Annotated in this window: 104 protein-coding genes, 3 tRNA genes and 1 pseudogene (1 of these 108 only partly in view); 57 read left to right on the plus strand and 51 right to left on the minus strand. The window is 67.7% G+C overall.

The features are described 5' to 3' along the window. Positions 1–14: 14 nt before the first annotated feature. From DWG18_RS07825 to DWG18_RS07850, 6 genes and pseudogenes are all read right to left on the minus strand, one after another. Complete coding sequence (locus DWG18_RS07825; protein WP_115646685.1) at positions 15–1,097, minus strand: hypothetical protein; 1,083 nt, start codon at positions 1,095–1,097, stop codon at positions 15–17. A 1-nt stretch (position 1,098) separates the two neighbouring features. Next, positions 1,099–2,373: a hypothetical protein gene (locus tag DWG18_RS07830; protein ID WP_115646686.1), complete on the minus strand. Its 1,275-nt coding sequence runs from the start codon at positions 2,371–2,373 to the stop codon at positions 1,099–1,101. A 38-nt stretch (positions 2,374–2,411) separates the two neighbouring features. Further along, positions 2,412–2,975, minus strand: a pseudogene (locus DWG18_RS07835) (methylmalonyl-CoA mutase family protein); the annotation flags it as partial. A 269-nt stretch (positions 2,976–3,244) separates the two neighbouring features. Next, entirely contained in the window at positions 3,245–4,579 is a 1,335-nt protein-coding gene (locus tag DWG18_RS07840; protein ID WP_115646687.1) for a hypothetical protein, read from the minus strand. Further along, a complete protein-coding gene (locus DWG18_RS07845; protein ID WP_162823761.1) occupies positions 4,576–5,799 on the minus strand; it encodes a hypothetical protein in 1,224 nt (407 codons plus the stop codon). Before DWG18_RS07845 ends, DWG18_RS07840 begins: the two co-directional genes overlap by 4 nt. Positions 5,800–5,907: 108 nt before the next feature. Beyond that, positions 5,908–9,438, minus strand: a complete 3,531-nt coding sequence (locus tag DWG18_RS07850; RefSeq protein ID WP_115646689.1) for a methylmalonyl-CoA mutase family protein — start codon at positions 9,436–9,438, stop codon at positions 5,908–5,910. 94 nt (positions 9,439–9,532) lie between these two features. Between DWG18_RS07850 and DWG18_RS07855 the strand changes: the two genes are divergently transcribed. The 9 genes from DWG18_RS07855 to DWG18_RS07895 all read left to right on the plus strand — a co-directional run bounded on the left by DWG18_RS07855 (position 9,533) and on the right by DWG18_RS07895 (position 18,845). Further along, positions 9,533–10,801 carry a 2OG-Fe(II) oxygenase gene (locus DWG18_RS07855; RefSeq protein ID WP_115646690.1) on the plus strand — a complete coding sequence of 423 codons (1,269 nt, stop codon included), beginning with the start codon at positions 9,533–9,535 and terminating at the stop codon, positions 10,799–10,801. A 237-nt stretch (positions 10,802–11,038) separates the two neighbouring features. Further along, entirely contained in the window at positions 11,039–12,142 is a 1,104-nt protein-coding gene (locus DWG18_RS07860; protein ID WP_115646691.1) for a Glu/Leu/Phe/Val dehydrogenase dimerization domain-containing protein, read from the plus strand. A gap of 210 nt (positions 12,143–12,352) precedes the next feature. Continuing rightward, the gene (locus DWG18_RS07865) at positions 12,353–13,510 is read left to right on the plus strand and encodes an isovaleryl-CoA dehydrogenase (RefSeq protein WP_115646692.1); all 1,158 of its coding nucleotides are present in this window, start codon (positions 12,353–12,355) and stop codon (positions 13,508–13,510) included. 246 nt (positions 13,511–13,756) lie between these two features. Continuing rightward, a complete protein-coding gene (locus DWG18_RS07870) occupies positions 13,757–14,932 on the plus strand; it encodes an acetyl-CoA C-acyltransferase (RefSeq protein WP_115646693.1) in 1,176 nt (391 codons plus the stop codon). A 119-nt stretch (positions 14,933–15,051) separates the two neighbouring features. Next, positions 15,052–15,435, plus strand: coding sequence for a hypothetical protein (locus DWG18_RS07875; protein ID WP_115646694.1), 384 nt, complete (start codon positions 15,052–15,054; stop codon positions 15,433–15,435). A 164-nt stretch (positions 15,436–15,599) separates the two neighbouring features. Further along, entirely contained in the window at positions 15,600–15,998 is a 399-nt protein-coding gene (locus DWG18_RS07880; RefSeq protein WP_115646695.1) for a hypothetical protein, read from the plus strand. Positions 15,999–16,154: 156 nt separating this feature from the next. Next, positions 16,155–17,765, plus strand: coding sequence for a carboxyl transferase domain-containing protein (locus DWG18_RS07885; protein WP_115648096.1), 1,611 nt, complete (start codon positions 16,155–16,157; stop codon positions 17,763–17,765). 187 nt (positions 17,766–17,952) lie between these two features. Then, the gene (locus DWG18_RS07890) at positions 17,953–18,501 is read left to right on the plus strand and encodes a polymer-forming cytoskeletal protein (RefSeq protein ID WP_115646696.1); all 549 of its coding nucleotides are present in this window, start codon (positions 17,953–17,955) and stop codon (positions 18,499–18,501) included. Beyond that, the gene (locus tag DWG18_RS07895; RefSeq protein WP_115646697.1) at positions 18,498–18,845 is read left to right on the plus strand and encodes a hypothetical protein; all 348 of its coding nucleotides are present in this window, start codon (positions 18,498–18,500) and stop codon (positions 18,843–18,845) included. Before DWG18_RS07890 ends, DWG18_RS07895 begins: the two co-directional genes overlap by 4 nt. A 15-nt stretch (positions 18,846–18,860) precedes the next feature. Here DWG18_RS07895 and DWG18_RS07900 read toward each other — a convergent pair whose 3' ends face one another. Genes DWG18_RS07900 through DWG18_RS07910 form a run of 3 tightly spaced genes read right to left on the minus strand, consistent with a single transcriptional unit; the run spans position 18,861 to position 21,264 of the window. After that, positions 18,861–19,097, minus strand: a complete 237-nt coding sequence (locus tag DWG18_RS07900; RefSeq protein ID WP_115646698.1) for a DUF6587 family protein — start codon at positions 19,095–19,097, stop codon at positions 18,861–18,863. A 2-nt stretch (positions 19,098–19,099) separates the two neighbouring features. Continuing rightward, entirely contained in the window at positions 19,100–20,971 is a 1,872-nt protein-coding gene (gene feoB / locus DWG18_RS07905; RefSeq protein WP_115646699.1) for a ferrous iron transport protein B, read from the minus strand. Beyond that, complete coding sequence (locus tag DWG18_RS07910) at positions 20,968–21,264, minus strand: FeoA domain-containing protein (protein WP_115648097.1); 297 nt, start codon at positions 21,262–21,264, stop codon at positions 20,968–20,970. Before DWG18_RS07910 ends, feoB begins: the two co-directional genes overlap by 4 nt. Before the next feature lie 119 nt (positions 21,265–21,383). Here DWG18_RS07910 and DWG18_RS07915 point away from each other — a divergent pair, with 119 nt between their 5' ends. The 8 genes from DWG18_RS07915 to yeiP all read left to right on the plus strand — a co-directional run bounded on the left by DWG18_RS07915 (position 21,384) and on the right by yeiP (position 28,681). Further along, positions 21,384–22,169: an enoyl-CoA hydratase-related protein gene (locus DWG18_RS07915; protein ID WP_115646700.1), complete on the plus strand. Its 786-nt coding sequence runs from the start codon at positions 21,384–21,386 to the stop codon at positions 22,167–22,169. A gap of 10 nt (positions 22,170–22,179) precedes the next feature. Continuing rightward, the gene (locus tag DWG18_RS07920; RefSeq protein ID WP_115646701.1) at positions 22,180–22,587 is read left to right on the plus strand and encodes a VOC family protein; all 408 of its coding nucleotides are present in this window, start codon (positions 22,180–22,182) and stop codon (positions 22,585–22,587) included. After that, on the plus strand, positions 22,587–24,590 hold the full coding sequence (locus DWG18_RS07925; RefSeq protein WP_115646702.1) for an acetyl/propionyl/methylcrotonyl-CoA carboxylase subunit alpha: 2,004 nt from the start codon (positions 22,587–22,589) through the stop codon (positions 24,588–24,590). Before DWG18_RS07920 ends, DWG18_RS07925 begins: the two co-directional genes overlap by 1 nt. After that, complete coding sequence (locus DWG18_RS07930; RefSeq protein ID WP_115646703.1) at positions 24,587–25,483, plus strand: hydroxymethylglutaryl-CoA lyase; 897 nt, start codon at positions 24,587–24,589, stop codon at positions 25,481–25,483. The genes DWG18_RS07925 and DWG18_RS07930 overlap by 4 nt, the downstream gene beginning before the upstream one ends. Continuing rightward, complete coding sequence (locus DWG18_RS07935; RefSeq protein ID WP_115646704.1) at positions 25,480–25,971, plus strand: GNAT family N-acetyltransferase; 492 nt, start codon at positions 25,480–25,482, stop codon at positions 25,969–25,971. The genes DWG18_RS07930 and DWG18_RS07935 overlap by 4 nt, the downstream gene beginning before the upstream one ends. A gap of 1 nt (position 25,972) precedes the next feature. Then, positions 25,973–27,259: an amidohydrolase family protein gene (locus DWG18_RS07940; protein WP_115646705.1), complete on the plus strand. Its 1,287-nt coding sequence runs from the start codon at positions 25,973–25,975 to the stop codon at positions 27,257–27,259. Between the two features lie 72 nt (positions 27,260–27,331). After that, positions 27,332–28,102, plus strand: coding sequence for an SDR family NAD(P)-dependent oxidoreductase (locus DWG18_RS07945; protein ID WP_115646706.1), 771 nt, complete (start codon positions 27,332–27,334; stop codon positions 28,100–28,102). A gap of 12 nt (positions 28,103–28,114) precedes the next feature. Continuing rightward, positions 28,115–28,681: an elongation factor P-like protein YeiP gene (yeiP, locus tag DWG18_RS07950; protein ID WP_115646707.1), complete on the plus strand. Its 567-nt coding sequence runs from the start codon at positions 28,115–28,117 to the stop codon at positions 28,679–28,681. A gap of 189 nt (positions 28,682–28,870) precedes the next feature. Here yeiP and DWG18_RS07955 read toward each other — a convergent pair whose 3' ends face one another. Continuing rightward, positions 28,871–29,446: an NUDIX hydrolase gene (locus DWG18_RS07955; protein ID WP_115646708.1), complete on the minus strand. Its 576-nt coding sequence runs from the start codon at positions 29,444–29,446 to the stop codon at positions 28,871–28,873. Positions 29,447–29,687: 241 nt separating this feature from the next. Here DWG18_RS07955 and DWG18_RS07960 point away from each other — a divergent pair, with 241 nt between their 5' ends. From DWG18_RS07960 to mtnC, 4 genes are all read left to right on the plus strand, one after another. Then, positions 29,688–31,220 (plus strand): amino acid permease, encoded by a 1,533-nt coding sequence (locus DWG18_RS07960; protein ID WP_115646709.1) that lies wholly within the window; start codon positions 29,688–29,690, stop codon positions 31,218–31,220. 102 nt (positions 31,221–31,322) lie between these two features. Further along, positions 31,323–31,991: a methylthioribulose 1-phosphate dehydratase gene (locus DWG18_RS07965; RefSeq protein ID WP_115646710.1), complete on the plus strand. Its 669-nt coding sequence runs from the start codon at positions 31,323–31,325 to the stop codon at positions 31,989–31,991. Further along, positions 31,988–32,545 (plus strand): acireductone dioxygenase, encoded by a 558-nt coding sequence (locus DWG18_RS07970; protein ID WP_115646711.1) that lies wholly within the window; start codon positions 31,988–31,990, stop codon positions 32,543–32,545. The genes DWG18_RS07965 and DWG18_RS07970 overlap by 4 nt, the downstream gene beginning before the upstream one ends. A 69-nt stretch (positions 32,546–32,614) precedes the next feature. Then, positions 32,615–33,310 (plus strand): acireductone synthase, encoded by a 696-nt coding sequence (mtnC, locus tag DWG18_RS07975; RefSeq protein ID WP_115646712.1) that lies wholly within the window; start codon positions 32,615–32,617, stop codon positions 33,308–33,310. 7 nt (positions 33,311–33,317) lie between these two features. Here the strand turns inward: mtnC and DWG18_RS07980 are convergent, their stop codons facing one another. From DWG18_RS07980 to hisS, 13 genes are all read right to left on the minus strand, one after another. Continuing rightward, a complete protein-coding gene (locus tag DWG18_RS07980; RefSeq protein ID WP_115646713.1) occupies positions 33,318–33,896 on the minus strand; it encodes a YdeI/OmpD-associated family protein in 579 nt (192 codons plus the stop codon). Further along, on the minus strand, positions 33,893–35,491 hold the full coding sequence (locus DWG18_RS07985; protein ID WP_115646714.1) for a calcineurin-like phosphoesterase family protein: 1,599 nt from the start codon (positions 35,489–35,491) through the stop codon (positions 33,893–33,895). The genes DWG18_RS07980 and DWG18_RS07985 overlap by 4 nt, the downstream gene beginning before the upstream one ends. Before the next feature lie 48 nt (positions 35,492–35,539). Then, complete coding sequence (gene hisIE / locus DWG18_RS07990; RefSeq protein ID WP_240318488.1) at positions 35,540–36,160, minus strand: bifunctional phosphoribosyl-AMP cyclohydrolase/phosphoribosyl-ATP diphosphatase HisIE; 621 nt, start codon at positions 36,158–36,160, stop codon at positions 35,540–35,542. Continuing rightward, positions 36,153–36,926, minus strand: coding sequence for an imidazole glycerol phosphate synthase subunit HisF (hisF, locus tag DWG18_RS07995; RefSeq protein WP_115646716.1), 774 nt, complete (start codon positions 36,924–36,926; stop codon positions 36,153–36,155). Before hisF ends, hisIE begins: the two co-directional genes overlap by 8 nt. Beyond that, the gene (hisA, locus tag DWG18_RS08000; protein ID WP_115646717.1) at positions 36,920–37,675 is read right to left on the minus strand and encodes a 1-(5-phosphoribosyl)-5-[(5-phosphoribosylamino)methylideneamino]imidazole-4-carboxamide isomerase; all 756 of its coding nucleotides are present in this window, start codon (positions 37,673–37,675) and stop codon (positions 36,920–36,922) included. Before hisA ends, hisF begins: the two co-directional genes overlap by 7 nt. Further along, the gene (gene hisH, locus DWG18_RS08005; protein ID WP_115648098.1) at positions 37,672–38,271 is read right to left on the minus strand and encodes an imidazole glycerol phosphate synthase subunit HisH; all 600 of its coding nucleotides are present in this window, start codon (positions 38,269–38,271) and stop codon (positions 37,672–37,674) included. The genes hisA and hisH overlap by 4 nt, the downstream gene beginning before the upstream one ends. Further along, positions 38,268–39,392 carry a bifunctional histidinol-phosphatase/imidazoleglycerol-phosphate dehydratase HisB gene (hisB, locus tag DWG18_RS08010; RefSeq protein ID WP_115646718.1) on the minus strand — a complete coding sequence of 375 codons (1,125 nt, stop codon included), beginning with the start codon at positions 39,390–39,392 and terminating at the stop codon, positions 38,268–38,270. Before hisB ends, hisH begins: the two co-directional genes overlap by 4 nt. Continuing rightward, positions 39,389–40,465, minus strand: a complete 1,077-nt coding sequence (gene hisC, locus DWG18_RS08015; RefSeq protein ID WP_115646719.1) for a histidinol-phosphate transaminase — start codon at positions 40,463–40,465, stop codon at positions 39,389–39,391. Before hisC ends, hisB begins: the two co-directional genes overlap by 4 nt. Beyond that, positions 40,462–41,760: a histidinol dehydrogenase gene (gene hisD, locus DWG18_RS08020; RefSeq protein WP_115646720.1), complete on the minus strand. Its 1,299-nt coding sequence runs from the start codon at positions 41,758–41,760 to the stop codon at positions 40,462–40,464. Before hisD ends, hisC begins: the two co-directional genes overlap by 4 nt. Beyond that, the gene (gene hisG / locus DWG18_RS08025) at positions 41,757–42,665 is read right to left on the minus strand and encodes an ATP phosphoribosyltransferase (RefSeq protein ID WP_115646721.1); all 909 of its coding nucleotides are present in this window, start codon (positions 42,663–42,665) and stop codon (positions 41,757–41,759) included. The genes hisD and hisG overlap by 4 nt, the downstream gene beginning before the upstream one ends. Then, the gene (locus tag DWG18_RS08030) at positions 42,662–42,988 is read right to left on the minus strand and encodes a YerC/YecD family TrpR-related protein (RefSeq protein WP_115646722.1); all 327 of its coding nucleotides are present in this window, start codon (positions 42,986–42,988) and stop codon (positions 42,662–42,664) included. Before DWG18_RS08030 ends, hisG begins: the two co-directional genes overlap by 4 nt. Before the next feature lie 127 nt (positions 42,989–43,115). Further along, positions 43,116–45,026 carry an aromatic amino acid lyase gene (locus DWG18_RS08035; protein WP_115646723.1) on the minus strand — a complete coding sequence of 637 codons (1,911 nt, stop codon included), beginning with the start codon at positions 45,024–45,026 and terminating at the stop codon, positions 43,116–43,118. Next, positions 45,023–46,405, minus strand: a complete 1,383-nt coding sequence (gene hisS / locus DWG18_RS08040) for a histidine--tRNA ligase (protein ID WP_115648099.1) — start codon at positions 46,403–46,405, stop codon at positions 45,023–45,025. The genes DWG18_RS08035 and hisS overlap by 4 nt, the downstream gene beginning before the upstream one ends. Positions 46,406–46,528: 123 nt before the next feature. On the opposite strand from hisS, the gene DWG18_RS08045 reads away from it, so the two are divergent. Then, a tRNA-Pro gene (locus DWG18_RS08045) sits at positions 46,529–46,605 on the plus strand. A gap of 48 nt (positions 46,606–46,653) precedes the next feature. Here the strand turns inward: DWG18_RS08045 and DWG18_RS08050 are convergent. Further along, positions 46,654–47,490 (minus strand): universal stress protein, encoded by an 837-nt coding sequence (locus tag DWG18_RS08050; RefSeq protein ID WP_115646724.1) that lies wholly within the window; start codon positions 47,488–47,490, stop codon positions 46,654–46,656. 99 nt (positions 47,491–47,589) lie between these two features. Further along, entirely contained in the window at positions 47,590–47,850 is a 261-nt protein-coding gene (locus DWG18_RS08055) for a DUF6868 family protein (RefSeq protein WP_162823762.1), read from the minus strand. Between the two features lie 219 nt (positions 47,851–48,069). Here DWG18_RS08055 and DWG18_RS08060 point away from each other — a divergent pair, with 219 nt between their 5' ends. The 11 genes from DWG18_RS08060 to DWG18_RS08110 all read left to right on the plus strand — a co-directional run bounded on the left by DWG18_RS08060 (position 48,070) and on the right by DWG18_RS08110 (position 60,185). Further along, positions 48,070–48,387 carry a hypothetical protein gene (locus tag DWG18_RS08060; protein WP_115646726.1) on the plus strand — a complete coding sequence of 106 codons (318 nt, stop codon included), beginning with the start codon at positions 48,070–48,072 and terminating at the stop codon, positions 48,385–48,387. Between the two features lie 186 nt (positions 48,388–48,573). After that, on the plus strand, positions 48,574–50,667 hold the full coding sequence (locus tag DWG18_RS08065) for a tetratricopeptide repeat protein (RefSeq protein WP_115646727.1): 2,094 nt from the start codon (positions 48,574–48,576) through the stop codon (positions 50,665–50,667). Further along, positions 50,667–52,280 (plus strand): polysaccharide deacetylase family protein, encoded by a 1,614-nt coding sequence (locus DWG18_RS15270; RefSeq protein WP_162823763.1) that lies wholly within the window; start codon positions 50,667–50,669, stop codon positions 52,278–52,280. Before DWG18_RS08065 ends, DWG18_RS15270 begins: the two co-directional genes overlap by 1 nt. A gap of 1 nt (position 52,281) precedes the next feature. Then, positions 52,282–53,532, plus strand: a complete 1,251-nt coding sequence (gene pgaC / locus DWG18_RS08080; RefSeq protein ID WP_115646728.1) for a poly-beta-1,6-N-acetyl-D-glucosamine synthase — start codon at positions 52,282–52,284, stop codon at positions 53,530–53,532. Next, positions 53,529–53,999 (plus strand): poly-beta-1,6-N-acetyl-D-glucosamine biosynthesis protein PgaD, encoded by a 471-nt coding sequence (pgaD, locus tag DWG18_RS08085; RefSeq protein ID WP_115646729.1) that lies wholly within the window; start codon positions 53,529–53,531, stop codon positions 53,997–53,999. The genes pgaC and pgaD overlap by 4 nt, the downstream gene beginning before the upstream one ends. A gap of 417 nt (positions 54,000–54,416) precedes the next feature. Beyond that, positions 54,417–55,211 (plus strand): YaiO family outer membrane beta-barrel protein, encoded by a 795-nt coding sequence (locus DWG18_RS08090; RefSeq protein WP_115646730.1) that lies wholly within the window; start codon positions 54,417–54,419, stop codon positions 55,209–55,211. After that, a complete protein-coding gene (locus tag DWG18_RS08095; protein ID WP_162823765.1) occupies positions 55,180–56,043 on the plus strand; it encodes a hypothetical protein in 864 nt (287 codons plus the stop codon). Before DWG18_RS08090 ends, DWG18_RS08095 begins: the two co-directional genes overlap by 32 nt. Beyond that, positions 56,040–56,411: a glycosyltransferase gene (locus DWG18_RS15585; protein WP_205289324.1), complete on the plus strand. Its 372-nt coding sequence runs from the start codon at positions 56,040–56,042 to the stop codon at positions 56,409–56,411. The genes DWG18_RS08095 and DWG18_RS15585 overlap by 4 nt, the downstream gene beginning before the upstream one ends. Then, positions 56,408–57,292, plus strand: coding sequence for a glycosyltransferase family 2 protein (locus tag DWG18_RS08100; RefSeq protein WP_255417422.1), 885 nt, complete (start codon positions 56,408–56,410; stop codon positions 57,290–57,292). Before DWG18_RS15585 ends, DWG18_RS08100 begins: the two co-directional genes overlap by 4 nt. After that, positions 57,289–58,344 carry a hypothetical protein gene (locus DWG18_RS08105; protein WP_115646732.1) on the plus strand — a complete coding sequence of 352 codons (1,056 nt, stop codon included), beginning with the start codon at positions 57,289–57,291 and terminating at the stop codon, positions 58,342–58,344. The genes DWG18_RS08100 and DWG18_RS08105 overlap by 4 nt, the downstream gene beginning before the upstream one ends. Beyond that, positions 58,344–60,185 (plus strand): hypothetical protein, encoded by a 1,842-nt coding sequence (locus DWG18_RS08110; RefSeq protein WP_162823766.1) that lies wholly within the window; start codon positions 58,344–58,346, stop codon positions 60,183–60,185. The genes DWG18_RS08105 and DWG18_RS08110 overlap by 1 nt, the downstream gene beginning before the upstream one ends. On the opposite strand, the gene wecB is transcribed toward DWG18_RS08110, so the two are convergent. The 9 genes from wecB to DWG18_RS08155 form a co-directional block, all read right to left on the minus strand. Continuing rightward, the gene (gene wecB, locus DWG18_RS08115) at positions 60,118–61,299 is read right to left on the minus strand and encodes a UDP-N-acetylglucosamine 2-epimerase (non-hydrolyzing) (RefSeq protein ID WP_115646734.1); all 1,182 of its coding nucleotides are present in this window, start codon (positions 61,297–61,299) and stop codon (positions 60,118–60,120) included. The genes DWG18_RS08110 and wecB overlap by 68 nt on opposite strands. Before the next feature lie 32 nt (positions 61,300–61,331). Next, positions 61,332–62,627: an argininosuccinate lyase gene (argH, locus tag DWG18_RS08120; protein ID WP_115646735.1), complete on the minus strand. Its 1,296-nt coding sequence runs from the start codon at positions 62,625–62,627 to the stop codon at positions 61,332–61,334. Next, complete coding sequence (gene argC, locus DWG18_RS08125) at positions 62,624–63,583, minus strand: N-acetyl-gamma-glutamyl-phosphate reductase (RefSeq protein ID WP_115646736.1); 960 nt, start codon at positions 63,581–63,583, stop codon at positions 62,624–62,626. The genes argH and argC overlap by 4 nt, the downstream gene beginning before the upstream one ends. Then, entirely contained in the window at positions 63,580–64,176 is a 597-nt protein-coding gene (locus DWG18_RS08130; protein ID WP_240318489.1) for a GNAT family N-acetyltransferase, read from the minus strand. Before DWG18_RS08130 ends, argC begins: the two co-directional genes overlap by 4 nt. Continuing rightward, complete coding sequence (locus DWG18_RS08135; protein ID WP_115646737.1) at positions 64,173–65,501, minus strand: acetylglutamate kinase; 1,329 nt, start codon at positions 65,499–65,501, stop codon at positions 64,173–64,175. Before DWG18_RS08135 ends, DWG18_RS08130 begins: the two co-directional genes overlap by 4 nt. After that, the gene (locus DWG18_RS08140) at positions 65,498–66,592 is read right to left on the minus strand and encodes an acetylornithine deacetylase (RefSeq protein WP_115648101.1); all 1,095 of its coding nucleotides are present in this window, start codon (positions 66,590–66,592) and stop codon (positions 65,498–65,500) included. Before DWG18_RS08140 ends, DWG18_RS08135 begins: the two co-directional genes overlap by 4 nt. Continuing rightward, complete coding sequence (locus DWG18_RS08145) at positions 66,585–67,817, minus strand: argininosuccinate synthase (RefSeq protein WP_115646738.1); 1,233 nt, start codon at positions 67,815–67,817, stop codon at positions 66,585–66,587. Before DWG18_RS08145 ends, DWG18_RS08140 begins: the two co-directional genes overlap by 8 nt. Positions 67,818–67,845: 28 nt before the next feature. After that, positions 67,846–68,856, minus strand: a complete 1,011-nt coding sequence (locus DWG18_RS08150; RefSeq protein WP_115646739.1) for an N-acetylornithine carbamoyltransferase — start codon at positions 68,854–68,856, stop codon at positions 67,846–67,848. A gap of 241 nt (positions 68,857–69,097) precedes the next feature. Next, positions 69,098–69,487: a hypothetical protein gene (locus tag DWG18_RS08155; RefSeq protein WP_115646740.1), complete on the minus strand. Its 390-nt coding sequence runs from the start codon at positions 69,485–69,487 to the stop codon at positions 69,098–69,100. A gap of 165 nt (positions 69,488–69,652) precedes the next feature. Here DWG18_RS08155 and cysS point away from each other — a divergent pair, with 165 nt between their 5' ends. From cysS to DWG18_RS08175, 4 genes are all read left to right on the plus strand, one after another. Further along, positions 69,653–71,035, plus strand: a complete 1,383-nt coding sequence (gene cysS, locus DWG18_RS08160; protein WP_115646741.1) for a cysteine--tRNA ligase — start codon at positions 69,653–69,655, stop codon at positions 71,033–71,035. A 66-nt stretch (positions 71,036–71,101) separates the two neighbouring features. Then, positions 71,102–71,545, plus strand: a complete 444-nt coding sequence (locus tag DWG18_RS08165) for a SufE family protein (protein ID WP_115646742.1) — start codon at positions 71,102–71,104, stop codon at positions 71,543–71,545. Beyond that, positions 71,542–72,777 carry an MFS transporter gene (locus DWG18_RS08170; RefSeq protein ID WP_115646743.1) on the plus strand — a complete coding sequence of 412 codons (1,236 nt, stop codon included), beginning with the start codon at positions 71,542–71,544 and terminating at the stop codon, positions 72,775–72,777. The genes DWG18_RS08165 and DWG18_RS08170 overlap by 4 nt, the downstream gene beginning before the upstream one ends. 42 nt (positions 72,778–72,819) lie before the next feature. Continuing rightward, positions 72,820–73,236, plus strand: coding sequence for a hypothetical protein (locus tag DWG18_RS08175; protein ID WP_115646744.1), 417 nt, complete (start codon positions 72,820–72,822; stop codon positions 73,234–73,236). A 63-nt stretch (positions 73,237–73,299) separates the two neighbouring features. On the opposite strand, the gene dksA is transcribed toward DWG18_RS08175, so the two are convergent. Then, positions 73,300–74,433, minus strand: a complete 1,134-nt coding sequence (gene dksA / locus DWG18_RS08180) for an RNA polymerase-binding protein DksA (protein WP_115646745.1) — start codon at positions 74,431–74,433, stop codon at positions 73,300–73,302. A 209-nt stretch (positions 74,434–74,642) separates the two neighbouring features. Between dksA and yidD the strand changes: the two genes are divergently transcribed. Together yidD and DWG18_RS08190 are read left to right on the plus strand one after the other, a co-directional pair. Beyond that, a complete protein-coding gene (gene yidD, locus DWG18_RS08185) occupies positions 74,643–74,861 on the plus strand; it encodes a membrane protein insertion efficiency factor YidD (RefSeq protein ID WP_162823767.1) in 219 nt (72 codons plus the stop codon). Between the two features lie 59 nt (positions 74,862–74,920). Beyond that, positions 74,921–75,769, plus strand: a complete 849-nt coding sequence (locus DWG18_RS08190; protein WP_115646747.1) for a M23 family metallopeptidase — start codon at positions 74,921–74,923, stop codon at positions 75,767–75,769. Positions 75,770–75,913: 144 nt separating this feature from the next. Here the strand turns inward: DWG18_RS08190 and folE2 are convergent, their stop codons facing one another. The 6 genes from folE2 to efp all read right to left on the minus strand — a co-directional run bounded on the left by folE2 (position 75,914) and on the right by efp (position 81,044). Further along, a complete protein-coding gene (gene folE2 / locus DWG18_RS08195; protein WP_240318490.1) occupies positions 75,914–76,834 on the minus strand; it encodes a GTP cyclohydrolase FolE2 in 921 nt (306 codons plus the stop codon). An 88-nt stretch (positions 76,835–76,922) separates the two neighbouring features. Beyond that, positions 76,923–77,618 (minus strand): phytoene/squalene synthase family protein, encoded by a 696-nt coding sequence (locus tag DWG18_RS08200; RefSeq protein WP_115646749.1) that lies wholly within the window; start codon positions 77,616–77,618, stop codon positions 76,923–76,925. Then, the gene (gene gph, locus DWG18_RS08205) at positions 77,615–78,289 is read right to left on the minus strand and encodes a phosphoglycolate phosphatase (protein ID WP_115646750.1); all 675 of its coding nucleotides are present in this window, start codon (positions 78,287–78,289) and stop codon (positions 77,615–77,617) included. Before gph ends, DWG18_RS08200 begins: the two co-directional genes overlap by 4 nt. Continuing rightward, positions 78,286–78,999, minus strand: coding sequence for a bifunctional 2-polyprenyl-6-hydroxyphenol methylase/3-demethylubiquinol 3-O-methyltransferase UbiG (ubiG, locus tag DWG18_RS08210; protein WP_115648102.1), 714 nt, complete (start codon positions 78,997–78,999; stop codon positions 78,286–78,288). The genes gph and ubiG overlap by 4 nt, the downstream gene beginning before the upstream one ends. Continuing rightward, complete coding sequence (locus DWG18_RS08215) at positions 78,999–80,339, minus strand: TRZ/ATZ family hydrolase (protein ID WP_115646751.1); 1,341 nt, start codon at positions 80,337–80,339, stop codon at positions 78,999–79,001. The genes ubiG and DWG18_RS08215 overlap by 1 nt, the downstream gene beginning before the upstream one ends. Before the next feature lie 138 nt (positions 80,340–80,477). Next, positions 80,478–81,044: an elongation factor P gene (efp, locus tag DWG18_RS08220; protein WP_115646752.1), complete on the minus strand. Its 567-nt coding sequence runs from the start codon at positions 81,042–81,044 to the stop codon at positions 80,478–80,480. A gap of 103 nt (positions 81,045–81,147) precedes the next feature. Here efp and epmB point away from each other — a divergent pair, with 103 nt between their 5' ends. Both epmB and DWG18_RS08230 read left to right on the plus strand, forming a co-directional pair. Then, complete coding sequence (gene epmB / locus DWG18_RS08225; protein WP_115646753.1) at positions 81,148–82,161, plus strand: EF-P beta-lysylation protein EpmB; 1,014 nt, start codon at positions 81,148–81,150, stop codon at positions 82,159–82,161. 167 nt (positions 82,162–82,328) lie between these two features. Then, positions 82,329–84,407, plus strand: a complete 2,079-nt coding sequence (locus DWG18_RS08230) for an EAL domain-containing protein (protein WP_115646754.1) — start codon at positions 82,329–82,331, stop codon at positions 84,405–84,407. A gap of 62 nt (positions 84,408–84,469) precedes the next feature. Here the strand turns inward: DWG18_RS08230 and htpX are convergent, their stop codons facing one another. Then, positions 84,470–85,363, minus strand: coding sequence for a protease HtpX (htpX, locus tag DWG18_RS08235; protein WP_115646755.1), 894 nt, complete (start codon positions 85,361–85,363; stop codon positions 84,470–84,472). Between the two features lie 105 nt (positions 85,364–85,468). Here htpX and gluQRS point away from each other — a divergent pair, with 105 nt between their 5' ends. From gluQRS to phaR, 3 genes are all read left to right on the plus strand, one after another. Continuing rightward, entirely contained in the window at positions 85,469–86,341 is an 873-nt protein-coding gene (gene gluQRS / locus DWG18_RS08240; protein ID WP_115646756.1) for a tRNA glutamyl-Q(34) synthetase GluQRS, read from the plus strand. A 57-nt stretch (positions 86,342–86,398) separates the two neighbouring features. After that, positions 86,399–87,139 carry an acetoacetyl-CoA reductase gene (gene phbB, locus DWG18_RS08245; protein WP_115646757.1) on the plus strand — a complete coding sequence of 247 codons (741 nt, stop codon included), beginning with the start codon at positions 86,399–86,401 and terminating at the stop codon, positions 87,137–87,139. Positions 87,140–87,253: 114 nt separating this feature from the next. Then, positions 87,254–87,730 carry a polyhydroxyalkanoate synthesis repressor PhaR gene (gene phaR, locus DWG18_RS08250; RefSeq protein WP_205289327.1) on the plus strand — a complete coding sequence of 159 codons (477 nt, stop codon included), beginning with the start codon at positions 87,254–87,256 and terminating at the stop codon, positions 87,728–87,730. A gap of 96 nt (positions 87,731–87,826) precedes the next feature. Here the strand turns inward: phaR and DWG18_RS08255 are convergent, their stop codons facing one another. Continuing rightward, positions 87,827–88,771, minus strand: a complete 945-nt coding sequence (locus tag DWG18_RS08255; RefSeq protein ID WP_115646759.1) for a M48 family metallopeptidase — start codon at positions 88,769–88,771, stop codon at positions 87,827–87,829. A gap of 24 nt (positions 88,772–88,795) precedes the next feature. After that, positions 88,796–90,646, minus strand: coding sequence for a formylglycine-generating enzyme family protein (locus DWG18_RS08260; protein WP_240318491.1), 1,851 nt, complete (start codon positions 90,644–90,646; stop codon positions 88,796–88,798). 83 nt (positions 90,647–90,729) lie between these two features. Here DWG18_RS08260 and rnd point away from each other — a divergent pair, with 83 nt between their 5' ends. After that, positions 90,730–91,827 carry a ribonuclease D gene (gene rnd, locus DWG18_RS08265; RefSeq protein ID WP_115646761.1) on the plus strand — a complete coding sequence of 366 codons (1,098 nt, stop codon included), beginning with the start codon at positions 90,730–90,732 and terminating at the stop codon, positions 91,825–91,827. A gap of 56 nt (positions 91,828–91,883) precedes the next feature. On the opposite strand, the gene DWG18_RS08270 is transcribed toward rnd, so the two are convergent. Beyond that, positions 91,884–91,959 (minus strand) — tRNA-Ala (locus DWG18_RS08270). Positions 91,960–92,080: 121 nt separating this feature from the next. On the opposite strand from DWG18_RS08270, the gene DWG18_RS08275 reads away from it, so the two are divergent. The 6 genes from DWG18_RS08275 (at position 92,081) to DWG18_RS08300 (ending at position 97,209) form a co-directional block, all read left to right on the plus strand. Beyond that, positions 92,081–92,157, plus strand: a tRNA-Arg gene (locus tag DWG18_RS08275). A 71-nt stretch (positions 92,158–92,228) separates the two neighbouring features. Continuing rightward, positions 92,229–93,761, plus strand: coding sequence for an aldehyde dehydrogenase family protein (locus DWG18_RS08280; RefSeq protein ID WP_115646762.1), 1,533 nt, complete (start codon positions 92,229–92,231; stop codon positions 93,759–93,761). Positions 93,762–93,770: 9 nt separating this feature from the next. Beyond that, positions 93,771–94,064, plus strand: a complete 294-nt coding sequence (locus DWG18_RS08285) for a DUF4190 domain-containing protein (protein WP_115646763.1) — start codon at positions 93,771–93,773, stop codon at positions 94,062–94,064. Beyond that, the gene (locus DWG18_RS08290; RefSeq protein WP_115646764.1) at positions 94,064–95,125 is read left to right on the plus strand and encodes a quinone-dependent dihydroorotate dehydrogenase; all 1,062 of its coding nucleotides are present in this window, start codon (positions 94,064–94,066) and stop codon (positions 95,123–95,125) included. The genes DWG18_RS08285 and DWG18_RS08290 overlap by 1 nt, the downstream gene beginning before the upstream one ends. Beyond that, positions 95,122–96,174 carry a UDP-N-acetylmuramate dehydrogenase gene (gene murB, locus DWG18_RS08295; RefSeq protein WP_115646765.1) on the plus strand — a complete coding sequence of 351 codons (1,053 nt, stop codon included), beginning with the start codon at positions 95,122–95,124 and terminating at the stop codon, positions 96,172–96,174. The genes DWG18_RS08290 and murB overlap by 4 nt, the downstream gene beginning before the upstream one ends. 117 nt (positions 96,175–96,291) lie before the next feature. Next, entirely contained in the window at positions 96,292–97,209 is a 918-nt protein-coding gene (locus DWG18_RS08300) for a DMT family transporter (protein ID WP_240318492.1), read from the plus strand. A 3-nt stretch (positions 97,210–97,212) separates the two neighbouring features. On the opposite strand, the gene DWG18_RS08305 is transcribed toward DWG18_RS08300, so the two are convergent. Together DWG18_RS08305 and ispG are read right to left on the minus strand one after the other, a co-directional pair. After that, on the minus strand, positions 97,213–97,932 hold the full coding sequence (locus tag DWG18_RS08305) for a phosphatase PAP2 family protein (RefSeq protein ID WP_115646766.1): 720 nt from the start codon (positions 97,930–97,932) through the stop codon (positions 97,213–97,215). Continuing rightward, the gene (ispG, locus tag DWG18_RS08310) at positions 97,910–99,184 is read right to left on the minus strand and encodes a flavodoxin-dependent (E)-4-hydroxy-3-methylbut-2-enyl-diphosphate synthase (protein WP_115646767.1); all 1,275 of its coding nucleotides are present in this window, start codon (positions 99,182–99,184) and stop codon (positions 97,910–97,912) included. The genes DWG18_RS08305 and ispG overlap by 23 nt, the downstream gene beginning before the upstream one ends. A 116-nt stretch (positions 99,185–99,300) precedes the next feature. On the opposite strand from ispG, the gene xseA reads away from it, so the two are divergent. Together xseA and DWG18_RS08320 are read left to right on the plus strand one after the other, a co-directional pair. After that, on the plus strand, positions 99,301–100,650 hold the full coding sequence (xseA, locus tag DWG18_RS08315; protein WP_115646768.1) for an exodeoxyribonuclease VII large subunit: 1,350 nt from the start codon (positions 99,301–99,303) through the stop codon (positions 100,648–100,650). A gap of 66 nt (positions 100,651–100,716) precedes the next feature. After that, the gene (locus DWG18_RS08320; protein ID WP_115646769.1) at positions 100,717–102,156 is read left to right on the plus strand and encodes an aldehyde dehydrogenase family protein; all 1,440 of its coding nucleotides are present in this window, start codon (positions 100,717–100,719) and stop codon (positions 102,154–102,156) included. 43 nt (positions 102,157–102,199) lie between these two features. Here the strand turns inward: DWG18_RS08320 and DWG18_RS08325 are convergent, their stop codons facing one another. Beyond that, positions 102,200–105,073 (minus strand): EAL domain-containing protein, encoded by a 2,874-nt coding sequence (locus DWG18_RS08325; RefSeq protein ID WP_115646770.1) that lies wholly within the window; start codon positions 105,071–105,073, stop codon positions 102,200–102,202. A 220-nt stretch (positions 105,074–105,293) separates the two neighbouring features. On the opposite strand from DWG18_RS08325, the gene DWG18_RS08330 reads away from it, so the two are divergent. From DWG18_RS08330 to DWG18_RS08345, 4 genes are read left to right on the plus strand one after another with little or no spacing between them, the layout of a single operon-like run. After that, positions 105,294–105,848, plus strand: a complete 555-nt coding sequence (locus tag DWG18_RS08330; RefSeq protein ID WP_115646771.1) for an RNA polymerase sigma factor — start codon at positions 105,294–105,296, stop codon at positions 105,846–105,848. Then, a complete protein-coding gene (locus DWG18_RS08335; RefSeq protein ID WP_115646772.1) occupies positions 105,845–106,786 on the plus strand; it encodes a hypothetical protein in 942 nt (313 codons plus the stop codon). The genes DWG18_RS08330 and DWG18_RS08335 overlap by 4 nt, the downstream gene beginning before the upstream one ends. Before the next feature lie 7 nt (positions 106,787–106,793). Then, positions 106,794–107,387 (plus strand): YigZ family protein, encoded by a 594-nt coding sequence (locus DWG18_RS08340; protein WP_115646773.1) that lies wholly within the window; start codon positions 106,794–106,796, stop codon positions 107,385–107,387. Then, positions 107,380–109,152, plus strand: coding sequence for an ABC transporter transmembrane domain-containing protein (locus tag DWG18_RS08345; RefSeq protein ID WP_115646774.1), 1,773 nt, complete (start codon positions 107,380–107,382; stop codon positions 109,150–109,152). The genes DWG18_RS08340 and DWG18_RS08345 overlap by 8 nt, the downstream gene beginning before the upstream one ends. Before the next feature lie 3 nt (positions 109,153–109,155). Here the strand turns inward: DWG18_RS08345 and DWG18_RS08350 are convergent, their stop codons facing one another. The 3 genes from DWG18_RS08350 to DWG18_RS08360 form a co-directional block, all read right to left on the minus strand. Further along, positions 109,156–112,128, minus strand: a complete 2,973-nt coding sequence (locus tag DWG18_RS08350) for an EAL domain-containing protein (RefSeq protein ID WP_162823768.1) — start codon at positions 112,126–112,128, stop codon at positions 109,156–109,158. A 165-nt stretch (positions 112,129–112,293) separates the two neighbouring features. Continuing rightward, positions 112,294–112,497 (minus strand): cold-shock protein, encoded by a 204-nt coding sequence (locus tag DWG18_RS08355; protein WP_115646776.1) that lies wholly within the window; start codon positions 112,495–112,497, stop codon positions 112,294–112,296. A gap of 108 nt (positions 112,498–112,605) precedes the next feature. Further along, positions 112,606–113,372, minus strand: partial view of an S-methyl-5'-thioinosine phosphorylase gene (locus tag DWG18_RS08360; protein ID WP_115646777.1) — the 3' portion only. Its footprint extends 1 nt past the window's final position; 767 of the gene's 768 nt are visible here — the last part of the coding sequence; the start codon is cut by the window's right edge — 2 of its three bases fall inside, at positions 113,371–113,372; it ends in the stop codon at positions 112,606–112,608.

Here is a 113,372-nt window from a genome sequence, read left to right on the forward strand (position 1 = left end):
ATGGCGCAACCGCTCTAGGCCAACGCTAACAGGCGGCTTTCGATACGTACGCCAAACTCGGGAGGAACTCGGGTAGCCCTAGAGAAGTAATCAGCCATCAGAATCGCGAAGCGCACTGCCTGACCGTCGCTCTTCGCCAACGCAGACAAATATGCGCGATCACCGGCAATCAAGCCATACGCGCACTCTTTAAGTATCAAGCTCGCGCGCATTACTGCATTCGGATCGTCGAGCAGCTGCCGCAACAGCTTGGTGAAACGCGGCCATTCCGGCGGTGCAAGATCGTCGTCGAAGTCGTCACCATGGCGAGACTGCTTAACGAGCTTAAACAGACGATTCTGTTGTTCGTACGCCTCCCTGCCCCCGTACAGCTTCATGCGGACGGCCTCCTCGAAGTCGGCACCCGACGCCGGTAAGAGCATGATCCGAAAGATCGACGAAACCAAAGCGGTCAATGAAAGGCCGAACATGGAGGCGAGGTCGCCGAACAGGACCTCGTGCTCGACGTGCGCCGGATCAAACTCAGCTCGCGTTTCGAGAACGTTAGCTACGACCCTGCGGCAACCAGAGTGGCTTGACCGCATGCGCCAAAACTCCCCCGCCCTGTAGGTCAGCAACGGTCCCAGAGCCGGAAACCTTGCCTTGAGGCCCGCAATCCGCTCCCAAGCGTCAATCGAAGCGACTGCCGCCTCGCGGGTCAAATCTTTGCCTGAGCTAACCTTCGCGAAGGTCTCGAATTCGTCCTCAGGGATAAGGACCACACCGAGCTCCTGCGCGACCTGCCGGTGATCGGATTCGATACTGGCCTTCTTAAGCACACAGAACGCCTGCTCAGCGCCGAAGTGACGCATCAATCCACCGAGCCATAGCGACCGGTTCGCGCCCGACTCAGCGGCTTTCGTCTTGCAGTCGAAAAGTATCGATTGCGTGCCCAAAACCGGATCGGGTACAACCGCGATTACGTCGATATCGGTGACTAACGACACGCGCTGACCCACTCGCGCCGGTGGTGCAACCTCCACTTCCATGTGTGGATACCATCGACGTGTCGCTGCATAGCGCAACGCCAACTCCTTGATCGCGCGGTCCTTGATCATCTTATTTATTGAAGATTATTTCGAGCTGGTGGGCGGCCTCTTCGGAAAGAGGGGCTTTCGTAGACTCCTTCAGCTTAGCGCTCGCGATCAGCGACTCAACGTAGTGCTGCTCCTGCTGAAGCGCACGACGCGCGTCTTCGTCCACTTCGATCCCCGCTACCCCACCGCTAGTCACGAGCTGATAGGCCATCTCCAGCGCCTCGGTGTTTTCCTGCGTCTCAATGACGTGGAGTTCGGCGTACCCATTGCCTACAGGAACGAGCCTGGCAATTCGGAGGTGCTGAAGATTTTGGTACTGCTCCCGAGCTTCCGTCGTCGCGCGACCCAATTTACCGTGGTGCTTCAGCTGGCCGATGATCGCCGCCGGATTGCGCACCGCAAACTCCCTCGGCAAGTACTGCCCCTGACGGATTGCCGCAACGATCGCCATTGCGCGCTCGTAAATTTCGCGCTTCGAACCCGCCAACGCAGCGCTTCCCGGTGTGGGCGTGAACATGAAGTGGTTCTCGCCCGAGTGCGACGTAACGATCGTCGGCGGCCGGACAACACCATCGCCGGCCAACCGCTGCAATATCGCGATCTCGTCAGCCGTCAGATTCGAATTCCCCTTCTTCGAAGCGGCCTCGAGCACTGACAACGGCACGCCCTGATTATTTCGCAACTCCTGCAGAACCCTTTGGACGCCCTTTGCGCCGGACTTCGCCACTGCGTCGGCGAAGATGTCGGCGTTCTCCGTGAAATAGGCAGGGCTGAGTAGAAGATCTTTACCGCGATGCCGATTCTTCTTGATGTAGCCACCGTCAACGCCCAAGGACACTGCACGGTCGAAACGCCGACTGTCGGCACCCACCGCATTGCGCAGCGCATCCAACTTATCTGGCGACTTGGCAAGCCGCCGCAACAGCTCGACCGAAAGCTGCTCGGTCTCATTCAGACCGACGTCCGCGGCGTACTCGCCTATCGTTTCGTACAGACTCTCGTAGTACGGCACATCGGGCACGACCTTGTCGATTGTCCGCCCAGTTGTCGCCAGCTTTACAAACTCGACCTCGGCCAGCATCTCGACGACCGCCCGCAGCGCGAGTGGGCTGATATCCAAGAAATGACTAGCGACAAGCTTGAGCTTTTCGTAATCGATGGTGGGCAGACCCTGAATATGAAGGGCTAGCCGAACCGCGCTACCGACCAGCGTCAGCTGTTCAAAGTCGTCGACGACCTTGTTCGCTAACCCCGTCTGGATCTCATGGCACCGAACCGCGAGTTCTTTGTTATCCATGCCCCCGTCCTTGAATAACTCGGCTGCCGCTTAGGCCATCACATATTCCGCCTGTACTCCCCACCCACCTCATACAGCGCATGGCTGATCTGCCCCAGCGAATGCGTCTTCACCGCCTCCATCAGCGCCTCGAATACGTTGCGGCGCTCGCGGGCGGTCTTCTGCAGGAAGCGTAGGCCGTCCCCTGCCCGCGCGTTGCGGTTGCCCTGGTAGCCGGCGACGTTGCTGATCTGCTGGCCCTTCTCTTCCTCGGTCGAGCGGATCAGTTCGATCTCGGTGGCGACGTCGGAGTGGCCGTCCTTGCCGAGGAAGGTGTTGACGCCCACCAGCGGCAGCGAGCCGTCGTGCTTCTTGTGTTCGTAGTACAGCGACTCTTCCTGGATCTTGCCGCGCTGGTACATGGTGTCCATGGCGCCCAGCACGCCGCCGCGCTCGCTGATGGCTTCGAACTCCTTGTAGACGGCTTCTTCGACGATGTCGGTGAGCTTGTCGACGATGAAGCTGCCCTGCCAGGGGTTCTCGTTGAAGTTGAGCCCCAGCTCCTTGTTGATGATCATCTGGATCGCGACGGCGCGGCGCACGCTTTCTTCCGTCGGCGTGGTGTAGAAAAAGGGTCGGGTCCAATTCTCAAGAAATGAGCCTGACCCTTTTTTACTCGTGTTGGTGCACTGCGACGAGGCCATCGACAAAAACCGTTAGCCACTGGAAATACAGCTAGACCGAACCCTACCTGCAGATCGCGACAACGCAACCGCCAACGCGCGCCGGAGTCAATGACGGGGCAGATTCCCTATCCATTGGAAGCGAACCTGACCCCATTTCCAGTCGGGCTCAAGGCCGCAGAAAATGAACCCAACCCCATTTCCGGAACTCAATACAACACCAGCTCTTTGCGCCCATACCACAACTTGCCATTCGGAATCCCGATCATTCCGAACGCGATCTGCTCTAGGGTGGGGAGCAGAAATTCTTCTATGAGTTGCGAAATCTCTGCGCTCAGAGACTGAGACGTCAAGTGAAACTCTGTCTCTTTGTTATGAACGATCGAATTTCGCACTATGTAGACAAGCTTCGCGTAATTGCCGTGCACGCGTTGTCCTGAGAAATCGGACGCACTTTTTTCATACCCCAGCCGCTGCAGGGCGCTATTAATTGCAGCGGAACCATGGGCCGCCACCAATGCGCTCCAGGTGTCGCGGACCAGCTTCCCGTACTTAACGACACTCGTCGCATGTAGGTCAAAAGCCGTTTCGAACAGCTTTTCTAACGCAGGCAATTCTTTCAGGCTAACCGAGTCGTAAAGCCGACGAAAATCTCGGATTGAAAACATAGAGCCGTTTCTCTGCCGCTCTAGGTCCACAATCGGCATCTTGAACATCAAATTTTCTATAACGTGGTATATGGTCAGATACTTCAACAGAAGCTCGTCTCTGCTGTTGTATTCGCTTAACACTCGGAGCACATCGGCCCATTGGTGGTACGCCGACTCTGCCCGGACGGAATCCTTATCCACCACGGCCGGCGTGCGACTAATACGCCGTGGCGTATGCGTGGGCAGCCCGGCCATTGCAAGATGCAGCTCGACAAAGGCCTCAATCTCTTTAATGCCGAGTTGAGGATTTGATTTTTTGACTACCGCACAGGGGCAAGTGACAACCGGCTCTGCGACCGCTAAGGCCGCAAGAAAGGCGAAAGCCAGCTCTTGCGAAGCTGCAGCGGACGCAAGCCCCGCCTCAAAGGTCGCAAGATCCCGCGAATCGAACACAACCAAGGACTCGTTGGGCTGTCGGGCGTTCTCATGAAGGAACCAGGCTGGGGCGAGCTCAACCCCAGGAATACCATGGACTGTAAACGCCGTTTCGTCGACGTCAGCCGCATCCAGTACAGGGGCATGATTTACGCACAGCCAGCCTGCGACGCAGCAGAATGCAATTAACAAATCGCGGCGAAAATCCGGGAAAGTAGGGAACCTTCTACCAAACTCGTCAAGTGCAACCGCAATCTCGCCCCACCTGCCAAGAAGCGCACGGCCAGCTTTTGCGCCGGCAACCTCCGCCCCAAAATTTCGCAACGTTTCGGTCAGGGTGACGAACTCGTCTTGGGCGGGCCCGACAAGCCCTGCAGCAAAGGTCTCAGCGGCTGGCGAATCCGAGAGATGCGTAATCTGCGCATACAACCAATCGTATAGAACCTCGTACTTCTTCACGCCGCCTCCATAGCGAAATACTTGCGCCAATGGAGGTTGCTCGAAGGGTTATGCAGAAGACTCAACGTGGCATTGAAGACAGCAAGTCGATTTACATTTCCGATGTTTATCTTGCTGAGATCCAGACTGTTTCGTGTAGATTCAAATTCTGAAAGCCTTAAAGCTTTCGGGTTGGCTTTAAGTGTGGCGATGAACTTTTTGAAGGGAAACTCTCTGGAGTTGGACTCGGCAAAATACGCGCCGAGCCCAGCAAACAGCCCTGAAAGCGTTACTTCCCGTCCGATCCAAAGGCGAGCGAGGTCGCCGTGCTGTTCCTCCAGAAGTGCCTCTAAGCGAACTAGGAAACGGACTGCCTCGTTGAACAATTCCGGATCGATTGCCAGCGTCGCATCTTCCTCATCATCGGAAGCACCATTGACCTCCTGGACTAGGCCTGTCGACGCAGCAACTGGCCTCCCCCTCAGGAAGGAAAGCATCGCGGTAATTAAATGAGCAAAGTGGAACTCTCCAGGTGCTCTGACTTTGCTGAACTGCGACGAACCAACCTCTTTCTCGCGAACGATTTCGAACTTGCCAGCCCCCGCTCTACGAAGAACCGGGAGTAGATTGAGGAACAGCAGCTCAAGCTGATGGCGTGTCTTCACAGGCTTATGGCCCGCGTTGAGGATCAGCATTTTTCGGACTTCGTCAGCGGCCGTGAGGCCAGTCCATACCTCAAACCACTGGGGATTCTTCGATAAGCAGTTTCGAAGCTCATCAGCCCCGTGCTCGGAACGAAACTCCAAGACCGCCCTCAGAATCTCGGTATTCGAACTGTGCTGGCGCAGTTCGGTCGAAAACTTGCGCGAGAACGCGAAGCGCGAAAGTCCCAAGAGTTCGCTCGGATCCAGGTGCTCTGACAGCGCAAATTCAATCGTTCGCTGTATCGCGTGCAGCCTATATGTGCGCTGCAACCCGTCCAAAATCTTAAAGTTCTCGATTGTTAGCGACGAGCCGTTTTTGGACACAGTTTTGGCGATCAACACAATAGGGGGTATGTGTCGTCGCTCAAGTACTGTGGACACAAGATGGTCCAAGTAGACGTTTGAGACGATCTCGCGCTGGACCTCGTAATCTTCATATGAAGCTGGAAGCGAGGCTAGGTAGTCGCCGAGCTTGATCGAGCATAGATAACAGGTGGCTTTTCGCTCAGACCTTTTATCCAGATATTGCGCCTTCATTGGCTCTCCTAGACTTGGCAAACCGTGACTGAACGCAAGCACCTGCATCGCGCATCCGTTTTCGTCAGCTATGGCCGACGAACCTGGATAGCTGCACCGCTCAGCCCATTACATATTCCGCCTGTACTCCCCACCCACCTCATACAGCGCATGGCTGATCTGCCCCAGCGAATGCGTCTTCACCGCCTCCATCAGCGCCTCGAATACGTTGCGGCGCTCGCGGGCGGTCTTCTGCAGGAAGCGTAGGCCGTCCCCTGCCCGCGCGTTGCGGTTGCCCTGGTAGCCGGCGACGTTGCTGATCTGCTGGCCCTTCTCTTCCTCGGTCGAGCGGATCAGTTCGATCTCGGTGGCGACGTCGGAGTGGCCGTCCTTGCCGAGGAAGGTGTTGACGCCCACCAGCGGCAGCGAGCCGTCGTGCTTCTTGTGTTCGTAGTACAGCGACTCTTCCTGGATCTTGCCGCGCTGGTACATGGTGTCCATGGCGCCCAGCACGCCGCCGCGCTCGCTGATGGCTTCGAACTCCTTGTAGACGGCTTCTTCGACGATGTCGGTGAGCTTGTCGACGATGAAGCTGCCCTGCCAGGGGTTCTCGTTGAAGTTGAGCCCCAGCTCCTTGTTGATGATCATCTGGATCGCGACGGCGCGGCGCACGCTTTCTTCCGTCGGCGTGGTGATGGCTTCATCGTAGGCGTTGGTGTGCAAGCTGTTGCAGTTGTCGAACAGCGCGTACAGGGCCTGCAGCGTGGTGCGGATGTCGTTGAACTGGATCTCCTGCGCATGCAGGGACCGGCCGCTGGTCTGGATGTGGTACTTCATCATCTGGCTGCGCGGCGAGGCGCCGTAGCGCTCGCGCATGGCGCGGGCCCAGATGCGGCGGGCGACGCGGCCGATGACGGTGTACTCCGGGTCCATGCCGTTGCTGAAGAAGAACGACAGGTTGGGCGCGAAGTCGTCGATGTTCATGCCACGCGCCAGGTAGTACTCGACGATGGTGAAGCCGTTGCTCAGCGTGAAGGCGAGCTGGCTGATCGGGTTCGCGCCGGCTTCGGCGATGTGATAACCGCTGATCGACACCGAGTAGAAGTTGCGGACCTTGCGATCGACGAAGTACTGCTGGATGTCGCCCATCATGCGCAGGGCGAACTCGGTGCTGAAGATGCAGGTGTTCTGCGCCTGGTCTTCTTTCAGGATGTCGGCCTGCACGGTGCCGCGCACGGTCTGCAGCGTGTAGGCCTTGATGCGCTCGTAGACCTCGGGTTCGACGACTTCATCGCCCGTGACACCCAGCAGGCCGAGGCCCAGGCCGTCGTTGCCTTCCGGCAGCGGGCCTTCATAGCTGGGCCGCACGCGGCCTTCGAACATCTTCTCGATCTTGTCGTGCGCGGCATCCCAGCGGGACTGGTCCTCGCGCAGGTACTTCTCCACCTGCTGGTCGATCGCAGTGTTCATGAACATCGCGAGGATCATCGGCGCGGGGCCGTTGATCGTCATCGACACCGACGTGCTGGGCGCGCACAGGTCGAAGCCGGAGTACAGCTTCTTCATGTCGTCGAGCGTGGGGATGTTGACGCCCGAGTTGCCGATCTTGCCGTAGATGTCCGGGCGCGGCGCCGGGTCTTCGCCGTACAGCGTGACGCTGTCGAACGCGGTCGACAGGCGCGCGGCCGGCTGGCCAACGCTGAGGTAATGGAAGCGGCGATTGGTGCGCTCCGGCGTGCCCTCGCCCGCGAACATGCGGATGGGGTCCTCGCCGGTGCGGCGGTACGGATACACGCCACCGGTATACGGGTACTCGCCCGGCAGGTTTTCCTTCTGCAGGAACGTGAGCAGTTCGCCCCAGCCCTTGTAGGTGGGCGCGGCGATCTTCGGGATCTTCTGGTGCGAGAGCGACTCGCGGTAGTTCTCGACGCGGATGACCTTGTCGCGAACCTTGTATTCGGTGATGTCGTCGGTGATCGACTTCAAACGCGCCGGCCATTCGCGCAGCAGCTTCAGCGCTTCAGACGTGAGCGACTGCACCGCGTCGTTGTAGCGCTGGCGCAGCGTGAGCAGCGAGCGGTCGACGGTGGTTTCGGCCGCCGGCACCGGCACGGACGGCGACGGGCTGTCGGGCACGTTCGAGCCGGTGGGCTGCACGCTGGTGCCGAGCAGGTCGGCGCTGTCGTACAGGTCGAGCGCCTTCGGCAGGTGCGCGTCACCGAGTTCCTTCAACGCCTGCCACAGCGACTGCGCGCGGTCGGCGATCTCGGCCTGCGTCTCGATCTGGCGGTTGATGCCGCGGCCCTGCTCGGCGATCTCGGCGAGGTAGCGCACGCGGCTGCCGGGGATCAGCACGGTGGCGCGCGGTTCGCGCAGCGAGGTGTCGATGTCGGGCGTCCACTTCTCGCTCGGCAGCTGAAGCTTCTCGCGCAGCAGGCGGCAGAAGTTGGCGAACATCCAGCTGATGCCGGGGTCGTTGAACTGCGAGGCGATGGTGGGATAGACCGGCACATCCTCATCCGGCATCTGGAACGCGACGCGGTTGCGCTTCCACTGCTTGCGCACGTCTCGCAGGGCGTCTTCGGCACCGCGCTTGTCGAACTTGTTGAGCACGACGAGCTCGGCGTAATCGAGCATGTCGATCTTCTCGAGCTGGCTCGGCGCGCCGAAGTCGGACGTCATGACGTACATCGGGAAATCGACGAGGTCGACGATCTCCGAATCGCTCTGCCCGATACCGGCGGTTTCGACGATGACGAGGTCGTAGCCCGTGGCCTTGAGGAAGCCGATGCAGTCGCGCAGCACGACGTTCGTCGCCGCGTGCTGGCGGCGCGTCGCCATCGAGCGCATGTAGACGCGGTTGCTGCGCAGCGAGTTCATGCGGATGCGGTCGCCCAGCAGCGCACCACCGGTGCGGCGACGGGTCGGGTCGACCGAGATCACCGCGATGTGCATGTCGGGGAAATGCGCGAGGAAACGGTTGAGCAGTTCGTCGGTGACCGAGGACTTGCCCGCACCGCCCGTGCCGGTAATGCCCACCACCGGCGTCTTGCTGCCGGCCAGCTGCCACTGCTTGCGCAGGTGCGCGAGCTGCGCTTCGTCGAACGCGCCCTCTTCGATCGCGCTGAGCATGCGACCGAGCGCGATCTCGTCGGTCATCGCCGGGTGCGTGGTGTCGGGCTGGCTATCCAGGCGCGCGGCCGAGGCGCGACGGATCACGTCCTCGATCATCGCGACCAGGCCCATGTGCATGCCGTCGTTCGGGTGGTAGATGCGCTCCACGCCATAGGCCTGCAGCTCGCGGATTTCCTCCGGCGTGATCGTGCCGCCACCGCCGCCGAACACGCGGATGTGGCTGGCGCCGCGCTCGCGCAGCATGTCGACCATGTACTTGAAATACTCGACGTGGCCGCCCTGGTAGGACGACAGCGCGATCGCGTCGGCGTCTTCCTGCAGCGCCGCGCGGACGACGTCCTCCACCGAACGGTTGTGGCCCAGGTGGATGACTTCCGCGCCCTGCCCCTGGATCAGGCGGCGCATGATGTTGATGGCGGCGTCGTGCCCGTCGAACAGGCTCGCGGCGGTGACGAAACGCAGCGGCGTTGCGGTCTCCGTGGCGGTGGCGGTGGTTTCGGGCAGGCGGTCGGCAGGCGAACTCATGGCGGTCGCACATCTATTTCTAAGGATGCGGCGATTGTAACAAGGCGTCCGTACGGGCCCTGCCTGCCGCGTAGGGTCGGTTACGCTGCGCGCCATGACGGATTCCAACGACATCGGCGCCCTGCGCGCGAAGGCCGCGAGCGGCGCCCCGGACGACCTGCACCGCCTCGCGGCCGGCCTCGTCGCCGACCTGCAGATGGAGGAGGCGCACGCCATCCATGTGAAGGCCGCCGCGGCGGGACATGTGGGGTCGCTGATCGAGCTGGGGCGGATGCGGATGTACGGCGTCGGCACCGACACGGACCTGCCGGGCGCGATCGAGGCACTGGAACGTGCGGAGGCCGCAGGCCAGCCAGTCGCGGGTTACTTCCTCGCGCTGATCGGGCTGGGAAACAAGGCACTGCCGCGGGACGAGAAGGTCGCCGCGCGCCTGCTCGCCGCGGTGCAGGCCGGGCACCCGCCCGCCCTGCGTGCCGCCGCGATCCACTTCGGACGCAAACCCAACCTGCAGGACCAGGCGCTGGCCGTGCAGCTGCTCGATCACGCCGCCGGACGCGGTGACGCGATCGCTGCCCAACTGCTCGCCGAACGCCTGCGTCGCGGTGAAGGCGTGACTGCGAATCCGGAGGCGGCGTCGCAGCTCAAGGCGCGCCTGCGCGAGAGCGGGTTCACCGACCTGCCGGAGATCATCGCGGTGCCGGCGGCGCCGAGGCATCTGGTACCGCCCTCGTCACTGGTACTCGAGGAAGTGCTGGATCCGCCGCCGTCGACCGTGCTTGCGACCGATCCCGGCATCGCGCAGATCGACGGGCTGCTGTCCGTCGACGAATGCCGCCTGCTGGTCGCGAGCGCGCAGCCGATGCTGCGGGCGTCGCAGGTGCATTCGCCGGATGGACGCGAAGTCGGCCGGGAATCGCTGCGCACGAGCAGCGATGCCTCGTTCGATCCGCTGACGGAGGACTTCGCCTTGCGCCTGGTGCAGCTGCGCATGGCCGCGGCCGCGGGCGCGGAACTCGTCGACGCCGAACAGCTCATCGTGCTGCGCTACGAACCGGGACAGGAATACCGCCCGCATCGCGACTACCTACCGCCGGACGCGATCGAGCGCGACGGGCCGCAGGCGGGCAATCGTCGGCGCACGATCTGCGCCTATCTCAATACGCCGGCTGAAGGCGGGGCGACGGAATTCCCGGAGCGCGATCTGCGCGTCGAGCCGCAGGCCGGGCGTGCAGTGGTGTTCGACAATCTGGATGCCGACGGTCGCCCGCAGCCCGCCTCGCTTCACGCGGGCCTGCCCGTGGTGCGCGGCGAGAAGTGGCTGGCCACGCTGTGGCTGCGCGAGCGGGCCTACCGCGCGTTCTGATCGCGCCGCCATCAAGCGGCCGTACGCCTGCGAACGGCGGCATCGCTGAAGTCCCCTCCTCCGGGGTACAGGCCCGGGGAACGCGAGTGGGCTAAAATCCCGCTTCTGTGTCGGGCCGTTTGCCGCCGGGCACCCTGCAGCACCTTTGCCGTTTCAACGCCGTTTCACTGACTCACACCAAACCAGTCGGCCGGAAAGCGCGGAGCGCGTTTCGTCGGTGCCGACGCGGAGCCCGAGATGATCTTCGAAACCCTCGACACCACCGGCCACGAGCAGGTCGTGTTCTGCCACAACAAGGACGCGGGCCTCAAGGCCATCATCGCGATCCACAACACCGTGCTCGGCCCGGCCCTCGGCGGCACGCGCATGTGGCCGTACGCGAGCGAGCAGGAAGCGCTGAACGACGTGCTCCGCCTGTCGCGCGGCATGACCTACAAGAACGCGGTGGCGGGTCTCGACATCGGTGGCGGCAAGGCCGTGATCATCGGCGATCCGTCGAAGGACAAGTCCGAAGCGCTGTTCCGCGCGTTCGGCAAGTTCGTCGATTCGCTGGGCGGTCGTTACATCACCGCGGAAGACGTCGGTATCGACGTCAACGACATGGAATACGTCTACCGCGAAACCGAATACGTGACCGGCGTGCACCAGGTGCACGGTGGTTCGGGCGATCCGTCGCCGTTCACCGCCTACGGCGCGCTGCAGGGCCTGATGGCCACGCTGAACCGCAAGTACGGCAACGAGGAAGTCGGCAACTATTCGTATGCCGTGCAGGGCCTCGGCCACGTCGGCATGGAATACGTGAAGCTGCTGCGCGAGCGCGGCGCCAAGGTGTTCGTCACCGACATCAACAAGTCCCTGGTCGACCGTGCGGTTGACGAGTACGGCGCTGAAGCCGTTGCACCGGATGCGATCTACGACGTCGACGCCGACGTCTACTCGCCGTGCGCGCTCGGCGGCACCGTCAACGAGCAGACGCTGCCGCGACTGAAGGCGAAGATCATCTGCGGCGCCGCGAACAACCAGCTGGCGAACAACGCCATCGGCGACGAAGTCGAGAAGCGCGGCATCGTCTATGCGCCGGACTACGCGGTGAACGCGGGCGGCGTGATGAACGTGGCGCTGGAAATCACGGGCTACAACCGTGAGCGCGCGATGCGCATGATGCGCACGATCTATCACAACCTCGCGCGCATCTACGAGATCGCAGACCGCGACGGCATCCCGACCTACCGCGCCGCCGACCGCATGGCCGAAGAGCGCATCGCGATGCTCGGCAAGCTCAAGCTCCCGCTGGGCCGTTCGAAGCCGCGCTTCGAAGGTCGCATTCGCGGCGGGCACTGATTTATCGGTCTTTGACCGATAAATCCCCCTGCGTTTTTCGCTTCGCGAAAAACTCGGGCCCCAGTCGTCAGCACCCACAACCCCCGCCGCTGTCGCGGCGCCCCCCTTGACTCAAGGGGGGCTGCGGCAAGCCGCACGAGCTCGCGCCGTGCGGTTCGCCTGCCCCGCACTTGATCGGCGCACCACGCAATCCAAGTGAGGCAGTTCAGCATGCGACCGTTCCCTCTCGGCGAAGAGATCGATGCCCTGCGCGACGCTGTGCGTCGCTTTGCCGAATCCGAGATCGCGCCGCGCGCCGCGCAGATCGACCACGACAACGTCTTCCCGCAGGACCTGTGGCCGAAACTCGGCGAGATGGGCCTGCTCGGCATGACCGTGCCGGGCGAATACGGCGGCAGCGAGATGGGCTATCTCGCGCATCTCGTCGCGATGGAAGAGATTTCCCGCGCGTCAGGTTCGGTGGGTTTGTCGTACGGCGCGCATTCGAACCTGTGCGTGTCCAACCTCTATGCGAACGGCAACGAGGCGCAGCGTCAGAAGTATTTGCCGAAGCTCTGCAGCGGCGAGTGGAAGGGCGCGCTCGCGATGAGCGAGCCGGGTGCCGGCTCGGACGTCGTTGGCTCCATGAGCTGCCGTGCCGAACTGCGCGACGGCGTGTGGATCGCGAACGGCAACAAGATGTGGATCACGAACGGCCCCGAGGCCGACGTGCTCGTCGTCTACATGCGCACCGCGGGCAAGGACGCCGGCAGCAAGTGCATGACCGCCTTCATCGTCGAAAAGGGCATGAAGGGCTTCAGCACCGCGCAGAAGCTCGACAAGCTCGGCATGCGCGGCAGCAACACCTGCGAGCTGGTGTTCGAGAACTGCGAGATCCCGCAGGAGAACGTGCTCGGCGAGGTGAACAACGGCGTCAAGGTGTTGATGTCGGGCCTCAACACCGAGCGCCTCGTGCTCACCGGCGGCCCCCTGGGCCTGATGCAGGCCGCGCTCGACATCACCCTGCCCTACGTGCGCGAGCGCAAGCAGTTCGACCACGCGATCGGCACGTTCGGGCTGATGCAGGGCAAGGTCGCGGACATGTACACATCGCTGCAGTCGTCGCGCGCGTTCGCCTACCAGGTGGCGCGCGATTACGACGCGGGGCACAAGTCGCGCGTGGATGCAGCGTCATGCCTGCTGCATGCGTCGGAAGCCGCCGTGCAGGTCACGCTGGAAGCGATCCAGGCGCTGGGCGGCAACGGCTACATCAACGAGTACCCGACGGGTCGCCTGCTGCGCGACGCCAAGCTCTACGCGATCGGCGCCGGCACGAACGAGATCCGCCGGATGCTGATCGGCCGCGAGCTGTTCAACGGCAACAACTGATCGTTGAGATCGCTTCAAGGACGGGCGGCCTCGGCCGCCCGTTTTCATTTCTGCGACGGCCGTGTTCTGGACGCGTCAAGAAGGCGTTAGCGCTCGGCGCCGCCATCGGCCGATCCAGGCGGCCAATCGCCCCGTTTCGCCGCGTCCAATTTCGCGGGCTTGGCGACGTTTGCCGCACCGCAACACGCCGCCGCATAATCGGGTAGTTCCGGCCCCGGCGCCGGCTGCCCCCTCCCGGAGTTCGCCATGAGCGACGTCGTCATCGTCGGTGCCAAGCGCACCGCCATCGGTTCCTTCCTCGGCCAGTTCACCGGCGTCCCCACCCCGGAGCTCGGGGCCACCGCCATCCGCGGCGCGCTGGAGCAGTCGGGCGTCGCCAGCGACGTGGTGCAGGAAGTGATCATGGGCTGCGTGCTGCCCGCGGGCCTCGGTCAGGCGCCGGCGCGCCAGGCGGCGATCGCCGCGGGCATCCCGACCTCCGCCGCCTGCATCACCATCAACAAGGTCTGCGGCTCGGGCATGAAGGCCATGATGCTGGCCACCGACATGATCCGCGCCGGCTCGGCCGAGGTGATCGTCGCCGGTGGCATGGAGTCGATGACCAATGCGCCGCATCTGCTCAACAACTCGCGGACCGGCATCCGCTACGGCTCCGCCGAGTTCCTCGACCACATGGCCCACGACGGCCTGACCAACCCCTACGACGGCAAGGCCATGGGCGTGTTCGGCGACGCGACCTGCGTCACCTACGGCTACACGCGTGAAGCACTCGATGCCTATGCGGCGGAAAGCGCCAAGCGCGCGCAGCACGCGGTGACGTCGGGCGCGTTCAAGGCCGAAATCGTTCCGGTGACGGTGAAGGGCCGCAAGAGTGAGGTCGTCGTCGACACCGACGAGGAGCCGGGCAAGATCGATCCGTCGAAGATCCCTGGCCTGCGCGCCGCGTTCGGCAAGGACGGCCTGCTGACCGCCGCGACTTCGTCGAAGATTTCCGACGGCGCCGCCGCCGCCGTGCTGATGTCGTCCGACGCCGCGCAGCGTCTCGGCGCAAAGCCCATTGCGCGCATCGTCGCGCACGCGGGCCACGCGCAGGCACCCGAGCTGTTTACGACCGCCCCGGTCGAAGCCACGCGTCGCGTGCTGGAAAAGGCGGGTTGGACGATCGCTGACGTCGACCTGTTCGAGATCAACGAAGCCTTCGCGTGCGTTGCGATGGCACCGATGACGGACCTCGGCATTCCGCAGGAAAAGCTCAACGTCAATGGCGGCGCCGTTGCGCTGGGCCATCCGATCGGCGCGAGTGGCGCGCGTCTGGTGGTCACGCTCGTGCATGCGTTGATCGCGCGCGGCGGCAAGCGTGGCGTCGCATCGCTGTGCATCGGTGGCGGCGAAGCCACGGCGATTGCAATCGAAATCATCTGAAGTTAAATAATCGTGATAAGCCGCTCGTCGAACGGGCGCTTGACATGCCGCAGCCGCTTGTCATCATGTTTAGGGCGCGCAATAGCGCGTTGCCAAACCTACGACGAGGAATTGACCCGATGAACACCAACAAGGCGCTGATCGCCCTGGCCCTGGGCCTGGCTCTGACCGCTTGCTCGAACAAGGACCAGGCTGCCGACTCCGCCGCTCAGGCGCAGCAGGACGCCGCGACGGCCCAGGCCGCTGCTGACGCGACCGCCGCTACGGATCCGAACGCCGCCGGCGCCGCTCAGGCCGCTGCCGACACGGCTGCTTCGGCTGCCGACGCCGCCGCCACCTCGGCCGACGCCGCTGCCGCTGCTCCGACCGCTGGCCAGGCTGACGCCGCTGCCGACGCCGCCGACAAGGCTGCCGACGCTGCTGACGCCGCCAAGGACGCTGCCCAGGCTGCCAAGCCGGACACCGCCCCGGCTGCCACGCCGGCTGCTCCCGAGAAGAAGTAATTCTTCTACGGTTGCTGTAGTAGATTTGGAAAAGCCGTCGGGTGACCGGCGGCTTTTTCCATTGTCAGTGAACGATAAAGGCCGGCTCAGCCGGAGCGATGCGCGCACTGGCGTTGCCTGACTGTAGTGACATCTCGTTTCAGACAACTCCTAGGAGACTTTCAATGAACACCAAGCTCTACGTCCTCCTCGTCGCCGCCGCCCTCTCGCTGTCGGCCTGCAAGAACGACACCCCGACCGCGCAGAACGAAGCCGACCAGGCCGCCGCTGCCGCCCAGAATGCGGGCGACAAGGCTGCTGACGCCGCCGCCGCTGCCGGCAACGCCGCCGCCGAAGGCGCCGACGCCGCCGCCGCCGCGACCGGTGAAGCCGCCGCCCAGGCCGGTCAGGCGGTCGACAACGCCGCCAACACCGCCGCTGCTGCCGCGAACGAAGCCGCTGCTTCGGCCGCCAACGCCACGGCGAACGCTGCGCAGAACACCGCCGAAGCCGCCCAGAACGTCGCCAACAAGGCCGACGCTGCTGCGGAAGAAGCGAAGGCCAAGGCCGACGCGAAGAAGTAATTCGCACCGCTATTGCTCGACGAGAAGGCCCGCGCAAGCGGGCCTTTCTCGTTTCAGAGGACTCCATCGCTACGACACGCCGTCGTCCGACGCAACGGCTGGTCCCTGATGCCGCCGTATGGTTTGATCGCGCGTCCCGTTTCGCCCGGCTCCGCCATGCCTGTCATCGAAAGCCATCTCGACCCGCGCTCCGCCGCGTTCCAGGAGAACGCCGAACACCATCGCGCGCTCGTCGAGGAGCTGCGTCAGCGACTGGCGCGTGCCGCCCAAGGCGGTGGCGAGAAGGCCCGCGCGAAGCACACGGCGCGTGACAAGCTGCTCGCACGGGACCGCATCACCACGCTGCTCGACGAGGGTTCGCCCTTTCTCGAGATCGCACCGCTCGCCGCCGAAGGCATGTACGACGATGCCGCGCCGGCCGCCGGCATGGTCTGCGGCATCGGTCGCGTGATGGGCCAGGAAGTCGTGATCGTCGCCAACGACGCGACGGTCAAGGGCGGTACCTACTTCCCGATGACGGTGAAGAAGCATCTGCGTGCGCAGGAAGTCGCGCTCGAGAACAACCTGCCCTGCGTCTACCTCGTCGACTCCGGCGGCGCGTTCCTTCCGCTGCAGGACGAGGTGTTTCCGGACAAGGAACACTTCGGCCGCATCTTCTACAACCAGGCGCGCATGTCGGCGCTCAACATCCCGCAGGTCGCGGTGGTGATGGGCAGTTGCACCGCGGGCGGCGCGTACGTGCCGGCGATGTGCGACGAGAGCATCATCGTCAAGGAACAGGGAACCATCTTCCTCGGCGGCCCGCCGTTGGTGAAGGCTGCGACGGGCGAAGTGGTCGACGCCGAAGCACTGGGCGGCGCGGACGTGCACACCAGCGTGTCCGGCGTGGCCGACCATTTCGCGCAGGACGACGACCACGCGTTGCAGATCGCGCGCGACATCGTGAAAAGCTTCAATCGCCGCAAGGTACTTCCGGTTACGTCGGTACCATCGCGTGAACCGCTCTACCCCGCCGACGAGCTGTACGGCATCGTGCCGAAGGACACGCGCCGTCCGTTCGATATCCGCGAGGTGATCGCACGCGTCGTCGACGGCAGCGAATTCCAGGAGTTCAAGGCGCGCTACGGCAAGACGCTGGCGACCGGCTTCGCGCACCTGCACGGCTATCCGGTCGGCATCGTCGCCAACAACGGCATCCTGTTCGCCGAGAGTGCGCTCAAGGGCGCGCACTTCATCGAGCTCTGCAACCAGCGCGGCATTCCGCTGGTGTTCCTGCAGAACATCACCGGCTTCATGGTCGGCCGGAAGTACGAGAACGCCGGGATCGCGAAGGACGGCGCGAAGATGGTGACGGCGGTGGCGTGCTCGCACGTGCCGAAGTTCACCGTGGTCATCGGTGGCAGCTTCGGCGCAGGAAACTACGCGATGTGCGGCCGCGCCTACGGTGCGCGTTTCCTGTGGATGTGGCCGAATGCGCGCATCAGCGTGATGGGCGGTGAGCAGGCGGCGAGCGTGCTCGCGACAGTGCGCCGCGACGCGCTGGAAGGCGCGGGCAAGACCTGGAGCGCCGAGGACGAGGAAGCCTTCAAGGCACCGATCCGCGACCAGTACGAATCGCAGGGCAACCCCTACTACGCGACGGCGCGCCTGTGGGATGACGGCATTATCGATCCGGCGGATACACGCCGCGTGCTCGGCCTCGGAATCTCCGCATCGCTCAATGCACCGATCGAGGAGCGCACGCGCTTCGGCGTGTTCCGGATGTAGCACTCGATGCGGTCGCGACGCGCGATCGTTCCGATGAATGCGCGTCGTCCCTGAACCTCGGGAAACGCAAGATCACAGCGGCGGCGACGGGTGACGCGCAGCGTCAGATCGCGGCCCTGCATCACGGTTTTGCAGTCAAGGTCGCGTGATAGGCTCGGTTTCCTTCCCGCCCCCGAGGGACCTACCGATGGCAATTTTTCCGAACACGAGCGCCAACACCAAGCGCGACACCCCGCAGCCGGAGACGGCGCTGGGCAAGGATCCTTCGCCGAACGAGTTCTCGTTCGCCACCACGCCGGCCACGTCACCGGTTGCAGCGCCTGCCGCCGCTCCGACACCCTCCCGCGCTCCGGCACGTCAGGTGCAGGAGTCGCTGATCGCGTCCGACCTGTCGATCGAAGGCAAGATCAACGGCGCGGGCAGCGTGCGCGTCGCGGGTCGCTTCACCGGCGACATCGCGGTGGAAGGTGATCTCACCATCGAAGTCGGCGCGCGCGTCAACGGCGGCGTCAAAGCGCGTCGGGTGATCGTCGCGGGCGAACTCGAAGGCAATATCGAGTCGGCGCAGCGCGTCGAAGTCGTCGAAAGCGGCTCGATGGTCGGCGACGTCAAGGCCGGCACGGTCACCGTCGCACCGGGCGCACGCATGCGCGGCATGGTCGAATTCGGTTGGGACGACGCGAACAACGGTCGCAAGCCGAAGAACGACAAGACGGACGCCGACAGCGCCGCATGAGCGCTGTTCGGCCCGGCACGCCGGGTGCGACACGGACCTGTCCGCACTGCAGGACGACCATCCTCGAAACCGCGAGCGTCTGCCCGGGGTGCAAGCATCATTTGCGCTTCGATGCGCCCAAGGAGAAGGAGCGCACGACGTCCCTGTCGGTCGAGGGCGCACTCCGCTCCGACCGGCCCGGCGAAGCGGTCGAGTACACGATGGTGCTCGTGATCCGTAACGAGCGCGGCGAGGAAGTCGATCGCAAGGTCGTCGGCGTCGGCGCGCTCGAAGGCACGCAGAGCCGCACCTTCAGCGTGTCGGTGGAAACGAACGTGGTGCCGGCTAAGGGCCGGCGCCGCTGATTCTGCGCGGGTAATTCAGCGCTTCGGTTCGCAGCTGTTGCAGCTGCCGCAGGCGTCCTGGGCGCGCGGCACGGGCGCAAGCCGGCGTCCCCACTTTTCCAATCTCGGCGATCCGCTGTCGACCATGCGGATCGCGACCCAGCCGCGCAGGCGTCGTGCCGTGCCCGGGAAACGCGTACGGAATACGTAGACCGCGCTCGCGATCACCGCGAGCGCGACGATGATTTCCTGAAGCGTGCGGCCCGCGTCCATGGTCATCCGCCCAAGCGGACCGCGATCTGATAGGTCAGCAGCGAAGCGACGTACGCGAGCCCGAACAGGTAGCCCGCGGCAATGCCGACCTGCTTCCACGAATTCGTCTCGCGGCGGATCGTGGCGAGCGTGGAGATGCACTGCGGTGCATAGATGTACCAGACGAGCAGCGACAGCGCGGTCGCCAGCGACCAGCCGTGCGCGATGATCGGCGACAGCGAATCGGCGGCGTTCGGATCGTTGGCATTGGCCAGCGCGTAGACCGTGGCAAGCGACGACACCGCGACCTCGCGCGCTGCCAGGCCAGGCACCAGCGCGATGCAGATCTGCCAGTTGAAACCGAGCGGCGCGAAGACGGATGTCATCGCGTGACCGATGCGACCGGCGAAGCTGTAATCGATCGCCGAGCCAGTGAAGCCCGCGGGCGGCGACGGGAACGTCAGCAGCACCCACAGCAGGATCGTGAGCGCGAGGATGATGCCGCCGACGCGCTTGAGGAAGATCGACGCGCGCTCCCAGAGGCCGATCGCCAGGTCGCGCGGATGCGGAACGCGATACGACGGCAGCTCGAGCATCAGCGGATGCTCGCCCTTGTCGCGACGCCATTTCTTCATCACCCACGCGACGCTAAGCGCGCTGAGGATGCCGGCGACGTACAGCGCGAACAGCACAAGGCCCTGCAGGTTGAGCACGCCGAACACCTGGCGGCGCGGGATGAACGCACCGATCAGCAGCGCGTACACCGGAAGGCGCGCCGAACACGTCATCAGCGGCGCGACCAGGATCGTCGCCAGTCGATCGCGCGGATCCTGGATCGAACGGGTCGCCATGATGCCGGGGATGGCGCAGGCGAAGCTCGACAGCAGCGGAATGAACGAGCGTCCGGAAAGTCCCGCTGCGGCCATCGTGCGATCGAGCAGGAACGCCGCGCGCGGGAGATAGCCGGACTCCTCGAGCGCGAGGATGAAGAAGAACAGGATCAGGATCTGCGGCAGGAACACGACGACACTGCCCGCGCCTTTGATCACGCCGTCGGCAAGCAGGCTGGTGAGCGGCCCGGCCGGCAGCGTCGAGCTGACCCAGCCGGCGAGCCATGTCGTGCCCGCGTCGATGAGATCGGCGACCGGCGTCGCCCAGACGTACACCGCCTGGAAGATCAGGAACATCACCGCGACGAACGCGAGCAGGCCGACCACCGGATGCAACAGCCAGCGATCGAGTGCGTCGTCGATCTCCGCGGTGCGGCGCGGCATGCGCACGGCGGCTGCGAGGATGGCGCGCGTCCGGGCGTGCAGCGCGTCGACGTCCGTCGCGCTCGCACCCGCGTTGTGCATGTCGACCGGCGGCATCGCCGCGCCGTTGCGATCGATGACATCGACCAGCGACTTCGCGCCACCGCTGCGCACCGCGATGGTCGGCACCACCGGTACACCGAGCTCGCGCGCGAGCACGTCGAGATCGACCTCGATGCCGCGACGCTTGGCGGCGTCCATCATGTTCACCGCGACGATCATCGGCCGGCCGAGCTCGCGCACCTCCAGCGCGAACCGCAGATGCAGGCGGAGATTCGTGGCATCGACCACGCAGACGATGACGTCGGGTGCCGCTTCGCCGGGATAGAAGCCGCGGCAGACGTCGCGGGCGACCGCCTCGTCGAGGCTCGCCGCCTGCAGGCTGTACGCGCCCGGCAGATCGAGCACCACGTATTCGCGGCCGGACGGCGCGGAGAAACGGCCTTCCTTGCGCTCGACCGTCACACCCGCGTAGTTCGCCACCTTCTGGCGGCTGCCGGTCAGGCGATTGAACAGCGCCGTCTTGCCGCAGTTCGGATTGCCGACCAGCGCGAGTCGCAGGGTTCCGGCCTCGGCGCTCATGCCTGCACGGCCTCGGGTTCGACTTCGCGCTCGGCCGGCGTGCTTCCGACGATCGCGGTCGGCAGGCGGACGGTGACGCGGTCGGCTTCGCGACGACGCAGCGCGAAGCGCGTGAAACCGACCTGCACCAGCAGCGGCTCCGCACCGATGGGTCCGGCCGCCATGACCTCGACCGCCTCGCCGCCCACGAAGCCGAGCTCGCGCAGGCGGCGCGCGATGGCGTCGTTGGGCATCGCGTCCTCGACGGCAAGCACCGTCGCCGCAGTGCGGAAAGGCAGCTCGGACAGTTTCACGACGCGGCGTCGACCCAAATGGGAATTGTTCTCATTCTAGCACCGCCACGGCCGCCCCGAGGCTGAAGGGACGCGCAAGCGACCGGCTATCATCGAGTGCTCCCCGCCAACCGCCGCCCATGAGCCATCCCCTGCTCCACCTGCGCGAGGGCGCCGTTGCCCGCCTGAGGCTGAACCGGCCGCAGCTGCACAACGCCTTCGACGCCACGGTGATCGCGGCACTGACCGGCGCGCTCGAGGCGGTGGGCAGCGATGCGGGCGTCCGCGTGGTGGTGATCGAGGGCGAAGGCCCGTCGTTCTCCGCCGGCGCCGACCTGAACTGGATGCGTGGCATGGCCGCCGCGAGCGAGGCCGACAACCGCGCCGATGCGCTCGCCCTCGCCCGCCTGATGCGCACGCTCGACGAGCTGCCCAAGCCGACCATCGCCCGCGTGCACGGCGCGGCGTTCGGCGGCGGCGTCGGACTGGTTGCGTGCTGCGACATCGCGATCGCCACGTCGAACGCGAAGTTCGGCCTGACCGAGAGCAAGCTCGGCCTGTTGCCGGCTGTGATCTCGCCCTACGTCGTCGAAGCGATCGGCCCGCGCGAGTCGCGTCGCTGGTTCGCCACCGCAGAGCTGTTCGACGCCACGACCGCGCATCGCATCGGCCTGCTGCACGACGTCGTCGACGACGAAGCGGCGCTCGACGCCGCCGTGCAGCGCCAGATCGACCTACTGCTCAAGGCGGGCCCCGTCGCCGCGGCGGAAGCGAAGTCGCTGGTGCGCCGCGTCGCCTCGCACACCGATCGCGACCGCCACGACTCGGACAACGCCGATCTCATTGCGCGCCTGCGCGTTTCGCCCGAGGGCCAGGAGGGCCTCGGTGCGTTCCTCGACAAGCGCAAAGCCGCCTGGTGCACCTAAGGACATCCGCATGATCGACCACGTCGGCATTTCCGTCCGCGACTACGACCGCAGCCGCGCGTTTTACGAAGCGGTGCTCGCGCCGATCGGCGCCGGGCTGGTGATGGAGATTTCGGCCGCAGTTACCGGCAACGGAACGCGTCACGCGGGTTTCGGGCGCGACGGCAAGCCGACGTTCTGGATCGGCGATCGCGCCGATGCCAAGTTCACGCACGACGGTCTGCATCTCGCGTTCGTCGCCGATTCGCGTGCGGCGGTCGATGCCTTCCATGCCGCGGCGATCGCAGCCGGGGCGACCGATAACGGCGCGCCCGGTATTCGCGCGCGCTACCACCCCAATTACTACGGCGCGTTCGTGATCGATCCGGACGGCCATAACGTCAAAGCGGTCTGCCACCGCCCGGAAGCCTCGTCCTGATGTTCGACAAGATCCTGATCGCCAATCGCGGCGAGATCGCCTGCCGCGTCATCCGCACCTGTCGCGCGCTGGGCATCCGCACCGTCGCCGTATATTCGGATGCCGACGCCGACGCGCAGCACGTGCGCCAGGCGGACGAGGCGTATCGTATCGGCGGGCCGCGTCCGCAGGAGTCGTATCTCTGCGGCGACGTGATCCTCGATGTCGCGAAGAAGTCCGGCGCGCAGGCGATCCATCCGGGCTACGGCTTCCTGAGCGAGAACGCGGACTTCGCGGACGCCGCGGAAGCCGCGGGCCTCGTCTTCATCGGTCCGCCCGCGGCATCGATGCGCAAGATGGGCAGCAAGGCCGGCGCGAAGGATCTGATGCAGGCGGCCGGCGTGCCGGTGGTGCCCGGCTACACCGGCGAAGACCAGTCGAACGAGACGCTGCAGCGCGAAGCCGATCGCATCGGCTATCCGCTGATGATCAAGGCGGCGCACGGCGGCGGCGGCAAGGGCATGCGCATCGTGCGCACGTCCGATGAGTTCCTGCCGAACCTTGAAAGCTGCCAGCGCGAGGCCCGCAATGCGTTCGGTCGCGATCGCGTGCTACTCGAGCGCTACATCGAGAAGCCGCGCCACATCGAGATCCAGGTGTTCGCCGACGCGCACGGCACCACGCAGCACCTGTTCGAACGCGAATGTTCCGCGCAGCGCCGCTACCAGAAGGTGCTGGAGGAATCGCCCTCGCCGTTCCTGACGCCCGAGCTGCGCAATGCGATGGGCGACGCCGCGGTGCAGGCGGCGCGCGCGATCGACTACGTCAACGCCGGCACCGTCGAGTTCATCGTCGGGCAGGACGGCGGTTTCTATTTCATGGAGATCAACACGCGCCTGCAGGTCGAACATCCGGTCACGGAGATGGTGACGGGTCTCGACCTCGTCGAATGGCAGCTGCGCGTCGCCGCCGGCGAACACTTGCCGCTTGCGCAGGACGCGCTGCGCCAGAACGGCCATGCGATCGAAGTGCGCCTGTATGCGGAAGATCCGGACGCCGGTTTCCTTCCGGGTTCGGGCCGTCTCGACCGTCTGCGTCTTCCGACCGCTTCGCCGGGCGTGCGCGTGGATTCCGGCGTCGTCGAAGGCGACACGGTCACGATCTTCTACGACCCGATGATCGCCAAGCTCATCGTGCACGGCGCGGATCGCGCGCAGGCGCTCGCGCGGTTGCGCGCCGCGCTGGCGGAGTGCGAGATCGCCGGACCGAAGTCGAACATCGAGTTCCTCGAACGCCTCGCGCCTCATCCGGCGGTGGTGAACGCCACGATCGATACGGGCTATCTCGACCGCCATCTCGAAGAATTCCTGTCGAGTCCCGCCGACGACGACCGGCGACTGTTCGTCGCGGCTGTCGTCGCGCGACTGATCTCGCACGAACGCGGCGCACGTGGCTGCAACGCGGCGTCGAACGATCCGACGTCGCCGTGGGCGATTCCGGATGGCTGGCGTACCGGTGGCGCGGCACTGTCGCGCATCGCCGTCATGCATCGCGGCGAGCGCGTGGTGCTGCGCGCCGGCGGTCACAGCGGGCACTACGGCATCGAACACGCCGGTCGCATCCATGCGATCGAAGGCGCGCGCATCGAGGACGGCGCGCTGAGTTTTCGACTGGACGGCGAAGCCATGCGCGTCACCGTCGGTGGCGAGCGCGGCCACTGGAGCGTGCATGACGGCGTGCATCGCCTGGCGCTTGCTGCCGCACCGCTGCATGACGAGCACCACGGCAGCGTGGAAGGCGGCGCCGACCGCGTGGTCGCACCGATGCCGGGCCGCGTCGTCGTCGCCCGCGTGCAGCCGGGCGATGCGGTGAAGTCCGGCCAGGAAGTAATGGTGATCGAAGCCATGAAGATGGAGCTCAGCCTCAAGGCGCCGCGCGATGGCGTTGTTGCGGAGGTTCGGGGCGTGACGGGCGATTTCGTCGAAGCCGATGCCGCGCTGGTGGTGCTGGAGCATCTGGAATGAGCGACTTCGTCCGCATCGTCGAAGTCGGCCCGCGCGACGGGCTGCAGAACGAGAAGGCGATCATCGCGACCTCGGACAAGATCGCGCTGATCGACCGTCTGTCGGCAACGGGGCTGTCGGTTGTCGAGGCGACGAGCTTCGTCAGTCCGAAATGGGTGCCGCAGCTCGCTGATGCCGCGGACGTCTATCGCGGCATCACGCGCCGCAGCGGCGTCGACTACCCGGTGCTGGTGCCAAACCTGCAGGGCTACGAACGTGGCCGCGAGGTCGGCGTCAGCCACATCGCCGTTTTCACCGCGGCCTCGGAAGCGTTCAACCGCGAGAACATCAATGCCTCCATCGACGAATCGCTGGAGCGCTTCGCGCCGGTGATGGAGCGCGCGAAGGCTGACGGCGTGCGCGTGCGTGGCTACGTATCGACGGTGCTGGGCTGCCCGTACCAGGGGGAAGTACCGTTCGCGGACGTGGTGCGCGTCGCCAAGGCGTTGCACGCGATGGGCTGCGAGGAAGTGTCGCTCGGCGACACGATCGGCGTGGGCACGCCGGGGAAGGCGCGCGACATGCTGCGTGCGGTCGCGAGCGAGGTGCCGATGTCGGCGCTCGCCGTGCATTTCCATGACACCTACGGCCAGGCGCTGGCCAACATCCTCGCCTGTCTCGAGGAAGGCGTACGCGTGGTCGATTCCGCGGTCTCCGGCACCGGCGGCTGCCCCTACGCGAAGGGTGCGAGCGGCAACGTCGCGTCGGAGGACGTCGTCTACATGCTGCACGGCATGGGCATGGCGACGGGCGTGGATCTCGACGCCCTGATCGATACCGGCCGCTGGCTCGCCGCCCTGCTCGGCCGTGAGACGTCAAGCAAGGTGACGCGCGCGAAGGGCGCTGTCGCATGAAGTCGGCCGACTACACGATCCGCCCGATCGAACAACGCGATGACGTCGCGATGGCGCGCATCATCCGCACCGTCATGCCCGAGTTCGGCGCCTGCGGTTCGGGTTTCGCGATCAATGACCCGGAAGTCGACTGGATGCAGCGCGCGTACTCGGCGCCGCGCAGTGCGTACTTCGTGGTCGAAGTGGATGGCGAGATCGTCGGGGGCGGTGGCGTCGCACAGCTCGAAGGCGGCGACGCCGACACCTGCGAGCTGCGAAAGATGTATTTCCTGCCCCAGGCGCGCGGGCTCGGAGCCGGTGCGGCGGTGATGGAGAAATGCCTCGAAAAGGCACGCGAATTCGGCTTCAAGCGCTGTTATCTGGAAACGCTGACCGGGATGGACGCGGCGATGCGCCTGTACGAGCGCGCGGGCTTCCGCCGCATCGACACGCCGATGGGTGCGACCGGCCACGGCGGCTGCGACATCTGGTACCTCAAGGATCTCTGACATGAAGCGTCTGCTGGCTGCGGTGCTGTCGTTGGCGTCGCTCTCGGCGATGCCGGTGTCCGCGGACACGCTGCTGCTCGCACCGGCGCGCGTGTGGACCGGTGAGGGGGTTTCGCATCCCGGCTGGGTCGTGCTCGTGCGCGACGGCGCGATCGCGGCGGTCGGCCCCGCTTCCATGGTGACCGCGCCGACCGACGCGCGACGCATCGACCTGCCCGGCGCAACGTTGACGCCCGGCCTGATCGAACTGCATTCGCACCTGTTCCTGCATCCCTACAACGAGGAGAGCTGGAACGATCAGGTGCTGAAGGAGCCCGAGGCCTATCGCACGCTGCAGGCCGCGAAATTCGCGGGGGACACGCTGCGCGCGGGTTTCACCACGCTGCGCGATCTCGGCACCGAAGGCGCGGCATTCGCCGATGTGTCGCTCAAGCGCGCGATCGACGAGGGCCTGATTCCCGGTCCGCGACTATTCGTGTCGACGCGTGCGATTGTTGCGACGTCGAGCTACGGCCCCGGCCCGCGCGGTTTCCGTCCCGATGCCGATCTTCCCGGTGGCGCGCAGGAAGTCAGCGGCGCCGACGAGGCGATGCGCGCCGTTCGCGAACAGGCGGGTCGCGGCGCGGACTGGATCAAGTTCTACGCCGACTACCGCGTCGGCCCCGGCGGCACCGCGCAGCCGGCGTTCACCGAAAGCGAGATGAAGGCGATCGTCGAGGCCGCGCATACGGGCGGACGTCCCGTCGCCGCGCATGCCGCCACTGACGCCGGCATGCGCATGGCGGTCGAGGCCGGCGTCGACACCATCGAACACGGCTACGGCGGCACGCCGCAGACGTTCAAGCTGATGCGCGATCACCAGGTCGCCTACCTGCCGACGCTGACCGCGGTCGAGGCGACCGAGACCTATTTCAATCACTACGTGCCCGGCCAGTCGGCGCCCACGCCGAAGATCGAGGAATCGCTGAAGGCGTTCCGTACGGCAATCGCGCAGAGCGTGACGATCGGCTGCGGCAGCGACGTCGGCGTGTTCCGCCACGGCGACAACTGGCGCGAGCCGGGGCTGATGGTGAAGGCCGGAATGTCGCCGGTCGACGCCATGCGTGCCTGCACATCGACGGCGGCGACGATCCTCAAGCAGCAGGATCGCATCGGCCGCATCGCAGTCGGTCTGCGTGCCGACCTCGCCGCGTTCGAAGGCGATCCGACCGTCGCCATCGACGCCCTGCGGAAGCCGGTGTTCGTCGCGAAGGACGGCGTGCCCTACCGCGAGCCCGGCGCGCCCTGAGGGCCGGCGGCGGGCGTCCCGAAGGGCCCAGCCGGTAGAATTGCCGGCTTTCCGGTACCCCGAGACATCGCCATGCAGATCTCCAACGCCCGCGCCGTCATCACCGGCGGCGTTTCCGGCCTCGGCTTCGCCGTGGCGCAGCGCATCGTCCGCGACGGCGGCCGCGTCGCGCTGTTCGACGTCAACGACGAGAAGGGCCAGGCGGCGGTCGCCGAACTCGGCGCGGACAAAGCGAAGTTCTTCCGCACCGACGTCACCGACGAAGCGGGCGTCACCGCGAACGTCGCCGCGGCGAGCGAGTTCCTTGGTGGCCTCAACGTAGCCGTGAACTGCGCCGGCATCCTCGGCGCGGGGCGCGTGCTCGGCAAGGACGGCCCGATGCCGTTGTCGCAGTTCCAGACCACGGTGATGGTCAACCTCGTCGGCAGCTTCAACGTCGCCAAGGCCTGCGCGCAGCTGATGCAGACCAACGAGGCCGGCACCGACGGCGAGCGCGGCGTGATCATCAACACCGCGTCGGTCGCGGCTTACGAAGGCCAGATCGGCCAGGCGGCGTATTCGGCGTCGAAGGGCGGCGTGGTCGGCATGACGCTGCCGATGGCGCGCGAATTCGCCCGTTTCGGCATCCGCGTGCTGACCATCGCGCCGGGCGTGTTCTGGACGCCGATGGTCGATGGCATGCCGGAGTCGGTGCAGCAGTCGCTCGCCGCGTCGATCCCGTTCCCGTCGCGCCTGGGCAAGCCCGAGGAATTCGCCGACCTCGCGGCCTACATCCTCGGCAATACCTACCTCAACGGCGAGACCATCCGCCTCGACGGCGCGACGCGCCTCGCGCCGAAGTAATCAGGAACCGCAATGAAGGCCTACGACATCAAGAAGGGCAACGTCGTCGAACACAACGGCGGCGTGTACCAGATCCGCGACATCGAGCGCAGCAGCCCACAGGGCCGCGGCGGCAATGTGCGCTTCCGCTTCACCATGTACAGCGTGCCGGGCGGCAACAAGCTGGACGCCTCGTTCGACGGCGACGACGACCTTCGCGAAGTCGATCTCGCGCGGCGCCAGGCCACGTTCTCGTACATGGACGGCGATGCGTTCGTCTTCCTCGACGACGAGGACTACACCCCGTACACGCTCGACGCCGACGCGATCGGCGACATGGCCGGCTACATCGTGCCGGACCTGTCGGGCTGCTACGTGCAGGTGATAGACGACGCGCCGGTCGGCCTGCAACTGCCGCAGACGGTAACGATGGAAGTCGTCGAGACGCCCCCGGAGCTTAAGGGCGGCACCGCGACGAAGCGCCCGAAGCCGGCGAAGCTGTCGACGGGGCTGGAGATCATGGTTCCCGAATACATCGGCAACGGCGAGCACGTGCTGGTGAACACGACGACGGGCGAGTTCGCGGGTCGCGCGGACTGACTACGCGCTATCCGGGACAACACGAAGGGCCGGCAGATGCCGGCCCTTTTCGTTGGTGCGGGGAGTCGCCGATCGGCCGACGCCGCGGTTCACGCAGGCGACGCGCATTCGCGAGGGCGATGACTCCGATATCGCGTCGCGAGGCCTATCGCGGAGGACGCGATTCGCCCGGCCGGCTACTGCCCGACGCTATGCGCCGTCGCGGATCAGCCATTTGCGCGACATGCGCTCGACCGACTCGTCGGTCGCCGGATCCGCGAGCAGTTCGCGGACGTCACGCCAGGCGAGGTCCAGCGATTCCTCGCTGACGACGAAGGCTTCGTCCTCGCCCGCGCGCACCACGAAGCGCACGTCGTAATGCCAGTGCGCCGGCACGTCGCCGCGCTCGGGGAGCCAGTGGCGGTCGAGGTCGAACAGGCCGGGCTCGAGCCTCAGCCCGCCGAGGCCCGACTCCTCCTCGGCCTCCTTCAACGCAACGCGGCCGAGTTCGACGTCGCCATCCGCATGCCCGCCGAGCTGCAGCCAGCGACCGAGCTTGCGGTGGTGGGTGAGCAGCACGCGCGCGCCGCTGCGATCGACCAGCCAGGCCGAACCCGTGAAATGCCCGGCGAGGCGCTCTCGCGCGAACGGCGCGCTTTCGAGGTCATGGAGCAGCTCGACGAAATGCGCGACGACGTGCGCCTCGTCCGGCCATCGGCGCGCGTAATCGGCGAGATCGTCGTGCAGCCGGGCGATCGCGGCGTGGTGGTCGGTGGAGGCGTCCATACGAGGCCGTGTTCTGGGTGCAGTGCAACATTATCCCCGTTCATCGTCTCGCCGGGCGAAACGTGACTTGTGTCCGCCGGGGGCGTGCAGCTAAGGTCGCGGGAATCCGGCCTGCCGGTAGTAACTCCATTGCTCGCGTTTTTCGACCATCGGCCGGGGGATGAACACCGGTGGCGGCGCCGAGACCAACCTTAGGAAGCGATTCATGGCAACCACCCCTGATAGAGGTTTGCTTTCGCGCATGCTCGCCCGAAAGAGCGTTGCACAGGTGCAGCGCGAGACGGAAACGAGCCAGCTCAAGCGAACCCTCGGTCCGTGGAACCTCGTGTTCCTCGGCATCGGCTGCATCATCGGCGCCGGCATCTTCGTGCGCACCGGCAACGCCGCGGCGTTGCACGCGGGCCCGGCGGTCCTGATCTCGTTCCTTGTCGCAGGCGTCGTCTGCGCGCTCGCAGGCCTGTGCTACGCCGAGCTGTCATCGACGCTTCCCGTTTCGGGCTCCGCCTACACCTACAGCTACACCACGATCGGCGAGTTCGCGGCGTGGATCATGGGCGCACTGCTGCTGCTTGAATACGGCCTCGCAGCGTCGGTGGTCGCGGTCGGCTGGTCCGGTTACGTGGTCAGTCTGCTGGCCGACTACGGTATCGTGATTCCGGCGGAATTTACGGGTCCGTCCGGCCATGCGCTGATACGCGACGGCGTACCTGTCCTAGACGCCACGGGACATGCCGTCACCACGCTCTTCAACCTGCCAGCATTTGTGATCTGCGCCGCCTTGGCTGCGCTGCTTGTCGTTGGCGTCTCCGAGAGCGCCAAGGTCAACAACATCATCGTCGCGATCAAGATGGCGGTGATCACGGCCTTCATCGTGATCGTCGGCTGGTACGTGATCCAGCATCTCGACACGCTGAAGGCGAACTGGGAACCCTTCATTCCGGCGGCGACCGGCCAGCAGGGCGAGTTCGGCTGGGGCGGCATCCTGCGCGCGGCGTCGATCGTGTTCTTCGCCTACATCGGCTTCGAAGCGGTGTCGACGGCAGGACAGGAAGCGAAGAATCCGAAGCGCGACATGCCGATCGGCATCATCGGCTCGCTTCTCGTCTGCACGATCCTCTACATCCTCGTGTCGATCGTCATGACGCTCGTCGTCAACTACAAGATGCTCAACGTGCCGGACCCGGTTGCGGTCGCGGTCGACGCCCTCGGCCCGCAATGGGCGTGGTTCGCCAAGATCATCAAGGCAGGTGCCATCATCGGCCTGACCTCGGTGGTCCTGGTGCTCATGTACGGCCAGACGCGCATCTTCTACACGATGGCGCGCGACGGTCTCCTGCCTCGCGTGTTCGCGACGATCCATCCGCGCTTCAAGACGCCGTGGGTCAACACCGTTCTGGTGGGCCTCATCACCGCCGCCGCCGCTGCGTTCTTCGACATCAACACGCTCGGCGATATGACCTCGGTCGGCACGCTTGCCGCGTTCGGCATCGTCTGCCTGTCGGTGATCTGGCTGCGTACCACCCATCCGGAGCTGCCGCGAGGCTTCCGCGTGCCGCTCTATCCGGTCCTGCCGGTGCTCGGCATCGTGGCGTGCTTTGCGCTCATCTTCACGGTCGAGACGCGCGTGCTGGTGTTCTTCGCGTGGTACACGATCGCCGCGATCGTCCTCTACTTCGTCTATGGCCTGCGTAACTCGCAGCTGGGCAAGGGACAGGCGCCGCTCGAGGGACCGGAGCTTCCGGAATTCCCGGAAGACGCCCCGGACGCCCGCTGAGGGTCCGGTAGTTGGACGAAACGGCGCGGGCAACCGCGCCGTTTTCGTTTCTGGCGCCGCACCGTTTCACGACGGAAACGCCCGCTGTCCTAAACTGCACGCATGACGAGCGCCCTCCCCTTTGATGCCACCCGCCTCGCGCAGTGCGCGGACGAGATCATCGTCAACGTGCGCGAACTGGCGGCACGCGGCTGGACCCCCGCGACCAGTAGCAACTTCTCCCGGCGCATGGACGCCGAAAACGTCGCCATCACGGTCTCTGGCCGCGACAAGGGCCGGCTGGTCGAAGCCGACATCATGGTCGTGGACCTCGACGGCAATCCCGTCGCGACCACGCAGAAGTCGTCCGCGGAAACGCTGCTGCACACGCAGCTCTACAAGCGTTTCCCCGACGTCGGCTGCGTGCTGCACACGCATTCGCTGAACCAGACCGTCGCCTCGCGCCTGTATGCGGCCGACGGCGCGATCCGCCTCGAAGGCTACGAGCTGCTCAAGGCCTTCACCGGCAACATTACGCACGACACCTCGCTCGACCTGCCCGTCCTGCCCAACTCGCAGGACATGCCCGAACTCGCCGCGCAGGTCGAACGCCTGCTGGACGACGGCCCGATGTGGGGCTACCTCATCGACGGCCATGGCCTGTACGCGTGGGGCCGCGACATGCCCGAGGCGCGTCGGCACCTCGAAGCCTTCGAATTCCTTATCACCTGCGAGCTCGAGTTCCGCCGCCTCGGCACCTCGTCCGCCGCACTGTCCCGGAGCGCGCCGTGAGCCGCCTTCGCATCTTCAACGAGTCCACGCCGGACCAACCCGAATTCGTCGCGACCGAACTCGAAGCGATCGCCGAAAAGCTCGCGCCGATCGGGGTGGGCTTCGAGCGCTGGGAAGCCAGCAAGCCGATCCAGCCCGGCGACGCGCACGACATCATCCTCGACGCCTACCGCACCGATATCGATCGCATCGTCGCGGAGCGCGGCTTCAAGACGGTCGACGTGGTGAGCATCGCGCCGGACAACCCGAATCGCGACGCCATGCGCGCGAAGTTCCTCGACGAACACTTCCACAAGGAAGACGAGGTGCGCTTCTTCGTCGCCGGCTCGGGGTTGTTCACGCTGCACGTCGACGGCAAGGTCTACGAGATGAAGTGCGAATCGGGCGATCTGATCTCGGTGCCGGATTCGACGCTGCACTGGTTCGACATGGGGCCGGAGCCGAGCTTCGTCGCGATCCGTTTCTTCACCGAGCCGGACGGCTGGATCGGCCATTTCACCGGCGCCGACATCGCGCAGAAGTTTCCGCGGTACGAGCCGGGCCAGGCCGGATAATCCCCGGCCGCGTCACCGACAGGCCCGGCTCCGCGCCGGGCCTTCGCGTTTCCACTTCGGAGTTCCGTCATGCCCGTCCGCGCGATCCTCACCGATATCGAAGGCACCACCAGCAGCATTTCCTTCGTCAAGGACGTGCTGTTCCCGTACGCGCGTCGCGCGCTGCCGGGCTTCGTGCGCGAACACCGCAATGAACCCGAGGTGCGACGCTGGCTGGACGCCGTTGCCACCGAACAGGGCGGCATCTGCAGCGACGACACGATCGTCGAAGTGCTGCAGGGCTGGATCGACGAGGACCGCAAGCACACGGCGCTGAAGGCGCTGCAAGGCATGGTCTGGAACGCCGGCTATCGGAATGCCGACTTCACCGCACACATGTATCCAGACGCGGCGACCGTTCTCCGGGAATGGCATGACGCGGGGTATCCGCTGTACGTGTATTCGTCCGGGAGCGTGCCGGCGCAGAAACTTTTCTTCGGCCACAGCGATGCGGGGGACCTGACCCCCCTCGTTTCGGATTGGTTCGACACCGAGATCGGTGGCAAGCGCGACGCCGACAGCTATCGCCGCATCGCCGAGCGCATGGGCATCGCGCCCGGCGACATCGTGTTCCTGTCCGACGTCGTCGAGGAGCTCGATGCCGCGCGCGAGGCGGGTCTGCAGACCGCACTGCTCGATCGCCGCCAGGACTATCCGCAGCCGCGCACCGGCGAGGCGACGCACGGCCACCGCCGCGTGGAGACCTTCGCCGACATCGGTCTCTGACCGTGGCTCAGTGCAGCGTTTCGCCGCGCAGCATCATCTCGACGAACTGACGCGCCTTGGCCTTGCGCGTTTCTGCGCGCTTGGCGGTCTGCACGCGCCAGCAGAACGCGTAGCGATTGGCGCTCGATAGCGCGTCGAACACGCGTTTGGCGGCAGGCGAATCCGCGAGTGCCTCGGCAAGTTCGTCGGGCACCGTGCGCGACGATGGGCCGCTGTACGCCCGATCCCAGCGCCCGTCAGCCTTCGCCGCGTCGACTTCGCGCTGTCCCGCAGGGCGCATTCGACCCGCTGCAGTCAGTGCGGCGACCTTGTCGACGTTACGGCGCGACCACAAGCTTCGCGCTCGCCGCGGCGCGAAGCGTTGCAGGAACCAGTCCGCATCGAGCGCGCGCTTCTGGCCGTCGATCCAGCCGTGGCAAAGCGCGACGTCCAGCGCCTCGTCGTAAGTCACCGTCGCGATGCCACTCGCGGCCTTCGCAATGCGCAACCACAGACCCTTCGACTCCCCGGCCGCCTCGATCCAGCGTTCGAACGCCGGCGCGTCGACGAAGGCGTGGATGGGGAGGTCATCGGGCATCGACGTCATGGCGCGGCGTCTTCGAGGCGATACGTCGCTTCGCCGCGCTGCTCGCCCTGCCACTGATCGAAGGTGCGCACTTCGACGCGATGCGCACCGATGCCCAGCGTCGTCGGCAACGCGCCGCGCCAGAGATGCGTCGACGGCTGCGCTTCGGGCGAGCGGTCGTAGCCCCGCAACGCCGGCGCCTCGTCGTCGCGTACGTTTTCCGCGAGCAGCCATGGGTCGGCCTGTTCGACGCGCTTCATCGGCATCCAGTCCCCGCCGTCGACGCGGAAGTCGGCGCGTTGGGTCGGTGTCGCCATCCAGATATTGGCGAACACCCCCCACGCCGGATACGCGCCACGACGCAGCACGCGCGGTGCGTGCACGCGCATGGCGCGCGTGAGTTCGCCGGTGTCGGCCGTGACGCCGGCCGGCTGCCACGAAAGGCGGTAGGTGCCATCGCGCGCGACGACGAGGCGCGCGGTGCCATTGGGAGTACCGTCCGCCATCGTCGAATCCGGTACACCGTCGGCGTTCTTCGCGCCGGACCAGTAGGCGCCGCATGCCGCTCCCGCGTTGTATTCGTGCAGCAGCGAGGCGCCATGCCATCCGGTGGTGGCGTCGTGGAAGAACTGGCGCTGCACGTGCCCGTGGCCGCTCAGCACGAGTACGCGCGGGACGTCCTTGAGCAGCGCGAACAGGCGCTCGCGATCGGCGGTGCGGAACGTCTCGCCGCCATCGGGAAACAGCGGAATGTGCACGGCGATGACGAGCAGGCGCCGGGCGTCATGCGTGGGCAGGTACTGCGCGAGGAAGGCGAACTGATCGTCGCGCAGGCCGCCGACGTACGCGGGTTTCCGGCCGGGTTGCGAGATCACGTCGTCGAGCACGACGAAGTCCGCCTGCGGCTCTTCCCACGCGAACGTGTCCGGGCCGAACTGCTGGCGGAACGTCGACAAGGCTTCACTGTCGACTTGCGCGTCGGGATCGACGTCATGGTTGCCGGCGACATGCAGCCACGGCGCACCCAGTCGCGTCGTCACCGCGGTGATCGCGGGATAGAGCGACAGGTCGTCGCTGGTGACGTCGCCGAGCGTGAGGCCGAGATCCGCCGCCGGCTTGCCATCCCGACGTCGCAGCGGCTCGACGATGTCGCGTGCGTAGTAGCCGACGTCGACCTGCGACTTGGTCTGCGTGTCCGAGAACACGAGTACGTCGAGATCACCCTTGCGCGTGGGGGTGCGCCGGAGGCCGAACGACGGGCACGTCGTGCCCACATCGCGCAGCCCGCCGTAGCGCAGTGCGTGCGCACTGATCGGTGGCGTATGCGCCCAGAACAGCGGCAGGCCGTCGGCGCGACGCGGCACGTCGTAACCCGCGGGCTTGATGACGAACAGCGTGCGGCCGGGCGATGCGTCGAGCGTGAAGCGCCCGTCCTTGCCCGTGGTCGCGATCTCAGTACCGTTCGACACGCGGATGCCCGCTATGGCGGGCTCGCCTGCGTCGCGGCGGGCGTTGCCGTTGCGATCCTCGTACACCGCACTGTCGCAGGTCGACGCTTGCGCATGCGACCACGAGGCGAACGCGAGCAGCGCGGCGGCGACGAACGAACGGGTCATGGCGGCCTCCGGGTCGAGGCCCAAAGCCTAGCAGCTGGTTTCGCTGGACTACTTCGCGGGTGCGTGGCGTGCACGCAGCACGTCGACCGCATCGGCGAGCGACAGCCCGCGCGCGCGCAGCAGCACGACCAGGTGATACAGCAGGTCCGCGGATTCACCGAGCAGTGCGTCGTTGTCCTGCGCGACGCCCGCGAGCGCCGTTTCGACGCCCTCCTCGCCCACTTTCTGCGCAATGCGGCGGATGCCGGCATCGAACAGTTTCGTGGTGTAGCTGCCCGCCGGTCGCTCGATCGCGCGGCGTTCGACGACGTCGTCGAGTTCCGCAAGGAAATCACCCGGTGCGTCAGGAAAGCAGCTTGCGCGTTCGAGATGACAGGTCGGGCCGCGCGGGTGCGCGAGCAGCAGCAGCGTGTCCGCATCGCAGTCGAGCCGCAGGTCGACGACGTCGAGCACGTGGCCCGAGGTCTCGCCCTTGGTCCAGCGACGCTGGCGCGTGCGGCTGTAGAAGGTGGCCTGCCGCGTAGCCAGCGTATGCGCGAGCGCGTCGCGATCCATCCAGCCGACCATCAGGACGCGCAGCGTACGCGCGTCCTGCACGACCGCGGGCAGCAGGCCATCCTGCTTCACCCAGTCGACCGCTTCGAGATCGAACGCGATGGGCTCAGACACGACGCACCTCGATGCCGGCGTCCGCCAGGCCACGCTTGAGGTCGGGAATCCGCAGGGTGCCGGAATGGAACACGCTGGCGGCGAGTGCGCCATCGACGTCGGCGTCGCGGAAGACGTCGGCGAAGTGCGATGCCGCCCCCGCGCCACCCGATGCGATCAGCGGTACGTTCGAGACGGCGCGCGCCGCCTGCAGTTGCTCGATGTCGTAGCCGGTTCGCACGCCGTCGCTGCCCATGCAGTTGAGGACGATCTCGCCCGCGCCGCGCCGCTGCGCTTCGGCGATCCAGTCGAGCGTGCGACGCGCGAGCGCCCGCGTGCGCGACAGATCGCCGGTGTATTGGCGCACCCGCCACTCGCCGTCGTCGTCGCGCAGGCTGTCGATGCCCACGACGACGCACTGCACACCGAAGGCGTCGGCGAGCTCATCGATCAGTTCCGGTCGTTCGAGCGCCGGCGTATTGACGGAGATCTTATCGGCGCCCGCATGCAGCGCCGCGCGTGCATCGTCGACGCTGCGAATGCCACCGGCGACGCAGAACGGGATATCGATCAGGCGTGCCACGCGTTCGACCCAGCGGCGATCGACCGTGCGGCCCTCGGGGCTTGCCGTGATGTCGTAGAAGACCAGTTCGTCGGCGCCTTCGTCGCGATAGCGAAGCGCGAGTTCGACGATGTCCCCCATGTCGACGTGATCGCGGAAGCGCACGCCCTTCACGACGCGACCGTCGCGGACATCGAGGCACGGGATGATGCGCCGGCTCAGCACGGCGCCGGCTCCGTCGCTGCTGCGATCGCGTCGTCCACGGTGAGTCGCCCTTCCAGCAGCGCCTTGCCGAGCACGATGCCGGCGCATCCCGCGTCGAGTGCTGCACGCACGTCCGCCGCCGATCGCGCGCCGCCGGACGCCTGGACGCGCAGCGAGGGCGCACGCGCGATCAGCGCTTCGTACAGCGACAGATTCGGGCCCGCCAGCATGCCGTCGCGCCCGATGTCGGTGCAGAGAAGGTGCCGCAAGCCGGCCGTCGCATAGAGATCGATGAGGTCGAACAGGTCGACGCCACCGTCGTGCGTCCAGCCTTCCGTGGGCAGCGTCCAACCTGCCGCCGATTCGCGCGTGTCGAGCGCGATGGTCAGGCGGTCCTGACCGAAACGCGCCATCCAGCTCGCGACGGCCTGCGGCTGCCGGACGGCCAGCGAACCGATGACGACGCGATCGGCGCCCGCGTCGAGCAGGCGCGAGACGTCGTCGGCCGACCGCACGCCGCCACCGGTCTGCACGCGCAGGCCGGTCGAGGTGCCGATGCGCGTCAGCAATGTCTGGATCGAGTAGCCGCCGTCGCGCGCGGCATCGAGGTCGACCAGGTGCAGCCACGTCGCGCCGGCCCCCGCATAGCGCTCGGCGACCGCGAGCGGATCCTCGGCATAGCGCGTCTCCTGCGCGTAATCGCCCTGACGCAGGCGGACGACGCGGCCGCCGCGCACGTCGATGGCCGGGTAGACGGTGAAGTCGCTCATGCCGGCACCTTCAGGAAATTCTCGAGTACACGCGCCCCGACGTCCGCGGAGCGCTCCGGGTGGAACTGCGCGCCCATGTGACGGCCGCGACGCACGACCGCGGCGAAGCGTTCGCCGTGCGTGCAGGTGGCGATGGTGTCGTCGGTGACAGGCGCCGCGTAGCTGTGCACGAAGTACGCGTGCGAGCCGTCGTCGATACGGTCGACCAACGCGTCGTCGGCGACCCGCTCCAGCGTGTTCCAGCCCATGTGCGGCACGCGCAGGCCCGGTGCGCCTGGGAGTTTGCGCACACGTCCCGGCAATAGGCCGAGGCAGTCGACCTCGCCCTCCTCCGACGATTCGAACAAGAGCTGCATGCCGAGGCACACACCGAGCAGTGGCTGGCGCAGGCTGCGCACGCAGTCCACAAGTCCCAGCTCACGCAGGCGCGCCATGCCGGCCGCGGCAGCGCCCACCCCGGGCAGTACGACACGGTCTGCCGACGCGATGTCGTTCGCGTCCGCACTGAAGCGCGCGTTCACGCCAAGGCGTTCTAACGCGTAGCGCACGGAGCCGATGTTCGCGCCACCGGCATCGATCAGCACGACGTCCATCAGAGCGTGCCCTTGGTCGACGGCAGTTCGACGCCGCTGCGTGCGAGCGCGGGGCGCAGGGCGCGCGCGACCGCCTTGAAGCAGGCCTCGACCTTGTGGTGGTCGTTGTCGCCGCGCACGCGCAGGTGCAGGTTCAAGCCCGCGGTCTCGCACAGCGAGCGGAAGACATGCGGGACGAGCTCGGTCGGCAGGTCGCCCACGCGCTCGCGTCGGAAGTCGCCGTCGAAGACGAAGAGCGGACGGCCGGAGAAATCGAGCGCCGCGGTGGCGATGGCTTCGTCCATCGGCAAGGTGAACGACCACGTGGTTGCGCCGCCTTCGCCCGTCGCCTCGACCCCGGCCGCGCCGTAGCGCCCGATGCCGCGTTTGTCGCCGAGCGCTTCACGCAAGGCCTGGCCGAGTGCGAGTGCGCAGTCCTCGACGGTGTGGTGTTCGTCGATCTGAAGATCGCCCTCGCAGCTCAGCGACAGCGCGAAGCCGCCGTGTTTTCCGAGCTGCTCGAGCATGTGGTCGTAGAAGCCGAGGCCCGTGCGGACGCGAGGATCAGCGACGCGATCGAGGTCGATGTCGACGGCAACCTTCGTTTCCTTGGTCGCGCGCTCGACTCGCGCGGTGCGCGGCGCGTTGACGAGCTCGTGCGCGATGCCCGCCCAGTCCCACTCGCCACCGAACTGGGGCGTGCGCAGCTGGAATGCGCGAATGCCGAGGTTGTCCGCGAACTGCACGTCGGTCGGACGGTCGCCGACCATGGCCGAGCGCGACCAGTCGATCGAGCGATCCTTCAGGTAGCCCGTGACGAGGCCGATCTGTGGCTTGCGCGTCGGCGAATTCTGCGAGGGAAAACTCGTATCGATCAGCACGTCGCGAAAGCGGATGCCCTGGCTTTCGAACAGCTGCATCATGAGATCGTGCGGGCCGTCGAACGATTCGCGCGGATAGGCGTCGGTGCCGAGCCCGTCCTGGTTGGACACGATCACGAATTCGTAGCCCGCATCGCGCAGGCGAAGCATCGCCGGTACGACGTCGCGAACGAAGCGTAGCTTGTCGAAGCGGTCGATCTGGAAGTCGGACGGCTCCTCGATCAGCGTGCCGTCGCGATCGACGAAGAGGATGGGCGTGCTCATGCGAAGACGCCTGCCAGCACGGCGATCACGCGATCGTTCTCGTCGGGGCGGCCGACGGTGATGCGCAGCGCGTCGTCCAGCCCCGGCTGGGCACGCACGTCACGAACGACGACGCCGGCCGACAGCAGGGCGTCGAACGCCACCTGTGCGTCATCGAAACGCACGAGGAGGAAATTCGCGACCGACGGATAGACGCGTCGCACGCCCGGCGCGTCGCGCAACGCATCCGCCAGCCGCGCGCGCTCGCCGAAGCACTCGCGCGTTCGCGCTTCAGTGCGCGAGAGCGGCCCGTCGCCGAGTGCGCGCTCGACCAGCGCCACGCATGGCGCGGGCAGCGGATAGGGCGCTTGGCAGCGGCGCAGGACGACGATCAGGTCGGCGTCACCGATGGCCACGCCCAAGCGCACGCCGGCCAGCGCGTGCGCCTTCGACAATGTGCGCAGCACGACGATATTCGGACAGGTCGCCAACAGCGATACCGCGGACGGCGTGGGCGCGAATTCCTGGTAGGCCTCGTCGACGACGACCAGCGCACGGCCTTCGAGACGCGCCGCAAGACGTCGGACATCGTCCAGCGGAACGGCTCCGCCCGTCGGGTTGCCGGGCGAACAGAGGAACACCAGCGTGGCGCGCGAGGCGAGCGCCGCGTCGGCGACCGCATCGACATCGCAGTGGAAGTTCGCACCATCGTCGATCAACGGCACCTCGACAACGCGCGCGCCCTGCAGCCTGGCGCTCACCGCGTACATGCCGAACGTCGGCGGCGTGGTGACGATCGCGCCCTGCCCCGGCATGCACAACGCACGCACCAGCAAGTCGATCGCTTCGTCGCTGCCGCGGCCGGCGATCAGCTGGTCCGGGCGGCAACCGTACAGCGTAGCGAGGCGCGTCCGCAGCGCTTCCGGCTGCGGGTCGGGGTAGCGGCGAACGATGTTGGCGTCGTCGGCGACGTTCGGCCATGCCGATTCGTTGGCGTTGAGCCAGACGTCACCGACGAGGCGATCGCTGCGCGCGGAGCGATAACCAGCGAAGTCGCGCAGGTCCGCGCGCACGAGGTCGATCGGCGCACTCATGCCAGCGCTTCCAGACGGAGTGCGACCGCGCGACGGTGTGCATCGAGCCCTTCGGCGGCAGCCAGCTCGACGGCGCAGGGACCGATCGCCGCGAGTCCGTCACGCGCGACTTCCTGCACCGTCATCGCGATCTGGAAGCTGGCCACGCTCAGGCCGCCCGTGTAACGCGCCGCGCCGCCGGTGGGGAGCACATGGTTGGTGCCGCTGCAGTAGTCACCCAGTGCTTCCGGCGCCCAATCGCCGAGAAAGACCGAGCCCGCGGCCTCGACGCGGCCCAGCCAACGCCGCGGCTCGCGTAGCGCGAGGATCAGGTGCTCCGGCGCGTAGGCATTGCTGACGTCGAAGGCGTCGTCCAGCGTGTCGACCTGGATGAGCCGCGACGCTTCCAGCGCGCCGCGGGCGATCTCGGCGCGCGGCAGACATTCGAGCTGACGTTCGATTTGCGAGGCGACGTCCGCCAGCACGCGCGCGTCGTCACTGACCAGGATCACCTGCGAGTCGCGCCCATGTTCGGCTTGCGACAGCAGATCGGCGGCGACGAACGCAGGATTGCTGCCGCCGTCGGCGATCACCAGCACTTCGGATGGACCGGCGGGCATGTCAATCGCCGCGCCGCCTTCGGTCATCGCGACCTGGTGCTTGGCTTCCGTCACCCAGCCGTTGCCCGGGCCGAACAGCTTGTCGCACTTCGGCATCGACGCCGTACCGAATGCCATCGCAGCGATCGCCTGCACGCCGCCGAGCGCGAACACGCGGCGGATACCGCATTGCTGCGCCGCATACAGCACAGTCGGATCCACGCTGCCGTCCGCGCGCGGCGGCGAGCACAGCACGACGTCCGCGCAGCCCGCGCGTTGCGCCGGCACGCCGAGCATCAAGGCCGTCGACGGCAACGGCGCGGAGCCGGCAGGCACATATAGACCGACACGACGGATCGGACGCAGCACGCGTTCGCAGCGAACACCGGGCGCGGTGTCGACCACGACGGGCGCGGACATCGAAGCCTCGTGAAACGCACGAATGCGCGCAGCAGCGTCGTCGATCGCCCGCTTGAGCGCGGCCGGCACTGCAGCTTCGGCCGCCGCGAATGCGGCAGCATCGACTTCGAAGCGTTCGAGCGCGATACCGTCGAAACGCGACGTCAGCGCACGAAGCGCGACATCGCCGTCGCGTCGCACCTGCGCGATGAGGTCTGCGACGGACGCACGCACGTCGTCCGCTACCACCTGCGCGGGGCGACGCAGCAGCGCGTCACGCGCGGCTGCATCTAGCTCGGACCAGCGCACGCGCTTCATGCCAGCATGCTCTCGACCGGCAGCACCATCAGGCCCTGTGCGCCGGCGCGCTTGAGGTCTTCGAGACGCTGCCACGTCAGTCGTCCGTGGCAGAGTGCCTGCAGCGCGAGACGATCGGCGCCGTCGACCTGCAGCACCGTCGGCGACTCGGCATCCGGCAGCAGCGGAAGCAGGCGCGGGATCGCAGCGCGTTCGGCCTGGAACATCAGAAGCCGGCTGTGACGCGTGCGCAGTGCTCCGTCGAGGCGGCGCAGCAGCAGTTCGGCCAGCAGCGCGCGTTCACCCTCGAATTCGGCGACCGGACCCGCCAGGACGGCTTCGCTGTCGAGCAGCGTCGTCACGGGCTTGAGCTGGTTCGCCGCGAGCGTCGCGCCGCTGGATACGAGGTCGCAGATGAGGTCGGCCTGGCCGAGGCGCGGCGCGATTTCGACCGAACCGGACAGCGTGACGACATCGGCGTCGATACCCTGCTCCGCGAGCCAGTTGCGCAGCAGCGACGGATAGCTGGTCGCGATGCGTCGATTCGCGAGTTGCGCGGCGCCGCGCCATTCCCAGTCATCCGGTACCGCAAGCGCAAGACGGCAGCCGCCGAACCCGAGCGGCACGAATTCGCGGAACGCGGGCGCGACGCCGCTCTGTCGACGATCGAGATCCTGTTCGGCCAGGACATTGCGGCCGACGATGCCGAGATCGCACACGCCGTCGGCAATAAGGCCCGGGATGTCGTCATCGCGCACGAGCAGCAGGTCGATCGGCAGCGCTTCGCCGTAGCAGAACAGGCGGTCGCGGCTCTCGCGCCAGCTCAGGCCGCAGGCGCCAAGCAGCGCGCGCGCCGGGTCGGCGAGGCGACCGGATTTCTGGATGGCGATGCGCAGGCGATCACGGGACTCGTTGGAGGGGCTCATGCGTTTTCTTTTCGGGGCTTGCGGGCGAGGCGTTTGGTGGCGATGCGATAGCCGCCCGTGCCGTGTTCGAGGGTTCGGGCGACGCGCCCGATCGTGGTGACACTGACCTTGGTCTCGTCGTGGATCTCGCGATACGGCACGCGGTCCTGCAGATAGGGCACGACGCGCCAGCGGTCGCTCATTGCTTCGAGCTCGGCCGGCGTGCAGAGGTCTTCGAGGAAGGCGAGCACCTCGTCGCCCGTGCGCAGGGTGGCGAACGCCTCGGCGAGGAGTTCCAGGGACAGCTGCTTTTCGGCGTCATCGAGCGGCGGGCGTCGCTTCATCGGTCGCACCAATGTATTAGCGTGTTAATACATTACGGCGACAGTCGTCCGTCGTCAACGCCCGGAAACGCGAACGGGCCGGAGGTCGTCCGGCCCGTTCAGGGAAACGCCCAGTTGGAGGGACGCGTCAGGCGGCGGCATCGCCGAGTGCAGCGCGCCTTGCTGCCGCGAGGACGCTTCCGTCCTTCACGAGCCGGACGGCGACCTGCACTTCCGCGTCCATGGCGCGGTCGAAGCCCATGAAGGGGATCGCCTCGCGGATCGCGTCATGTGCCGCGCGAACGGCGTGACCCGGGCCGAACTCGCCCGCATCGGCCAGCTCGCGACGCAGGCCTTCGACCTCCTCCATGAACGTCGCACGATCGCCGGCCGCAGACGGACCGCACGCGACCTTCGCGGCGAGTTCGTCCGCACTGCCCTGCCGCGCCAGCGCGCGCGCCGCGTTGATCATGTCGCGACGCAGGTCCAGTGCCTGCGCGGCGGTGTAGAGCTCGAGGCCCAGCACCTTGCCGAGGTCGTCGGCCATTGCGAGCACGTGACGCGCTTCGTTCGCGCCCATCGAGACGTGGTCTTCGGCGTTTGCGCTCGTCGGAATCGAATACACCGACGCCGGCATCGCGCGGCTGGCGAGGTCGTTGACGATCGCGGCCGCGGTGTACTGCACGATCATGAAGCCCGACTCGGTCGCGTCCTCGTTGCCGATCAGGAATGCGGGCAGACCATCATTGGTCGCCGGATCGACGAGCTTGTTGAGGCGACGCTCCGAGATACTCGCAAGCACCGGAATCGCCGCCTTGACGTAGCTCATCGCCAACGCAAGCGGCATGCCGTGGAAGTGGCCGGCGGAGACGACCTGGTCTTCGACATGCTCGGCTTCGGCATCGGGGAACACGATGGGATTGTCGGTCAGCGAATTGAGTTCGATGTCGAGCACGCGAGCGGCCTGCGCCAGCGCGTCGCGCACCGCACCGTGCACCTGCGGGATGCAGCGCAGCGAATAGCTGTCCTGCGGCTGGTGCTTCTTGCCCCCGCGGAACGGACGGAAACGCGTATAGAACTTCTCGCGACCGTGGCGCTGCGACAGCGGCACCCAGTCCCAGCCGATGTCGAAGCGCAGCTCGCGCGCTTCCTCGGTCGCCCAGCTGTCGGGCAGCCACGGACGGAAACGCGGGACGAGGTGATACGGAATGTCGGCGAGCGTGGAGCCGTCGAGCAGCTGGCGAAGATGTGCAGCGACCGCGACCTGCCCCGGATGTGGACGCAGCGCGTGCACCTCGGGCTTGAACGCACCAAGGCGACCCGCGAACGCGTCGATCGTCATCGCGGCGGCGACGTCGGCGGTGTCGACCAGATCCTCGAGCTTCGCGAGCGCGAGCACGCCGGTCGCGAGCATCTGCGCCGTGCCGTTGTTGAGCGCGAGGCCTTCCTTGTACGACAGCGTGACCGGTTCCAGGCCCGCGCGCTTGAGCGCTTCGCCACCGGACAGACGCTCCCCGCCGAGGAAGGCTTCACCGCCGCCCAGCAGCACGATCGCGAGATGCGACAGCGGCGCGAGATCACCGCTCGCCCCCACCGAGCCCAGCTGCGGCACGACCGGAACGATGCCGGCGTTGAGCATCGCGGCGAGCGCGCGCAGCGTTTCGACGCGAATGCCGGAATGCCCTCGCATCAGCGTATTGATGCGGATGCAGAGCATCGCGCGCACGACTTCCGGCGCGAACGGTTCGCCCACGCAGACCGCGTGGGTGACGATCAGGTTGCGCTGCAGTTCGGCGTGCAGGGATTCGTGCGGATTGTTCGCATCGCTGCCCGCGCCGTTGCGTGCGCGCTGCGAACCGAGCAGGCGATCGGCGTTGCTTCCGAAGCCGGTCGACACGCCGTAGATCGGCTCTTCGCGGCTCACCTGCTCCGCCAGGAAATCCGCCGCACGCGCGACTGCAGGCAGTTGCCCTTCGTCGAGCTCCACGGGTGCCCCGTAGGCGACCGCCAGCACCTGCGCGCGCGTCAGCGAGCGACCATCCAGATGCACCGGCTTCATGCGCGCACCACCGGCTGCGCGAGTTCGACACGCAGGGTCGAAGCGAGCTCCGCGCGATCGACCTGGAACTGGTCCTCGCGGCGCAGATCCTTCACCGTGACCTTGTTCGCGGCGATCTCGTCGTCGCCGAGAACGACGACGAAACGGATGCCCGCCCGATCGGCGTAGCGGAACTGCTTCGCGATCTTCGAGGCTTCCATGACCACTTCCGTGTTGAAGCCCGCCTGGCGCAGGTCGTTCGCGACCGCGAGGCAATGCGGCAGATGCGCGGCTTCCATCTGCGTGACGAGCACCTGCACCGTGCTCTCGGCCGCACCGAGCAGACCCGCTTCGCGCAACTGCCAGAACAGGCGCGTCAGGCCGATCGAGATGCCGACGCCCGGCAGCTTCGACTTGGTGTAGTGGCTGGCGAGATTCTCGTAACGGCCACCCGAGCAGATCGAGCCGATCTGCGGGTAGTCGTTGAGCGTGGTCTCGTAGACGGTGCCCGTGTAGTAGTCGAGGCCGCGCGCGATGGACAAGTTCAGCGCGTACGACGACTCCGGCACGCCCATCGCGCGCACGAGTTCGAACACTTCGCGCAACTCGGCGACGCCAGTCGCCAGCGGTTCGTTGACATCGCCTTCGGACGCCAACCGGTCGAGCATCGCGATGGCGTCGGCGTGCGACGTGGAGCGGATTTCGACGAAACGCAGGATGCGGTCGACGGCGTCCGCGGCGAGACCAAAACCTTCGCCCGTCAGCGTTTCGCGCACGTAGTCGGCCCCGCGCTTGTCCAGCTTGTCGACCTCGCGCAGCACCAGTGCCTGGAGGGACGGATCTGCGACGCCCTGCTGCTCGAAGAAGCCGCGCATCAGCTTGCGGTTGTTGAGCTGGATGGTGAACGCGCCGATATCGAGTTCGGAGAACACGGCGTGGATCGCCGCGGGAAGCTCGGCGTCGAAACGAACGCTCAGGCTGTCCTTGCCGATGACGTCGATGTCGCACTGGTAGAACTCGCGGAACCGGCCGCGCTGCTGACGCTCACCGCGGTAGACGCGCTGCATCTGGTAGCGGCGGAACGGGAACGCGAGATCGTGTTCGTGCTCGGCGACGTAGCGCGCGAGCGGCACGGTGAGGTCGAAACGCAGCGCCATTTCCGGCACACCGTCGCCGGCCTTCTCGAGCGCGCCGGTCGACTGCACGAAATACACCTGCCGCTCGGTTTCGCCGCCCGACTTGGTCAGCAGCACCTCCGACAGCTCCATCACCGGCGTCTCGACCGGCAGGAAGCCGAAGCGCTCGAAATTGCGGCGGATGACGTCGAGCATCCGCTGGAAGGCGATCTGGTCGGGCGGCAGGAGTTCGAGCACTCCGGCCGGCGTGCGTGGCTTGATCAAGGGGTTCCCCGGAACGGGCGGATCGGTCGTCACAGTTTAACGGCGGACGCCCGCGGCCCGGCTCGACGCTTCACGCCCCCTTGTCGTGACCATCACCGCCCGCTAGACTTTGCGGCTCGGTGTCGGGGTGTAGCTCAGTCTGGTAGAGCGCTACGTTCGGGACGTAGAGGTCGCAGGTTCGAATCCTGTCTCCCCGACCAATCGAATTCTGAAAAAGCCGGCCTTGCGCCGGCTTTTTCGTTTTCGCGTCAGCGCTCGTGGCGCAGGAGCAGCGGCAGGTCGGTGTGGCCGAGCACGTGGCGGGTGACGCCACCGAGCGCCCACTCCGTCAGACGCGCGTGGCCGTAGGCGCCCATCACCAGAAGATCCGCATTGAGCCGGCGCGCCGCCGCGAGCAGCTCCGCGCCGGTGCCCTCCCCGCCATCTCCCGCTTCGATCGGATGCACCTCGGCATCGGCGCAATGGCGCGTGAGCCAGCGATGGAGGTCGATCGTAGGTAGCGTCGGCTCGGAGGGCGCGCCGGCGCCGTCGAGCACGACGACGCGGGTCGCGCGCTGCACGAACGGTCGCGCGGCATGCAGCGCCGCCGCGGCGCAGGGCGAACCGTTCCAGCCGACGACCACGGTGTCGAGCTTCAGTTCGTCCGATGCGTCGGAGGGCAACACGATGGTCGGCAGCCCCGTCGCGGACGCGAGCCGTCCCACGCCCGCGGGCGAATCCCACGGATCGTCCGATGCGGGATCGAGCCACGCGACCAGCAGGTCGTGCGATCCGGCGAGGTAGCGCAAGGCGCGCGCCGCGTCACCGGCGCACGACAGCCAAGCCGGTCCGCGGACGCCCAGTGATGTCGCCCAGGCATCGAATGCATCGACGCGCGCCTCGCATTCGTGGCGTTGCCGAGCGACTTCCAGCGCCGCGGCCGCGACCAGCATGCCGAGGTCATAGGGCGACAGTGGTGGAAGCCCGACCGGCACGACATGCACGGCGGTGAGGCCGCCGCGGAGCATCGCCGCGATGCGCGCTGCAGCGCGGACGCCGGCGTCCCAGTCGTCGATCGTCCGCGAGCGAACGAGTACGTCGTGCATATCGCCTCCTCGGCTGCTGCCGCGCCCGCGATGCGGGCTTCAAGGTGTACCTCGTCGCCCGCTATCACGCCGTGCAGTGACCCCATGCGGGATCAGCCGCTACGGCGAGCCGCGTGCCAGCCCCGTCGCGTACAGCGCGATCAACGGAAGCAGGAACAGCATCATCAGTGCGAGCTTGAACAGCCCGATCATCACGAACATGAGGGCTTCGTAGGTCGCCCGATCGAGGCGGAACCATCGACTGTGCAGGCGGTAGACGGCGTCGCGCATACCGAGCCAGGCGGATGCCCATGCCAACAGGACCGCGTAGCCGAGGCCTGCGCACCAGGCCAGCACGTGTGCCCACTGTTGCGGTGTCATCGCCTTCTCCACCGTTTCGATGGGGCCAGCATCCGCCGATGCGCGGGCGCGATCTTGAGCGTCGTCAAAAACGCGTGGCCCGTTCGTCGGTGGAGAGGCTGTGTCGTGCACGGACATGGCGACCGGGTAGAGAGCGTGCTCGGCAGTGGCGGGCGCTCGACGTCGAACACGCGTCGAAACTTCACCGGGTCGCGAATCTCGCCCTGTCAGGCTCGACCCATGGCCGATCAGACGCCCCAGGACCGCATCGAAACCCTTGAAGCGGACGTCGCGTTCCTCAAGGAGCAGATGTCGCTGCTCGCGCAGTACCTCGCGATCATGATCGGCCGCGCGCAGGTCAACGACTGCATGCTCTCGGCGCTGATCCTGTCGCACCCCGACCGCGAGTCGCTCAACGCCGTCTGGCGCCAGTCGTCGGCCGCGGTCATCCCGAACGTGGTCGTCCGCGGGCCGTCCCCCTGGGACTCGGAGATCGCCGACACGGCGAAGCAGCGGGTCGACCACCTCAACGAGCTCGCGGACCCGAACGGCGGCTGACCCCGCCTGCCCGATCCACCGCCGCTCGTCGGCCCAAGCGGGCCCATCAGCCGAACGGTGAAGTCCGCGTCCATGCGGGCCAATAAATTGTGATCGACTTCTCGATTCAAGTTACGTTGTCTTCACATTCGTAGCGAAAGACTCGTTGCCGTTCAGCCCCGATTTCGACTCCGACCGGGACCCCCCGTGCGCCAACTCCGACAAACCGCACTGGCGCTCCTGCTGCCTCTGGTCTGGACGACCGGCATGGCGCAGGACCGCACGATGACCGGCAGTACGGCCGCAGCAGCGGACGCATCCCTGGGGCTGCCTGCCGTCAAGACCCGAGCGGTGCGCGACGACCTGCTCGCCCGGGCCGAGGCGGCCCGCAAGGCCGAGCAATGGACCGAGGCACTGTCGATCTACCAGCACCTGCTGGCGGCCAATCCGCACGACGACGTCGCCTACCGCATGCAGGTGCTCACGCTCGACGACCTCGGCGCTGCGTGGCGGGCCGACGAGCTGCGTGCCCGCTGGGGCTCGGACTTCGCCGACTACGACCGCGACCGCATCCAGGGCGACCGCGTCGCCCGCGAGATCGGCTGGGGCATGGCCTACGCCGAGAACCTGGACGATCCGAACGCCGAGCTGCGTCGCGCGTACGAGGACCTGCTCGAGCTCCAGTCGCATCCGGAGCGCACGAACTGGGAAAAAATCCGCCTGCGCATGGACTCGCTGAGTGCGACGAATGCGTTGGGCATGTACCAGAAGACGATCGACGAATACGAGGCCCTGCTGCACGAGGGCGTCGACCTGCCCGCCTACGCACACGGCCCCGCCGCCGACTCCTACCTCGCCCTGCACCGCACGAAGGATGCCGAGATAGCGCTGAAAAAAGCGCTCGCGGAGGACCCGAACGACGTCGACAACCAGATCCTGCTCGGCTACGTCTACATTGAGGAAGAGCGCTTCGATCTCGCGCTGCCGATGATGCAGAAGCTGGTCGAATCGCAGCCGATGTGGATCGAACGCCCGGGTGCGGAGTCCGACCAGCCCAACTGGAAGCGCTACCGGGCCGAGATGGCGTACGCGCAGATGGTGTCGTTCGGCGACGACAACGAGCGCGCGCAGGAGATCATGGAACCGCTGATCCGCATGGCGCCCAACCGTGCGAATACGCAGGCCGCCTACGGCGCGCTGATGTATCGCCGTGGCCATCCGACGTCGGCGCTCGAGCATTACGACATGGCGCTGACGATGGACCCGCACAACCGCGATGCCGAAATGGCGCGCGTGTCGGCGCTGTACGAACTCGGCCGCGTCGACGAGGCGATGGCCGCGAACGACCAGGTCCAGAAGCGCTATCCGAAGAACCTGCATGCCGAACGTCTGCAGGACGAAATGTGGCACCGCAACGGTCCGATGGGTCGCGTCGGGTTCGTGAGTGGGCGCAACAGCTCGGAGACGCCCGTCACCGGCCCGCTCGGCATCCGCGACCACCGCTTGAACTACGAAACCTGGACGCCGCTGCTCGGCTACCGCTGGCGCGTCGGCATCGTCGGCGACACGGTGGACGCCGACTTCGTTCCCGACACCGTGACCTATCGCCGCATCGGCGCGGCGGTCGACTACCGCTATCGCGACTTCGGTTTCCGCGTGTCCGGCTACGAGGTCGAACAACCCAAGCACGACAATGCGTGGACGGTGGACGGCGCCTGGTACATCAACGACGACTGGACGCTGCGCGCGCAGGTCGCCGACAACGACGTCGACACATCGCTGCAGGCGCGCCGCGCGGGCTATGACGCCGATTCATGGCGCATCACCGCCAACTGGCATCCGAACGACTACGCCGCCGTCGATTTCAACTACAAACATCTCGACTACAGCGACGGCAACAATCGCGACCAGCTCTACGCGTACGGCCGCATGCGGCTCTACACCAATCCGCGCCTGATGATCGAAGGCCTGGGTTCCGTCTGGACCAGCCGCGGCTCGCGCGACGACGCGCCGTACTTCAACGCCTCACAGGACGCGATCGCCACGGTCGGCGTGCGCTTCAACCATCTCATCTGGCGTCATTACGACGCCTACCTGCGCCAGCGGCTCACGCTCGAAGCCGGGCCGTACTGGCAGGAGAACTTCGGCACGAACTGGGTGCCATCCATCTCGTATTACCAGGAATGGCGTCCCGCACTCGGGCACACGTTCACGTACGGCGTGTTCTGGGCACGCCCGGTCTACGACGGCGGCCGCGAGCGCCGGGTCGGATTCGAAGCGGCCTACCGCTGGGGGTTCTGATGCGATCGGTCGTTCTCATCCTCGCGCTCCTGCTCACCGCGGCGATGCCGCGCCCGGCTCACGCGCTCGTCGAGCTGGGCTGGCACGACATCCGCGCGACGCTTCCCGACGGCGATCCCGATACCGACGCCGTCACCACGCGCAACTTCGCGATGCAGCTCGACTGGCTGCGCGGCCACGGCTACGTGCCGGTCTCGGCGCAGGCGGTCCGTGACGCGCGCGCAGGCCGCGGCGCCCTGCCCGCGAAGGCTGTGCTGCTGACGTTCGACGGTGGCTATCGCAGCGTCTACACGCAGGCGTTGCCGTTGCTTCGCGCGTTCAACTATCCCGCGCTCGTGGCCGTGCCGACATCGCGCATCGACGGCGCGGGCTCGGTCCGTGTCGGCATGCGCGATGTGCCGCGGAATGCGTTTCTGAGCTGGGATGAAGTGAAGGCACTGCAGGCGAGTGGACTCGTGGAGATCGCGACGCAGGGCCACGACCTTGCGACGCCGATCGCCGGCGATCCGCAGGGCGACCTGCTGCCCGCGGCGACCGCGCGGCGTTGGAACGGTGGCTACGAAACGGAAGCCGCGCAGCGCGAACGCATTCGCGCCGACCTCGCAAGCAGTGTCGATCGCATCGAACGCGCGACCGGCAAGCGTCCGCAACTCATCGTCTGGCCGCGTGGCGGTGCAAGCGGTGCCGCCCGCGCCGCGGCAGACTCGCTCGGCCTCGTCACCATTGTCGGTCCCGACGGCCGGGTGAACACCAGTGAGCTGCGCTATGCCGGCGTGCCGCGTCCCGGCGACGCCGCTTTCCCCGGCGCGCGCCTCGTCATGGCCGAGAACGCAGGCCCGGCCGACCTCGCCTACGAACTGCGTCGCGATGCACGCCTCGACGGCGTGCGCGCGGTGCGTGTGTCACTGGATGACATCGCGGCCGCCGGTCCCAGCGGCGCCGACACACTCGCCGAACGCATCCGCGCGATCCATCCGAGCCACGTCATCGTCGATGCGATGTCGGCCGATGGCGGCGCATGGTTCGCGACCGGCGCCGCGCCCGTGCGCGGTGACCTGCTGTCGCACGTCGCCGCACGCATCAAGGCGCGCTCGGGGGCACAGGTGCTCGCCTGGATGCCGGCCAATGCATCCGTTGATGCCTACGCCGATGTCGCGTCGACCGCGATCGACGGGATCGTGGTCGGCGATGGTGCCGACGCCGCGATCGCACGGGCACGCGCGGTGCGTCCCGATCTCGTGCGCGTGCGTGCGGTGAACCTGCCGACCGCGGAGCCCGCCGCTGTCGCATCGCAGCTGCCGGCGCTCACGTCGAACTACGACTTCATCGCCGCGATGCTGCCGGCCGACATCCGTGCACGCGCGGTCGATGGTGCGGTCAAGGCGGTCGCCGCCTCGCCCGACGCACTCGACCGCACGGTCTTCGTGATCGACGCCGGCGATGTCACGCATCCACTGGACCCGGACGATCTGGAAGCCCAGGCGCGGCGTGTCATCGCCAGCGGTGGCCGCCACGTCGGCTACAGCCGCGACGTCGCACTGAAGGACCTGCCGCCCCTCGACCCGGCGCGCGCCGCGATCAGCGCACGCGCGTTCCCCTACCAGGAGCGCTGACATGAGCTTCGACGTGCTCGGCGTCCTGTTCGGATTCGCGTTCTTCTATCCGATCGTGATGTCGCTGTTCTGGATGGCCGGCGGCCTCTACTACTACTTCCGTCGCGAGCGGAAGCAGTCGGGGCCCGACGACCTGCCGCCGCTGAAAGCGCATCCGATGACGTCCATCCTCGTGCCCTGCCACAACGAAGGCGCGCACGTGGAAGACACGATCGCCTGGCTGGCGGCGCAGAACTACCCCGAATACGAAATCATCGCGATCAACGACGGCAGCACCGACGACACCGGTCCGCGCCTCGACGCACTGGCCGAGCAGCACGCCAACATGCGCGTGATCCATCTCGACCGGAATCTCGGCAAGGCGAATGCGCTGCGCATGGGCACGCTTGCGTCGCGCAGCGAATACCTCGTCTGCATCGACGGTGACGCGCTGCTGCATCCGAACGCGACGCAGTGGCTGGTGTTCCACCTCACCAGCGGACCGCGCGTCGGCGCGGTCACGGGCAATCCGCGCATCCGCAACCGCTCGACGCTGCTGGGCAAGATGCAGGTCGGCGAATTCAGCTCGATCATCGGCATGATCAAGCGCGCGCAACGCAGCTACGGCCGCATCTTCACGGTGTCGGGCGTGGTGTCCGCGTTCCGCAAGACGGCGCTGCATCGCATCGGCTACTGGGCCGACGACATGGTGACGGAGGACATCGACGTCAGCTGGCGCCTGCAGATCGACCACTGGGACATCCGCTACGAGCCGAACGCCCTCGCCTACATCCTGATGCCCGAAACGTTCCGCGGCCTCTGGAAGCAGCGCCTGCGCTGGGCGCGCGGCGGCGTCGAAGTCATTACGCGACATGCGAAGTCGCTCAACGCGTGGCGCAAGCGCCGCATGTGGGGCGTGGTGCTCGAGTACATGCTGAGTGTCGTTTGGTCGTTCTCGATGCTCCTGTCGATCATTCTGTGGCTGCTGAGCTACTTCTTCGATATTCCACCCGGTCTGCAGACGGGCGGCCTGATCCCGCACTGGCATGGCGTCATCCTCGGCATCACCTGCCTGCTGCAGTTCGCGATCAGTCTCTTCATCGATCGCCGCTACGAAAAGGGCATCGGCTGGAACTACTTCTGGATCATCTGGTATCCGCTGGCGTACTGGCTGCTGAGCATGCTCACGACCATCGTCGCGGTGCCGAGCGTTCTCTTCGCCAAACGTCATGGCGTTGCCACCTGGACGAGTCCAGACCGAGGTTATCGATGAGCACCGTGCACCCCCAGGACCCCTTCATCTACACGCCGAAGGAACCCGCCCCGCAGGCCATGCGCACCATGCACAGCCTGCTCACCCTCGCCGCGTGGGTGCTCTACGCCTACCTCTGGCTGCCACTGGTGACGGTGGTGGCCTGGCTGCTCGGTATCCGCACGAGCTACATCGAGCTGTACGTGCGCAACAACCAGGTCGACCGGACGATGTTCCTGGTCATCCTGCTGCTTGCGATCGCCGCGACGGCGCTGCTCGTGGGCTGGGCGGAATACAACCGCCGCCGCTTCAGCGGCCCGGATCGTCGCTCCAACCCCGGGAACGTGCAGCTTCCCGAAGTGGCGGAATCGCTGGGTGCGCCCCTGGAACTTTCCGACCGTGTCGCCGGCGCGAAGTCGATGACGCTCGCGATGGGCGAAGACGCGCGCCTCTCGGGCATTCATCGCTCGACGCCGTTCGCGCTGTAGCGGAAGCATCGTGCGAGCCCCGGCGGTAGCCGTGGGCTCGCGGGGCGTGAGAAGCGCAGGTCGCCCGAACCGGGGGCCAAGCACTGTGTCTGGCACTGTTCCGCTGAGTCGAGGCCATCGCATCGAGGCGGCGATGACCCACGTGCGGAGCGAGCCACTTGGCACTGCCCGCTGTGATTGGCGTGGCACCAAGCGCATCGATCCATTGCGAGGCAGACATCGCTGCTCGCGAGCCCCGACACTGCGGTGATCGCGAACGGGGGCTAGGCCCTGCCGTAGGCGGGCGTCATCCCGTCACCCCACCGGCTGGCCGCCGCCAGCCTGGTCGCGGTGGGCAGCGCGCCGCCGGACCGGTATCCTGCCCGCACGCGCGCGATCCGGGGGATCGCCGCGCTTCCGTCGACGCCAAGCCATCCCATGCCCGAACGATCGCTCTCTTCCGCCGTGCGCGCAGCCCGCGGCGCACTGGCCGTGCTGTGCGCATTCGTCGCACCGGCTGCCTTTGCCAATGGCAACGTGCAGGTGGGCGCCGACTACCACCGCCTCACCGATGGCTTCGGCGAGTGGAAGGGCCTCTATGTCCGCGGCAGCGAGTGGCGCGACCCCACCCGCGTCTACAGCTACGAACTCGTCTCGGCCGAGCGCTTCGGCGATCGCGGCCAGTTCGCATCGTTCGGCATCCAGCAGACCTTCTCGCCGAAGTGGTACGCGACCACGACGGTCGGCTTCGGTGCAAGCGACTTCATCTTCCCCGAGTGGACGGCCGACGCCGCGGTCAGCCGCAAGTGGTTGGCGAACGGGCAGCTCGTGACCACGCTGGGCGTCGGCGGCAACCGCGCGACCGACGGCCACCAGGACACCCGCGCGCTGGTCTCGGCTGCGTGGTACGCGCCGCATTCCTGGGTTCTGGAAGCCGGCTGGCGTCCGAACCACAGCAATCCGGGTGACGTGAACTCGCAGGCGAGCTATCTCGCCGCAACGTGGGGACGCGAAGGCCAGCAGTACTGGATCGCACGCCACGACGTCGGCCGCGAGGCCTACCAGCTGATCGGCGATGCCACCGCGCTGGTCGATTTCCCGAGCAACTCGACGTCGTTGGCGTGGCGTCGCTGGTGGACGAAGCGCTGCGGGACGCATGTGCAGGTCGAGCACTACGCCAACCCGAACTACGAGCGGAACGGTGTCCAGCTCGCCGTCTTCTGCGACCACTGAGCGCCTGACCGCGCTCGACGCCGCGCCCGCGGCGGGCGTCGTCATGCCTGCCGACGATCTCGGGCGTCTCGCCCAGCTCGGCTATCGCGGCACCGCCATTCCCCGCCACCGCGCCGTGCGCTGGCTCGATCGCGTCGGCATGCGCACGCTCAACGCGTTTGCGCTCGCCGCCGCCGTCTGGTTGGCGCTGATCGCGGCAATGCCGTCCATCGCGGCGATCTGGGGCGGTGCGCTGAAGTCCGTCCTCATTCAATGCCTGCCGGACATGCGATTCGTGTCGACGGCTCCGGGCGTGCTGTTCGCATCGTTCCCCGAACCGCGGCTGGACGCGGGCGCGCCCTCGCCCGCGCAGTGGCTCAACGCCACGGCGATCACCGTCGCCGTCCTGCTCGCCACCGCGCTGTTGCCGCGACGCCTGCTGCCAGCGATCTACCTGCTCCGCTTCGCTGCGCTGGTGCAGCTCAGCGCCTGCGCGTATTTCGTCATCGCACCCGCCTCGTATCCGTATGCCGGCGGCGCGCACGCCACGACGATGCTCCATTGCGGCTGGGCCAGCATGCTGCTGCTGCCCTGGATCCTCGCGTTCTGCTACTACCCGCTCGACTTCGGCTGGTGGCGACGCATCGCGCTGACGCTCATCGGCGAGTTGTATTTCTTCGTCGTGACGCCGCTGCTCGCCGCGTTCGAAGCGGTGCTCATCCAGCACGGCTCGCTGCTCGTCCACCCGCTCATCTACCTGCTGCTCGGCCCGCCGCTGTTCGTGTTCTGGTTCGTCTGCCTCTACGGCTGGGGCATGAGCTGGCGCGATGCGCGCCCCGGTGCGCGCGGATGATCCTGGCGATCGAAATGCTGCTCTACGCGATCATCGGCCTGGTGTCCGTGTATGCGTTCCGGCATTACGCATTCACGTGGATCCGCCTGTTCCGCCCGCCGCGCGATCCGTATCGCGACATCGACGCGGCCGACTGGCCGACCGTCACCGTGCAGATCGCCGCGCACAACGAAGAGCGCGTGATCCGCTATTGCCTCGATGCGTTGCTGACGGTCGACTACCCGCTCGACCGGCTCGTGATCATGCCGGTCAACGACCGCTCCGTTGACGCGACGCGCGAAATCATCGACGCGTACGTTGAGCGGTATCCCGGCCTGATCCGCCCGTTCCATCGCACGGGGGGAAGCCCGGCAAAGCCGCGGCACTGAAGGACGCCGCCGCGCTCGTCGACTCCGAGATCCTGATCGTGTTCGACGCGGACTACGTGCCGTCCCGCGGCCTCATCCGCCAGCTCGTCGCACCCTTCTTCGATCCCGAAGTCGGCGCGGTGATGGGTCGCGTCGTGCCGTTGAACGCCGATCGCGGGCTGCTTACGCGCCTCCTCGACATCGAGCGCTCGGGCGGGTACCAGGTCGACCAGCAGGCGCGGATGACGCTGCAGCTCGTGCCGCAGTACGGCGGCACCACCGGTGGCGTGCGCCTTGCCGCATTGAAGGCGATCGGCGGCTGGAGCGACGACGTCCTCGCCGAGGACACCGAGCTCACCTATCGCCTGCTGTTGCGCGGCTGGAAGACCGCATACCAGAACCGCGCGGAGTGCTACGAGGAAGTGCCGGAGAACTGGCAGGTGCGATCGCGACAGATCGCGCGCTGGGCGAAGGGGCACAACCAGTCGCTCGCGCGTCACTTCTGGGGCGTGATCGGCAGCCGGCGCCTGCGCGGCATCGAGAAGATCGATGCGGTGCTCCTGCTCTGCGTTTACCTGATGCCGGCGCTCACGCTCTCCGCGCTCACGCTCATCATCCTGCTGTTCTATCTCGGCCGCCCGCTGCCGTTCGACGGCCTGCTGCTCGGCCTCGGCGTGTTCCTCTATGGAAGCCTCGGCAACTTCGCCGCGTTCTTCGAGCTCGCCGCCGGCTGCTACCTCGATGACAAGCGTGCAAGCGCACGCCTGCTGCCGCTCAACCTGCTCGGCTTCGTCACCAGCGTGGTGGCCGTGACACGTGCGACGCTCGACCAGCTGCTGTTCGACCGCCTGTTCCGCCGCGAATTCGTCTGGCACAAAACGGCGCGGTATCGCACGCCATGACGTCGCCGTTGCTCTCGACCGTATTGCTGGGCGCGGGCGTCGCACTGCTCGGCTTCGCGCCGTTGCTGCCGGCGCTGCGCGAACTGCGACGTGGCGTCGGCCGGCCGCTGCATATTCCCGGCGACGACGACGCGGGCGCCGGCTTCTTCGCGGCCCGCATGCGCGAGCGCCTGCGCGAGGAATTCGGCGACGGCGATCCGCTCACGAAGAATCCCCTGCCATCCGGATGGATCGCCGCCAGCAACACGCCGATCGAAGGCGCACACGGCCGCGCGGACGAACCCGCCGCGACGCTCATCGGGCAGCGCGTCGCGCTTGCACCCGGCTGTCGCTACCTCGGCGATGTCGTCGCGCGCGAGTACGCCGACCTTGGACACGATGCCGTGGTTCGCGCCGTACTGGTCGAGGCGGGCGATACTCGCATCGCGGACCGTGCCACGGTGCTCCGGTGGATCGATGCCGGCTTCATCGACGCCGGCCGCGACGCGCGGCTGCTCGGCCGCACGACGGCGCGTGAGCGCGTCGTCCTCGGGACAGGTGCGGAATTCCGCCGCATCGCTGCGCCCACCATCACGTTCGGCCGCGAACTTGCGAGCGTTGCCCCGGTCGACATACGCGACGCCAGGCTCGACGAAGTCACCGACGGCGACTTCATCGAGCATCCTGACGAACAGGGACGCTGGGTCTGTCGCGGGGCACTGCGCATTCCCCGTGGCACGCGCGTGCGCGGTCATCTCGTCGTCGAAGGCGCGCTGCACATCGAGGACGACTGCGAAATTCTCGGCAGCGTCAAGGCGCATCGCGGCGCGCGCGTCGGCGACCGCGTCCATATCGACGGCAGCGTGTTCGCGGGGCCGCACGCCGTGCTTGGCGAACATGTCACGGTGCACGGAATGCTGTCGGCCGAAGCGACGATCGACTGCGGGCGCGGCCTGCGCGTCGGCCGCCTCGAGCGTCCGGCCTCCCTGCTCGCCCCGGTGATCCGCGTCGGCGACGGCGGCTGCGTGCATGGTGCCGCGTGGGCCTCGCGCCTGGGCAAGGTGGTCGAATGATGCGGCCGACGCGTCTGCGCTGGCGGCGCTTTGCGATTGGCCTGCTCGCCGTGCTGGCGCTGTACGCCGGCTTCATCGTCTGGCAGCGCGAGCGCATCAACCGCATGCCGACGCCCGACATGGTGCTGCTGCTTCCGGCCGATGCCGACCTGCGCGACCCACTCGTGCAGGTCTGGCGCGACGCGGCCGCGGAAACCGGCACGCAGCTTCGCATCCAGCGTGCGTCGGACTTCCTGCAACCGCTGCGCACCCAGCGCCGGCCGATCGCGGTGGTGATGCCCGACTCCGTGCATCGTCGCGCATCGCCCGCGCTCGTCAGCGGGCTTCAGGATTACGTGCGTGGCGGCGGCTCGCTCCTGCTGACCTTCGACGCCGCGGCGTTGTCACCACGCGGCACCTACGACGCGCAGAACGCGCCGCTCTCCGCGCTGGTCGGCGTCGAGTTCGCGATGTACGACCGGCTCGGCATGCGTTCGACCGCGCGCGGCGCGATTTCGGGCACGGCAGCCGCGATGCAGGCCCTCGGCATTCCGCCCGGAAAGTACGTCGACGGGCCGCACGGCGCCGAGCTCAGCACGTATTCGTACGGCAGGGTGAACTACCCGCACTACGTCACCCGCGGTGCCTACGACGGCACCGTGTTGCTGCGTGCCGAAGCCGACGGCAGCGTCGTGGCAGGCGTGCATCGCGCCGGTGCCGGACGCGTGATGTTCGTGAACCTGCCCGTCGGTTATCTGCGCACACGCAGCGACGGCGCGCTGCTGCACGGCGTGCTGACCTATTTCAACGACGAGGTCGCGCGCCTTCCGCGCCTGTTGCCGACGCCCGACGGTGTCGGCGGCATGGTGTTGAACTGGCATATGGACTCCAACGCGTCGTATGCCGCGCTCGACGTCATCGAGCAGCACACGCGACTGCTCCAGGCAGGGCCCTTCTCCGTGCACATCACGGCCGGGCCGGATACGTACAAGCCCGGCGACCACGCGGGCGTCGGTGTGGATACCGACCCGCGTGCCGCTGCGTGGATCGCGCGCTTCATGCGGGAAGGCCACGCCATCGGAAGCCACGGCGGCTGGATCCACAACCTGTTCGGCAACGGAGTCAACGAGCGTAACGAAGCGGAGTTCTCGAAGTACCTCGATCTCAACTTCGCCTCGCTGCAACGCGCGACGGACCATCCGATCGTCGAGTACTCGGCACCCAACGGCAACCAGCCGCAATGGGTCACGGATTGGCTCGATCGCCACGGCGTGCTCGGCTACTACTTCACCGGCGACACCGGCATGGCGCCGACGCATACGTATCGCGACGGCCACCGGTCCGACCGCCACACGTGGGCGTTCCCGATCACGACCTACGGAGCCGCAGGCTCGTTCGAGGAAGCGATGGAGGCGGGAATCCCGTTGCCGACCATCCGCACGTGGCTGCACAGCGTCGCCGACTTCACGGCCGAGCAGCGCACCGCGCGCCTCATGTACTTCCATCCGCCGGGCGTGCTGCTCTATTTGCAGCCCATGCAGGAAATGGTCGACTACACGCGTTCACTCGGCCTGGAACGCTTCCGCTGGTACACCATGGCGGACCTGGCGCGTTTCCTCAATCGGCGCGAAGCGGTGCGGTGGTCGCTCACCGCGGGTGATCGCGACACCGAGATGCTCGATGCCAGCGGCGATCTCGCGCAGATGACATGGACGTTGCCGAAGTCGCGTTATGCGCAGCCCGTCGTCATCGCGGGGCAAGCGACCGTCGCGGACGACGGCGCAACGTGGCTCGTCAGGTCAGCGCCGGGGCGTGCGCTTCGGCTGCGCCTGACGCATGTCGCGCCGCCCACCAGGCCTTGATCGCCTGGACGATGCGGCCCGTTGCCGCGCCGTCGCCATAGGGATTGGTCGCATGCGCCATGCGCGCATAGGCGGTGGGATCGTCGAGCAGGCGCGACACTCGGGAGACGATGCGATCGGCATCGGTGCCGACGAGTTCGACGGTGCCGGCGGCGACAGCTTCCGGTCGCTCGGTCACGTCGCGCAGCACGAGCACCGGCTTGCCGAGTGACGGCGCTTCTTCCTGGATGCCACCCGAGTCGGTCAGCACCAGCGTGCAGCGCTCCATCAGCCACACGAACGGCAGGTAGTCCTGCGGTTCGACGAGGTGGATGTGCGCGTGACCGGCGAGGCGCTGCTCGACGACGTCGTGCACGCGCGGGTTCGGATGCACGGGGAAGACGATCTGCACGTCGTCGCGCTGCGCGATGCGGTCGAGTGCATCGGTGATCGCCTCGACGCCGCCGTCGAAATTCTCGCGGCGATGCGCGGTCACGAGGATGAGTTTGCGCGCGGGATCGATGAAAGGAAATGCGCACGCGAGCCGCGTGGCGAGCGGCACGTCGTCCTCGATGCGGCGCACGGCGCCCAGCAGCGCGTCGATCACCGTGTTGCCGGTGATGTGCACGCCACCGACGATGCCTTCGCGCTCGAGATTCGCCGCCGCGCGCGGCGTCGGCGCGAAATGCAGCTCGGCGAGCGGCGCGGTGAGCCGGCGATTCATCTCTTCGGGCCACGGCGCCTGCATGTCGAACGTGCGCAGGCCGGCCTCGACATGGCCCACAGGCACGTGCGCATAGAACGCGGCGAGCGATGCGGCGAGCGTTGTCGTCGTGTCGCCGTGCACCAGCACCATGTCGGGCCGGAAGCGCGCGAACTGCGGACGAAGCGCGTTGAGCGAGCGCGTCAGCACGTCGGTGACGCGCTGGCGCGGCCGCATGATGTCGAGATCGGCGTCCGGCACGATGCCGAATACGTCGAGCACCTGGCGCAGCATCTCGCGATGCTGGCCGGTGACGACCACGGTCGCCTCGACCTCGGGATCCGCCCGCAGCGCCCGCACCAGCGGCGCCATCTTGATCGCTTCGGGGCGGGTCCCGAAGACCAGCATCAGACGGAGGGGATTCGGCTTCATCCCCTCCATTATCGGCGGTCCGTCACACTCCTTTAACGCCCCGCGGGAAACGCATCGAGCCGCGCCTGCAGGGTTTCGAGCCGCAGATCCCCTGCCCCGCCCGGCGAAACCCGGGCCGCGAGGCTGGCGGCCGGGTCGCGCGCGGCCCAGCGGGCGGGGTCCGCGGCCTCACGGTAGGCCTGCCGGAACGGCATGCCGTCGCGCGCCAGCTCGATGGCGAGGTCCGTGGCGTACAGGGACGGGTCGAGCGCGGCGTCCAGGGCCTCGCGCTTCCACTCCAGGCTCGCCATCAGGTCCGGCAGCAGCGCGAGGGCGCGCAGGCCGTGCCCCACTCCGCGGACCACCGGGCCCTTGGTGAACTGGAGGTCGCGGTGGTAGCCCGACGGCAGCGCGACCACCTGATCGATCTCGGCGCGGGCCGCGCTCACCACGGCATGGCTCGCGCGCAACAGCTCGACGACGTCCGGGTTGCGCTTGTTCGGCATGATCGAGCTGCCCGTCGTGTAGCGCGGGGGCAGTGCGACGAAGCCGAACTCGGCGGTCGTGAAGAGGCTGAGGTCCCAGGCGATGCGGCGCAGGTCCATGGTGGCCGAGCCGATCGCCTCCAGCGCGGCGATCTCGAACTTGCCGCGCGAGAGTTGTGCGTAGGCCGGGTTCACCTGCAGGCGCGCGAAACCCAGGTCCGATGTCGTCGCGTCGCGCGGGAGCGGAAGGTTGACGCCGTAACCCGCCGCTGTGCCGAGCGGATTCGCGTCCAGCCAGTCGCGCGTTTGCGCGGCCCGCTGCGCGTTGTCGATGAAGGCTTCGGCGAAGCCCGCCCACCAGTGCGCGGCCGACGACACGACCGCGCGCTGCAGATGCGTGTAGCCGGGCATCGCGATGTCGCGCTCCGCATCCGCGCGCGCGAGCGCCACGCCGGCGATCTCGACGCAGCGCGCCGCCAGCTCGTCCATCTTCGACCGCAGCCACAGGCGTGTCGCGACGAGCACCTGATCGTTGCGGCTACGACCCGTGTGGATGCGACGCCCCGCATCGCCGAGGCGCTCGGTGAGCACGTCCTCGATCGCCGAGTGTCCGTCCTCGTAGCGCGCGTCGAGCACGAACGTGCCATCGTCGTAGCTGGAGGCGAGCGCGGTGAGCTCGCGATCGATAGCGTCGAATTCCTCCTGCGAAAGGATGCCGATGGCGACCAGCCCGCGCGCATGCGCCCGCGAGGCCTCGATGTCGTACAGGAAGAACTCGCGGTCCAGCAGCACGTCGTCGCCGGCGAGAAACGCCTGGATGCGTGCGTCGACTTCGACGCCGCCCTTCTGCCAGAGCAGGCTCATGCGGACAGCTCCTTGCTTGCGTCGAGACCGGCCAGACCGTCGAGGCCGAAGGCGAGGTTGAGATTCTGCACGGCCTGTGTGGCCGCCCCCTTGAGCAGGTTGTCGAGGATGGAAACGACGACCAGGCGGCGGCCGTCTTCCGACAACGCGAAGCCGCCGACCGTCGCGCTGGCGCTGCCGGCGACGTCGCGCACGTGCGGCGGCTCGTCGATGACATCGACCAGCGGCGCGTTTGCGTAGAACGCGCGATAGCGCGCGCGAACGTCGTCGATCGATGTCGGCGACTTCAGATGCAGGTTGCTGGTCACCGTAAGACCGCGGAAATGCGGCGCGACGTGCGGCATGAACTCCACCGGATGGCCGAGGTGGCGCGAGACCTCGCGCTCGTGCACGTGACCGGTGAGCGTGTACGGCATGAGGTTGTCGCGCAGCGCTTCGGGATCGTTGCGTGGCGACGGCGTCGTGCCAGCGCCCGAATATCCGGACACCCCGAAGCACTGCACGGGCCCGTCGAGCAGGCCCTTCATCGGCGCGACCGCGAGTTGCATCGCCGTGGCGTAGCAGCCCGGGTTGGAGATGCGGCGATGGGGCGCGACGTCGGCAAGTTCCGGCAGGCCGTAGTGCCACGCGGCGTCGAATCGGTAGTCGGCCGACAGGTCGACGATGACGGCGTGCGGCGCGATGCGCTCGATCGCTTCGACGTAGGGCTTCGCCATGCCGTTGGGCAGCGCGAGCACGTAGGCGCCATCGGCAAGAATTGGAAGCTCGTCAGGTGATGGCGCGCTATAGCGCAACGACGGCGACGCGCGCTCCACCTGCTCCGCCACCGGTTGTCCCGCGCGCTCGCGCGACGCCGCGTGCACGAGCTCGAAGCGCGGATGGTCGACGATGAGCCGCATCAGCTCCGCGCCGACGTGGCCGCGGGCGCCGATCAGGCTGACGGGAATGCGCTTCATGCGGGCTGCTCCATGCGCGCGTCGAGGCGCGCTCGCACGTCCGGCCACTCGGCGCGGACGATCGAGAAACTGTGGGTGTCGCGCAGGCTGCCGTCGCGATGGCGCATGTGGGCGCGCAGCACACCTTCGGGCTTCGCGCCAAGTCGCTGGATCGCCGCCTGCGAACGCAGGTTGAGATGGCTGGTCTCGAACACCACGACCTCGCAGCCCAGCACGTCGAACGCATGACCGAGCAGCAAGCGCTTGGCCTCCGTGTTCAGCGCCGTGCGCTGCACGCGCGAGGCGTACCAGGTGTAGCCGATATGCAACCGCGGAACGCTGCGGTCGATCATGTAGTAGCGCGTGCTGCCGACGACGTCGCCCTGCGCATCGAGCACCGCGAACGGCATCGAATCGCCGGTGTCGCGCATGGCGAGCGCGTCCTCGATGTACGCGGATTCCGTACCGGGCGCGGGAACGCTCGTATAGACCAGCGACCACACCTCGCCGTCCGCCGCGGCGCGCGCCAGGCCGTGGGCGTGCGCATGATCGAGCGGAACCAGCTGCACGTGGCGACCGGTCAGCATCGGCACGGCCCAGTCGGCGTCGCTCATCGCGGATCCTCGAGCGAGGGCGGATGCGCGCCGCAGTAGTCGATGCAGTGGGCGATCGTCGCGAAGTCCTCGATGCCGTACCAGAACACCTGCCACGGACCGCGGCGCACGCTGCCGTCGGACTCCGTCATGTAGAACGTGTTGACGGGATTGTCGCGGCGCGAACGCCAGAACAGCGTCGGCGTCTCCTCGCGCATCACCTGCCAGACGGCACGCCCAAGGCCCTCGCCCTGCGCCTCGTCGAGCACGGCGAACTTGTCGAGATACGGCATGCCGTTCTCGAAGGTGAGGATGACGGCGGCGCGGTAGTTCTCGCTGACGTAGGCGCGGTGCAGCGTCTTCCTGTCGACGTAGTCGGGAAGCAGGCGACGGCCGAAGGCCGATTCGATCAGGCTGCGCAGGCGATCGAGATCGAGATCGCTCCACGACTCCGCGCGCAGCACGCGCTCGCCGCGACGCACCAGCGTGCCGGAGCCGCGATGCGTGAAGAGTTCCTTCGCAAGCTCGGCCGGACGCGTGATCGATACCGACGATGCAGGCGGCAGCGCTTCCAGCAGTTCGCGGATCTGCTCGATCTTGAGCCGCATGCCGCCGGTGAGCCAAGGCTGCGCGAGCAGGTGGTCGAATTCGGTGGACAGGTTGATCGAGTCGATCACCTTGCCATCGCCGTCGAGCAGACCGCCGGTGCCGGTCAGGAACACGATCTTGTACGGCTGCAGCTCACGCACGAGCTCGTTCGCGGCGTAGTCCGCGTTGACGTTGACGATCTGGCCGTCGACGGTTTCGCCGAGGCTCGCGATCACCGGAATCGAACCGACGCGCAGCGCCGCCTTGATCGGCGCGAGTTCGACGCGCTGCACGCGACCGACAAGACCGAGCCGCTCGCGATCGATGAGTCCGGACTCGAACACGCCCGACACGATGGACGTCGATCGCGCACCCGCCTCCTGCAGTGCTTCGGCAAGCCGCAGGTTCTGCGACTGCATCACGCGACGCACGATCGCCAGACCTTCCGGCGTCGTGACGCGCAGGCCGTCGACCGTCTGCTTGGTGATGCCGGCCGCCGCCATCTCCTCGTCCAGCTGCGGACCTGCGCCGTGCACGACGATCGGCGTCAGGCCCACGTCCTGCAGGAACGCGAGCGACGACGACAGCGCGTCGAGGTCGTCGCGCAGCACGGCGCCGCCGACCTTCACCACTGCGAAGCGCTCGGCGTCGAGCTGCGCGAAGCGACGCAGGTACTGGTCGATCTCCTTCGCGCTGCCCATGCTCGAAAGCAGGCGCACGATGGTCTGGCGGGTCTGAATGTCTTCGATCGGCGTCATGCCGGCGTGTTTCCGATGATGCGGGCCGCGTGCGCGGCGTAGGTTTCGAGCTGGTCGATGGCGACCCATTCGTCGGCGGTGTGCGCCTGCGCGATGTCGCCGGGGCCGAACACGAGGGCGGTGAGGCCCCCTTGCGAAAACAACGAGGCCTCCGTCCAGAAGTCGACGGCGTTGCCGATCGGAATGTCGAGCGCGTCGGCGAGATCGCGCGCGGCGAGACGCTGGCGCTCGGCTTCATGCAGCACGCCCGCAGGCAGCGGCGGGCCGCGGAACGTTTCCTCATAGGCGTCGAGTTCGCCGTCGCCCGCGAAGCCCTGCAGTGCCGCGTGCATTGCGTCGATGTCCATCGATGGCAGCGGACGGAAGTTGAAGCGCAGTTCCCCGCTCGGTGCGATCACGTTGCCCTTGATGCCGCCGGCCATCGTGCCGATGTTGAAGCGCAGACCGGTGAGCCCGCCGAAACGCTCGTGCGCGAGCGACTGCGCATGGTCGAGCGCGCGCACGCCCCAACGCATCGCGCGATGCACCGCGCTCAGCTGCATCGCGTTCGGCGACGATGCATGGCCGGCTTCGCCACGGAATGCGATGCGTGCGGAGCTCAGGCCGCGATGCGCGAGCACCGCCTCGCAATTCGTCGGCTCGGCGACGAGCACGTCGGTAAAGCCGTGATCGGTCGCGAGGAACGCGGCGATGCAGCGCGGGTCGTTGGCCTCCTCGTCGCTGCTGAAGAGAAACGCCGCATCGCCTGTCGTCACTGCCGCCGCGGCGATGAGTCCTGCCGCCGCGCCCTTGATGTCACAGGCGCCCAGGCCGATCGCGCGATCGCCTTCTATGCGCAGCACGTGCGGATCCTGCGTCCAGCCATTCGAGGAGGGCACGGTGTCGAGGTGCACGTTGAACAGCCGCGTGGGGCGGCCGCGCACGGCGAGCATCGACACCGCGCCGGCGCCATGATCGATCACCTGGACTTCGAATCCCGGCAGTTGGGCGCGCAGGTAGTCGAAGATGCCGCCGGCGCCGATTGCGCGCGGCGGGTTGCGCGTGTCGAATCCGACCAGCGCTGCCAGGTGGCGGAGCACCGCCTCACGCATCGTTCGCGGCTCCATTCACTTCGGCCCACAGTGTGCTGCTCATGCCGAACAGCTTGATGAAGCCTTCGGCCTCTTCGACGCCCCAGTCGGCCGATTGCGCGTAGGTCGCGCCCTTGGCGTTCAGCAGGTGCGGCGACCTCACGGCAACCGCGTCGACGCGCGCGCCGCGCGTTTCGAGCACGACTTCGCCGTTGACCGTGCGCTGCGAGCTCGCGAGGAACGCTTCGAGATCCGTCTTGAGCGGGTCGTGGAAGAAGCCTTCGTAGACGACCTCCACCCACTTGCGCGCGACGTCCGGCTTGAAGCGGTTCTGTTGCTTGGTGAGAACAGCTTCTTCAAGTGCACGGTGCGCGGTGAGCAGCGCAGTGATGCCCGGCGCTTCGAACACGATGCGACCCTTGAGGCCGATCGTGGTGTCGCCGGTATACATACCGCGACCAACGCCGTAGGCCGCGAACATCGTGTTGAGCTTGGCCAGCATGAGATGGCCCGGCATCGCGACACCGTCGAGCCTCACCGCTTCGCCATGCTTGAAGCCGATCGTCGCGCGCAGCGGCGAGGCGGGCCATTCCTCGCGCGGTGCGCACCAGCCGCGTGCGCCTTCACCCGGTGCATCCCACTTGTCGATCTCGCCACCCGACAGCGTCACGCCCAGCAAGTTTTCGTTGATCGTGTAGCTCTGCTGCTTGGCGCGCACGCCGAAGCCGCGCTCCTCGAGATACTTCTGCTCGTAGGCGCGCGTCTGCGTGTGTTCCTTCTGGATCTCGCGGATCGGCGCGACGATGCGGTACGAACCCTGCGACTTCACCGCGAGGTCGAATCGCACCTGGTCGTTGCCCATGCCCGTGCAGCCGTGCGCGATGGCATCGGTGCCGAGTTCCTTGCAGCGCGCGAGCGCGGCGTCGACGATCAGGTAGCGGTCGGAAACCAGCAGCGGGTACTGGCCCTGGTAGCCCTCGCCCGCCTGCACGAACGGCTTGACGAAGCCGTCCCAGATCGCCGGGCCGCCGTCGACGGTGACGTGGCTCGCCACGCCGAGCTCCTGCGCACGCGCTTCGATGAAGGCGCGCTCCTCGGCATCGACGCCGCCGGTGTCGGCGAACACGGTGTGCACGTTCCACCCGCGTTCCCTGAGATACGGAACGCAGAAGCTGGTGTCGAGGCCGCCGGAAAAGGCGAGGACGATGTCACGGGAGGCCGACGGCGCGGTCGATTCGGTGGTCATGGAGAGGCTCGGAAAGGAAGTGCGGAAATCAGGCGCGTTGCTTGATGAGCGAGGCCATCACGGCCTTCTGCACGTGCAGGCGGTTTTCGGCTTCGTCGATCGCGATGCACGCGGGCGAATCCATGACGGCGTCGGTCGCCTTCACGTTGCGGCGCAGCGGCAGGCAGTGGCTGAAGACGCCATTGTTGGTCAGCGCCATCTTCCGTTCGTCGACGATGAAGTGCTTGTACTGGTCGCGGATCGGCTTCTCGTCCTGCCAGCGACCGAAGAACGGGATCGCGCCCCAGCTCTTGGCGTAGACGACGTCGGCGCCGGCATACGCACTATCGATGTCATGGCTCACCTGCAACGAGCCGCCGCTCTCGGCGACGTTCTGCGCGGCCCAGCCCATGTAGCGCTCGTCGAGCACATAGTCCGGCGTCGGGCACAGCAGCGTCACGTCCATGCCCATGCGCGTCGCGATCGTCAGCGCGGAGTTGGCGACGGCCGTGTTGAGCGGCTTCGGGTGGTAGGTCCACGTCAGCACGTACTTCTTGCCGCGCAGGTCGGTGGTGCCGAAGTGCTCCTGCAGCGCGAGCACGTGCGCGAGCTCCTGGCACGGGTGGGTGATCGTCTCCATGTTGATGACCGGCACCGTCGAGTACTGCGCGAACGCCCTGAGCACGCGGTCCTCGCGGTCCACCGACCAGTCGACGAACCTCGGGAACGCGCGAACGCCGATCAGGTCGACGTAACGCGCCAGCACGCGCGCGACTTCCGCGATGTGCTCCTCGGTGTCGCCGTCCATCACCGTGCCGAGGTCGAACTCGATCGGCCATGCGTCCTTGCCCGGCTGCAGCACGACGGCGTGTCCGCCGAGCTGGAACGCACCCAGCTCGAAGCTCGTCCGCGTACGCATCGACGGGTTGAAGAAGACCAGCGCGATGGACTTGCCCTTGAGCTGGTCGCCCAGCTTCGACTTCTTGAAAGCCGCGGCGTCGGCGAGCACCGCGTCGAGTTCGGCGCGGGACCAGTCCTGGGTGTTGAGGAAGTGCTTCATGGAGTCTCCGGGAAGGATCGCCGGGTCCAGAAACGAAAAGACCCAGCGCGGGGGCTGGGTCGAGTCTGCGCCGTGATGGCGTAGCGTCGCGTTACCCAGCCGGGAATGGCGGGAACGGTCGACGGGCGCGCGACGTCATGCCGGCCGCCATGTAGGCGGAGGTCAGGATGTCGGCGTCGGCGTAGTCGGTACGCATGAGGGGCGCGATTCTGCGGGCTGGGACCGGTCGATGCAAGCCGGATCAGGGCACCGGCATCACGGAAACGCGGATGCGCAGCAGATGGCCTGGATCTTCCGACAGGCGGGAGCGGTACTTCGCGCCGCGATAGGTGTAGTCGACGTCGTAGGCGAAGGGGCGCTTGAACTCGCGCTGCACCGGCACGCTCCGGCAGTTGGTGCCGCCCGTCGTGGAGTCGCGCTTGAGCACACTGCGCACGCTGCCGACGATGCGCGACAGCCGCGAACCCTCGTCGCACTGGGTCTCCATGCTGGTCGCGGTGAGCGTCTGGTAGACCGGCGTGACCCGCAGGACGTGCGCGTACTCGTAGCTGACGTTCTCGCGCTGGATCACCGTCTCGGCGGACACACCGCCGGCAACGGACGACAGCAGCAGCGCGACCAACGGCAGCATTCGACGTCGCAAGGCGGAGACTCCGCGGAGGGACCGGACCGGAGAGTGTATGCGGCGGAGCGGCCGTGGCGATGAATGCCCCCTGTCGTGGGCACGTTCCGGCCGGGTCGGGCAAGCCACGCCGCTACAATGGCTGGCTCGACCGTCGCGCCCTTACGAGCGTCCATGAGCCTGCATCTCTACAACAGCCTGACCCGCCGCCTCGAAGCCTTCGCGCCTCTCGATCCGGCGTGCCCGACGATGTATGTCTGCGGCCCCACGGTCTACAACTACGTACACATCGGCAATGCGCGCCCCTACGTGGTGTTCGGCGTGCTGGCCTCGCTGCTGCGCCGCCGCTACGGCGCGGTGCGCTACGTCCGCAACATCACGGACGTCGACGACAAGATCAACAACGCCGCGCGCGAACAGGGCGTACCGATCTCGGCCATCACCGACCGCTTCGCCGCCGCGTTCCGCGACGACATGGCCGCGCTCGGTGCGGTGGCGCCGGACGCCGAGCCGGCGGTCACCGCGCACATTCCGCAGATCATCACGATGATCGAACGCCTGATCGAATCCGGTCATGCGTACGCGGCGGAGAACCATGTGCTGTTCTCCGTCAACTCGTTCGACGGCTACGGCAAGCTCTCGCGTCGCGACGTCGACGAAATGCTCGCCGGCGCACGCATCGACGTGGCGCCCTACAAGCGTGATCCGGGCGATTTCGTGCTGTGGAAGCCGTCGACCGACGACCTGCCGGGCTGGGATTCACCGTGGGGTCGCGGTCGTCCGGGCTGGCACATCGAATGCTCGGCGATGGCGGAAGCGCATCTCGGCGAGACCATCGACATCCATGCCGGCGGCGTCGACCTGCAGTTCCCACACCACGAGAACGAGATCGCTCAGAGCGAATGTGCGCACGGTGGCCGCGTGTTCGCGCGCTACTGGCTGCACAACGGCATGCTCAACTTCGGCGGCGCGAAGATGAGCAAGTCGCTGGGCAACATCGAGAAGATCCACGATCTCGTCGCGCAGCATCCGCCGGAAGCGCTGCGCTATGCGCTGCTGTCGGCACATTACCGCCAGCCGCTGGAGTGGTCGGATGCGGTGATCGAGCAGTGCGTTCGCACGCTGGATCGGCTGTACGGAACGTTGCGCGATCTCGGCGATGTGCCGGCGACGGCGACGATCCCGTCCGTCGTCGAGCAGGCACTGGATGACGACCTCAACACGCCGCAGGTGCTCGCCGCGGTCAATGAACTCGCGCGCGACGCACGCGCCTTGCTCGCTGCGGGTGACGCCGATACCGCACGACTGTCGGAACTGAAGTCGCAACTGCTCGGGGCCGGCGCCGTCCTCGGCCTGCTGCAGCAGTCGCCCGCGGACTGGTTCGCGCGCGGTGTCGATTCGAGCGACGACGCACGCATCTCCGCGCTCGTCGAAGAACGCACCGCTGCCAAGAAGTCGCGCGATTTCGCACGCGCCGACGCCATCCGCGACCAGCTCGCCGGCGAGGGCGTTCTCCTCGAGGACACGGCTGCCGGCGTACGGTGGCGTCGCGCGTGATCGATCGATCCGATCGTCTTCCGACCTCGCTGCGCCCGCCCCGCCCATTTCCACTCCGATCACCGCATGACCGCCACGTTCCCGCTTGAACCCACCGCCGCGGAGGCGCAGGACGCCATTCGCGAGGAGTTCGCGTTCTTCGGCGACTGGGCCGAGCGCTACCAGTACCTCATCGACCTCGGCCGCAAGCTGCCGGAGATGGACGAATCGCTGCGCGTCGAGGAGAACCGCCTGCTCGGCTGCCAGTCGAAGGTGTGGATCGTGAGTTCGGGCGATGCGGCCAAGCTCGACTTCCTCGCCACCAGCGACTCGGCGATCGTCTCCGGCCTCGTCTTCCTCGCGCTGCGCGTGTACGCGGGGCGCAGCGCCTCCGAGATCCTCGCGACGGAACCGACGTTCGTCGCCGACATCGGCCTGTCGAAACACCTGTCGCCGACGCGCAGTAACGGTCTCTCCGCCCTGCTTGCGCGCATCCGCGACACCGCGCAGGCGGCGCTGGACGCCGCATGACGGAGGCGGCGGCCGCGCCCAGCCCGATGCGCGTGCCCGCGTTCGTCGCGCTGATGGGCTATCGCATCCTGACGATCCTGTCGTACCAGATCGTCTCGGTCGCGGTGGGCTGGCAGATCTACCAGCTCACGCGCGACCCGCTGAAGCTGGGCCTGGTCGGCCTCGCCGAGGTCATTCCGTATTTCTGCGTCGCGCCGTTCGCTGGCTATCTCGTCGACCATCTGCCCCGTCGCAAGCTCGGCATGGTCGCCTGTCTCGGCCTCGCGCTGACGCCGCTGGTGCTCGCGCTGGTCTCGATGCGCCTGCGCGCAGGTTCGCCGCTGGTCTTCATGTACGGCGCGGTCGCGCTGACCGGCGCTGTTCGTTCGTTCCTGGGCCCGGTCTACAACGCACTGTTCGGGCGCGTGCTCGTGCGCGAGCAGTACACCCGCGGCGCCAGCATCGGCAGCATCGTGTTCCAGTCGGGGCTGGTGCTCGGCCCGGCGATCGGCGGTGCACTCGTCGGCGCCGGCAGCATTGTCGTCGCCTACGCCGTGGCGATGGCGCTCGCGTTCGCGGCATCGCTGTCCGTGGTGTCGCTGCGTGTCACCGAGCCCGCGCAGCAGATGCAACGCGGCCCGATCTTCCGCAGCATCGGCGAAGGCATCCGCTTCGTCTTCAGTCACCAGATCCTGCTCGGCGCACTCGCCCTCGACATGTTCGCCGTCCTGTTCGGCGGCGCCATCTCGCTGGCGCCCGCGTTCATCCATGACGTCCTGCATCGCGGTCCCGAAGCGCTGGGCATCCTGCGCGGCGCACCGGCGCTCGGCGCGGTGCTCGTCGGCGTCTACCTCGCCCGACGTCCGCTCGAACGCCACGCCGGCCGCATCCTGCTGTGCGCGGTCGCGGGCTTCGGCCTGTGCATGATCGGCTTCGGCCTGTCGACCTCGTTCTGGCTGTCGGCCGCGATCCTGCTGCTGTCGGGCATGTGCGACGGCGTGTCGGTGGTGCTGCGATCGACCATCCTGCAGCTGGCGACCCCGGACGACATGCGCGGCCGCGTATCGTCGATCAACGGCATCTTCATCGGCTCGTCGAACGAACTTGGCGCGTTCTGGTCCGGCGCGATGGCGCGCCTGATGGGGCTGGTGCCGTCCGTCGTCTTCGGCGGCTTCATGACGCTGGCCGTCGTGGCGTCGACCGGATGGCGCGCGCCGAAGTTGCGCCGCCTCGACCTGCGCGAGCTACGCTAGCCCCGGCGCCGCCGCCCGGCGGCTCACGACGGGGAAACGCGCATGGCCGTTCGACCGAAGTGGCTTCGTCCCGTGGCGATCGTCGCCGCGCTCTGGAACCTGCTGGGCTGCCTGGCCTTCGCGCAGGACCTTCGCGTCTCGCCCAGCGACCTCGCGCACATGTCGCTCGAACAGCAACAGGCCTATGCCGCGCGGCCGATGTGGTCGGTGGCGGCGACGGGCGTCGCGGTCATCGGCGGCCTGCTGGGTTCGATCGCGCTCGCGCAGCCGCATCGCATCGCGTGGCCGCTGCTGGCCGCCTCACTGATCGGCGTGATCGTTCAGGACGTCGGCCTCGTCATGGCCTCCGGCGGTGTGCTCGGCACGATGGCCATCGTGCTGCAGGGCATGGTGCTGGTGATCGCGATCGTTCTGGCGATGCTCGCGCATCGCTACGCAGCCGGTCTTCCGAAAGACTGACCGCCCCTAGAAACACGAAGCCCCGCACGCGGCGGGGCTTCGATGCGTCCGGGTGACGCGGCGTCAGTCGCCCATCTGCTTCTGCAGGTGCTCCCAGCGCTCCTGCGCGTCGATCGTGCGCTCGGCGGTGAGACGTGCCTCGAGGCGATCCAGGCCGATTTCCTCGCCCGTGTCGGCGCAATAGCCATAGTCGCCCGAGTCGATGCGCTTGAGCGTGCTGTCGATCTTGCTGATCAGCTTGCGGTAGCGATCGCGCGTACGCAGCTCCAGCGAGTTCTCGGTCTCCCGCGTCGCGCGCTCCGCTTCGTCGCCGACGTCGCGCACTTCCTCGCGGAGGTTCTCGATCGTCTGCTTCGACTCCTCGACCAGGTCGCCACGCCAGGACAGCAGGCGCTGACGGAAATACTCCAGCTGCAACGGGTTCATGTACTCCTCGTCCGCCTTCGGCTTGTAGCCATCGGGGACGATCGGACGACCCGTCGCGTCATCGGTGCGGTACTCGGGCATGCGACGCGGGCCCGTGTGCGCCGCGGTATTGCCACGACCTGCCGCCACGGCGACGGCGACCTTGCCACTGGACGGGCGCTGGACCACGGCGGCGACGGCGCCACCTGCGGCTGCGGCGGGGGCCGCGGCGCTCTTCTTGTTCGTGCTCTTGCTCATCGACTCCACCTGCAGGGACGGGCGCGCCGCGGTGCTCGCGGTCGACGTCGTCCCGTTCTTCAACGCGCCCGCCGCAGCACCGGTTGCACCGGACTGCGTCGGACGTTCATTCGTGCTGGCGCGCGAAGCCGGTGCCGGGGCGGCGGGCTTCGCAGCCGGCGTGGGCTGCTTCTTCGGTGCGGGTGCCGGTGCGGCCTTCGTCGTCGCGGGCTTGCGCGCGGCCGCCGCTTCGACGCGCGGCGGCGCCTTCGCGGGCGCCTTCTTCGCCGGCGCCTTGGCGACCGGTGCGGCCTTTTTCACCACCGGCGCGACCTTCTTTGCCGGTGCAGCCTTCTTCGCAGGCGCCGCCTTGACCGGCGCCTTCTTGGCCGGAGCAGGCTTTGCCTTCGGCGCGGGCTTGGCCGGCGCCTTCTTTGCGACAGCCTTTTTCGCAGCCGGCTTCGCCACGGGCTTCGCGGCCTTCTTCGCGGCCGGCTTTGCTGCGGACTTCTTGGCCGGCGAGGCGGCCTTCTTCGCGGTCTTCTTTGTCGCCACGAGCGCCTATCCTTCTTCCCTTGAGGCGGGAAAGCGCGCTGTTATACCCTGCCCGCAAGTGCTGCGGCAACCGCACGGACTACGCGTTCCGACAGGGACTTCAAGCGTGCTTCGACGCTGATTGCATGGAGTTCCGCGATCGCTCGCTAAGCTGCGAAGAATCGCGACGATGTGGCCGCCATCATGGTGAGCCCGAGCATCAAGATTCCGTGATCGACCGCGCCCTTATCGCATTGCTCCGCGGCTACAAGCGATGGATCAGCCCGCTTCTGGGTCCGCGCTGCCGTTTCCATCCCACGTGTTCGGTCTACGCGATGCAGGCAATTGCACGCTACGGCGCGCTGCGCGGCTCGTGGTTGGCCGCGCGACGCATCCTGCGCTGCCATCCGCTGCATCCCGGCGGCCACGATCCGGTGCCGCCGCGATGACTCAGGCGCGATTGGGTGATCGCGCGCGACGATGCCTCGAAGTCTTGCGGAGGCATTCGATGGCGCGGCGCAGCCTGATCGGTCCGGCTCTGGTATTGCTTGCTGCGTGTTCCAGTGCGCCACGCGTGGCGACGCCTGCACCTGCGGCCGCCAAACGCGTGCAGGTGCAGATGCCGGCGTCGGCTTCGCAAGGCGCGCTCGTGATCGGACGCACCACGCCCGGCGCGCATGTGCACTACGCCGGTCGCGACGTGCGCGTCGCACCCGATGGCCATTTCGCGATCGGCATCGCGCGCGACGCGAGCGGCGTGGTCCCGGTGTCGGTCGACGCGGCAGGCTTCGCACCGACGACGGCCAAACTGGCGATCACTCCACGCGACTGGCCGATCGAACGCATTGCTGGCGTGCCGCCCGCGACGGTCAATCCGCCGCCCGAGATCGCCGCGCGCATCCAGGCCGAACAGGCACGCGTGTCGGCCGTGCGCACGCGTGATGACGAGCGCCTCGATTTCCTGCAGCGCTTCCAATGGCCCGTGCAGGGGCGCATCAGCGGGCGTTTCGGCAACCAGCGCATCTACAACGGCAGTGCCGGCGCACCGCATTCGGGCATGGACATTGCCGCCGCGCAGGGCACACCGATCCAAGCGCCTGCGGCCGGCACGGTCACGTTTGCTGATCCCGACCTCTATCTCACCGGCGGCACGGTCGTTCTCGACCACGGGCACGGCGTGAGTTCGAACTTCCTGCATCTTTCCCGCATCGACGTGCACGTGGGCGATCGCGTCGAGCAGGGTCAGGTGATCGGCGCAGTCGGCATGACGGGGCGCGCGACCGGGCCGCATCTGCATTGGGGGATGAACTGGTTCGACGTGCGCATCGATCCGCTGCTCGTGCTGGATACCCACTGACGCAGGAGCGCGGCAGTGCGTCGCGGCGAAGACGATGGCGCAGCATAGGCCGCGCGGCTCGATGTGCGGATCGCTCCATTGACCTTGCTGGCGCTCACCGGCGCCGCGTGCGGCGCCGAGTTCCAGCCTCGGCTGCGCAACTGGTCAGGCCCCGGCACCCTCTCCGCTCACCGATGCCACCGCATCGTGCGCGTGCAGGCTTTCGATGTGCTCGACGCGCGCGTCGAAACGCACGACGTGCGGATCGTGGGCGAGCGCGTGGGCCACGCGGCGTGCCGCGTCCTCGCAGAACATGAGGTTGCGCGCATTGAGCGCCGCGAACGCCTGCTCGTCCTCGCGCTTCACCGCGGTCTGCACCGGCGTGCCCAGCGCGACTTCGACCCGATCGATCAAGTCGACGATGGGCAGCGACGCGAGTCCCGCAGCGAGTCGAACGCGTACGTCGGCGCGGCTGCGCTGCGCGTGCGGTGTCGCGACGAGACCGGCTTCCGAGCGCAGCCAGTCGCGCGCGGCGGCGGCGTCCACGCTGCCTTCCGCGCCGAACGTCTGCGCGAACGCTTCCGCGCTCATCTGACGCGACAGCGCGGCGGACGCCGGACATGTCGACGAATAGTCGACCGCGACCGCAAGATCGATGCTCACCTGACCGTCCAAGACGTCCGCGCTCACTTCGACGGGATACGCCTTCCAGCCGGCATTGGCGCTCGCGAGCGCGGGCCTGAGCAACAGGTGGTCGAAGCGGATCACCAGATGCGCCGATCGCGACAGCGCGCCCTGCGTTTCGACCAGCGCATGCAGCACGCGCGCGAGACCGTCGGGGGTCATCTCCTCCGCGGCGAACGCGTGCTGCAGACGCAGGTACAGCCGGGACATGTGGATACCGCGCGCGTCCGGATCGCGCAGGTCCACGAATACATCGACCTTCGCCGGCACCTGGAGCGCCTCACCCGTTGCCGAACGCGTGCGCACCGGGAGCGCGATGCCGGCCATGCCGACGCGATCGAGCGCGCGCGCCGTCGCGGCGCGGTCGAGTGCGACATCGGGCATGACGCGGGGCTGGGTCATCGAGAGATCGGGCAATGAACAGAGGCTGCGCATTCTACCGGCGCAGGGTTTCGCGCCCGGGAACGCCGGCGGAACGATCCGTGGCGCGTCAGCCGCGTGCGCCGCGCCAACCCGCCCACAGGGCGGACCACGGCGACAGCGGGGCGTCGGGGCGGCCGCTCGCCAGCCGCGCGCGCGCCAGCGACAGCGCGATCCCGCGCGACGGGCTCAATCGTGCCGACGGCCAATGGGCGAGCAGCGCGCGACTCCAGCGTGCGGCCGCGTCGTCGTGCGATGTGAATTCCGTCGGCACCGCATCGCCGGGATGCCGCGCAAGGCGCGCGTGCAGCCAGCACGCGATGACCGCCTCCGTGTCCGACCGATCCAGCAACACGCGCTCGCTCTGCGCAATGGCCCTCGCGACCCGTTGCAGCTGCTCGCGCGCTTCTGCCGCATCGCGAGGACGGAATCTCGCGGCGAGCAGGCTCGGCAATGTCTGCGCAAGTTTTTCCCACGCGACCGGCTGCTTCTGCAGGACCGCGCCCAACGGATGACGGCGGATGCCTTTGCTCCAGCCCGCGAGCTCGTCCACCCACCAGCGCAATTTCGCCTCGCCCGGTCGCGCATCGTCACCGCGCCACGCCGCTTCCTGCCATTCAAACTGCAGCGCCTGCCAGGCATCGACGACCTCGCGCTGCGATGCCGGCACGAAACGCTCGACCAGCGCCCATTCCGGCCACGCGCCACGCCACTTGGCGACGAACGCCGCGGCATCGCCCGCGGGATGGGCGTCGTGATCGCTCACTGCGGCATCCAGCGCGACGGGTCGAGCATGTCGTGCGGCGAATCGAGCATGACGTCGCCCTGCCACGAGGCCGGATCGTCCTCGTCGAGGCGATACCCCCACAACGCGACGACCGACCGCATGGGCGCGGCACGCGCAGCAACGATGTCGCGCTCGTCATCGCCGACGTAGACGCAGTCCGCCAGATCGGCACCCATGCGTTCTGCGGCGACGCGTAACGGCAGCGGGTCGGGCTTGCGCGCGGAGAGCGAATCGCCGCCAATCAGCACGCCGCAACGCGTGGCCCAACCAAGCAGGGGCATCAGCGCGACGGCCAGCGACTCGGGCTTGTTGGTGACGATGCCCCAGCGCGAACCCGCGGCTTCGATCGCAGCCAGGAACGCTTCGATGCCATCGAAGGGCTTGCCGTGCAAGCCGAGCTCGCGACGGTAGTGATCCAGAAATTCGGGGATCCAGGTTTCGCGCGTCGCCGCGTCGACCTGCGGAAACGCCGCCGACACCATGGCACGCGCACCCTTGGACACGTGCGGACGCAACGCCTCCAGCGTCATCGGCGGTTCGTTGCGTACCGCACGCATCGCATTCACTGCCGCCAGCATGTCGGGCGCGCTGTCGAGCAGCGTGCCGTCAAGGTCGAACAGCACGACCTTCGGAAAAGCCGTGTCGCTCATGCCGGCTTGCGCGCGCTGACGATGTAGTTGATGTCCGCGCGGCGCGACAGACGCGCCGAGTGCAGCATCGGCAGGTACATGAGGCCGCTGACGTCCTCGAGTTCCAGATCGGCACCGCGCAGCCACGTGGCGAGTTCCGAAGGACGCACGAAATCGCGGTACTGGTGCGTGCCCTTCGGCAGCAGGCGCGCGACGTATTCGGCGCCGACGATGGCAAACGCGAACGCGGCGGGCGTGCGGTTGATCGTCGACACGAACAGACGACCGCCGGGCTTCAGCGCATCAGCGCAGGCACGGATGACGGCCGAAGGATCGGGCACGTGTTCGATCATCTCCATGCACGTGACGGCGTCGAACGTCGACGGCGCGGCGGCTGCGACTTCCTCGACCGGTTGCACGCGGTAGTCGAGCTTCGCGCCGCTCTCCAGCGCATGCAGGCGCGCGACCTTGACGAGCTCCGGCGCGAGATCGATCGCGGTGACGTTCGCACCCGCAAGCGCCATTGCTTCGCTGAGAAGGCCAGCGCCGCAGCCGACGTCGAGCACGTTCGCGCCTGGAAGCTGCACACGATCGGCGACGTATTTCAGGCGGACCGGGTTCAGCGCGTGCAGCGGCTTCTGCGGGCCCTGCGGATCCCACCAGCGCGCGGCGAGCGCGCCGAAGCGATCCAGTTCGGATTGACGGAAATTGCCGGCAGTCGAGGTGGTCATCAGGCGGTCCTGATCGTGCGGATGCGGTCGCGCCACTGGCGGGCGTTCGCGCGGAGGGCGTCGCGATCCATGTCGACGAGCTGGCGGTCGCGGAGCTTGCGGCGCCCGGCGATCCAGACGTCGGTGACCTGATGGCGACCGGTCGCGTAGACGAGCTGCGAGATGACGTGGAACAGCGGCTGGCTTTCGAGGTCGTCGAGATCGATGCAGACGAGGTCGGCCTGCTTCCCGACGCGGATCGAACCGATCTGCGCGCCAAGGCCGAGCGTGATCGCACCTCCCAGCGTGGCAGCACGCAGCGCGCTGGCGGCGTCGAGCGCGGAGGCGTCGTCGGCGACGGCCTTTGCGAGCAGCGCGGCCGTGCGCGTCTCACCGATCATGTCGAGATCGTTGTTACTGGCGCAGCCGTCGGTGCCGAGGCCGAAGGTGACGCCCGCGTGCTGCAGCTTGCACACCGGGCAGAAGCCTGACGCGAGCTTGAGGTTCGACTCCGGGCAATGCGCCACGCAGACGCCGCGCTCTGCACAGAGCGCGATCTCGGCGTCGGTGAGCTGCGTCATGTGCACGGCGATCAGGCGATCGCTGACGATGCCCAGCGCGTCGAGGCGCGCCAGCGGGCGCACGCCGAACTGCGCGATCGATTCGCGGATTTCCTGCGCGGTCTCGTGCGTATGAAGGTGGATGCGGACGTCGCGCTCGTTCGCGAAGTCGCGCACGCGATGGAAGTTGGCGTCGTTGACGGTGTACGGCGCGTGCGGCGCGATGGCGGTGCCGACGAGCGCATCGTCGCGCCATGCGGCGTGCACGTCGGCCGCCTTGCCGAAGTACTCGTCCGACGTCTTCGCCCACGCGGTCGGGAAATCGATCACCGGCAGGCCGACCAGCGCACGGAAGCCGTAGCGCTTGTAGGTCTCGGCCTGCACGTCGGGGAAGAAGTAGTTCTCGTTGGCGCAGGTGGTGCCGCCGCGGAGCATTTCGGCGATCGCGAGCGACACGCCGTCGCGCACGAAGTCCGGCCCGATCACCGCGCTCTCGACCGGCCAGATGTGGCCCTGCAGCCATTCCATCAGCGGCAGGTCGTCGGCGATGCCACGCAGCAGCGTCATCGGGTTGTGCGTGTGCGAATTGACGAGGCCCGGAATCAGTGCGGCATTCGGGCGCGAGACCACTTCGCGCGGCTCGAAGCGCTCGCGCAACTGAGTCCGCGGCCCGACCGCGACGATGCGGCCATCGACGATCGCGACGGCGTGGTCCTCCCAGACCTCCCCATGCGGCTCGACCGGCACGACCCAGCCGGCTTCGATCAGTACGTCGCAGTGTTGCTTGCCCGCCTCGCCCATTCCCGACCTCGCATCCGTTGCCCAAAGGCTAGGCGTTTGCGCGTTACCGCTGCGAAAGCGCCCCGCCGATACGACAAAGCCCGCGGAAGGCCGCGGGCTTCGTCATGTCGACGACCGGTCTCCCGGCCGTCCGATGACTCACTTCACGCGGCTGACGTATTCGCCCGAACGCGTGTCGACCTTGATCATCTCGTCCTGGTTCACGAAGAGCGGCACGCGCACGACTGCACCCGTCTCCAGCGTCGCCGGCTTGCCGCCGCCGCCCGAGGTGTCGCCACGGACGCCCGGATCGGTCTCGGTGATCTTGAGTTCGACGAAGTTCGGCGGCTGCACCATGATCGGCGTGCCGTTCCAGAGCGTGACCACGCACTCTTCCTCGCCCTTCAGCCACTTCTCGGCGCCACCCATGCCGTTCTTGTCCGACTGGACCTGCTCGAACGACTCCGGGTTCATGAAGTGCCAGTACTCGCCGTCGGAATAGAGGTACTGCATGTCGGTGTCGACGACGTCGGCCTGCTCCACGTTGTCGGTCGCCTTCATCGTCATTTCGACGACGCGGCCCGACTTGATGCTGCGGTACTTCACGCGGGTGAACGCCTGGCCCTTGCCCGGCTTGACGTACTCGGTCTCCGTGATGACGCACGGGTCGTTGTTGACCAGGATCTTCTGCCCGGTCTTGACGTCGTTCATGCCGAGGGTGGCCATGCGTAGAACTCCTGCGAGGTGAGCGGCCGGCGCATCGCGGGCGACGGCTAGAATGGAGGGCCCGGACCGCGCGGTCCGGAAGTCCTGATTGAAACAGCCCGCAATGATACCCGCTGCCCTTACCCCGCCGCACGCGGCCGGCGCCGTGCGCTGGCAACAGCTCTGGCGCGAGGCCGTGCGGGATCCACGCGAGCTGCTCGCGCTGGTGGGGCTGGGCGACGTCGCGACCGGCATGTCCGAAGCCGCGGGCGAGCAGTTCGCCCTGCGGGTGCCACGCGGGTTCATCGCCCGCATGCGCCACGGCGACGCCTCCGACCCGCTGCTGCGACAAGTGCTGCCCCTCGACGAGGAACTGCGACCCGCACCCGGCTTCGCGATCGACGCGGTCGGCGACTCGCTCGCCCGCGCCGGGCAGGGCGTCATCCGCAAGTACCGTGGGCGTGCGCTTCTGGTCGCGACGGGCAGCTGCGCGATCAATTGCCGCTACTGCTTCCGCCGGCACTTCCCCTACGGCGACGAGACCGCCGCGGCGGCGGGCTGGCGCGAGGCGGTCGCCCTGATCGCGGCCGACCCGACCATCGACGAGGTCATCCTGTCCGGCGGCGACCCGTGGTCGCTGTCGACCCCGAAGCTCGTCGAGCTCACCGACGCACTCGCCGCGATCCCGCACCTGCGCCGCCTGCGCGTCCATACCCGCCTGCCCGTCGTCCTGCCCGAACGCGTGGACGACGAGCTGCTCGCCTGGCTCGGCAGCCTGCCCTGGCCGGTGACGGTGGTGCTCCACGCCAACCACGCCAACGAGTTCGACGCCGCCGTCGATTCCGCCCTCGCCGCCCTGCGCGGTGCCGGGGTCACGCTGCTCAATCAGGCGGTGCTGCTGCGCGGGGTCAACGACTCCGTCGACGCCCTGGCCGACCTCTCCGAACGCGGCTTCCGCGCCGGCGTGCTGCCGTATTACCTGCACCAGCTCGACCGCGTGCAGGGCGCGGCCCACTTCGAAGTCGACGACGAGCGCGCGCGCGAACTGCACCGGGCGCTGGCGGCGCGCCTGTCGGGCTACCTCGTCCCGCGCCTGGTCCGCGAGGTCGCGGGCGACCCGGGCAAACGCCCCCTCTGAAAGTTTCGGCGGGGCCGGCCGATGGGGAGGTATCCGTACGCCGAAGTAGGTCAGCCCGTCACAGTCCGGGCGGGCGGCACGCCATTCGTCGCCTTGGAACGACCGCTCGGGGATGACGTGAACACACCCGGCATGTCATAACTGGGTGCGACCGCAAGGAGATGGGAATGCAGTTCGGGAAAGACGCGGCCCTGCGACTCGTGATCGTCGACGACAGCGTGGAGGCGGCCGAGGCCGTCGTCAGCACGCTTCGCAACGCCGGCATCGCCGTTCGGCCTTCGCGCCCCGAGAACCCCGACGAGCTGGCCCATCAGGTCGGCCAGCAGTCTCCCGACCTCGTGCTCCTCGCCCGCAAGGCCACGCTGGTGCCCGCCGCCGACGTGCTGCAACGCGTCGCGACGAGCGGCAAGGATCTTCCCGTGCTCCTGCTCGTCGACCAGATTGACGAGACCGGCGTGCTCGAGGCGATGACGATGGGCGCGCGCGGCGTCGTGCTGCGCCATCGCAACGACCACATCGTCAATGTCGTGCAGACCGAGTGGTCGGACCTCGAGGCCCGGCGCGCGCTGCGCAAGCTCGAGTTCCAGGTCCGCGAGACCGAGCGCCGTTGCGACTCGCTGATCGAGTCCTCGCGCGATCCCATCGCCTACATCCACGAGGGCATGCACATCCGGGCCAACTCGGCCTACCTCGAGATGTTCGGCTACGAGTCGTTCGATGAAGTCGAGGGCATGTCGCTGCTCGACATGATCGCGCCGTCGCACGTCGAAGCCTTCAAGGCGCTGCTGAAGAAGTTGTCCAAGGGCGAAGCGCCGCCGCCGCGCGTGGAAGTCGAGGCGCGGACGCTTGACGGCAACCAGTTTCCCGCCGTTATGGAATTCACGCCGGCGATGTACGAGGGCGAGCACTGCCTGCAGCTGGTGCTGCGCCGGCAGGAGATCGACCCGGACCTCGCGCGCGAAGTCGAAGAGCTGCGCCAGCGCGACCAGGTCACCGGCCTGCTCAACCGCGCGACCTTCCTGCGCGCGCTCGAGGACGCTGTCGCCGACGCGGCGCAGAATTCGACGCACAGCGGCTTCCTGCTGATCGAACCCGATTACTACGCCAAGCTGCTGCAGGACATCGGCCTCGACGCCGCGGACGACCTCGTCGCCGCCTGCGCGCGGCGCCTGCGCGACAGCGTGCCGGAGGACGTCATCCTCGCGCGCTTTGGCGAACACCAGTTCGCGGCGCTGGCCCGCGGTGCGAACCACGAAGTCACCACGATGTTGGCGGAGCAGGTACGCAACGCGTTCGCCGACCACGTCGTCGAAGCCGGCAGCCGTTCGCTCAATGCGACGGTGAGCATCGGCGGCGTGCAGATCGGCGAGAAGATCGCCAGCATCACCGCCGTCCTCGCACGCGCAACGCAGGGCATCCAGTCGTCGAGCGGGATGGGCGGCAACCGCGCCGAAGTGTTCGACCCGGGCGCGGCCGACCGCGCCGAGGAAGAGCGCGTGCAGGCGTGGGTGGACCGCATCCGCGATGCGCTGGATTCCGACCGCTTCACCATGGCCTATCAGCCGCTGGTGAGCCTGCACGGCGAGCCCGGCGAGATCTACGAAGCCTACCTGCGCATGAAGGGCGACCAGGGCGAGCTCGTCGCGCCGCTGGCCTTCCTGCAGATCGCGGAAGAAAACGGGCTGCTGTGGGAGATCGACCGCTGGGTCGTCGGCAGCGCGCTGCAGGTGATCGGCGAGCGGATGAGCGCGGGCAAGCGCACCACGCTGCTGGTCAAGATCACCGAGAGCTCGCTCCAGGACGACAGCCTGATCAAGCACATCGAGGAACAGATCACCAAGCATGGCGCCGATGGCAGCCTGCTCGTCGTGCAGCTGCCCGAATCGAAGGTGTTCACCAACCTGCGTGCGGCACAGGAATTCCAGGCGCGCGCCGCGCGTTCGGGCGTGCGCGTCGGCCTTGAGCATTTCGGCGCGGGCCTCAACTCGTTCCAGCTGCTTGCGCACTTCGATGCCGACTTCCTGAAGATCGACCGCACCTTCATGGAGCAGCTCGGCACCAGCGCCGAGCACCAGAAGCGCCTGCGCGAGATCACCGACAAGGCGCGTGCGCTCGGCAAGCACACTATCGCCGAACACGTGCGCGACGCGCAGAGCATGTCGGTGCTGTTCGGCGCGGGCGTCGACTACGCACAGGGCTTCTTCCTGGCCGGCGTCAGCACCACGATGGATTACGAGTTCGGTTGATCGGCCGCATCGTGAAATGAAAAGCCCGCCGGATGGCGGGCTTTTTTGTCGCCGCGACAGGCTCAGGTCACCACGCGCACCGACGGGCTTTCCGCGGGCAGCCGACGCAGCGCTTCGATGCGTTCGGTGAGCGGCGGATGCGTCATGAACAGGCGACGCATGCCGTGTGCTACCCCGCCGCTGATGCCGAACGCCTGCACCTGCTTGGGCAGCGTGGTTTCCCCGTGATTGCGCGAGAGTTTCTCGAGCGCCGCGATCATCTTCTCGCGCCCGGCCAGATGCGCACCGCCCGCGTCCGCGCGGAATTCGCGATGGCGCGAGAACCACATCGCGATGACGCTCGCCAGCAGGCCGAACACCATGTCCAGCACCATCACGGTCACGAAGTAGCCGACGCCGCCGCGACGGTCGTTGCCGCCGAGATAGCCGTCGATGAGGCGACCGACCACGCGCGCCAGCACGATCACGAACGTATTGAGCACGCCCTGGATCAGCATCATCGTCACCATGTCGCCATTGGCGACGTGGCTGACCTCGTGGCCGAGCACCGCTTCGGCTTCGTCACGATCGAGGTTACGCAGCAGGCCGGTGGACACCGCGACCAGCGAATCGTTACGGCTGGGGCCGGTCGCGAACGCGTTGATTTCCGGGCCCTCGTAGATCGCGACTTCCGGCATGCGGATACCGGAAGCTTCCGCCTGGCGACGCACCGTGTCGACGAGCCAGCGCTCGGATTCGTTGCGCGGCTGTTCGATCACGTACGCACCGGTGGTGCGCTTGGCGATCCATTTGGACATCATGAGCGAGATGAACGAGCCACCGAAGCCGAACAGCGTCGCCATCACCAGCAGCCCACCGCTGGTCTGCGGGTTCACCCCGAGCACGCGCATGACGATGCTCAGCAGCACCAGCACGGCAAGGTTGGTCGCGAGGAAAAGAGTGATGCGTTTGAGCATGGCGTCGAGGATCCGCGGGGCAGCGTTACGTGCGATTGAACGTGGCGCGTCCACGGCCGCTTTTCAATCCCCCGTGCTCGCGACGGCCAGCGCCGCTTCAGCCGCATGACCGGCAGCGGGTACCGGGGACGGTTCGCGCCCTCGCCCACCGGCGACCTGCATGCGGGTTCGCTGCTCGCCGCGCTCGGCAGCTGGCTGTTCGCGCGCCGCGCCGGCGGACGTTGGCTGGTGCGCGTCGAAGATGTGGACACGCCGCGCGAAGTGCCGGGCGCAGCGGCGCGTCAGCTCCATGCACTGCGCGCGTTCGGCCTGCATGCCGACGAGCCGATCGTGCGACAGAGCGCTCGTCATGCCGCGTATCGCGCCGCACTCGAGGACCTGGCTGATCGCGGCCTCGCATTTCCGTGCTGGTGCAGCCGCGCCGACCTTGCCGCGACCGGCGGCGTGCATCGCGCCTGCGTGCGTGCGCCCGACCCCGACCGCGCGCCGGCGGTCCGGCTGCGCGTCGCCGACGGCACCCGCGTGCGCTTTGACGACGACCTGCTCGGCGCGCAGGTGCAGGACGTCGACGCGGACGTCGGCGACTTCGTGCTCTATCGCGCCGACGGCCTCTGGGCCTACCAGCTCGCGGTGGTGGTCGACGATGCCGACCAGGGCGTCACGCATGTCGTCCGTGGCGCGGACCTGCTCGACTCCACGCCACGGCAGATCCTGCTGCAACGCGCGCTGGGCCTGCCGACGCCGGGTTACGCGCATCTCCCCGTCGTCCTCGACGACGAAGGCCGCAAGTTGTCGAAATCTCTGGCGTCCAATCCGGTCGATCCGGCCAATCCCCTGCCCGCGCTGCAGCGCGCGTGGGCGGCGCTCGGACAGGCTGCACTGCAGCATTTCGAAGACGAGACCGTCAGCGCATGGCTCGGACGTGCCCTCGCCGCATTCGATCCGACGAAAATCCCGCGAACTGCCACACAGCTTTGAGGCTTCGTGCCTAGAATCGGGACGAGCGGCGCAGGTCGCGCCAGCACGGAGCAGCTCATGCAAAGTCGCGTAGCACTGGTCACCGGCGGCACCGGTGGCATCGGAACCGCCATCATCGAACGCTTGGCCTCGATGGGCCACAAAGTCGCGACGAACTACCGCGACGAGGCGAAGGCGCGCGCCTGGCAGCAGAAGCTTCGCGACAAGGGCGTCGAGGTGTACCTGTCGAAGGCCGACGTCGCCGATCCCGACCAGTGCGAGGCGATGGTGCGCGACGTCGAAACCACGCTCGGTCCGATCGACATCCTCGTCAACAACGCGGGCATCACCCGCGACACGACGTTCCACAAGATGACGTCGCAGCAGTGGAACGAGGTCATTACGACCAACCTCGGCTCCGTGTTCAACGTCACGCGCCCGGTCATCGAGGGCATGCGCAACCGCAAGTGGGGCCGCATCATCCAGATCAGCTCGATCAACGGGCAGAAGGGCCAGTACGGCCAGGCGAACTACGCGGCGTCTAAGGCCGGCATGCACGGATTCACGATTTCGCTGGCGCAGGAGAACGCGAAGTTCGGCATCACCGTGAACACGGTATCGCCCGGCTACATCGGCACCGACATGGTCATGGCGGTACCCGAAGAGGTGCGCAACAAGATCATCCAGCAGATCCCGACCGGGCGCCTCGGCAATCCGGACGAGATCGCCTACGCCGTCTCGTTCTTCATTCCCGACGAGGCCGGCTGGATCACGGGCGCGAACCTCGCCGTGAACGGCGGCCAGTACATGGGCTGGTGATCGCCGGCACTGAAGCGGTCAGCCCCCGGGCCGGCCGCGGCCGGGGGCGCAGTTGCGTGGCCTGCCGCACTGCGTCATTCTCGGGACATCCCGCTTTTTTCCGGTGTTCCGCAGATGGCTTCTCCGCGCGTCATCAAGAAATATCCGAATCGACGGCTCTACGACACGGAAATCTCGAGCTACATCACCATTGAAGACGTCCGTCAGCTGATCATCGACGGCGAAGAGTTCGAAGTGCGGGATGCACGCTCCGGCGACGATCTGACCCGGCAGGTGCTGCTGCAGATCATCGCCGAGCACGAATCCGACGGTGAGCCGCTGCTGTCAACGCAGCTGCTGAGCCAGATCATCCGCTTCTACGGCGACTCGATGCAGGGCTTCATGGCCAGCTACCTCGAGAAGTCGATGCAGCTCTTCCTCGACCAGCAACAGCAGTTCCGCACGCAGATGGGCGGCCTCTTGGGCCAGACGCCGTGGACGCTGATGAACCAGCTCACCGAGCGCAACCTGCAGATGTGGAAGGACTTCCAGCAGAACCTGTCCGGCACCATGGGTGCCCCGACCGGGCGCAAGAGCGAGACGCAGAAGTAGTCGGCAGCCGGGACAACGCCGGGGCGCATCGATCGACTTGGAAAACCCGCGCCGCCGGAGGGCGACTCGGGTTTTTTCTTGGGTAGCGTTTTGCGGTCAAGGGGTTGCTGCGACCTCCGCCGGCGCCCCGCCGCCACAGAACTTCTTGTAGAACGCTTCCGCCTGCGGCATCAGCTGCTGCAGGTGCGCGATGCGGTTTTCCGGATCCGGGTGGGTCGACGCGAACTCCGGCGGACGCGATCCACCGCCGAGCTGCTCCATGCGCTGCCACAGCGGAATCGCCTCGTGCGGGTTGAAGCAGGCCGCCGCTGCGAGCATCAGGCCGACCTGGTCCGCCTGCGCCTCGTGGTTGCGGCTGTACGGCAGGATGAAGCCGTACTGCGCACCGGCGCCCAGCGCGCCCATCACCGCGCGCTGCTGGTTCGGATCCATGCCGCCCAGTGCGACGCCCGCCGCCATCTGCCCCATCTCGACCAGCTTCTGCTGGGCCATGCGCTGCGAGCCATGGCGCAACAGCGCGTGCGCGATCTCGTGGCCCATCACCACCGCCATCGAATCCTGGTTCTGCGCGATCGGAATCAGTCCGGTGTAGACCGCCATCTTGCCGCCCGGCAGGCAGAACGCATTGGCCTCGTCCGACTGGATGACGGCGACGTCCCACTGGAAGTTCTTGTAGTTCTCCGGCGCTGCGGTGCCGTTGGCCTGCGCGAGATCCTGCGTGACGTCGGGCACGCGCTTGATAAGGCGTTCGGCGATCCCGCGGATCTGCTGGCTAACCTGCGCGTTCGCCGGCACCAGTGCGTTCTGCGATTGCGCGTCACCAACCACCTGCTGGAACGCCTGCGTGCCGAGGTCGACCTCTTCATCGGTCGACGCCCCGTAGTGCGCCGTCTCGCCGGTGTAGGGATCCTTCTGCGCGCTGCCGAACCACGACACCGCGGCGTAGATCGCGAAACCGATCAGGATGATCCAGCGGATGCCACCGAATCCGAAGTCACGACGTTGCGTGCCGACAGACTGGCCCAACGGATCGATGCGCATCGATGAACTCCAAGGTTGCAGCGACTAGAGGTCGCGCACCACCCGGAAGCCGATGCGCGCGTTCGTGGTGTCGGCGTCCGTGCCGCTGCGCCAGGCCGAACGGACCTCCGCCGGCGAACTGGCCCAGGAGCCGCCGCGCATCACGCGCTGCCTGCAGCCCGGATTGACCCAGGCGCGCTGGTCGCGCGGGGCGCGGCGGTAGCTGCTGTGCCAGCAGTCCGCCACCCACTCGCTGACATTGCCGGCCATGTCGTGAAGACCGAATCGATCGGGCGCGTAGTGCGCGACCGGCGCCGGCCCCCACGCGCCGTCCGCGTAACCGGGGAACACGTTCTGCCAGGTGCGCCCCGACGGCGAACGGTCGCCTGCCCCCGTGAAGTTGCCGGTGTTCGGGGGCGGCGTACCAGCGCCCCACGGATACGGCGTCTTCGAGCCCGCGCGCACGGCGTATTCGAACTCGGCCTCGCTGGGCAGGCGGTAGCGATGCCCCGTCTCCTGCGCCAGCCACTCCGCGTAGGCACTGGCATCCTTCGCGCTGACGTGCACGACGGGCAGGTCGTCCGTCGCTGGTCGACCGAGGTAGTCGCTGCGCCAGTCGACGTTGCCACGGCGCACGAAGTTGCCGCTGCGCAGGTCGTAGACGACCGAATAGCCGCGACGGGTCGAGCGCGCCCGGTACTTGGTCGCGTCGACGAAACGTCGGAACTGGCCCACCGTCACTTCCGTCATCGACACGGCGAGCCCGCGCTGGAAATGGATCGCGCGGGTCGGGCGCTCGGCGTCGCTCGCGCCACGTTCGCCCGGCGGCGCGCCCATCGTGAAATCGCCGTACGGGATGACCACCATGGTCGGCGTGCGCCCCCCGCCCTGCAGCGCATCGGTAAAGCGCTGCCCCGGCACGAACAGGCCGTAATGGACGGCGAAATCGATGCGTCGCCGCAGCTCGGCCGCGGTCGGATCGGCCGCGGGCGCGATGCGCAGGATGTGCGCGAGAAATCCGCGCGCGGTTTCCACGCCACGCGGCTGCGTCAGCGCGGCGATACCGGCGTCGCGCAGGTCACCGATGCGGGCGGCGCGTTCGAACGCGATGCGCGCACGCGCTTCCGCGACGACGCCCGCCTCCGGCCGCACCTTCTGCGCCAGCACCAGCCAGCGTTCGGAGCCGACATAGTCCTCTTTGGCCGCCGACTCCTCGGCGCGACGGATCAGCGCACTTTCCGCCGCTGCCAGGCCCTGCTTCGCGCGCGCATCGGTGGCGCGCAGCGCAAGCGCGCGACGGAACCACGCGATCGCGCCTTCACCACCGTCCTCGCCGATACGCCCCTGCGCGAGTTCCGCCTCGCCGCGCTCGCTGTCGCGCAGGCCATCCTCGACGCGGTCGACCTGCTGCAGGAAGCGCTCGACCTCCGGACGATCCAGCGCGACCACGCGCAGCACGGACGCCGCGTGGCGAACGCGATGCAGCGCGTCCGGATCGACATCGATGTCCGCCAGCGCCTCGCGCGCCTGCAGCACCAGGCCGGCAACGGAGTGTTCGACGCCCGCCTCCGCGCGCGTGCGCATCGGCGCGTAGTCGCGCAACGCCATGAACAGGGGTAGCGAGGAGGTGTCATCGTCGGCGAAGCGTCCCGCGGCGAGCGCGTCGTCAGCCTGTTTGGCGAGCGCCTGCGCATTGCGACGGTCGACGTCGATGTGCGGTGCGCGCCAGCCCGGCAGTCGCGATTCGGCCTCGCCGACGGTAACGCTGGGGGCGACGCGGGCCTTGGCAGCGGAGTCCGCGTCGCGATCGTGGCAGCCGGCGAGAAGCAGCGCGCCGCCCATCGCGACAGTCAGCGCGATGGCCTGTGCGGGCTTCGTCCGGGCCTTCGTGCGCAAGACGCCTCCTGCCTGCGGCCGCTGCCGCCGGGTCCACGGAAAGTAGGCTATTGTCGCCCGCTCCCGCAAACCCGGCACCCGTCTTGGCCCACTGGATCGATCGCCCCGACGCGCTGCGCGCGCGCCTTGCATCGCCGCCGTCGCGCGTCGGCCTGGACACGGAATTCGTCCGCGAACGCACGTACTGGCCGAAGCTCGCACTGGTGCAGATCGCACTGCCACAGGACGACGGCAGCGTCGAGATCCTGCTCGTCGATCCGCTCGTGCCGGGGATGAACGAAGCGCTCGCGCCGCTGCTCGCCGACACGGCGGTGCTGAAGATCATGCACAGCCCGAGCGAGGATCTGATCGCGCTGCGCGAAACCTGCGGCGAAGTGCCGCGCCCGCTGTTCGACACGCAGGCCGCCGCCGCGCTCGCGGGCATCGGCGCGGGACTCGGCTACCAGAAGCTGGTCGCGGAGATCACCGGCGTTGCGCTCGAAAAGGGCGAGACGCGTTCGGACTGGATGCGCCGCCCGCTATCCGCATCACAATTGCAGTACGCGGCGGAAGACGTCGCGCATCTCTTCGAGATCTACGACGTGCTGGTCGCCAAGCTCGACGCGCTCGGCCGCCGCGGCTGGCTCGATGCCGACATGGCGCGCACTGTCGCGAACGCGATCGAAGACCCCGCCGAACGCTGGCCTCACCTGTCGATGCGCAGCGCGCAGTTCTTCGACCGCGACGCGCAGGCACGCCTGCTCCGACTGCTGCGCTGGCGCGATGCGCATGCGCGCATCGCCGACCTACCGCGCAGCTGGGTGCTCGACAACGAACTCGCGGCCACCCTCGCCCGCCCGGAGCCGACGGATCGTGACGTCGTCGCCGAAGCGATCCGCGCGCACCCCAAAGGCCCACGCAAGCTCGTCGATGCAGTTTGGAACGCGCTTACGACGCCACTCGCCGACGAAGCCGATGCGCCGGACGCCACGCAGGCCGAACGTCGCGACAAGAACCGCATCAAGGCGCTGCAGGACGCCGTGTCCAAACGCGCGGAGGAACTCGGCGTCGCGGATGCGGTGCTCGCGTCGCGCCGCATGCTCGAACCGTTGGTCGATACCGGTGAATGGCCGGAGTCGCTGGCGGGCTGGCGTCGCGAGCAGCTCGAACCGGCTTTGGCACCGTTGCTCGCAAAGCGCTGAGCAGCCGATACCTCCAAACAAAAACGGCGCCCGAAGGCGCCGTTTTTGCGTAATCGTGGTGGAGCGGAGGGGGATCGAACCCCTGACCTTCGCGATGCGAACGCGACGCTCTCCCAGCTGAGCTACCGCCCCACGAGGACGCGCAGTGTACCGGCGCAGCGGCGGTCCTGCCAAGCGGTTTTGGGGCGACGCTGCGATCGCCGGAGCGTGATTACCGGCACAGTCCGCTCCCGTGCGAAAATCGGCGGCTTGGGGCCCCGTAGCTCAGCTGGATAGAGCGTCCCCCTCCTAAGGGGAAGGTCGCACGTTCGAATCGTGTCGGGGCCGCCACTGGAACCCTCGCCTTGCCGCGTCCGCGATCCGACCTCGTCGGTGGGCGCAGCCGATCATGGAGCATCACGATGACCCACCCCGTCCTCACCGCACTCGGCCTGACCGAGCTGGAATCCGGCACGTACCTCGGCAGCGGCCAGTGGTCGCAGACGCGCGACGCCGGCGTGCTCGAGTCCGTCAGCCCCACCGACGGCACGGTGCTCGCGCGCGTGCATGCGTCGTCGCAGGAGGACTACGACACCATCGTCGAGCGCGCGCAGGCCGCGTTCAAGGTGTGGCGCACGACGCCGGCGCCTCGCCGCGGCGAAGCGATCCGTCTTTGCGCCGAAGCGCTGCGCCAGCACAAGGACGCGCTCGGCTCGCTGGTCGCACTGGAGATGGGCAAGTCGAAGCCGGAAGGCGACGGCGAAGTGCAGGAGATGATCGACATCGGCGACTTCGCCGTCGGTCTGTCGCGCCAGCTCTACGGTCTGACGATGCATTCGGAGCGCCCCGGCCACCGCATGTACGAGCAGTGGCATCCGATCGGCCTGGTCGGAATCATTTCGGCGTTCAACTTCCCGGTCGCGGTGTGGGCGTGGAACTCATTCGTCGCGGCCGTCTGCGGTGACATCGCGATCTGGAAGCCGTCGCCGAAGACGCCGCTGTCGGCCATCGCGTCGATGAAGATCTGCAACGAAGCGCTGCGCGCCGGCGGCTTCCCGGACATCTTCTTCCTGTTCAACGACGCCGGTTCGGATCTCGCGCAGACCTTCGTCGACGACGCGCGCATTCCACTGATCTCGTTCACCGGTTCGACCAAGGTCGGCCGCATGGTCGGCGAGCGCGTCGCGCGCCGCATGGGCCGTTCGCTGCTGGAACTCGGCGGCAACAACGCGATCATCGTCGACCCGTCGGCGGACCTGAAGCTCGCGATTCCGGCGATCGTGTTCGGCGCGGTCGGCACCGCCGGCCAGCGCTGCACCACCACGCGTCGCCTGTTCGTGCACGAGTCGATCTACGACGACGTGCTCGCCAAGCTGGTCACCGCGTACAAGCAGGCCGAAGGCAAGATCGGCGATCCGACCGATCCGTCGAACCTCATGGGCCCGCTCAACAGCCGCGACGGCGTGCAGGCGTATCTCGATGCGATCGCCGCAGCGAAGGCGGCGGGCGGCACGATCGCCACGGGCGGTACCGCGATCGATCGCCCCGGCAACTTCGTGCTGCCGGCGATCGTCACCGGCCTGACGAACGACGCCGCGATCGTGCAGCACGAAACGTTCGCGCCGATCCTCTACGTCATGAAGTATTCGACGCTCGACGAAGCCATCGAACTGCAGAACGCGGTTCCGCAGGGCCTGTCGTCGTCGATCTTCACCACCAACCTCAAGGCGGCCGAGCAGTTCCTGTCGGCATGGGGTTCGGACTGCGGCATCGCCAACGTCAACATCGGCACCTCGGGGGCGGAGATCGGCGGCGCGTTCGGTGGCGAGAAGGAAACGGGCGGCGGGCGCGAGTCCGGTTCGGACGCGTGGAAGGCGTACATGCGTCGCCAGACCAACACGATCAACTACTCCGATTCGATGCCGCTCGCGCAAGGCATCAAGTTCGACCTTTAAGGCACCGACATGAGCTCGCAGCCGATCAACGTTCCTTCGAGCCCGATGGCGGTGGCGAGCCTCGTGCTCGGCATCCTGTCGTGGGTCGTCCTGCCGATTCTTGGTGCGATTGGAGCGATCATCTGCGGGCACTTGGCGCGGCGCGAAATCCGCGCCGCGCGCGGTGCGGTCGGCGGCGACGGAATGGCGACCGTCGGACTCGTGCTCGGCTACGCGCACCTGGTCGTGATGTTGATCGCCCTCGTCGTCGTGATGCTGTTCTTCGGTGGGCTCTTCGCCGTGCTCCTGCACGCCGCGCACTGATGTACGGCCTGCTGCGCCCGCTGCTGTTCCGACTCGATGCCGAGACCGCGCACGGCGTGGCACTGCGTGGTCTCGACACGCTCGAACAGGCGGGCCTGCTCGGCCTGGTTGCGCGACGACCGGCGCAGTCGCCGTATCCGGTCAACGTGTTCGGGCTCGACTTTCCCAACCCCGTCGGCCTCGCCGCAGGGCTCGACAAGAACGGCGAACACATCGACGCGCTGTTCGGCCTCGGTTTCGGCTTCGTCGAGGTCGGCACGGTGACGCCGCGTCCCCAGGCGGGCAATCCGAAGCCGCGCATGTTCCGGCTTCCGAAGCATCGCGCCGTAATCAATCGCCTGGGTTTCAACAATCTTGGCGTCGACGCGCTGGTGCACAACGTCGAGGCCGTGCGTCATCGGCGCGGCATCCTGGGCATCAACATCGGCAAGAACAAGGACACGCCGAACGAATCGGCGCAGGACGACTACCTGCATTGCCTCGAACGCGTGTATCCGCTCGCCGACTACATCACCATCAACATTTCATCGCCCAACACGGCCGGCCTGCGCGAGTTGCAGGAAGAGCAGTCGCTGCGACGCCTGATCGGCACGCTGCGCGAGGCGCAGGAGCGGTTCGGCGCACAGCACGGCAAACGTGTGCCGATGCTGGTGAAAGTGGCGCCGGATCTTTCCGACGACGACATCGAAGCCGCTGCGCGCGTGCTGGCCGATCTGCAGGTCGATGGCGTGATCGCGACGAATACGACGATCTCGCGGGAAGGCGTCGAGGATTCGCCGCATGCGGACGAGCCGGGCGGTCTGTCGGGCGCGCCGGTGATGCAGCAGTCGACCTACGTGCTACGCCGCCTGCGCACGCGCCTGCCCGAATCGATCCCGCTGGTGGGCGTCGGCGGCATCCTTTCCGGCGCCGATGCGGTCGCCAAGATGGCCGCAGGTGCCAGCCTCGTGCAGTGCTACACCGGCTTCATCTACCGCGGGCCCGTACTGGTGCGCGAATGCGTGGCGGCGATCCGCCGTCGCAAGGAAGCCCCTAGCCGCGGGCACATGTTCCCGACATGAGCGATCCGATTCCTGGCGTGCGCATCACGCGCGACGCCGATCTCCGCGGTCTCAATACGTTCGGTGTCGACGCACGCGCGCCGTGGCTGGTCGAGGTCGACGATGCCAGCCGCCTCGCCGACGTTTTCGCAGTCGCGCCGCTGGCCGGAACGACGCCGCTGGTGCTCGGTGGCGGCAGCAACGTGTTGTTTGTCGATGCGCCGGAGGCGCCGGTGTTGCGCCTGACGGGTACGCAGATTCGCGTGCTCGACGATGACGGCGATACCGTGCGGCTCTCTGTCGATGCAGGCGTCGAATGGCATGCCTTCGTTCTCCGCACGCTCGATGATGGCCTGTCCGGTATCGAGAACCTCGCACTGATTCCGGGCACCGTCGGCGCGGCGCCGATCCAGAACATCGGTGCCTATGGCGTCGAGGTGCGCGAGCTCATCGATGCCATGCACGTCTTCGAACCCGCCACCGGTAGAAGCGCGCGAATGACGAACGCCGACTGCGCGTTCGCCTATCGCGACAGCGTGTTCAAGCACGATCCGGCGCGCTACGTCGTCACGGGCGTCGAATTCCGCCTGCGCCGCGGCGGCGCGCCGAACCTCGGCTACGCGGGCATCGCGGACGAACTCGCCGCGCGTGGCATCGATGCGCCGACCGCACGCGACGTCGCCGACGCCGTCATCGCGATCCGTCGTCGCAAGCTGCCGGACCCGGCCGTCATCGGCAATGCGGGCAGCTTCTTCAAGAATCCGATCGTCAGCGCCGACATCGCCGATGCGCTGCTGTCGGCGAATCCGCGTCTGCCGGTGTTCCCCGCGGGCGACGGCCTGCGCAAGCTCTCGGCCGCCTGGTTGATCGACAGCGCGGGTCTGCGCGGCTATCGCGACGGCGATGCCGGCGTGTCGCCGGGCCACGCGCTGGTACTGGTCAACCACGGCGCTGCAACCGGTGCGGATCTGCTACGCGTCGCGCGGCATGTCGCCACGACCGTCGAGGAGCGCTTCGGCGTCGCACTCGAGCCGGAGCCACGCGTGATCGGAGCGCGCTGGGCGCAGTGACTGCTCCGCGTCCGCGCCGTTTGAGCGGCGCCGCCGGGCATTCGCAGTGCACCGGCATCTCCGCAGCGTGACGCACCGTCACGATCGATCCGCGCCGATCGGCGATCCTTGCCCGCCATGACGACCGCCCCGACGCACCACGCCACGGTGATCCGCGCCGCGCTGCTCATGCTGGCGAGCACGCTGTTCTTCGGCCTGATGGCGATCACCATCCGATACGCATCGAAGACGCTGCCGACGTTCGAGATCGCGTTCTGGCGCAACACCTTCGGACTGATGGCGCTGATGCCACTGCTGCTCCGCAGCGGGGCGTCGATGCGCACGAAGCAGCTCCCGAAATACCTGCTGCGCAGCGCGATCGGCATCGGTTCGATGCTGTGTTCGTTCTGGGCGATCGGCCACCTGCCGCTGTCGCAGGCCATCTCGCTCTCGTATTCGACGCCGCTGTTCGTGACGATCGCCGCGGTGATCTGGCTCGGCGAGACCGTGCGCCGTCGACGCTGGACCGCCGTCGTGCTCGGTTTCATCGGCGTGCTCGTGATCGTGCGCCCCGGCACCGCCGGATTCACGCATGCCTCGCTGGTCGCGCTCGCCGCTGCCGTGCTGAGTGCGGTCGTTGCGGTACAGATCAAGCAGCTCTCGCGCATCGACGCCGCCGACACGATCGTCTTCTACACCTACGTGTTCTGGGTGCCACTGTCGTTCGTACCGGCGCTGTTCGTGTGGGTGTGGCCGGCGCCGATGGACTGGGTGTGGCTCGTGCTGACCGGGCTATTCGGCACCGGCGGCCAGCTGCTCTGGACCCGCGCACTGCGCCTGGGCGACGTGTCCGCGCTGACGCCGATCAGCTTCATGCAGCTGCCGGTGGTGACCGTGGCGGCGTACTTCCTGTTCGACGAGAAGATCGATCGCTACACGATCGCTGGCGCGCTGATCATCTTCGCCGCCAACGCCTACATCGCGCATCGGGAAGCGCAGCTTGCGCGACGTGCGGCGACGACAGCACCGATCGAGGCGGCGCGTCCGGCGGAGTAAGCCTCAGACTTTGCTCGACCCGGTCATCAACCCACGCCGGAACGCAATGAACCGCACGCCCAGCGTCCACGCGATTGCAGCGGCCCATCCCGCCAGGATGTCGGACGGGTAATGCACGCCGAGATACACGCGTGACATCCCGACGCCGAGCGTGAACAGCACGCCGACAACGATGACCGGCCAGCGCCAGCGCGTGTTCCAGGCCAGACATGCGACGACGCAGGCGAGCGTCGCCGAACCCATCGCGTGACCGCTGGGGAAGCTGTAGGTGCTCTCGGGTGCGATCGAAACCCACAAGGCCGGGCGGGCGCGCGCGAAGACGTGCTTGGCGATCAGGTTCAGCAATGCCGAGCCGCCGAGCGCGATCGCGGCGAAGGTCGCGCTGCGCGAATGGCGGCGGAAGGCGAGGAACAGCACCAGCACGATGTCGGCCGGCACCACGCCACCCGAATAGCCGACTGCGGAGAACGCCAGGAATATGGAATTGAGCAGTGGACTCGCGAGCGAATGCAGCCCCTCGAGCACGGGTGTGTCGAAGAAGAACGGCCGGCCTTCGGCGAGGTCCTCGGCCAGTTCGCCAAATCCCCATAGCGGGAGCGCGACGCAGACAAACACCACGAGCAGTTCCAGCCCGTAGCGACGGAAGACGCTCTTGCCGACCTGCGCCTGTTCGGCGACGACGGCGGTCGGGGTTCCCGCGTCAGCCCGCGGTGTTGGCTCCATAGCGACGCTCCACGTAGCGATCGATCAACTCGACGAAATCGTCGGCGATGCGATCTCCGCGAAGCGTGACGGTCTTTTCACCGTCCTCGAACACGGGTGCGGAGGGAGCCTCGCCAGTACCCGGCAGGGAAATGCCGATGTTGGCGTGACGCGACTCGCCGGGACCATTGACCACACAGCCCATCACCGCGAGCGTCATGTTCTCGGCACCTGGATGGCTGATCTTCCATTCCGGCATCCGATCGCGCACGTGCGTCTGCACCTTCTGCGCGAGTTCCTGAAAGAATGTGCTGGTGGTGCGGCCGCAGCCGGGGCACGCCGTCACCATCGGCGTGAACGCACGCAGCCCCATCGTCTGAAGCAGCTCCTGCGCGACGATGACTTCGTTGGTACGCGACTGACCCGGTTCCGGCGTCAGCGAAATGCGGATGGTGTCGCCGATGCCTTCCTGCAGCAGCACGCCGAGCGCGGCGCTCGACGCGACGATCCCCTTGCTGCCGATACCCGCTTCGGTGAGGCCCAGGTGCAGCGCGTAGTCGCCGCGCGCAGCGAGTTCGCGATACACCGCGATCAGTTCCTGCACGCCGCTGACCTTCGCGCTGAGCACGATGCGCTCGCGCGCCAGGCCGAGTTCTTCCGCGCGCACGGCCGAATCCAACGCGCTACGGATCAGCGCTTCGCGCAGCACGCGGCCGGCGTCCCACGGATTGGCGCGTTGCGCGTTTTCGTCCATGAGCGTCGCTGCGAGCGACTGATCGAGCGAGCCCCAGTTCGCGCCGATGCGCACCGGCTTGCCGTAGCGGATCGCGAACTCGATCAGCTGTGCGAACTGCGTGTCCCGCTTCTTGCCGAAACCGACATTGCCGGGATTGATGCGGTACTTGGCGAGCGCTTCGGCGCAGGCGGGTTCGCCGGCGAGCAGCTGGTGGCCGTTGTAGTGGAAGTCGCCGATCAGGGGGACGCCCACGCCCATCATGTCGAGGCGCTCGCGGATGCGCGGCACCGCCGCGGCGGCCTCGGGCGTATTGACGGTGATGCGGACCAGCTCGGAGCCCGCGCGCCAGAGCTCGGCGACCTGCTTCGTCGTCGACGCGACATCGGCCGTGTCGGTGTTGGTCATGGACTGCACGACGACCGGCCCACCGCCACCCACGTGCACACCCCCGATCACGACCTCGCGGGTGATCCGGCGGGACAACGGTCCGAAGCGGTCCTCGTCGGCAGGCGACGGCGGCTGGAGAGCGGCATTCATGGGCGAATTGTAGGCCAGCCCCCTCGCCCGCCCATGAATCGACGGCCGGCGGCACACGCGGGCGCCGCCCTCGCGCCGACTGCGCTACCGTACGCGCCCGCCCCGCCCCGCCGCCCATGTCGACCGAGTCCCCGCGCGACGTCTTCACGCCCAGCCAGCTCAACACGCTGGCGCGCGACATGCTCGAGACGACCTTCGGCTCGGTGTGGATCGAGGGCGAGCTCGGCAACGTGTCGAAGCCCGCGTCCGGGCACCTCTACTTCACGATCAAGGACGCACGCGCGCAAATCCGTTGCGCGATGTTCAAGCCCAAGTCGAGCTGGCTGCGCTTCGCCCCGCGCGAAGGCCTGCACGTGCTCGGACGCGGCCGGCTGACGCTGTACGAGGCGCGCGGCGAGTACCAGCTGGTGCTCGATCACATGGAGGAAGCCGGCGAAGGCGCGCTGCGTCGCGCGTTCGACGAAATGAAGGCGCGACTCGCCGCCGAAGGCCTCTTCGATCCCGACCGCAAGCGGCCCCTGCCGGCGTTTCCGGCGCGCATCGGCGTCATCACCTCGCCCAGCGGCGCCGCCATTCGCGACGTGCTCAGCGTGCTCGCACGACGCTTCCCGCTAGTCGAGGTCGACGTGCTGCCGGTGCAGGTGCAGGGCACGGGTTCGGCACAGCAGATCGTCGACATGCTCCAGCGCGCGGGCGCGAGCGGGCGCTACGACGTGCTGATGCTGACGCGCGGCGGCGGCTCGCTCGAAGACCTGTGGTCGTTCAACGAGGAAAGCGTCGCGCGCGCGGTGGCCGCGACCGCGGTGCCCGTGATCTGCGCGGTGGGCCACGAAACCGACTTCTGCCTCGCCGAGTTCGCCGCCGACGTGCGTGCGCCGACGCCGTCGGTCGCCGCGGAACTGCTGGTACCGAACCGCGATGACCTCGCGCGCCGCCTCGATGCGCTGGGCCGTCGACTGCAGGGTCGGCAGATGCAGATCCTGCGCGATGCCATGCAGCGCACCGACCGTGCCGCGCTCAAGCTCAATGCACTGCGCCCGCAGGCCTACGTGCAGATGCTCTGCCGACGCCAGGCGGATGCGTTCCGACGCCTCGACGCCGCCTGGCAGCGCCGAATCGAACGCGAACGCGCGCGCCTGCGGCATGCCGACGCGATCCTGCGCGCACGCCATCCGGAGCGTCGCCTTGCGCGTTTGCGCGAGCGCGTGGCTGCGGTGTCGACGCGTCCGCAGACCGCGATCGTCCGCCGCCTCGCGCACGAAGCGCTGCGCCTGCGCGGTGTCGCGCGATCGCTGGAAGCGGTAAGCCCGCTGGCGACCGTCGCACGCGGCTACAGCATCCTGCGGCGCGGCGACGGTGCGATCGTCCGCAGCGTCACGGACGTCGAACCCGGTGACGCGCTGACTGCACGCGTGCGCGACGGCGAACTCGGACTGCGCGTGGAAGGCCGCACGCCGCGCGAGTGACGACGGCTTGACGTCGACCGACGGCCACACAGGCATCATCGGGCTCCCCGCCCCGCCCGCGCCGCCATGTCCACTCCGCAGCTTCCGATCTACGTCGCCGGCCAGCCGGTCACCACCGGCGACTGGCTGGACGTCACCGACAAGTACAGCGGCAAGGTGGCCGCGCAGGTGGCCCACGCGGGGCCAGCGCAGGTCGAGCAGGCGATCTCGGCGGCGCACGAGGCGCGCGCCGAGATGGCCGCGTTCCCACCCGATGCGCGGCGCGACGTGCTGGAGCACTGCGTCCGGCGCTTCGGCGAGCGTCGCGACGAACTCGCCGAGCTGCTCTGCACCGAAGCCGGCAAGCCCATCCGTGATTCCCGCGGCGAAGTCGACCGCCTGATCGACACCTTCGGCATTGCTGCTGGGGAAGCCACGCGCATCAATGGCGAAGTGTTCGAGATGCAGGTGTCACCGCGTGCACATGGTTTTCGCGGCATGACCCGGCGCGTGCCGATCGGCGCGTGCAGCTTCATCACGCCGTTCAACTTCCCGCTGAACCTCGTCGCGCACAAGGTCGCGCCGGCGATCGCGGCGGGGTGCCCGTTCGTGCTGAAACCTTCCGAGCGCACGCCGCTCGGTGCCCAAGTGATCGGCCAGGTGCTGGCGGAAACCGATCTGCCGCGCAAGGCGTGGTCGGTGATCGTCTGCGATACGAAAGCGTCCGCGCCAATGGTCGAGGATCCGCGCATCGCACTGCTGAGCTTCACCGGCGGGCCGATCGGCTGGGATCTGCGCGCACGCGCCGGTCGAAAGAAGGTCGCGCTCGAACTCGGCGGCAATGCCGCTTGCATCGTCGACGAGGATCCGGGTGTTCCGCTCGATCACCTCGTCAAACGGCTCGTATTCGGCGCGTACTACCAGAGCGGCCAGAGCTGCATCAGCGTGCAGCGCGTCATCGTGCACCGCGCGATGGCGGAGCGTGTGTCGCATGCGATGGCCGAGGCCGTACGCGCGCTGAAGTGCGGGAACCCCCATGACGAAGCCACCGACATCGGGCCGGTGATCGACGCGGCGTCGGCGGATCGGCTGGAGGAATGGATCAGGGCCGCGCGCGACGCCGGCGGTCGCGTGCTGGTGGAAGGTCGACGCGACGGCACGATGATCGCGCCGTGGTTGCTGGCGGATGTCGCGCACGACGCGAAGCTGTATCGCGAGGAAGCGTTCGGGCCGGTGGCGCTGATCGAAACCGTCGATTCTTTCGACGCTGCGCTCGATCGCGCGAACGACTCACACTTCGGGCTGCAATGCGGCGTATTCACCGCGCGACTCGATCACGCGATGCGAGCGTGGGACCGGCTCGAAGTAGGCGGCGTGGTGATCAGCGATGTGCCGAGCGTGCGTGTCGACAACATGCCGTATGGCGGGGTGAAGGACTCGGGCGTCGGGCGCGAGGGTGTTCGTTCGGCGATCGAGGAGATGACGGAGGTGCGGTTGCTGGTCATCAAGGATCCGCCGGCGGAGTAATGCGCTCGTCTTCCCGCGCATCCGATGGGCGCGCGCCTGATCGTCAGCCGACCAGGCTCGCGACCGCATCGACGCCGCTGACCAGCTCCGGCATCGGACGGCCGTAGAGATAGCCCTGACCCAGCGTGCAACCCAGCTCGCGCACGAGGCGTTGCTGGTGCAGGTTCTCGATGCCTTCGGCGACGGTGTGGATGCCGAGCGACCCCGCGAGTGCCTGGATCGCGCGCACCACGGCCTCGCTCTCGACGCGCGTCTCACTGCCGAGACCGGCGATGAAGCTCTGGTCGATCTTCAGGCATTCGATCGGGAAGCGGTGAAGGTAGGACAACGCGGAGAAGCCGGTACCGAAGTCGTCGAGCTGTGCGAGCACGCCGTGGCCGCGCAGATGATTGAGCATGTTCATCACGCGCGGCGCTTCTTCGAGCAGCGCGACTTCGGTGATCTCGATGCGCAGGCGATGCGGGTCGGCCTTGGCCTTGTCGAGCATGCGCAGCAGGCGGTCGGCGAAGCTGGCGTCGCGGAAATGGCGCGGTGAGACGTTGACCGAGATGTAGCCACCCTCGGTGTGCGCAATCCGGTCGGCGACCTGCGCGTACACCAGCCAGTCGACCTCCTCGATCAGCGAGCTGTTCTCGCCGACGCCTACGAAGGATGCAGGCGTGAGCAGGCCACTACTCGAATGACTCCAGCGCAGCAGCGCTTCGTGACCGACGACGCTGCGATCGGCGAGTCGCACGATCGGCTGGTAGAACGCAACGAAACCGTCACCGTTGATGGCACGGCGCAGGTCGGCTTCCAGGTCGAGGATGCGCATCGCCTCCTCGCGCATCGCCTCGTCGAACGTGGCCCAGCGACCGCGGCCCGCGGCCTTGGCGCGATACATCGCGGCATCGGCGTCGCGCAGCAGTTCGCTGCCACTGCGATAGCGCGGATGCCACAGCGCGATACCGACACTGGCCGACGGGAACACTTCGCGCCCGGCCACCCACCACGGCTGGCCCAGCGTTTCGAGGATGCGGCCGGCGAGACGTTCGACGCTGCCGACGCCATCGAGTTCGTGCACGAGCACGGCGAATTCGTCGCCGCCGAGTCGCGCGACGACATCACCGGGGCGCACGCACGCCGCGATGCGGCGCGCGGCTTCCATCAGCAGCTCGTCACCCGCCGAGTGACCGGCACTGTCATTGACCAGCTTGAAGCGGTCGAGATCGAGATAGAGCACCGCGAACAGCGTGTGCGGATGCGTCTGCGTCAATTCGATCGACTCGGTCAGGCAATCGACCAGGTGCGTGCGATTGGGCAGACCCGTCAGCGCGTCGTGGCGCGCCTGGTGCGTCAGTCGCTGCTCGGCGCGCAGGCGCTCGCCGATCTGCGCAACCAGCTCGCGGTTGGCGCGCGCGAGTTCGCGCGTGCGCGCGTCGACCCGCTCTTCGAGGTCGGCGTGCGCCAGCATCAGCGCCTCCTGCGAGCGCTTGCGCTCCAGGCCGATGCCGATGTGGTGCGCAACGAACATCAGCAGTTCCTGGTCGCGCCGGGTGAACGTGATGTGGTGCGAATAGCTCTGCACGGCGATCACGCCGACCGCCTGCTCGCCCCGCCACAGCGGCACGCCCAACCAGCAACAGGCCAGCGCGCCGCGGCTCATCAGCTCGCCCTCGCGCTGCAGCTCTTCGATCTCGGGGCGGCCGACCAGCAAGGGCTTGCGACGCGTCAGCACGTATTCGGTGAGGCCGAAGCCGAGCGGGCGCGCGTCGCGACGGCCGTCGCGTTCGTCGATGGAATACGGGAACTCGAGGCGTTCGCCGTCCTCCGAGATCATCGCGATGTAGAAATTTCGCGCGTACAGCAGCTCGCCGACGATCGCGTGCACTTCGCGATAGAAGTCGTCCAGCGACGGCGCGCTCATCGAGAGTTCGGCAATGCGAAACAGCGCGCTCTGCAACTGCTCGGCGCGCTGGCGCTCCTCGATCTCGGTCTGCATCTCCGCGTTGAGGCGCTCGAGCGCATGCGTGCGCTCGCGGACGCGGTGTTCGAGTTCCTCGCGCGCGAGATGGCGCTCCAGCGCGGTCAGGATGTGCTGCGCGACGAACGCGAGCAGCGCGCGTTCTTCCTCGCCGTACATGCCGGCGCGGTCGTAACTCTGCACGACGATCGCGCCGCAGACGCGGTCGTCGCGGCGCATCGGAACGCCCAGCCAGTCCTCGCTGTCCGGGCCGTGCGCGGGGTCGCGCTCGACACCCAGCTGCGCGCGCACCGCATCGGAGGCGCCGCGCACGGGCTCGCCGTGGCGCAGCAACGCGAGCGTAAGACTGTTCGGCAGCTCGCAGGCCGGGATCTCGCGCTCGGGGTCGGCGACGTAGTCGTCGCGCTCGTCGGCGAAGTACACGAAGCGCACGGTGTCGCGCGCGTCGTCATACAGCACGATGTAGAAGTTGGCGGCGTACATCAGGCCGCCGATGACGTGGTGGATCATCCGCAGCATCGCGGAGAGCTCGAGGCCGGAGCCGGCGAGATCGGCGATTTCGTACAGCGCCTGTTGCAGCCGTTCGGACTTCTCGAGCGAATCGGCGCGACGCTGCACGCGGTCGGATTCGAGATGCGCGGCGATCAGCGCGCGCGACATCTCCGACCAGGTCATGCGCACATCGGGATCGATCGCACCGTGCACGCGCGCCGCGATCGCGCCGTGGCGGCCACCGGGTAGTGGCCATGCCTCGATCAGGCAGCCCTCGGCGATATCGATCGGCGTCGCGCCGAGCAGCGCATTGCGAACCACGCCCGCAAGTGCGTCGTCCGCGTCTTCGGAGGTGCAGACGGTGACGCCTTCGCGCTCGCGCCAACCGGCCGCGACGAACGCGTCCACCGGCAGGCCCGCTTCCAGTGCCGCGACCAGCTCGCGCCGACGGGCGCGACGCATCGCACTATCCACTGGATCGGGTTTCCGCAACGCCGACTCCCCCTGTCGCTTCGCGGGCAGAGCCCGCTCCCTTCGCGCCGCCTCGCGGTCGACGCCGACCCCGCCGGAGCGGGCTGGAACGAGAATACGTGATCGTCGCAGGGTTGGAAGAGTCCCGTGGGGCCACGCCAGCGGCGCGGCGGGCTGTACCGGAGCGACCGTGGCCCGTACCCTGCCGCCGATGAACGGGCCGGCCGCTGCCACCGACGACGAACTGATGCGCGACTGGTGCGCCGGCGACGTGCGCGCGTTCGAGCAGCTCTACGCCCGTCACAAGGGTCCGCTCTACCGCTTCGTGCTCCGCCAGCTGCGGGATTCCGCGACCACGGACGAGATCTTCCAGGACGTCTGGCAGCGGGTCATTGCGGCACGTGAAAGCTGGCGTCCCGACGCCGCGTTCAGCACGTGGCTCTACCGGATCGCCCACAATCGCCTCAACGATCACTGGCGCGCGGCCAAGCACCGCCCGGCCGCTCCGGCCGACGCCGAGGCCCGCCTCGAGGCCCTGGCCGACCCCGAATCCCCCGAACGGACGTTGAGTGACTTCGAGCAGCGCCGTCGCCTGCGCATGGCGCTGGACGAGCTGCCGCCCGAGCAGCGGGAAGTGGTCCTGCTGCGACTCGAGCAGGAGCTGACCCTCGAACAGATCGGAGACATCACCGGTGCCGGCCGCGAGACCGTGAAGTCGCGCCTTCGATACGCGATGGACAAGCTGCGCGCGAGACTTTCGACATGACCGCCCGACCCACCGATCCCCTGCACGACGCCCTGTCCGCCGAAGAGCGGGAGCTGGCGACGCGCGTGGCGCGGCTGGATGCGTCGGCCGGGCCGTCGTCGGCACTGGACGCACGCATCCTGGCGGCGGCGCGTGCCGCTGCGGTGCCCGCCGCGAACCCGTCAACGCGACGCGTTCGGCGCTGGCCGGGCGCGGTCGGCGCGGCGGCGGTGCTGGTCGCGGCGGTCGGACTGGCCTGGCAGCTGCGGCCGATGTTCCAGCTTCCGCCGCCGGTCATCCACAGCGGACACGCAGGCGCGGGCAAGGCGCCGGGTGCCGAGGCGGACACCGTCGTGCAGGTGGAAACGGTGCCGCGTCGCACGCCGCCCGCTGCGGCACCGGTGATCGCGCCTCCTGAAGTGACGGCCCAACCGCCTGCAGCGGCGCGCAAGACCGCGCCTGCGGTCGGAGGCGGCGCGCCACGCGTGCAGAATCGTGCACCGACCACCGCGACGCGCGCTTCCGTGCACGACCTCTTAGACGAGGCAGTGCCGCCGCCGGCAGCACCGCCGCCCCCGCCCCCGCCTCCGCCGGCCGCCATGGCGGCGCCCGAGCCGCGCGCATTCTCTGCGGCGCCGGCCGCGAAGGCCACCTCCGACGCGGCGGCAACCGCAGGCGTCGATGAAGGTGTCGACGTCACCGGCTCCCGCATGCGTCGCGAAGCCGCCGTGGCGACGCCCGCCCCTGCAGCGGCGTCCGCTGCGCCAGCGCCTGACGTCTCGGCCGACGCCCGCCTTCCCACGCGCGACTGGCTGGCTCGCATCCGCGCCCGTCGGGACCATGGCGACATCGCCGGCGCGCGCGCCAGCCTCGCCCGCTTCGTGATCGCGCATCCGCGCGTGGCCGTGCCCACCGACCTGCGTCCGCTGCTGCCGCCGGACGATCCGTGGTCACCGTGACACCTCGATGCTGACCCTCGCCGGCCCCGCGTCGGCCGCGCTCGAGGTCAAACACAGCCGGTTCGTTGCGCAGGCCGCGCCGGTCACTTCGCCCGACGCCGCCCTCGCCTTCCTCGCGCAGGTGCGCGACGCCGCGGCCACGCACAACTGCTGGGCCTATCGGATCGGCCAGGGCTACCGCTCCAGTGACGACGGCGAGCCGGCCGGCACTGCGGGCCGTCCGATCCTTGCGGCGATCGACGGGCAGCGCGTCGACGGCGTGGTGGTCGTGGTGGCGCGCTGGTACGGCGGCATCAAGCTCGGCGCGGGCGGTCTGGTGCGCGCCTACGGCGGGTGCGCGGCCGAATGCCTACGCCTGGCCGACAAGATCGAGCGCGTCGAAACCGCTGTCGTCCGCCTGCGCTTCGGTTTCGGCGACACCGGCGCCGTCCATGCCACCTTGGCAACCGTCGAGGTCGAGCGTCTCGACGAACGTTTCGACGGTGACGGTGTCGAACTCGCGATCCGACTGCGCGCCGATCGCGTCGGGACCTTGAAAGCGCACCTGCGCGACGCCACCCGGGACCGGGTCCGCCTGCTGGAATCTCCCTCCGATGCCTGACGCCGCCGACGGCGCCTCCCCTGCCTCGCGCCTTGCCGGCCTGCGCACGCTCTGGCCGTTCGTGCAGCGCCATCGCGGACTGTTCGCCAGCTGGCTGGTCGCGCTCGGCATCTCGTCCGCGGCGACGCTGACATTGCCGGTCGCGTTCCGGCGCGTGATCGACCACGGCTTCGCCAACGGCACGCCGCATGCGATCGACGTCGCGTTCCTGCCCCTGATCGCAGTCGTAGCGGTGCTCGCGCTCGGCACGGCCGCGCGGTTCTACTTCGTGTCGCTGCTCGGCGAGCGCGTGGTCGCCGATCTGCGCGACCGCCTGTACGGCCACCTGCTGGCGCTCGACGCCGCGTTCCACGACCGCACGCGTTCCGGCGAACTCGTCTCGCGTCTGAGTGCCGACACGGAACTGCTGCGCACGCTCGTCGCATCGACGATGTCGATCGCACTTCGCAGCGCGGTAACGGTCATCGGCAGCGTCGTGATGTTGTTCGCGACCAGCCCGCGCCTCGCTGCATACGCGATGGTCGGCATTCCGCTGTCGGTCGCGCCGATCGTCATCGGCGCACGGCGCATGCGGAAGATCGCACGTACCAGCCAGGATCGCGTCGCGGACGCGAATACCGTCGCCGCGGAAACGCTGGGTGCGATCTCGACCGTGCGCGCGCATGCGCGGGAGTCGTACGAACGCGCGCGCTTCGGCGACGCCCTTCGTCTTGCCGTCGCGACGGCGCGCAAGCGCATCGGCGCGCAATCCATCGTGACGGCCGTGGCGATCTCGCTGGTGTTCGGCGCGATCACGGTCGTGCTGTGGCTCGGTGCGCATGACGTCGTCGCCGGGCGCATGACCGGCGGCGTGCTCGTGCAGTTCCTGATCTACGCGGCGGTCGGCGGCGGCTCCATCGGCGCGCTCGCCGAAGTCTGGAACGAGCTGCAGCGCGCGACCGGCGGCATGGGGCGCATCGCCGAGCTGCTGGAAGAAACCCCGCAGGTGATCGCACCCGCGTCGCCGCGCGCGCTGCCTGCGCCGGTGACCGGCGGGATCGAGTTCGACCATGTCGACTTCGCCTACCCGGCCGAAGCCGGGCGCTTGGTCCTGCGCGACTTCAGCCTGCGCGTACGGCCGGGCGAGACCGTCGCGCTGGTCGGCCCGTCGGGCGCCGGCAAGAGCACGGTGTTCTCGCTGCTGATGCGCTTCCACGACGTCTCGTCGGGCGCCATCCGTGTCGACGGCGTGCCGATCGACAGCGTCGACCCGACCGACCTGCGCGGCGCGATCGCCCTCGTCGCGCAACACCCCACGCTGTTCGCGACCAGCATCCGCGAGAACGTGCGTTACGGGCGCCTTGACGCCGACGACGACGTCATCGAACGCGCACTGCGCGCCGCGCATGCCGCCGACTTCGTGCATGCGCTGCCCCAGGGGCTCGACACCACCGTCGGCGAGCGCGGCGCGCGGCTATCGGGTGGCCAGCAGCAGCGCATCGCGATCGCCCGTGCGGTGCTGCGCGATGCGCCGATCCTGCTGCTCGACGAAGCCACCAGCGCACTCGACGCGCAGAGCGAAGCCGCGGTGCAGGCGGCGCTCGACGAACTCATGGACGGTCGCACGACCCTCGTGGTCGCGCACCGTCTCGCTACCGTGCTCAAGGCCGACCGCATCGTGGTCATGGATGCGGGCCGCATCATCGCGGAAGGCACGCATGCCGACCTGATGGCGCAGGGCGGGCTCTATGCCGAACTCGCCCGCCTGCAGTTCATCGACGACTGACCGCTATGCGGCGTCGGTCTGCATCACCACGCCGCGCTCCAGCAGCACTTCGAAATCGCCGACTTCGAGCGGTCGACTGTACAGATAGCCCTGCACTTCGCGGCAGCCGTGGGCGTCGAGCATCGACGCCTGCGCGTGCGTTTCGACACCTTCCGCCACGACGTGCGCTTCGAGCGCAGATGCCATGGCGATGATGGCCTGCACCACCGCGCCCTGCTTCGCGTCGCCCGGCAGGCCGCTGACAAACGAGCGGTCGATCTTGATGGTGTCGAAGCGGTGGTTGGCGAGATAGCCGAGGCTGGAATAGCCGGTCCCGAAGTCGTCGATCGCGATCCGCACGCCCATCGCATGCAGACCCGTGATGAGCCGCTCGGCGCGCTCGTGGTCGGCGAACATCTGGCTCTCGGTGAACTCGATTTCGAGGAGCGGTCCCGGCAACCCGGCGTCACCCAACGCCTCTCCCACGGTCCGCAACAGTCGATCGGCATCGAAGCGCGCGAGCGATACGTTGACCGACACGGGGCCGGGCAGTTGGCCCCCGTCGCGCCAGGCGCTCGCCTGCCGGCAGGCCTCGCGCATCACCCAGCGGTCGACGTCGTTGACCAGGCTGCTTTCCTCCGCGATCGGAATGAATTCCATCGGTGGCACCAGCGATCCATCGGCGCGACGCCAGCGCACCAGCGCTTCCATTCCGATGATCGCGCCGCTCGGACGCTGCACTTTCGGCTGGTAGACCAGGAACAGGCCGCCGTGCGCGAGGGCGTCGCGCAGCTCGTGCTCCATGCGCAGGCGCCGCTCGGCGCGTTCGCTCATGCTGCGCGCGAAGAAGCTGTAGCGCGCGCGGCCCGCGTGCTTGGCGTGGTACAGCGCGGCGTCGGCATGCCGCATCAGGCTGCGGCGATCGTTCGCATCCTGCGGATAAAGCGCGATGCCGATCGACAGCGACACGTGCAGGCGATGCCCTTCGACGTCGATCGGCGGCCGCATGGCGTCGATCATGCGTTCGGCCGCGCGTGCAGCGACCTGCGGATCGTCGAGACGCTCGAGCAGCACGACGAACTCGTCGCCGCCCTGCCGGCTCACGGTATCCCCGGGTCGCACCGTCGACTGCAGGCGATGCGCGACTTCCTGCAACACGACATCGCCCACCTGGTGCCCGAGCGAATCGTTGATCGTCTTGAAATGATCGAGGTCGACGAACATCAGCGCGCCACGACCGCCCTGCGGAATCGCGGCGACGGCGTGCTCGAGCCGGTCCTGCATCAGCACGCGATTGGGCAGGTCGGTCAGATGATCGTGTTGCGCCTGGTGCGCCATGCGCACGGCCATCGCGCGGGTCTCGCTGATGTCGTGCAGCACCATGACGCCGCCGATCACACGACCCTCGCTGTCGTGGATCGGGGCCGAGGAATCCTCGACGGCGAACCGCAGGCCGTCCCGCCGCACCAGCGCGCGATCGCGCTGCGTGGAGACGATGCGATCGTCGGTCAGCGCCGTGTGCATGGGCGACACGACGTCGTCGTCGCCGTCCGCGTCGACCAGGCGCACGACCTCATCGATGACCCGGCCGACCGCATCGGTCTCGGTCCAGCCCGTCATCGCCTCGCCGACGGGGTTGAGCAGCGTGATACGCAACTGCGGATCGCAGGTGATCACCGCGTCGCCGATCGAATCGAGCGTCACCCGGATGCGTTCCTTTTCCTCTTGCAGCGCGTGTTCCGCGGCGATACGTGCGCTCACGTCCGTCGCGAGCACGAAGAAGCCGTTGCGACCGCGCTCGGTGAAGTTGGGGACGTAATGCACTTCGAGATCGCGGCCGTTGACGCGCGTCTCGAAAGTCGCGCGCTCGCCCGCCATTGCGCGGGCCACCGGGTCCTCGACGCTCTTTTCGTAGTCGGCGCCGAGGATGTCGCGCTGCATGCGGCCGATGACTTCCTCCGGCTCATGCGCAAGGAACTCGGCGTAGCGACGGTTGATCAGCCGGTAGCGACCGTCGGCATCGATGAGGCCGATCGCGGCAGGCACGTGGTCGTGCAGGACGCGCAGCTGGTGCGCGGCATCGCGTAACTCGCGGGCGGTGGCACGACGCCGTTCGGTCTGCACGGAGACCAGCAGCGGCGCGATCAGACCGAACGCGGCGTAACCCGCCAGCTCGCCGAATCCGAGTTCATGCAGTGCACTCACGCGCGCACCAGGCATCCAACGGTGCACGGCAAGCAGCGTCAGAACGGCGAGCAGGTCGAGCAGCGCGGTGCCGAGAACGCCCAGGCGCAGGCTCGCGACGAGCAGCGGCAACAGCAGGACGATGAGCGGCTGGCGCATCCACAACGAGGCGATCACCACGCCGGCGATGCAGAGCGCCGCCAGCACGCCGAACAGTACCAGCGACCCCGGCTGCCGGAAGCGCCGCCATTCGCCGGGCGTCGAGGCGAGCACGGCCGGCAGCAGCGTCAACATGCCGAACGCGCCGCCGAGCGCCCAGTCGCGCCAGACGCTGAAGGGATCGGCGTGCACGGACGACTGCAGGACCGCGACGGCGACCAGCCCCGTCATCGACGGTGCGGCGACCACGGCGATTGCGCCGAGCCATGCAAGGTCGGAGAGGCGTCGCAGACCGCGCGGATCGCAGCCGACCGCCACCACCGCGATGTAGGTCAACGCGGCCTCGGCGATGCGCAGCACACTGTGCCCGAGCACGATGGGAAGTCGCGCGGGCGGCGCCGCCCACATCACAAGCGCGCCGAGCACGGCGGCACAGGCGACGATCACGCCGATCGCGACGCGCGGCGTTGGACGCCGCAGCAGCAACATGCCGGCCAGCCATGCACTGGCCAGACGCACCGCCGGCACCTGCGTCTCATGCACCCAGCTCAGCGCGACGACGGCGTGGGCCAGCACGACGGTGCCGAGCAGCGTCGCCGCGATCCATGCGGTGTCGCGGCTACCGAAGGACGACGTGGCGGCGGGTCCTGGCATGCGCGGGGGCGACGCCTTCGAAAACAGGCGGAGGTTCACGTCTCGATATACCCGGGCGGCGGAGCGCGGCGTGAGAGGCCGCCGGCGGTGCGACGGGCGGTCGTGTGCGGTCAATAAAAAGGCCCCGCCGGAGCGGGGCCTCGGGAAACGGTACGCAGCGGACCGTCAGGCCGGAACGACACCGGACGCCTGCATGCCCTTCGGGCCCTGGGTGACCTCGTAGGTCACGCGCTGGCCTTCCTGCAGGCTGCGGAAGCCCTTGGAATTGATGGCCGAGTAGTGCACGAACACATCGGCAGTGCCGTCTTCAGGCGAAATGAAGCCGAATCCCTTCGCATCGTTGAACCATTTCACGGTGCCGTACTGCATATCCTTGATGACCTCATGCTGTGAGGGTGGGCGCGCCGCATTGCCCGACAAGGGCGCAGTCGCGCGGCCGAGTATGCAAAACGGTTCAGGCTGTTGACAATCGTCCGCTCAGGCAGCGTGCGACGTACGGTCCAGCAGTGCGCCGAGCAGCGCCGGGAGGTGCGCGGATGCTGCCGCGACGTTGTCCAGCACGTCCTGCAACGTGATCACTTCGTCGATCTGCGGACCCGCGCCGGCCGCCCAGTTCGCGATGATCGCGAGGCAGGCGTAGTCCAGCCCCAGCTCCCGCGCGAGGCCCGCTTCGGGCATTCCCGTCATGCCGACCAGATCGCAGCCGTCGCGGCGCATGCGCGCGATTTCGGCGCGCGTCTCCAGGCGCGGCCCCTGCGTCGCGCCGTAGCAGCCACCGTCCACCAGCGGAACGCCCGCGGCCTGCGCGGCGTCGAGCACCGCGGTACGCAGCGACGGCGTGTACGGCTCGCCGAAGTCCACGTGCAACACCTCGGTGCCGGGCTCTTCGCAGATGGTCGAGACGCGACCCCAGGTGTAGTCGATGATCTGGTCCGGGCATGCCAGCACACGCGGCCCGAAGCGCTCGGTGATGCCGCCCACCGTGTTGAGCGCGAGCACGCGGTGCGCGCCGACGGCCTGCAGCGCAGCGAGGTTGGCGCGGTAGTTCACCTGGTGGGGCGGCACCGAATGGCCTTCGCCGTGGCGCGCGAGGAACGCGACGCGATGCCCGGCCAGCGTGCCGACGCGGACCGGCCCGGATGCGCGCCCGAAGCGCGTGTCGGGTTCGTGCGATTCGACGTCGTGCAGCTCGGCGAGCTTGTAGAGGCCGGTGCCGCCGATGACGGCGAGTGCGATGTCGCTCA

Origin of the sequence: Lysobacter sp. TY2-98, assembly GCF_003367355.1 — a bacterium.
Classification (GTDB): Bacteria; Pseudomonadota; Gammaproteobacteria; order Xanthomonadales; family Xanthomonadaceae; genus Cognatilysobacter.

Coding starts and splice junctions, on each gene's coding strand:
- DWG18_RS08140 (WP_115648101.1), bottom strand. CDS start 66,592: ATGCGTGAGGCGGTGCTCCGCCACCTGGCAGCGCTGGTCGGATTCGAC.
- DWG18_RS07870 (WP_115646693.1), top strand. CDS start 13,757: ATGAGCGACGTCGTCATCGTCGGTGCCAAGCGCACCGCCATCGGTTCC.
- DWG18_RS08355 (WP_115646776.1), bottom strand. CDS start 112,497: ATGCAGTACGGCACCGTGAAATGGTTCAACGATGCGAAGGGATTCGGC.
- folE2 (WP_240318490.1), bottom strand. CDS start 76,834: ATGACCCAGCCCCGCGTCATGCCCGATGTCGCACTCGACCGCGCCGCG.
- phbB (WP_115646757.1), top strand. CDS start 86,399: ATGCAAAGTCGCGTAGCACTGGTCACCGGCGGCACCGGTGGCATCGGA.
- DWG18_RS07890 (WP_115646696.1), top strand. CDS start 17,953: ATGGCAATTTTTCCGAACACGAGCGCCAACACCAAGCGCGACACCCCG.
- gluQRS (WP_115646756.1), top strand. CDS start 85,469: ATGACCGGCAGCGGGTACCGGGGACGGTTCGCGCCCTCGCCCACCGGC.
- DWG18_RS08155 (WP_115646740.1), bottom strand. CDS start 69,487: ATGCTGCCGTTGGTCGCGCTGCTGCTGTCGTCCGTTGCCGGCGGTGTG.
- DWG18_RS08105 (WP_115646732.1), top strand. CDS start 57,289: ATGACGTCGCCGTTGCTCTCGACCGTATTGCTGGGCGCGGGCGTCGCA.
- DWG18_RS08035 (WP_115646723.1), bottom strand. CDS start 45,026: ATGAAGCCGGTGCATCTGGATGGTCGCTCGCTGACGCGCGCGCAGGTG.
- DWG18_RS07985 (WP_115646714.1), bottom strand. CDS start 35,491: ATGACCCGTTCGTTCGTCGCCGCCGCGCTGCTCGCGTTCGCCTCGTGG.
- DWG18_RS08190 (WP_115646747.1), top strand. CDS start 74,921: ATGGCGCGGCGCAGCCTGATCGGTCCGGCTCTGGTATTGCTTGCTGCG.
- DWG18_RS08215 (WP_115646751.1), bottom strand. CDS start 80,339: ATGGGCGAGGCGGGCAAGCAACACTGCGACGTACTGATCGAAGCCGGC.
- DWG18_RS07955 (WP_115646708.1), bottom strand. CDS start 29,446: ATGGACGCCTCCACCGACCACCACGCCGCGATCGCCCGGCTGCACGAC.
- DWG18_RS08030 (WP_115646722.1), bottom strand. CDS start 42,988: ATGAAGCGACGCCCGCCGCTCGATGACGCCGAAAAGCAGCTGTCCCTG.
- DWG18_RS07825 (WP_115646685.1), bottom strand. CDS start 1,097: ATGATCAAGGACCGCGCGATCAAGGAGTTGGCGTTGCGCTATGCAGCG.
- DWG18_RS07855 (WP_115646690.1), top strand. CDS start 9,533: ATGACGGATTCCAACGACATCGGCGCCCTGCGCGCGAAGGCCGCGAGC.
- DWG18_RS07920 (WP_115646701.1), top strand. CDS start 22,180: ATGATCGACCACGTCGGCATTTCCGTCCGCGACTACGACCGCAGCCGC.
- htpX (WP_115646755.1), bottom strand. CDS start 85,363: ATGCTCAAACGCATCACTCTTTTCCTCGCGACCAACCTTGCCGTGCTG.
- DWG18_RS07980 (WP_115646713.1), bottom strand. CDS start 33,896: ATGACGTCGATGCCCGATGACCTCCCCATCCACGCCTTCGTCGACGCG.
- DWG18_RS07860 (WP_115646691.1), top strand. CDS start 11,039: ATGATCTTCGAAACCCTCGACACCACCGGCCACGAGCAGGTCGTGTTC.
- DWG18_RS15585 (WP_205289324.1), top strand. CDS start 56,040: ATGATCCTGGCGATCGAAATGCTGCTCTACGCGATCATCGGCCTGGTG.
- DWG18_RS08280 (WP_115646762.1), top strand. CDS start 92,229: ATGACCCACCCCGTCCTCACCGCACTCGGCCTGACCGAGCTGGAATCC.
- argC (WP_115646736.1), bottom strand. CDS start 63,583: ATGAAGCGCATTCCCGTCAGCCTGATCGGCGCCCGCGGCCACGTCGGC.
- wecB (WP_115646734.1), bottom strand. CDS start 61,299: ATGAAGCCGAATCCCCTCCGTCTGATGCTGGTCTTCGGGACCCGCCCC.
- DWG18_RS08300 (WP_240318492.1), top strand. CDS start 96,292: ATGACGACCGCCCCGACGCACCACGCCACGGTGATCCGCGCCGCGCTG.
- DWG18_RS08230 (WP_115646754.1), top strand. CDS start 82,329: ATGCAGTTCGGGAAAGACGCGGCCCTGCGACTCGTGATCGTCGACGAC.
- yeiP (WP_115646707.1), top strand. CDS start 28,115: ATGAAGGCCTACGACATCAAGAAGGGCAACGTCGTCGAACACAACGGC.
- DWG18_RS07875 (WP_115646694.1), top strand. CDS start 15,052: ATGAACACCAACAAGGCGCTGATCGCCCTGGCCCTGGGCCTGGCTCTG.
- murB (WP_115646765.1), top strand. CDS start 95,122: ATGAGCGATCCGATTCCTGGCGTGCGCATCACGCGCGACGCCGATCTC.
- argH (WP_115646735.1), bottom strand. CDS start 62,627: ATGAGCCTGCTCTGGCAGAAGGGCGGCGTCGAAGTCGACGCACGCATC.
- hisA (WP_115646717.1), bottom strand. CDS start 37,675: ATGAGCGACTTCACCGTCTACCCGGCCATCGACGTGCGCGGCGGCCGC.
- mtnC (WP_115646712.1), top strand. CDS start 32,615: ATGCCCGTCCGCGCGATCCTCACCGATATCGAAGGCACCACCAGCAGC.
- pgaD (WP_115646729.1), top strand. CDS start 53,529: ATGAGCACCGTGCACCCCCAGGACCCCTTCATCTACACGCCGAAGGAA.
- DWG18_RS07885 (WP_115648096.1), top strand. CDS start 16,155: ATGCCTGTCATCGAAAGCCATCTCGACCCGCGCTCCGCCGCGTTCCAG.
- DWG18_RS08255 (WP_115646759.1), bottom strand. CDS start 88,771: ATGCGCATCGATCCGTTGGGCCAGTCTGTCGGCACGCAACGTCGTGAC.
- feoB (WP_115646699.1), bottom strand. CDS start 20,971: ATGAGCGCCGAGGCCGGAACCCTGCGACTCGCGCTGGTCGGCAATCCG.
- hisG (WP_115646721.1), bottom strand. CDS start 42,665: ATGAGCCCCTCCAACGAGTCCCGTGATCGCCTGCGCATCGCCATCCAG.
- DWG18_RS07960 (WP_115646709.1), top strand. CDS start 29,688: ATGCTCGCCCGAAAGAGCGTTGCACAGGTGCAGCGCGAGACGGAAACG.
- DWG18_RS07845 (WP_162823761.1), bottom strand. CDS start 5,799: ATGAAGGCGCAATATCTGGATAAAAGGTCTGAGCGAAAAGCCACCTGT.
- hisD (WP_115646720.1), bottom strand. CDS start 41,760: ATGAAGCGCGTGCGCTGGTCCGAGCTAGATGCAGCCGCGCGTGACGCG.
- DWG18_RS08290 (WP_115646764.1), top strand. CDS start 94,064: ATGTACGGCCTGCTGCGCCCGCTGCTGTTCCGACTCGATGCCGAGACC.
- DWG18_RS08135 (WP_115646737.1), bottom strand. CDS start 65,501: ATGACGCCGATCGAAGACATTCAGACCCGCCAGACCATCGTGCGCCTG.
- DWG18_RS08175 (WP_115646744.1), top strand. CDS start 72,820: ATGGCCGTTCGACCGAAGTGGCTTCGTCCCGTGGCGATCGTCGCCGCG.
- DWG18_RS08325 (WP_115646770.1), bottom strand. CDS start 105,073: ATGCGTCGCGCCCGTCGGCGCGAGCTGGTCGCGGCACTGGAAGCGGGC.
- DWG18_RS08150 (WP_115646739.1), bottom strand. CDS start 68,856: ATGAAGCACTTCCTCAACACCCAGGACTGGTCCCGCGCCGAACTCGAC.
- DWG18_RS08145 (WP_115646738.1), bottom strand. CDS start 67,817: ATGACCACCGAATCGACCGCGCCGTCGGCCTCCCGTGACATCGTCCTC.
- ubiG (WP_115648102.1), bottom strand. CDS start 78,999: ATGACCACCTCGACTGCCGGCAATTTCCGTCAATCCGAACTGGATCGC.
- DWG18_RS08340 (WP_115646773.1), top strand. CDS start 106,794: ATGCTGACCCTCGCCGGCCCCGCGTCGGCCGCGCTCGAGGTCAAACAC.
- DWG18_RS08330 (WP_115646771.1), top strand. CDS start 105,294: ATGAACGGGCCGGCCGCTGCCACCGACGACGAACTGATGCGCGACTGG.
- DWG18_RS07915 (WP_115646700.1), top strand. CDS start 21,384: ATGAGCCATCCCCTGCTCCACCTGCGCGAGGGCGCCGTTGCCCGCCTG.
- DWG18_RS08345 (WP_115646774.1), top strand. CDS start 107,380: ATGCCTGACGCCGCCGACGGCGCCTCCCCTGCCTCGCGCCTTGCCGGC.
- DWG18_RS08055 (WP_162823762.1), bottom strand. CDS start 47,850: ATGACACCGCAACAGTGGGCACACGTGCTGGCCTGGTGCGCAGGCCTC.
- DWG18_RS07925 (WP_115646702.1), top strand. CDS start 22,587: ATGTTCGACAAGATCCTGATCGCCAATCGCGGCGAGATCGCCTGCCGC.
- DWG18_RS07935 (WP_115646704.1), top strand. CDS start 25,480: ATGAAGTCGGCCGACTACACGATCCGCCCGATCGAACAACGCGATGAC.
- DWG18_RS08285 (WP_115646763.1), top strand. CDS start 93,771: ATGAGCTCGCAGCCGATCAACGTTCCTTCGAGCCCGATGGCGGTGGCG.
- DWG18_RS07930 (WP_115646703.1), top strand. CDS start 24,587: ATGAGCGACTTCGTCCGCATCGTCGAAGTCGGCCCGCGCGACGGGCTG.
- DWG18_RS07865 (WP_115646692.1), top strand. CDS start 12,353: ATGCGACCGTTCCCTCTCGGCGAAGAGATCGATGCCCTGCGCGACGCT.
- DWG18_RS08320 (WP_115646769.1), top strand. CDS start 100,717: ATGTCCACTCCGCAGCTTCCGATCTACGTCGCCGGCCAGCCGGTCACC.
- ispG (WP_115646767.1), bottom strand. CDS start 99,184: ATGAATGCCGCTCTCCAGCCGCCGTCGCCTGCCGACGAGGACCGCTTC.
- DWG18_RS07945 (WP_115646706.1), top strand. CDS start 27,332: ATGCAGATCTCCAACGCCCGCGCCGTCATCACCGGCGGCGTTTCCGGC.
- DWG18_RS07850 (WP_115646689.1), bottom strand. CDS start 9,438: ATGAGTTCGCCTGCCGACCGCCTGCCCGAAACCACCGCCACCGCCACG.
- DWG18_RS08050 (WP_115646724.1), bottom strand. CDS start 47,490: ATGCACGACGTACTCGTTCGCTCGCGGACGATCGACGACTGGGACGCC.
- xseA (WP_115646768.1), top strand. CDS start 99,301: ATGTCGACCGAGTCCCCGCGCGACGTCTTCACGCCCAGCCAGCTCAAC.
- DWG18_RS15270 (WP_162823763.1), top strand. CDS start 50,667: ATGCGATCGGTCGTTCTCATCCTCGCGCTCCTGCTCACCGCGGCGATG.
- DWG18_RS08350 (WP_162823768.1), bottom strand. CDS start 112,128: ATGCCAGGACCCGCCGCCACGTCGTCCTTCGGTAGCCGCGACACCGCA.
- DWG18_RS08335 (WP_115646772.1), top strand. CDS start 105,845: ATGACCGCCCGACCCACCGATCCCCTGCACGACGCCCTGTCCGCCGAA.
- hisC (WP_115646719.1), bottom strand. CDS start 40,465: ATGAGTGCGCCGATCGACCTCGTGCGCGCGGACCTGCGCGACTTCGCT.
- cysS (WP_115646741.1), top strand. CDS start 69,653: ATGAGCCTGCATCTCTACAACAGCCTGACCCGCCGCCTCGAAGCCTTC.
- gph (WP_115646750.1), bottom strand. CDS start 78,289: ATGAGCGACACGGCTTTTCCGAAGGTCGTGCTGTTCGACCTTGACGGC.
- hisB (WP_115646718.1), bottom strand. CDS start 39,392: ATGAGCACGCCCATCCTCTTCGTCGATCGCGACGGCACGCTGATCGAG.
- phaR (WP_205289327.1), top strand. CDS start 87,254: ATGGCTTCTCCGCGCGTCATCAAGAAATATCCGAATCGACGGCTCTAC.
- DWG18_RS07965 (WP_115646710.1), top strand. CDS start 31,323: ATGACGAGCGCCCTCCCCTTTGATGCCACCCGCCTCGCGCAGTGCGCG.
- DWG18_RS07900 (WP_115646698.1), bottom strand. CDS start 19,097: ATGGACGCGGGCCGCACGCTTCAGGAAATCATCGTCGCGCTCGCGGTG.
- DWG18_RS07940 (WP_115646705.1), top strand. CDS start 25,973: ATGAAGCGTCTGCTGGCTGCGGTGCTGTCGTTGGCGTCGCTCTCGGCG.
- DWG18_RS08170 (WP_115646743.1), top strand. CDS start 71,542: ATGACGGAGGCGGCGGCCGCGCCCAGCCCGATGCGCGTGCCCGCGTTC.
- epmB (WP_115646753.1), top strand. CDS start 81,148: ATGATACCCGCTGCCCTTACCCCGCCGCACGCGGCCGGCGCCGTGCGC.
- DWG18_RS08090 (WP_115646730.1), top strand. CDS start 54,417: ATGCCCGAACGATCGCTCTCTTCCGCCGTGCGCGCAGCCCGCGGCGCA.
- DWG18_RS08110 (WP_162823766.1), top strand. CDS start 58,344: ATGCGGCCGACGCGTCTGCGCTGGCGGCGCTTTGCGATTGGCCTGCTC.
- DWG18_RS07830 (WP_115646686.1), bottom strand. CDS start 2,373: ATGGATAACAAAGAACTCGCGGTTCGGTGCCATGAGATCCAGACGGGG.
- DWG18_RS08130 (WP_240318489.1), bottom strand. CDS start 64,176: ATGAGCGACGCCGACTGGGCCGTGCCGATGCTGACCGGTCGCCACGTG.
- DWG18_RS08305 (WP_115646766.1), bottom strand. CDS start 97,932: ATGGAGCCAACACCGCGGGCTGACGCGGGAACCCCGACCGCCGTCGTC.
- DWG18_RS07895 (WP_115646697.1), top strand. CDS start 18,498: ATGAGCGCTGTTCGGCCCGGCACGCCGGGTGCGACACGGACCTGTCCG.
- DWG18_RS08060 (WP_115646726.1), top strand. CDS start 48,070: ATGGCCGATCAGACGCCCCAGGACCGCATCGAAACCCTTGAAGCGGAC.
- pgaC (WP_115646728.1), top strand. CDS start 52,282: ATGAGCTTCGACGTGCTCGGCGTCCTGTTCGGATTCGCGTTCTTCTAT.
- efp (WP_115646752.1), bottom strand. CDS start 81,044: ATGGCCACCCTCGGCATGAACGACGTCAAGACCGGGCAGAAGATCCTG.
- DWG18_RS08165 (WP_115646742.1), top strand. CDS start 71,102: ATGACCGCCACGTTCCCGCTTGAACCCACCGCCGCGGAGGCGCAGGAC.
- DWG18_RS07880 (WP_115646695.1), top strand. CDS start 15,600: ATGAACACCAAGCTCTACGTCCTCCTCGTCGCCGCCGCCCTCTCGCTG.